General features: G+C 60.9%; 90 protein-coding genes and 4 pseudogenes (2 of these 94 cut by a window edge). 21 read left to right on the top strand and 73 right to left on the bottom strand.

What is annotated here, in order from left to right; translation table 11 throughout:
- The 6 genes in view from cas3 to GYH26_RS07200 are tightly spaced (at most 46 nt apart) and all read right to left on the bottom strand, a layout consistent with a single transcriptional unit that may run on beyond the window.
- Positions 1-1,038: the start of a CRISPR-associated helicase Cas3' gene (gene cas3, locus GYH26_RS07225; RefSeq protein WP_161541077.1), read on the bottom strand. It extends 1,446 nt beyond the left edge of the window; only the first 1,038 of its 2,484 coding nucleotides appear in the window; it begins with the start codon at positions 1,036-1,038; its stop codon lies off the left edge, out of view.
- On the bottom strand, positions 999-1,775 hold the full coding sequence (gene cas5b / locus GYH26_RS07220) for a type I-B CRISPR-associated protein Cas5b (protein WP_161541076.1): 777 nt from the start codon (positions 1,773-1,775) through the stop codon (positions 999-1,001). The genes cas3 and cas5b overlap by 40 nt, the downstream gene beginning before the upstream one ends.
- A complete protein-coding gene (cas7b, locus tag GYH26_RS07215; protein WP_161541075.1) occupies positions 1,772-2,689 on the bottom strand; it encodes a type I-B CRISPR-associated protein Cas7/Csh2 in 918 nt (305 codons plus the stop codon). The genes cas5b and cas7b overlap by 4 nt, the downstream gene beginning before the upstream one ends.
- Positions 2,686-4,437: a TIGR02556 family CRISPR-associated protein gene (locus tag GYH26_RS07210; RefSeq protein WP_161541074.1), complete on the bottom strand. Its 1,752-nt coding sequence runs from the start codon at positions 4,435-4,437 to the stop codon at positions 2,686-2,688. Before GYH26_RS07210 ends, cas7b begins: the two co-directional genes overlap by 4 nt.
- Before the next feature lie 46 nt (positions 4,438-4,483).
- Positions 4,484-5,272, bottom strand: a complete 789-nt coding sequence (cas6, locus tag GYH26_RS07205; protein ID WP_161541073.1) for a CRISPR-associated endoribonuclease Cas6 — start codon at positions 5,270-5,272, stop codon at positions 4,484-4,486.
- Positions 5,273-5,297: 25 nt separating this feature from the next.
- Entirely contained in the window at positions 5,298-5,630 is a 333-nt protein-coding gene (locus GYH26_RS07200; protein ID WP_161541072.1) for a hypothetical protein, read from the bottom strand.
- Positions 5,631-6,410: 780 nt separating this feature from the next.
- On the opposite strand from GYH26_RS07200, the gene GYH26_RS07195 reads away from it, so the two are divergent.
- Entirely contained in the window at positions 6,411-6,632 is a 222-nt protein-coding gene (locus GYH26_RS07195; RefSeq protein ID WP_242006635.1) for a hypothetical protein, read from the top strand.
- On the opposite strand, the gene tnpB (GYH26_RS07190) is transcribed toward GYH26_RS07195, so the two are convergent.
- From tnpB (GYH26_RS07190) to GYH26_RS07115, 17 genes and pseudogenes are all read right to left on the bottom strand, one after another.
- A complete protein-coding gene (gene tnpB, locus GYH26_RS07190; protein ID WP_161541071.1) occupies positions 6,571-7,833 on the bottom strand; it encodes an IS607 family element RNA-guided endonuclease TnpB in 1,263 nt (420 codons plus the stop codon). The genes GYH26_RS07195 and tnpB (GYH26_RS07190) overlap by 62 nt on opposite strands.
- Positions 7,830-8,375: pseudogene (locus GYH26_RS07185) on the bottom strand (IS607 family transposase); the annotation flags it as partial. The pseudogene GYH26_RS07185 and the gene tnpB (GYH26_RS07190), both read right to left, overlap by 4 nt.
- Before the next feature lie 778 nt (positions 8,376-9,153).
- Complete coding sequence (locus GYH26_RS07180; RefSeq protein ID WP_161541070.1) at positions 9,154-10,596, bottom strand: sulfatase family protein; 1,443 nt, start codon at positions 10,594-10,596, stop codon at positions 9,154-9,156.
- A gap of 14 nt (positions 10,597-10,610) precedes the next feature.
- Positions 10,611-10,982 carry a formylglycine-generating enzyme family protein gene (locus tag GYH26_RS15655; RefSeq protein WP_272487319.1) on the bottom strand — a complete coding sequence of 124 codons (372 nt, stop codon included), beginning with the start codon at positions 10,980-10,982 and terminating at the stop codon, positions 10,611-10,613.
- Positions 10,983-11,014: 32 nt separating this feature from the next.
- Positions 11,015-11,392 (bottom strand): annotated as a pseudogene (locus GYH26_RS15650) (formylglycine-generating enzyme family protein); the annotation flags it as partial.
- A gap of 190 nt (positions 11,393-11,582) precedes the next feature.
- A complete protein-coding gene (locus GYH26_RS07170; protein WP_161541069.1) occupies positions 11,583-15,008 on the bottom strand; it encodes a GH36-type glycosyl hydrolase domain-containing protein in 3,426 nt (1,141 codons plus the stop codon).
- Positions 15,009-15,020: 12 nt separating this feature from the next.
- The gene (locus GYH26_RS07165; protein WP_161541068.1) at positions 15,021-15,851 is read right to left on the bottom strand and encodes a carbohydrate ABC transporter permease; all 831 of its coding nucleotides are present in this window, start codon (positions 15,849-15,851) and stop codon (positions 15,021-15,023) included.
- Between the two features lie 6 nt (positions 15,852-15,857).
- A complete protein-coding gene (locus GYH26_RS07160; protein ID WP_161541067.1) occupies positions 15,858-16,751 on the bottom strand; it encodes a carbohydrate ABC transporter permease in 894 nt (297 codons plus the stop codon).
- Positions 16,752-16,784: 33 nt separating this feature from the next.
- Positions 16,785-18,086 carry a sugar ABC transporter substrate-binding protein gene (locus GYH26_RS07155; protein ID WP_206751747.1) on the bottom strand — a complete coding sequence of 434 codons (1,302 nt, stop codon included), beginning with the start codon at positions 18,084-18,086 and terminating at the stop codon, positions 16,785-16,787.
- A 29-nt stretch (positions 18,087-18,115) separates the two neighbouring features.
- A complete protein-coding gene (locus GYH26_RS07150) occupies positions 18,116-19,570 on the bottom strand; it encodes a glucoamylase family protein (RefSeq protein ID WP_161541065.1) in 1,455 nt (484 codons plus the stop codon).
- Positions 19,571-19,578: 8 nt separating this feature from the next.
- Positions 19,579-21,858 (bottom strand): beta-glucosidase BglX, encoded by a 2,280-nt coding sequence (gene bglX, locus GYH26_RS07145; RefSeq protein WP_161541064.1) that lies wholly within the window; start codon positions 21,856-21,858, stop codon positions 19,579-19,581.
- 13 nt (positions 21,859-21,871) lie between these two features.
- Positions 21,872-24,676, bottom strand: a complete 2,805-nt coding sequence (locus GYH26_RS07140; protein WP_197738552.1) for a glucoamylase family protein — start codon at positions 24,674-24,676, stop codon at positions 21,872-21,874.
- Between the two features lie 14 nt (positions 24,677-24,690).
- Positions 24,691-25,701 carry a PorV/PorQ family protein gene (locus GYH26_RS07135; RefSeq protein WP_206751746.1) on the bottom strand — a complete coding sequence of 337 codons (1,011 nt, stop codon included), beginning with the start codon at positions 25,699-25,701 and terminating at the stop codon, positions 24,691-24,693.
- A gap of 26 nt (positions 25,702-25,727) precedes the next feature.
- Positions 25,728-29,039 carry a hypothetical protein gene (locus GYH26_RS07130; RefSeq protein ID WP_161541062.1) on the bottom strand — a complete coding sequence of 1,104 codons (3,312 nt, stop codon included), beginning with the start codon at positions 29,037-29,039 and terminating at the stop codon, positions 25,728-25,730.
- Positions 29,040-29,052: 13 nt separating this feature from the next.
- Positions 29,053-31,743, bottom strand: a complete 2,691-nt coding sequence (locus GYH26_RS07125; RefSeq protein WP_161541061.1) for a TonB-dependent receptor — start codon at positions 31,741-31,743, stop codon at positions 29,053-29,055.
- 59 nt (positions 31,744-31,802) lie between these two features.
- On the bottom strand, positions 31,803-33,716 hold the full coding sequence (locus GYH26_RS07120) for a T9SS type A sorting domain-containing protein (RefSeq protein ID WP_161541060.1): 1,914 nt from the start codon (positions 33,714-33,716) through the stop codon (positions 31,803-31,805).
- A 16-nt stretch (positions 33,717-33,732) separates the two neighbouring features.
- The gene (locus GYH26_RS07115) at positions 33,733-34,764 is read right to left on the bottom strand and encodes a LacI family DNA-binding transcriptional regulator (RefSeq protein WP_161541059.1); all 1,032 of its coding nucleotides are present in this window, start codon (positions 34,762-34,764) and stop codon (positions 33,733-33,735) included.
- A gap of 439 nt (positions 34,765-35,203) precedes the next feature.
- Here GYH26_RS07115 and GYH26_RS07110 point away from each other — a divergent pair, with 439 nt between their 5' ends.
- From GYH26_RS07110 to GYH26_RS07095, 4 genes are all read left to right on the top strand, one after another.
- On the top strand, positions 35,204-35,422 hold the full coding sequence (locus GYH26_RS07110; protein WP_161541058.1) for a hypothetical protein: 219 nt from the start codon (positions 35,204-35,206) through the stop codon (positions 35,420-35,422).
- A gap of 378 nt (positions 35,423-35,800) precedes the next feature.
- Positions 35,801-36,040, top strand: a complete 240-nt coding sequence (locus GYH26_RS07105; RefSeq protein WP_161541057.1) for a type II toxin-antitoxin system Phd/YefM family antitoxin — start codon at positions 35,801-35,803, stop codon at positions 36,038-36,040.
- Positions 36,040-36,471 carry a type II toxin-antitoxin system VapC family toxin gene (locus tag GYH26_RS07100; protein ID WP_161541056.1) on the top strand — a complete coding sequence of 144 codons (432 nt, stop codon included), beginning with the start codon at positions 36,040-36,042 and terminating at the stop codon, positions 36,469-36,471. Before GYH26_RS07105 ends, GYH26_RS07100 begins: the two co-directional genes overlap by 1 nt.
- Positions 36,472-36,751: 280 nt before the next feature.
- Positions 36,752-38,341 carry an MBL fold metallo-hydrolase gene (locus tag GYH26_RS07095; protein WP_161541055.1) on the top strand — a complete coding sequence of 530 codons (1,590 nt, stop codon included), beginning with the start codon at positions 36,752-36,754 and terminating at the stop codon, positions 38,339-38,341.
- A 226-nt stretch (positions 38,342-38,567) separates the two neighbouring features.
- On the opposite strand, the gene GYH26_RS07090 is transcribed toward GYH26_RS07095, so the two are convergent.
- From GYH26_RS07090 to GYH26_RS07030, 14 genes are all read right to left on the bottom strand, one after another.
- The gene (locus GYH26_RS07090; protein ID WP_155816009.1) at positions 38,568-38,855 is read right to left on the bottom strand and encodes a hypothetical protein; all 288 of its coding nucleotides are present in this window, start codon (positions 38,853-38,855) and stop codon (positions 38,568-38,570) included.
- A gap of 197 nt (positions 38,856-39,052) precedes the next feature.
- Complete coding sequence (locus GYH26_RS07085) at positions 39,053-40,312, bottom strand: Y-family DNA polymerase (RefSeq protein WP_161541053.1); 1,260 nt, start codon at positions 40,310-40,312, stop codon at positions 39,053-39,055.
- Between the two features lie 7 nt (positions 40,313-40,319).
- Positions 40,320-40,754 carry a LexA family protein gene (locus GYH26_RS07080; protein ID WP_014072512.1) on the bottom strand — a complete coding sequence of 145 codons (435 nt, stop codon included), beginning with the start codon at positions 40,752-40,754 and terminating at the stop codon, positions 40,320-40,322.
- Positions 40,755-40,868: 114 nt separating this feature from the next.
- Positions 40,869-41,234 carry a hypothetical protein gene (locus tag GYH26_RS15115; RefSeq protein ID WP_206751745.1) on the bottom strand — a complete coding sequence of 122 codons (366 nt, stop codon included), beginning with the start codon at positions 41,232-41,234 and terminating at the stop codon, positions 40,869-40,871.
- Positions 41,224-41,802 (bottom strand): hypothetical protein, encoded by a 579-nt coding sequence (locus GYH26_RS07075; protein ID WP_161541052.1) that lies wholly within the window; start codon positions 41,800-41,802, stop codon positions 41,224-41,226. Before GYH26_RS07075 ends, GYH26_RS15115 begins: the two co-directional genes overlap by 11 nt.
- Positions 41,799-42,530 carry a TIGR04255 family protein gene (locus GYH26_RS07070; RefSeq protein WP_161541051.1) on the bottom strand — a complete coding sequence of 244 codons (732 nt, stop codon included), beginning with the start codon at positions 42,528-42,530 and terminating at the stop codon, positions 41,799-41,801. Before GYH26_RS07070 ends, GYH26_RS07075 begins: the two co-directional genes overlap by 4 nt.
- A 213-nt stretch (positions 42,531-42,743) precedes the next feature.
- Positions 42,744-43,508, bottom strand: coding sequence for a hypothetical protein (locus GYH26_RS07065; protein ID WP_161541050.1), 765 nt, complete (start codon positions 43,506-43,508; stop codon positions 42,744-42,746).
- A gap of 36 nt (positions 43,509-43,544) precedes the next feature.
- A complete protein-coding gene (pglZ, locus tag GYH26_RS07060; protein ID WP_161541049.1) occupies positions 43,545-45,566 on the bottom strand; it encodes a BREX-3 system phosphatase PglZ in 2,022 nt (673 codons plus the stop codon).
- Complete coding sequence (locus GYH26_RS07055; protein ID WP_161541048.1) at positions 45,550-48,387, bottom strand: helicase-related protein; 2,838 nt, start codon at positions 48,385-48,387, stop codon at positions 45,550-45,552. Before GYH26_RS07055 ends, pglZ begins: the two co-directional genes overlap by 17 nt.
- A 3-nt stretch (positions 48,388-48,390) precedes the next feature.
- Entirely contained in the window at positions 48,391-50,244 is a 1,854-nt protein-coding gene (locus tag GYH26_RS07050) for an ATP-binding protein (RefSeq protein WP_161541047.1), read from the bottom strand.
- A 4-nt stretch (positions 50,245-50,248) separates the two neighbouring features.
- A complete protein-coding gene (locus GYH26_RS07045; RefSeq protein ID WP_161541046.1) occupies positions 50,249-53,332 on the bottom strand; it encodes a DNA methyltransferase in 3,084 nt (1,027 codons plus the stop codon).
- 47 nt (positions 53,333-53,379) lie between these two features.
- A complete protein-coding gene (locus GYH26_RS07040; protein ID WP_161542389.1) occupies positions 53,380-57,117 on the bottom strand; it encodes a DUF6079 family protein in 3,738 nt (1,245 codons plus the stop codon).
- A gap of 29 nt (positions 57,118-57,146) precedes the next feature.
- Positions 57,147-57,605 carry a BREX-3 system P-loop-containing protein BrxF gene (brxF, locus tag GYH26_RS07035; RefSeq protein ID WP_161541045.1) on the bottom strand — a complete coding sequence of 153 codons (459 nt, stop codon included), beginning with the start codon at positions 57,603-57,605 and terminating at the stop codon, positions 57,147-57,149.
- 363 nt (positions 57,606-57,968) lie between these two features.
- Entirely contained in the window at positions 57,969-58,919 is a 951-nt protein-coding gene (locus GYH26_RS07030) for a hypothetical protein (RefSeq protein ID WP_161541044.1), read from the bottom strand.
- Positions 58,920-59,094: 175 nt separating this feature from the next.
- Between GYH26_RS07030 and GYH26_RS07025 the strand changes: the two genes are divergently transcribed.
- The 3 genes from GYH26_RS07025 (at position 59,095) to GYH26_RS07015 (ending at position 60,913) form a co-directional block, all read left to right on the top strand.
- Positions 59,095-60,084: a helix-turn-helix transcriptional regulator gene (locus GYH26_RS07025; protein ID WP_161541043.1), complete on the top strand. Its 990-nt coding sequence runs from the start codon at positions 59,095-59,097 to the stop codon at positions 60,082-60,084.
- 200 nt (positions 60,085-60,284) lie between these two features.
- Positions 60,285-60,503 carry a CopG family ribbon-helix-helix protein gene (locus GYH26_RS07020; protein WP_012845356.1) on the top strand — a complete coding sequence of 73 codons (219 nt, stop codon included), beginning with the start codon at positions 60,285-60,287 and terminating at the stop codon, positions 60,501-60,503.
- Positions 60,500-60,913, top strand: coding sequence for a putative toxin-antitoxin system toxin component, PIN family (locus tag GYH26_RS07015; protein WP_161541042.1), 414 nt, complete (start codon positions 60,500-60,502; stop codon positions 60,911-60,913). The genes GYH26_RS07020 and GYH26_RS07015 overlap by 4 nt, the downstream gene beginning before the upstream one ends.
- Positions 60,914-61,610: 697 nt before the next feature.
- Here the strand turns inward: GYH26_RS07015 and tnpB (GYH26_RS07005) are convergent.
- From tnpB (GYH26_RS07005) to GYH26_RS06995, 3 genes and pseudogenes are all read right to left on the bottom strand, one after another.
- Positions 61,611-62,795, bottom strand: a pseudogene (gene tnpB / locus GYH26_RS07005) (IS607 family element RNA-guided endonuclease TnpB); the annotation flags it as partial.
- Positions 62,792-63,337, bottom strand: a pseudogene (locus GYH26_RS07000) (IS607 family transposase); the annotation flags it as partial. The pseudogenes GYH26_RS07000 and tnpB (GYH26_RS07005), both read right to left, overlap by 4 nt.
- 390 nt (positions 63,338-63,727) lie before the next feature.
- Positions 63,728-65,557 carry an SWIM zinc finger family protein gene (locus GYH26_RS06995; RefSeq protein WP_161541041.1) on the bottom strand — a complete coding sequence of 610 codons (1,830 nt, stop codon included), beginning with the start codon at positions 65,555-65,557 and terminating at the stop codon, positions 63,728-63,730.
- 274 nt (positions 65,558-65,831) lie between these two features.
- Between GYH26_RS06995 and GYH26_RS06990 the strand changes: the two genes are divergently transcribed.
- Entirely contained in the window at positions 65,832-66,761 is a 930-nt protein-coding gene (locus tag GYH26_RS06990; RefSeq protein WP_161541040.1) for a tyrosine-type recombinase/integrase, read from the top strand.
- Between the two features lie 21 nt (positions 66,762-66,782).
- On the opposite strand, the gene GYH26_RS06985 is transcribed toward GYH26_RS06990, so the two are convergent.
- Positions 66,783-67,028: a hypothetical protein gene (locus GYH26_RS06985; RefSeq protein ID WP_161541039.1), complete on the bottom strand. Its 246-nt coding sequence runs from the start codon at positions 67,026-67,028 to the stop codon at positions 66,783-66,785.
- 119 nt (positions 67,029-67,147) lie between these two features.
- Here GYH26_RS06985 and miaA point away from each other — a divergent pair, with 119 nt between their 5' ends.
- Entirely contained in the window at positions 67,148-68,071 is a 924-nt protein-coding gene (gene miaA, locus GYH26_RS06980) for a tRNA (adenosine(37)-N6)-dimethylallyltransferase MiaA (protein ID WP_161541038.1), read from the top strand.
- Here the strand turns inward: miaA and GYH26_RS06975 are convergent.
- From GYH26_RS06975 to GYH26_RS06880, 20 genes are all read right to left on the bottom strand, one after another.
- Positions 68,068-68,472: an ATP-binding protein gene (locus GYH26_RS06975; protein ID WP_161541037.1), complete on the bottom strand. Its 405-nt coding sequence runs from the start codon at positions 68,470-68,472 to the stop codon at positions 68,068-68,070. The genes miaA and GYH26_RS06975 overlap by 4 nt on opposite strands.
- Positions 68,457-69,746 (bottom strand): glycosyltransferase family 4 protein, encoded by a 1,290-nt coding sequence (locus GYH26_RS06970; RefSeq protein WP_161541036.1) that lies wholly within the window; start codon positions 69,744-69,746, stop codon positions 68,457-68,459. The genes GYH26_RS06975 and GYH26_RS06970 overlap by 16 nt, the downstream gene beginning before the upstream one ends.
- A gap of 3 nt (positions 69,747-69,749) precedes the next feature.
- Positions 69,750-70,820: a M24 family metallopeptidase gene (locus GYH26_RS06965; RefSeq protein ID WP_161541035.1), complete on the bottom strand. Its 1,071-nt coding sequence runs from the start codon at positions 70,818-70,820 to the stop codon at positions 69,750-69,752.
- Positions 70,821-70,834: 14 nt separating this feature from the next.
- Entirely contained in the window at positions 70,835-72,349 is a 1,515-nt protein-coding gene (gene guaB / locus GYH26_RS06960; RefSeq protein WP_161541034.1) for an IMP dehydrogenase, read from the bottom strand.
- On the bottom strand, positions 72,321-73,127 hold the full coding sequence (locus GYH26_RS06955; protein WP_161541033.1) for a pseudouridine synthase: 807 nt from the start codon (positions 73,125-73,127) through the stop codon (positions 72,321-72,323). The genes guaB and GYH26_RS06955 overlap by 29 nt, the downstream gene beginning before the upstream one ends.
- Before the next feature lie 101 nt (positions 73,128-73,228).
- Positions 73,229-73,864 carry an SMC-Scp complex subunit ScpB gene (scpB, locus tag GYH26_RS06950; protein ID WP_161541032.1) on the bottom strand — a complete coding sequence of 212 codons (636 nt, stop codon included), beginning with the start codon at positions 73,862-73,864 and terminating at the stop codon, positions 73,229-73,231.
- Positions 73,851-74,603, bottom strand: coding sequence for a segregation and condensation protein A (locus tag GYH26_RS06945; protein ID WP_161541031.1), 753 nt, complete (start codon positions 74,601-74,603; stop codon positions 73,851-73,853). Before GYH26_RS06945 ends, scpB begins: the two co-directional genes overlap by 14 nt.
- A 3-nt stretch (positions 74,604-74,606) precedes the next feature.
- Positions 74,607-75,539, bottom strand: coding sequence for an SDR family oxidoreductase (locus GYH26_RS06940; RefSeq protein WP_012843818.1), 933 nt, complete (start codon positions 75,537-75,539; stop codon positions 74,607-74,609).
- A gap of 79 nt (positions 75,540-75,618) precedes the next feature.
- The gene (locus GYH26_RS06935; RefSeq protein ID WP_161541030.1) at positions 75,619-76,875 is read right to left on the bottom strand and encodes a M16 family metallopeptidase; all 1,257 of its coding nucleotides are present in this window, start codon (positions 76,873-76,875) and stop codon (positions 75,619-75,621) included.
- An 89-nt stretch (positions 76,876-76,964) separates the two neighbouring features.
- Positions 76,965-79,283 (bottom strand): polyribonucleotide nucleotidyltransferase, encoded by a 2,319-nt coding sequence (pnp, locus tag GYH26_RS06930; RefSeq protein ID WP_161541029.1) that lies wholly within the window; start codon positions 79,281-79,283, stop codon positions 76,965-76,967.
- Positions 79,284-79,364: 81 nt separating this feature from the next.
- Positions 79,365-79,631, bottom strand: a complete 267-nt coding sequence (gene rpsO, locus GYH26_RS06925) for a 30S ribosomal protein S15 (RefSeq protein ID WP_161541028.1) — start codon at positions 79,629-79,631, stop codon at positions 79,365-79,367.
- Between the two features lie 86 nt (positions 79,632-79,717).
- Positions 79,718-80,656 carry a bifunctional riboflavin kinase/FAD synthetase gene (locus GYH26_RS06920; protein ID WP_161541027.1) on the bottom strand — a complete coding sequence of 313 codons (939 nt, stop codon included), beginning with the start codon at positions 80,654-80,656 and terminating at the stop codon, positions 79,718-79,720.
- Entirely contained in the window at positions 80,653-81,402 is a 750-nt protein-coding gene (gene truB, locus GYH26_RS06915) for a tRNA pseudouridine(55) synthase TruB (protein WP_161541026.1), read from the bottom strand. The genes GYH26_RS06920 and truB overlap by 4 nt, the downstream gene beginning before the upstream one ends.
- 3 nt (positions 81,403-81,405) lie before the next feature.
- A complete protein-coding gene (rbfA, locus tag GYH26_RS06910) occupies positions 81,406-81,798 on the bottom strand; it encodes a 30S ribosome-binding factor RbfA (protein ID WP_161541025.1) in 393 nt (130 codons plus the stop codon).
- Positions 81,798-84,572, bottom strand: coding sequence for a translation initiation factor IF-2 (gene infB, locus GYH26_RS06905; RefSeq protein WP_161541024.1), 2,775 nt, complete (start codon positions 84,570-84,572; stop codon positions 81,798-81,800). Before infB ends, rbfA begins: the two co-directional genes overlap by 1 nt.
- 32 nt (positions 84,573-84,604) lie before the next feature.
- Positions 84,605-85,870 (bottom strand): transcription termination factor NusA, encoded by a 1,266-nt coding sequence (nusA, locus tag GYH26_RS06900; RefSeq protein ID WP_161541023.1) that lies wholly within the window; start codon positions 85,868-85,870, stop codon positions 84,605-84,607.
- A gap of 30 nt (positions 85,871-85,900) precedes the next feature.
- Entirely contained in the window at positions 85,901-86,383 is a 483-nt protein-coding gene (gene rimP, locus GYH26_RS06895) for a ribosome maturation factor RimP (protein WP_161541022.1), read from the bottom strand.
- A gap of 184 nt (positions 86,384-86,567) precedes the next feature.
- Positions 86,568-88,169, bottom strand: coding sequence for an L-aspartate oxidase (nadB, locus tag GYH26_RS06890; protein ID WP_161541021.1), 1,602 nt, complete (start codon positions 88,167-88,169; stop codon positions 86,568-86,570).
- 1 nt (position 88,170) lies between these two features.
- Positions 88,171-89,287, bottom strand: a protein-coding gene (gene prfB / locus GYH26_RS06885; protein WP_012843807.1) for a peptide chain release factor 2 whose coding sequence is annotated in 2 segments (ribosomal slippage) — positions 88,171-89,229 and positions 89,231-89,287 — 1,116 coding nt in all. Because the reading frame shifts where the segments join, the coding sequence is not laid out codon by codon here.
- Between the two features lie 58 nt (positions 89,288-89,345).
- On the bottom strand, positions 89,346-90,569 hold the full coding sequence (locus GYH26_RS06880) for an aminotransferase class I/II-fold pyridoxal phosphate-dependent enzyme (RefSeq protein ID WP_242006632.1): 1,224 nt from the start codon (positions 90,567-90,569) through the stop codon (positions 89,346-89,348).
- Positions 90,570-90,725: 156 nt separating this feature from the next.
- Between GYH26_RS06880 and GYH26_RS06875 the strand changes: the two genes are divergently transcribed.
- Positions 90,726-92,216: an aldehyde dehydrogenase family protein gene (locus GYH26_RS06875; RefSeq protein ID WP_161541019.1), complete on the top strand. Its 1,491-nt coding sequence runs from the start codon at positions 90,726-90,728 to the stop codon at positions 92,214-92,216.
- Here the strand turns inward: GYH26_RS06875 and GYH26_RS06870 are convergent, their stop codons facing one another.
- Positions 92,217-93,473 (bottom strand): DUF2391 domain-containing protein, encoded by a 1,257-nt coding sequence (locus tag GYH26_RS06870; protein WP_161541018.1) that lies wholly within the window; start codon positions 93,471-93,473, stop codon positions 92,217-92,219.
- A 110-nt stretch (positions 93,474-93,583) separates the two neighbouring features.
- On the opposite strand from GYH26_RS06870, the gene GYH26_RS06865 reads away from it, so the two are divergent.
- Positions 93,584-95,665: a cation:proton antiporter gene (locus GYH26_RS06865; protein WP_161541017.1), complete on the top strand. Its 2,082-nt coding sequence runs from the start codon at positions 93,584-93,586 to the stop codon at positions 95,663-95,665.
- Here GYH26_RS06865 and GYH26_RS06860 read toward each other — a convergent pair.
- From GYH26_RS06860 to GYH26_RS06845, 4 genes are all read right to left on the bottom strand, one after another.
- Positions 95,650-96,369 carry a rhomboid family intramembrane serine protease gene (locus GYH26_RS06860; RefSeq protein WP_161541016.1) on the bottom strand — a complete coding sequence of 240 codons (720 nt, stop codon included), beginning with the start codon at positions 96,367-96,369 and terminating at the stop codon, positions 95,650-95,652. The two genes, GYH26_RS06865 and GYH26_RS06860, sit on opposite strands and share 16 nt — an antisense overlap.
- Entirely contained in the window at positions 96,366-97,199 is an 834-nt protein-coding gene (locus GYH26_RS06855) for an SDH family Clp fold serine proteinase (RefSeq protein WP_161541015.1), read from the bottom strand. Before GYH26_RS06855 ends, GYH26_RS06860 begins: the two co-directional genes overlap by 4 nt.
- Positions 97,200-97,216: 17 nt before the next feature.
- Entirely contained in the window at positions 97,217-97,669 is a 453-nt protein-coding gene (locus GYH26_RS06850; protein ID WP_161541014.1) for a DUF1931 family protein, read from the bottom strand.
- A 90-nt stretch (positions 97,670-97,759) separates the two neighbouring features.
- A complete protein-coding gene (locus GYH26_RS06845; RefSeq protein WP_161541013.1) occupies positions 97,760-98,116 on the bottom strand; it encodes a DUF5335 family protein in 357 nt (118 codons plus the stop codon).
- A 237-nt stretch (positions 98,117-98,353) separates the two neighbouring features.
- On the opposite strand from GYH26_RS06845, the gene GYH26_RS06840 reads away from it, so the two are divergent.
- Positions 98,354-98,785 (top strand): Hsp20/alpha crystallin family protein, encoded by a 432-nt coding sequence (locus GYH26_RS06840; RefSeq protein WP_161541012.1) that lies wholly within the window; start codon positions 98,354-98,356, stop codon positions 98,783-98,785.
- Between the two features lie 66 nt (positions 98,786-98,851).
- Here GYH26_RS06840 and GYH26_RS06835 read toward each other — a convergent pair whose 3' ends face one another.
- The 5 genes from GYH26_RS06835 to cmk all read right to left on the bottom strand — a co-directional run bounded on the left by GYH26_RS06835 (position 98,852) and on the right by cmk (position 105,217).
- Positions 98,852-99,628, bottom strand: coding sequence for a ZIP family metal transporter (locus tag GYH26_RS06835; protein ID WP_161541011.1), 777 nt, complete (start codon positions 99,626-99,628; stop codon positions 98,852-98,854).
- An 18-nt stretch (positions 99,629-99,646) separates the two neighbouring features.
- Positions 99,647-101,020 (bottom strand): TrpB-like pyridoxal phosphate-dependent enzyme, encoded by a 1,374-nt coding sequence (locus GYH26_RS06830; protein WP_161541010.1) that lies wholly within the window; start codon positions 101,018-101,020, stop codon positions 99,647-99,649.
- A 72-nt stretch (positions 101,021-101,092) separates the two neighbouring features.
- A complete protein-coding gene (locus GYH26_RS06825) occupies positions 101,093-102,016 on the bottom strand; it encodes a phosphohydrolase (RefSeq protein ID WP_161541009.1) in 924 nt (307 codons plus the stop codon).
- Between the two features lie 93 nt (positions 102,017-102,109).
- The gene (gene rpsA / locus GYH26_RS06820) at positions 102,110-104,329 is read right to left on the bottom strand and encodes a 30S ribosomal protein S1 (RefSeq protein WP_161541008.1); all 2,220 of its coding nucleotides are present in this window, start codon (positions 104,327-104,329) and stop codon (positions 102,110-102,112) included.
- Between the two features lie 201 nt (positions 104,330-104,530).
- Complete coding sequence (gene cmk, locus GYH26_RS06815) at positions 104,531-105,217, bottom strand: (d)CMP kinase (RefSeq protein WP_161541007.1); 687 nt, start codon at positions 105,215-105,217, stop codon at positions 104,531-104,533.
- A gap of 53 nt (positions 105,218-105,270) precedes the next feature.
- On the opposite strand from cmk, the gene GYH26_RS06810 reads away from it, so the two are divergent.
- Positions 105,271-105,873, top strand: coding sequence for an RNA methyltransferase (locus GYH26_RS06810; RefSeq protein ID WP_161541006.1), 603 nt, complete (start codon positions 105,271-105,273; stop codon positions 105,871-105,873).
- Here the strand turns inward: GYH26_RS06810 and gltX are convergent.
- Positions 105,815-107,317 (bottom strand): glutamate--tRNA ligase, encoded by a 1,503-nt coding sequence (gltX, locus tag GYH26_RS06805; RefSeq protein ID WP_161541005.1) that lies wholly within the window; start codon positions 107,315-107,317, stop codon positions 105,815-105,817. The two genes, GYH26_RS06810 and gltX, sit on opposite strands and share 59 nt — an antisense overlap.
- Before the next feature lie 209 nt (positions 107,318-107,526).
- Between gltX and GYH26_RS06800 the strand changes: the two genes are divergently transcribed.
- The 6 genes from GYH26_RS06800 (at position 107,527) to GYH26_RS06775 (ending at position 114,428) form a co-directional block, all read left to right on the top strand.
- Positions 107,527-109,581, top strand: coding sequence for a peptidylprolyl isomerase (locus GYH26_RS06800; RefSeq protein WP_161541004.1), 2,055 nt, complete (start codon positions 107,527-107,529; stop codon positions 109,579-109,581).
- Entirely contained in the window at positions 109,578-110,453 is an 876-nt protein-coding gene (locus GYH26_RS06795) for a peptidyl-prolyl cis-trans isomerase (RefSeq protein ID WP_161541003.1), read from the top strand. Before GYH26_RS06800 ends, GYH26_RS06795 begins: the two co-directional genes overlap by 4 nt.
- Before the next feature lie 33 nt (positions 110,454-110,486).
- Entirely contained in the window at positions 110,487-111,863 is a 1,377-nt protein-coding gene (locus tag GYH26_RS06790) for a peptidylprolyl isomerase (protein WP_161541002.1), read from the top strand.
- A gap of 14 nt (positions 111,864-111,877) precedes the next feature.
- On the top strand, positions 111,878-112,882 hold the full coding sequence (locus GYH26_RS06785) for an AAA family ATPase (RefSeq protein ID WP_012843787.1): 1,005 nt from the start codon (positions 111,878-111,880) through the stop codon (positions 112,880-112,882).
- Positions 112,883-112,986: 104 nt separating this feature from the next.
- Positions 112,987-113,880 (top strand): ferredoxin--NADP reductase, encoded by an 894-nt coding sequence (locus GYH26_RS06780; RefSeq protein WP_014066927.1) that lies wholly within the window; start codon positions 112,987-112,989, stop codon positions 113,878-113,880.
- A 56-nt stretch (positions 113,881-113,936) separates the two neighbouring features.
- The gene (locus GYH26_RS06775; protein ID WP_014066926.1) at positions 113,937-114,428 is read left to right on the top strand and encodes an FxsA family protein; all 492 of its coding nucleotides are present in this window, start codon (positions 113,937-113,939) and stop codon (positions 114,426-114,428) included.
- Here the strand turns inward: GYH26_RS06775 and GYH26_RS06770 are convergent.
- Positions 114,404-115,030: a thioredoxin family protein gene (locus tag GYH26_RS06770; protein WP_161541001.1), complete on the bottom strand. Its 627-nt coding sequence runs from the start codon at positions 115,028-115,030 to the stop codon at positions 114,404-114,406. The genes GYH26_RS06775 and GYH26_RS06770 overlap by 25 nt on opposite strands.
- A 152-nt stretch (positions 115,031-115,182) precedes the next feature.
- Between GYH26_RS06770 and GYH26_RS06765 the strand changes: the two genes are divergently transcribed.
- A protein-coding gene (locus GYH26_RS06765; protein WP_161541000.1) for a CHRD domain-containing protein crosses the window boundary here: on the top strand, positions 115,183-115,343 show its beginning. 1,279 nt of this gene lie beyond the right edge of the window; 161 of the gene's 1,440 nt are visible here — the first part of the coding sequence; the start codon lies at positions 115,183-115,185; its stop codon lies beyond the right edge, outside the window.

Genomic DNA, 115,343 nt, shown 5'->3' with positions numbered 1-115,343 from the left:
CGCGGATATCCCCCCGGTGAGACCCAGGGCTACGGCCAGCACCTGCTCCAGCGTGTCCGCGTTCTGGTCAATGATGGAAAGGAAAGGCAACGCGTAGATGATGCGGGGCGCATACCCCGTCTTCTCATGTACCAGGGCGCGCAGTTTGAGGGCTGCGGCCATGCCGGTCAGCGTTTTCCCCATACCCGTGGGCAAAGTCAGGGTGTACAGGTGTTTATCCGGGGAAAGGGGCGCGGCCAACACTTCCTGATACGCTTTCTCTCGCATCTCATTCAGGGAGCCAACGGAAGACGGACCGAAAACCCTCTCTTTGTAGAGAGCCACAGCGTTCGGGGGAATGTCCTCCCGACGAGGAAGGAGACCTCTGGCCCCGGCTTCCAGCTTGTCCGCATCCAGTAGCACAGAAAAGCCCATAAGGAAGGCCCAGTAGGCCTCCGCATTCTGAGCCTTTTGCTTCCAGCATCGCCACTGCTTACGCCAACCGCGCAGAAGAGTCGGGGCATCTTCACGCAGCCAGGCCAAAAACGCTTCAGGGGAAAAGATTAGTACGGCCCGAATGCAATCGGGTACATCCAGCGCTTGCAGATAGGCGTTGACATTTTGTACCGGGATGGCCTGGATCTGGCATTTCAGCACATCCATTTCCTTTTCATCAGGTGGGTGCAATTCGTCGGCCACACTCTTCAGGTTCGTATGATGGCGCAGTACGACCAGATAGGCAAAGAGAAGCGGCAGCCAGTGAATCTCTGCGTCTTCGCCCAGCCACGTAGTAGCGCGGTGAAGAAAGAACAGGGCGGATAGCCGTGCGTGGCGAGAAAAGGCGTCCGTGCGTCGTTTTCCCTCCAGAGCAACCTGAAAGAAGGAAGTGGCTTTGCCGAAGTCATGCAGAGCAATGGCCATTTCCAGCAGGAGGCGCAGACGCGCATCCTTCCACCACGCCGGGGCGGTTTCGTCCAGCAGCTTGCGGGCAAGGGCCAGCACCCGGTTGCTGTGGTCCTCTAGCGGGATGCCGGGATGAGAGTAGAGACCGGAGGCCATAAATACACCACGTCTCCATTATCCAGTCGGTATACTTTCTCGCTCACCGTAACCCGGACCGGTTGGCCGCCCATTTCGAGCACAACATCCTGGTAGAGCAACGGCGTACGGTCGGGAGCCAGGTAAACGGGTGCCCTCTCCTTGGCCAGTTTGACGCCAGATCGCAGGACATTCTCCAGCCCACGTTCAGGGTCCAGAATTTCCACAGGAAAAACCGAAACCAGTTCGTACGTACCTGGAGGAAGAGCCGTGGCTCCGTACGTGCCCACATAGGAAAAGTCGGCCAGCAGTTCCGAAAGGCCCATGGAAACCGTGTAATGGGTACGGTGCTCTCGCAGCAGAGCTTCCAACTCCTCCAAGAGTGCGGAATTGCCACCTACGTAGAGGCGGAAACGGGGAGCCCTGAGGTACTCGTACTTGACCTGGGTACGCACCATCCCCTGAGCGTTCCCTTTGCGCTGAGCCAAGAGAGTGGGATCAAACTGTCCACTCGTGCCTTTGGTGAAAATAAAGTTCTGTCCCCAGCGCACTCGCTTGACCGCCGTGAGCACCCGCACGCCAATGGCCAGGCCCGAGGTGGCCAACAGGTACTCGTCCCTTCCTTTGCCCAGAATGGCTCCTACGATGCCTCGCACCGCCGTGGGAGGCGGAAAGGAATAGGTAAGCGGGGATGATGTGGTAAAGAACCGGCGAAAATGACCGTAATCACTCCAGAGGTCAAAAGCAACCACTTTCATATTTCCTTACTCCAGGTAAAAGGTTCTACTGGAACCTCCAGGGCCGCATTCACATCCGGAACCAAGCGTAGCCGGCCATCCATCCGTAGCCGCACCTTTTCGATTTTGTCCTTGTAGGCCGCCATTTTTTCCACCAGCCCACTCAGGTCCAGCATGCCGTCTGAAATATCACGAATGGCCTCATCGTTCTTTTCGCTACGGAAGGCTACCAGTTTGTCCAATTCGCCCATATGGGTCAGGGTGCCGGGCTTGTAGACGATGTCCACGAGCAACCGAGGCTCATGGCCAAACTTGGAGCGCGTAATGACGTCCGTTCCGGCCTTATGCCCCACCCACAGTGCTTTGAACATGGCCTCCAGATCCTCCTCGGTGAGTTGCGTGGCAGCCGCGGCCTTTTCATTCGCTATGCCATAGAAAACGATGAAGGAATATGGGACCACATAGACTTCGGTAAAAGTCCCCTGACGCTTGTCTGCGGCTGAAGGCATAATGCTGGTGCCCTTAATAAGCTCCACCTTCACGCGATGCAGAGAGCGGCCGAACTTGAACTGGACCGGCCCGGTCAGCGAGAACGCATTCTGATCATCACCCTTGAGCGCAAACGTGCCACCGAAAAGGCGAATGTCGATACATTGCTCCAGCACCTTTCGAGGATCGCTCTCATAGTAGATCATGATATCCTCTTTGGTCCTTCGGCTGCCGTCCTCACCACGCTCCTCCCTCAAAAAGACTTCGTAACCCAACTCCATCAGGGCATCCCGCACGGTGCGCTTGAGCCGCACATCCGTGACGATATTAACGCCAGTCTCTTCATCGATACGCGGCTTATTCTCGTCCATGGGATCGCCGTTGGGATTCGCCCATGAGACATCGTACAGAAACAGAATCTCGTGTCGGTTCTGAAGCGTGCTCATAGCTCTACCTCCTCCTTTTTAGGATAAACAAATTGAGCCACTCTGGGAAACAGACCCATGCCCAAAGCAAAGTAGAAATTGAGTTCATCCACGCTCATTTTCCAGGGCGTGGCGGTCTGGGCCAGGTAATCCGCGGCCTTCTGAAAGAGTGCAGTCTCACCGGCCCGAAAGCGATCATATTCTTGTAGCTTGTTGCGTACCCGCGGGAGCAGGCCTCTGAGATCAGCCTCGGTCATCTTTAAACCTTTGAGCACTTTCCAGAACGGCGCACTTCCTCGTTCTTTTCCCTGCACTCGCAACAGGCGCTCGGTGAGCGCACCCAGAAGGAATAGGCCTTTCTTGAGTTCACTGTCCAATACGGGCAGGCCATCCAAGAACTCTTCCAGGGTAGTGGGTGATGGAACCGTCATGGGCACCTCCATTTTTGTTGTCCACCATATAAACAGTAACACGGCTAGAGCGTCAAGAATGGTAAAGCGATACAGACCCTGATCACGTCGATCTGGCGTGACCACATCGTGACGAATCTGGAGCATGAGAAAAGGCATGAGATAGTCGGTCGAAACCGGCACGGCACGGAAGGTCTGGTCTACCAGGTCATAAAGATGACGCAGGAGATCGGAATTTCTCCTGTTGGGATCAGACCTGGAGAAAAAACGGTGCAGCGTGGCGTAAGTGAAGTTGTACTCGAGCCATGTGCCATCCTCCCGGGGAACACGCATCGACCGATCCACCGCGGCCTTGGCCTCCAACAAAGCCCGTAACCGCGAAGGATATACATCCTGAATGTACAGGTCTATCGTTTCGCGGCCCTGCTGGCGACTCATGAAGAGGAAGTGAAACGTCATCACATCCTTCTCCTGGCTGAGCAGTTCCAGAATCTCTTCTTCGTCTTCGGTGATACGCCTGATCTCCCGACGACTTAAGGTATGCAAGCGTTTCTGGCGTTGTTCTCTCTCATCAGTCAGGATAGCGAGAACCTCCTGGCGTACAACATCGGCACCCAAAATAAAGTCCGGGATAATGAGATAGCGAATGTTGGGCGCCAAATCAAAACTCAGGTTTTCTTCCGCATGCTGACGCCCTCGCCGAATGAGATCGCGGCACTCGTAACACAGAGGAAAGGCCCTGTACGCCCGTGCTTTATCGAACCCTCCAACCACATAGCCAGGTTTGTCAATCGTATAGAATTTAAAGGGTGAAATATCACCACTGATCTCGGTTTTTTCACCACAGACAGCACATACGCCATCTACAGCGCTTTCCCGACCTTCTTCGCGAAACTTGCTTCGTAGAGTGCTACGAAAATCTTCCCTTTCGCCCATCCATTGACCATCAATGCGCACGGTAAAGAGGACACGCTCCTTCTCGGGAATGTTCTTAAGAGCACATACGATGCCCTTTTCCATCTTACGAAGCGTTTCTCCCTCCTTCGTCAACAACTCCAGTTCGGGCAGATCGCGGTTTAGTTTTCGCAGCTTGCGGTACGCATTGCGCGCATTCTTCAGGCTCTTCTGGATTTCCTTACGATTGAGCAGCAGAGTGGGCGTGAGCGTGGGTGGGTTACTGCCTTTGGCCTTTTTGTAAAGGTAGCGAGGAACATCCTTGGCACTGAATTGATGGAGGCTAGTACCCAGATACCGTCCCCCCGCATCAAACTCCAGGGTTATTACCCGATCCGCGACAACGGGGTCATGCAACCGCGCCCCGCCCAAAATCTCGCCCAGGGTGCGCAAAGCATAAAGCATGGTCCTTCCTCCTGAATGCTTGACCCGATTCAGAATGTACAATGATTCATCTTTTCCCGGCCTCGACTTCCTTGAGCGAAACGCTTTTCGTCGGCGCCCATACCTCTACACACCCGAAGCCCTGACTGTTCTTGGCTCCAAGCCCCGCGTCCAACGCCATACGGAAGTAGGATTCAGGTGCGTCCAGTTCATAGATACCTGTCCAGCCCTTGATGATGGTGTCTTTATAACGCGCCACCACCAGATTGCGATTGCTCACTCGCACGGGCCTGAATGTCGCACCATCGAGAGGAATATCCTCCCCCATCCAGGCGCGGATTTTGCGCCGCAGGTTCTCCAGCACCAGGCGTCCGAACTCCGGCTCTCTGGGCGTGTAGTAGTATGTCTTTTTGCGACCATCTGAGGTTTCGAAGGTGCTGTAGACCGTTATCGGCGAAAGCGCCCTCAGGCAGATCGGCCGCCGATATGAAGGTGGCACGGGCACCTCAACGGAAAGAAGCTCCAGTTTTGCTTGCCCTATTTGCAGTACTTTTGCCCGCAGCAGGTGCACCACCAGAGATTCCAGAATTTCCTCTTCCGGGGAGGCGATCGTCCAGGCAATTTTACCGTAAAAAATGAGCCTACCACTCCTGCAACGAAAATCTCCGCGTAAGCGCGAGAAGGTGAACAGCTTCAGACGCCGTCCGCCGACTTGCCAGCCATGATCATGGACTCTGCGTGCCAGCGCTTCGTTCAGAGAGGAATAGACCACTCCCTGAAGCAGTACATTGTAATGAACGGGCAGTGCCACTTTCTGCCGACCGCCCGCAGGACACAGGTAAAGGTCAACGCGCATAACCCCTGAAATGCAATATGTTAATTCACACGAGACTCAGAGCCAGAACAAGCACCAACCGCATAGTATCCCGGTCATAATCTTCGAGCTCATAGAAAACCGCATTCTGGGCAGCCTCAGCCGCTCGAATCAGATCCGGATCCTTTTCAAGCAACTCAATAAATTCGTCAACGTCTCTGGCCCTGACGGCGTTACGAGCAAGCAAACCGGGGTATTCGTTTTGAACAAGCACCTCATACATCTCTTCAGCATCACCCAGCGGTACGCCGGTCATTTCTTCATGATTTCGAAGGATTTCTTTCGCATACGTCAGCAGCTCACCGGCGATTTGCTCCTGTAGTTCTTCGAGAGCAAACATGGCTTCTTCCGGGTAAAGATTCAAATGGAAAATTCTCTTGCTGCAAATAAAATGGCCGCGGGTGACAACCTTATGTCATAGCCTAATTGCCTGAAAAAAATCTCTGGATTCCTTCTGAGCGTTGGTACAACTGCCCCCGGAGCGACCAGCCCTTGTGTAAAGACAGTGCACCACGGCACTTTCGCCTTACACAAGACATACCGGCCCGATCATCCCCACCAGTAGAACATGGCTTTCTCTCTGGCCTGGAGCAGTCGCCCGGAAAAGAACCTTTTCGCTCCCCGTCCGAAATCGGATAAAACCTCTTTCTCTCCCGGCCGAATCAGTCGTTTGCGTTCGGCCCTTACGAAAGCGAGTTGCTATTTCCAAACGCGCAACATTTGACCTGAATCAGCCGCTATCTGCGTTCTTGCACGATGATATCAGCCACCCCCGGGGAGCCCGAAACACTGACGACGGGGTCAACAGGTTCAAGACGGCGGCCGCTCCCCTGAAGCACTCCGGCCTCGCCCAACACGCAAAGCTTTTGCACTACCGAGGCTTCCAGTTCTCCCTTCTGAATCGGCGTAACCCCGCGCATGCGGCCGCAACCTGTCGCTCGTGAGGTGTCCTCCATGGCGAGCCGTCGGAAACGAGTCACTCAACACCCAGTCACACTTCTGGATGTCCGCAATGCTACCCGTCAGTGAAACGCTGGATTTTGTCCGGTAAAAGATAGAGAAAAATCAGAAATTTCAACCTGTATTACTCGCCGCCGACAACCTCTACCAGTAAACCGCCATGTCGCCGGAAGCCCGCACCATCCTGGAAAACCTCCACCAACCCGAGCGGCTCGAAGCGCTCTACCGCGAAAATCCCGCCGCCTTCCGACAGGCCCTCGAGGAAGCCCTCCAGCACCGACCCGACTCGGAAACCGTTCCATGGCGCATCGTCATCTGTTTCAGTCCGGAAGGCAATCCAGATGACCGGCCACTTCCTGCTTCATCGACCCATGACTCGTAGACCCGTCCCAGAGGACGGTTCCGCCGCCAGAGGAGTCTCCACAGGCTTGACTTCCCGCGGAACTCGCGGTAGAGCCCGTCAGGTGGGCCAACCCATAACGCCATAGATTCAAGGCCGCGTTCAAGTCGCGGTCCAACTCCAGACCGCATTGCTCACACCGGAACGTCCGCTCAGACAGCGGAAGCTTCCGACCAGCAGTGCCACATCGAGCGCATGTCTGCGTCGAGGGGAAGAAACGGTCCACCACGATCAGCCTGCTCCCGTACCAGCGGCACTTGTACTCCAGCAGCCGCCGGAACTCGCTCCAGCCCATATCAGCCACCGACCGGGACAGACGACCACGAATCAGCCCCCTCACGTTGAGGTCTTCGATCACCAGCACTGGCTTGGTCCTCGCCAGCTCAGTGGTGACCTTGTGCAAGAAGTCCCGGCGAATGTTCCGCACCCTGCGGTGGAGCCTCGCCAGTCGGAGCGTGGCCTTGCGGTAATTATTGGAACCGTTTTGCTTACGGCTCAGCGCTTTGCTTCGCCGCCTCAGCAACCGGAGGGCTTTCCCCAGAGGTCTGGGGGCTTCTATCCGGGTGCCGTCGGAGAGGACGGCGAAGGCGGAGAGGCCGAGGTCTATGCCTACGATATCGTGCTCGCTTCCCACCTCCTTGGGTTCGGGGTCGGGGCGCTCCACCTCACTGGTCAGGCTCACATACCAGCGGTCGGCCTCCCGAGAGATCGTGGCAGACAGAATGCGCGCCTTGCCCGCGGAAAGAAGAGTCAGAAGCCTGTCCGTCTTCTCTTTGCTCCGGACCTTCCCGATGCGGGGGAGCTGAATGTGACGGGCAAAGACCCGGATGGTCCCAGTAAAGCGGGCTTTGTTGTCGTCAAGGCTCTTCTTTCGCTTGAAGCGGGGAAAGCCGGCCCTCCTCTCCCGCCAGCTCCGGAAGGCCCGCTCGAGGTCTCGGAAGGCCTCTTGCGGCGCGCACTTGGAGACCTCCACCCACCAGGGGGCGTGCGCCCGCTTCCAACGGTTCCAGGCCCTGTGAAGCTCCACGGCTGAAGGAATCCGCTCCCCCGCTTCCAGAGCCTTCAGACACTGTTCCAGGCCCCAGTTGTAGGCAAAGCGGGCAGCGCCCACGTGCCTGGCCAGCGCCCGTCTTTGGCTGGCATTCGGGTCCAACTCAAATCGAAACGCCTGATGTGCCTTCACCGTATGGCCTCCAGCGCCCGTTGTGCCCGGCGGCGGGCCGAACGCCGTCCGTAGAGCCGCGCCGCCAGCGACGTCAATACCTCCAGTACGTCCCGCACAAGGTCCTCCTCCACCTCTCGGTCGTCAACCACCAGGATCCTGCGTCCCTGCGCCGCAAAAGCTGCCTCCACAAGATCGAAACCCCAACGCATAAGTCGGTCCCGCGTCTCCACTATGATAACCGCTACCCGCGGGTCCGCAAGTAGCGCCCGCAGTTGCCTGCGCCGTCCGTTGAGACCAGAGGCCACCTTCGTCACCACCCGCGCCACACGCAAGTGCCTTTCGGTCGCCCACCCGACCAACCGCGCCACCTGTCGGTCCAGATCCCCTTTTTGCTCGGCCGACGACACCCGCGCGTAGATCACTACCTCCCCATGAGCTTCAGGCACCGCCTCTTCCTCTACCAGAATCGTACCCGTCGGCAGTTGCCGTGCCCGTACTGGCAAAATGCCCGCCTTCCACCACTTCCACGCCGTCTTGTAAGAGACGCCGTGCTTTCTGGCCTAATCGGACAGCTTCATAATTCCACAGAATATCATAAAGTTCTATGAGTGATACCTCAAAATTCAGCTGTTGTCAACCCCTGGGTCCCCCACCCCTGTAGCAGAAGGGGTCTTTTGAGCCAGTTCCCCCTCCGTCAACCCTCGCACAATCTCGGAGCCAGCACAAGCAGGGGTTTGTCAGCTGCTACAGGGGGCGCATATAGCAAGCGCCTGTAAGCGGACTATAGCGAGGGGCGCATCTGGACAGCGATTTCGCCCAGGCGAGATGAGCGAGCGCGCAGGATGGCGACCAAGATTCTGGCGGCCTAATATGGGATCGCTGATTTACCGGTGCATGAGGGTACCGCACCTCGTCTGGCGGACGTAATCCGTCGGGTATAATCGGGCGGACACAAGGGGTCCGCCCCTACGTGGTAGGAAGGTCGTCGTTTGTCCGGTAGGGGCGCACTGTAGTGTGCGCCCGTGCTTTTTCACATGCACTATGATTTCCCGGAAATCGTATAACACATAACGAGTTAACCGTTCCATAGGAATGTCATAGCTGGCCATGGGCACCCCGACACATCTGCTCGCCACCTTGTGTAACATTCAGCGCAACAAAAGTACTTTTTTCTTACACAAGGTCGAGTTGGCACGCTACTGCTGTCGACGCTGCAGGCCGCACCTTCTACACCGCATACAACGCCCTCCAGGTAGGCCGCTCGACCCCGGAGTTCTCTTCGGTTAGACGACGCATTAAAACAAGCCCTCCCGGAGCCGTGGTGTTGCTTTACTTCAGTCAATCCAGTTTGCGCTCACCGGCCTGCCAGCTTCCACGCCGAACGGGGACCCGCATGGCATCGGCCTCCTCAAGCAGATCAAACAAACGATTGCGCATCTGCTGCACCAGTGACTGATAGGCCGGTACAAATATCAGGTTGTGCTGCTCCAGAGGGTCCAGCTCCAGGTCATAGAGCTCCTGAATATCCCAGATACCATGATAAAAGATGTACTTGAAACGATCGCCCCGAAGCGCAAAGGTTGTGGGTGTATGAGGGAAAGCATACTCCCAGTAATATTCATACAGAAATTCTCGATCTTCTTCATTCGCTTGAGGGTCGGTGAGCAATCCAAGAAACGAGCGACCATCCATTAGAATCGTGGTCGAGACGCCCGTCAGTTCCAGAATGGTGGGCGCTATATCGATGTTGCGAACCAGCGCGTCAATCTTTGCGCCCGGAGCAATGTACCCGGGTGCCCAGGCCAGCATCGGAATCCTGATGGATTCTTCATAGGCGTTTCGCTTGTCAATAAGACCATGCTCTCCGAGAAGAAATCCGTTGTCACTCATGTAAATAACCAGGGTGTTTTCTGCCAGTCCTGACTGCTCCAGAAAATCCAGTACCCTGCTGATGCTTTCGTCCAAGGCGAGCAGCGTTTCAGCGTAGCGTCGGTAGAACGTATCGAAGTCAAACTGCCCGTGATAGGCATAATCCACCCCGTGCCAACTCTTACGTTGCGCCTGCACCCAGTGTGGCTTGTTTCTGTAGTTTGACTCCGTATTAGCCATGGTGGGCGGATAAGGGATGGCCACCCCAGCATATCGGCCAGCATAGCGCTCCGCCGGTTCGAATTCTGCATGGACGGCCTTGTGTGACAGATAAAGAAAAAACGGTGCGCCATCGGCGGCACGTTCGCGCAGCCACTCAATCGCATAGTCAGTCAGCAAATCCGTGATATATCCCTCGCGCCTCACCCGGAGGCCATTGACGTTAAGCGTCGGATTGTAATAGACGCCCTGTCCGCGAAAGCTCACCCAGTAGTCAAACCCCGGCCTCGGATGGTCATCTGCCTCACCCATGTGCCACTTACCGATAAACGCTGTGCGATAGCCCGCCGCCTGCAGATCCTGTGGAAAAAAACGAACGTCTGGGGGCACGGGTGTGGTGTTGTCCACCACGCCATGCCGATGTGCATACTGTCCCGTAAGAATCGAAGCCCTGCTTGGCGAGCAGAGCGATGTAGTCACAAAGGCATTTCGCAGGTGTGCCCCCTCGCGAGCCATGCGATCCATGCCGGGCGTTTCGAGAAAGTCCGGCGCCTGGTCCATAAAGCTCATAAAATCATAACGGTGGTCGTCGCTCAGGATGAGCACAACATTCTGGGGGCGCCTCTCACGAAACTGCGCGAAGGTCTCCCACGAAGTCATAAGGGTCAACAGTAAAATCAATAACCAGCGCATGACTGTACCTCGGTTTATCTGAAGTTTGAATCACGTGCACAGCGAAATCCTACGTGAAAGAAAGAGGACTCTGGCGTAGCGTGGCTTCGGGCCGATACCCTGTAGCCATGACAGAAAGCAGCATGACATAGAAACGACCCTCCCCGCTGCACTTTCTCGGAACCGGGCCCGGGCGTAAAAGGGAGATGGCGCTCCGAGTAGGAACGATACCAGTCCGCGGTCCATTCCCATACGTTGCCCACCATATCCATAAGGCCGAGCGAGGTTGTCCCAAACGCTCCCACCGGAGAGGTAAGACGATAGCCGTCCGGATCGTCACCATCGGGAGTCGGGCTCCGCCAGATGTTGGCCCCGGGGCGTCCTCTACATCCAGATGATCCCCCCACGGATAAGGGCCGCGATGTTTTCCCGCACCACGTGCCGCATACTCCCACTCCACCTCGGAGGGCAGCCGCTTCCCCGCCCAGGCGCAATAGGCGCTGGCATCGTACCAGGACACATGCGTTACCGGATGCGTATCCTCGGCGGGAGGACCATCGGGTCCCAGCGGATGATGCCAGACCGCGCCCGTCTTAAGCATCCACCGATCCGTTAGAGGATCATAGACGGCCGAATTTCCAAAGCGTTCGGCATCGGTTCTATAGCCGGTCGCCTCCACGAACTGTCGAAATTGCGCCACCGTGACCGGATGAACATCCAGCAAAAAGCCCGAAACGGTCACTTCGAAAACAGGTCGCTCATCCTCAAAGCCCCGCTCAGACCCGATCCGCGCCACGCCTCCGGGAATCCAGACCATCCCTTCGGGAATCTCTTCCGGCGCCTCGGTTCGCGCAGGTGTTGCCTTCGACCCGCATCCGGCCAGCAACAGCAAGCAGAGCAATCCCAAACATGTCACCGACGGCTTCCATTGCTCCGCTTGAGGCGGCCATCCTGTCCTCAATGCGTCTCCGCAAAGCCCCTTGCGACTCATTGCATTCTTTCGTCTGTTATGACGTTGCGCCTTTGCCACCTTTCAGAAGCACGTGATGCTCGCCACCATCCTGCAGGAGGGGAACGTAGACGTACCCATCCTTTGAAACGACGGGCTTCCCGTCGAGCCATGCGCCCGTCTCCTTTTCATCGCGCCGCGCTTCAATCAGGTACAGTGTTTCGGTCTTCGGTTCGCGGTAGCGTATCTGGTAGCCCGGCCAAGAGGCAGGCCAACTCAAACGAAGTCTTAGCCACTGACCGGATTCCAGCCCAAAGCCAATGATCGATTCAAGCAACACCCGGTACATCCAGCCGGCCGATCCCGTATACCAGGTCCATCCACCTCTGCCAACGTGGGGCTGCACTCCGTAGATGTCTGCGGCCACCACGTATGGCTCGACGCCGTATCGTTCGACTTCGTCCAAAGAGCGAGTACGAGCCACCGGACTGATCCAGCAGAGCATCTCGGCGGCCAGATCAAGTCGACCGCTTTCTGCCAGCGCTTTGATGAACCACAGGGCAGCATGGGTGTACTGGGCTCCGTTTTCGCGAACGCCGGGCACGTAACCCTGAATGTAGCCGGGATGTGGACGCATGCCATCAAACGGCGGCGTCAGCAGACGAATCAACCGCGCCTCCGGGTCTACCAGATACTGCAGCGCAGCCTCAATGGCCTTCCGAGCGCGATCCGCACGCCCCGCTCCTGAAAGCACAGACCAGGCCTGCACGAGAACATCCACCCGACACGCTTCGCCGTCGCGGGCTCCCAGCGGCGTTCCGTCGTCAAAGTAGGCTCTGCGATACCATGCCCCGTCCCATCCTGCAGCTTCCAGGGCCTTCTGAAGCTTCAGAAAATGCGCACGGTACCGAGACGCCCGTTCCTGAAGGCCCAGCCGCTCGCACAACGGGATGAATCCGGCCAGAATGTCGCCGAGAAAAAATCCCAGCCATACACTCTCTCCTTTTCCACCGACACCCACACGGCTCAGGCCATCGTTCCAGTCACCACATCCGATGAGAGGCAGACCGTGAGGTCCGGTCTCCAGCGAACGATCAATGGCCCTCAGACAATGCTCAAGGAACGTATCCGTTGGCCCCGCTTCGGGCCGAATCAGGCGCTCCACCTCTCCCTCTTCTAACGCAGGTCCCTCCAGAAATGGAACCTTCTCTTCCAGAATACGCTCGTCGCCGGTCACGCGCAGGTAGTGCAACGTGAGGTAGGGCAGCCACAATCGGTCATCGGAGAAACGGGTGCGCGGCCCGACCCCCTCCGGATGCCACCAGTGCAGCACGTCCCCCTCGACAAACTGATGGGCCGCATGCAGCAGTAGCTGTTGTCGTGTCCGCTCCGGCCAGACGTAAACCAGCGCTGCAGCGTCCTGAAGTTGATCGCGAAAGCCATACGCTCCGCCTGGCTGATAGTAGGCCGAACGCCCCCAGAGTCGACAGCTAACGGTCTGGTACAGAAGCCATCCGTTCGCCATCAAATCCAGTTCGGGATGCGGCGTTTGCACCTGCAGCCGACCGCAGAGCTTTTGCCAGAAGGCCTGCATCTCCTCCAGGGCCTGGTCTGCCCGCCCCTTCTGCTGGAAGTCGCGAATGAATACCGCTGCCTCTTCATCAGAATCAGCTTCTCCCAGCAGAATCAGGCACTCGGTCTCTTCCCCCGGTTCCAGCGTCATGTTCGCCTGAATTGCCGCGCACGGATCACAGCCAGTACCGACATGTTCCTCCAGCCATTTGCCTCGAACCACGGCCTCGGGAGCCTCAAGCGAACCATACCTCCCGATAAAGTTCTCTCCATCCGTCGTCGCCGTCACGCGATTGGCTTTGGGCGCCACAAGTGCTGCGAAAGCCACTCGGTGTGTGTAGGGCAAACCACGCGACGGATTCTCCGCCAGCATAGCACAAAGATCCGGCCGCCAACGTGTTCTGATTGCACTTCGATCGATGGGCAGCTCCCCCAGAACCCACCGGGCAAAGTAGAAGAGGCTGAGCCTCCGACGTGTCTTCTGAGCGTTCCTGAGCCGAAGTTGAATAATCTTCAGTGGTAAATCCCGGGGAACGAAACAGCAGGTCTCCTGCAAGAGGCCCTGACTTCCATGCCAGAACCGCGTGTAACCCATTCCGTGTGAGACCTCGTAGGGCGCTGGCGCCGGTGCGGGTCCGGGCAGAGGAGACCAGTAGGTGCGCGCATCTTCATCGCGCAGGTAGAGCGCCTCGCCACAGGTATCCGCCACGGGATCGCCGTAGTAAGGCGTCAACCGGTTGGTCCGACTGTTGCCCACCCATGTGTACCCGCCTCCACGTTCCGTGACGACAAAACCCGCCTTCTCGCTCGCCACCACATTCGCCCAGGGCCTTGGCGGAAGACGGAGCCTTCCGGTGGACTCCGGTTTCAGTCGGATTACGTAGGCGGTACCCTCTTCCGAAAACCCGCCCCAGCCATTAAAATGGGATAGCGGCACCTCCGGAAGCGGCAGCACATCAGACGCCGAAGCTCGACGGTATGGCGCAGTATCATGATTGCCGCCGAATGAACGGCCTGGCGGAACAGCAATTTGTAGACATTGAGATTTTCTGTGCTGCGCGCAAAAGAGCTTTTCGAAGTGTCTCCCAAGAGAGGGAACCTCTTTCCTCTTCTCTGAGCAGCCCGTGACGAACCAGAGACACACCTCCGAGCCGGCTCCCAGCCAGATCGAGGTCCGCAGGCTCAAGATGGGATCCAGCACGCTGCCAACCGAACCGTTGAGAGACGTATCGCGCTCTATTAAAGCCCGGGGAGACCGCAACGTGCATCCTCGTCCCACGAATTGCAGCCGGTCTGTCTCCCAGGTTACCTGCTCGCCGCCCAGCAGGTATTGATAGAGATAGCGGGCTTCCTCCTCAGGTACAGAAGGCCGCCGCCATGCAATCAGCCCGGCAGGAGGCAGCACATCTGTCTGAAGAAACAGCTTGGAAAAAACCGGGTGTGCCAGATCGATGTGGGGCGGGGCCAGCGCGACCTCGGCATAGCTCGTGACCTCCAGGTAGCGCCTACGCCCGCTTCGATTAACAAGACGAAGCTGACGGATCTCCGCTTCAAAGTCCTCCGCGAGCCAGACCTTAAGGTGCAAGGCCACTCCCTCGTCTTCCCGGAACAGATGCCAGACATCCCCTTCTTCCAGGATGGCATAACGCTCGGGAACGCGCATGGTGGGACGCAATCCGACCGACCAGAAGCGCCCGGTTTCCAGATCACGGACATACAGAAAGTGGCCGGTGTCCAGGACGGCCCGATCCGGATGCCATCTGGTAAGTAGAATCTCACCACGACTGAGTCCCCCGCCTCCGTCCTCCTGGAGCCAGCTGACCATCGCTCCCCGCCGCAGAACCCACCGGCGCCATCCATTTCTGGAGGCCCCATCAAACTGCTGAACCACTTCCGTTACGCGCGTCTGCATGGGCCCTCCTTTTTACATTCCGCTCAGGCCACCTCTCAGAAGAACCGGTATGTAGTAGCGCTGCAGCACAAGAAAGAGCAGCAATACCGGCATCGTAGTTACAACCGAGCCGGCCATAACCAGCTCGACATCCTGCACCCGCTCTCCGATCAGATTGGCCAGAGCCACCGGCAGGGTATAATGCGTCTGGCGCGTCAGAATGACCAGCGGCCAGAGGAAATCATTCCAGGCGCTCATGAACGTCAGCAGCCCCAGCGTAACCAGCATGGGGCGACTGAGCGGCAGAGCAATACGCCAGAAGATCTGCCATTCGGAAGCGCCATCCATCCGGGCGGCCTCGATCAGGCTGATCGGAAAGGTTCGCATAAACTGGTACATCAAGAAAATCCCCAGAGCACTGGCCAGATTGGGCAGAATGACTCCGGCAAACGTTCCGACCAGTCCCATCGCCCGCATCATCAGAAAAAGGGGCAGTATCGTGATCTGAACGGGAATCAACAGCACCGCCAGCACAAGCCGGAGCAATCGCTCACGCCCTCTGAAGCGCAGCATGGCAAAGGCATAACCGGCCAGTGCATTGAGCAGAAGCGAGCCCAACGTAATGCTTCCGGCCACGAGCAGGCTGTTGCCCAGGTAGCGCAGCATGTGGAAGCGCTCAAACAGCGAGACGTAGTGCTCAAGCGTCGGTCGATGTGGAACAAGGGGAACCGGGTAGGTGGTGGCCGCTCCGCCGGGCATCAGCGAAGCGGATACCATCCAGAACAGGGGTAACGCCGTCAGCAGGGCCAACGGCACCAGCCACAAATAGCCAAATAGCCTCGATCCTGAAACTCGCACGCGCATAAGACCTCAGCGTTGAGCCTCCCGCTGCAAACGCAACAGCACCGCGGAAAGCAGTAGCATCAATACAAACAGCACAAAGGCCAGTGCAGCGGCATATCCGAGACGCCACCAGCGAAACCCCTGATCGTAGAGCAGCAGCACCATGGTGAGCGTCGCGTCCAGCGGCCCGCCTCCCGTCATCACGTAGGGCTCGGCAAACACCTGAAAGTACCCGTTGGCCGTGACCAAGCCCGTAAGCAGCACGACGGGACGCAGCGTGGGCAACGTTACATGACGAAACTGTTGCCAGAGGTCGGCACCGTCGATACGGGCCGCGTCATACAGCTCTTCAGGCACGGCCTGCAGCGCGGCCATAAAAATCAGCAGGCTGTAGCCATAATTCTTCCAGACAGCCATCAAAACAAGCGAGGGCAGCGCCCATCGGGGGTCGCCCAACCAGTCCACGGGCTCCAGACCCAACAGTTGCAGCCCCTGATTCAACAGGCCATAGCGCGCATGGTATATGTAGCGCCACACAATGGCCACAGCCACGAGCGTCGTAACGACCGGAGCGAAATAAACGGTTCGCAGCAGCGCCCTGAAGCGCACAAACCGCTGATTCAACCAGAGCGCCGTTCCAAGTGACAGTCCCAGCGTCAGCACTCCCCCAAGTCCCACGAAGTAAAGCGTGTTTCTCAGCGCCAGCCAGAAGCGCCCGTCTTGCAGCAGCATCTGGTAGTTACGCAGGCCAACTATCCTGAGCGTGTCGGGCGCTGCGAACGTGTACAGATCAAAGTCGGTAAGGCTGAGCAAAAAGGCGGCGCCTGCTGGCATTAGCTGAAAAATCAGAACAACCGATAGAGCCGGTCCCAGGAACCACCCGGCCACACGCAACTCTATGCTCAGGCCTCCGTCTTTCATGACGCACATGGTTGACCAGCAGAGCCGGCGACCTCAGTCGTGGGCGGCCGGGTGGTATTCTCCGGCCGAAATCCAGCGACGACGCTTATCCAGAAGAAGATCCACTTCGCGATCCAACATGGTGAGTGCCTCTTCCGGGCTCAGCAGACCGCGCTTGGCCGCCTCGGCGTAGTAGTGAATGCGCGCGGCAATCGCTTCCCATTCCGGGATGGTCGGCAATGGACGTATGCGCGCCAGCTGCTCTCGAAACCCGTCGATCTGTCGATCGTCGCGCAGGGGTGGCAATTGCCAGACCGAACGACGAACGGGGAGATCTCCGGTCAACTCATAAAAGCGCAGTTGCACATCGGGTCTCGTCAAAAAGCGAATCAGCTTTCGAGTGGCTTCAGGGTGCCGGCTACCCCGAAAGATCACAAGGCTGGCCCCCCCTGCCAGCGACAACCCCGGTCCTTCGGGACCGGGCAGCGGTGCCGTAGCCCAGCGGTTCTGAAGCGAGTCCGGCAGTCGATCCCGGAGTTCGCCGACACTCCAGGGACCACTGATAAACAGCACCAGCTGTCCTCGCGCAAATTCCTGATACACGCTGCCAAGCTGCGTGGTACTCGAAAGGGGCACCAGCCGAGCACCAAAAAGGCTCAGATAGAATCGAAAGGCCCGCCGAAAACGCTCGTCCCTGAAGTTTCCGTATGCTCCTCGGGCACCCAGTAGCGGCGCATCGTTTTGCATGCCGAAAATGACGAGTGAAGACCAATCGGGCAGGAGCCATAGGGCGTAGCGCGCCCCGACGGGCGGAGCGACCAGCCGATGCATCAACCGTGACCACTCTGACCAGGTCGTGGGCATCCGCTCATAACCAGCCCTGCGCAGCAAATCGGTTCGGTAGAAGATCACCCGCGTGTCCACATACCAGGGCAGGCCGTAAAGACACCCATCAATGCGATTGGCCATCCAGACCCCCTCAAAAAAATCCGTCGTATCCAGATCGGCTTCCCGAATCCACGTGCCAAGATCCTCCAGCGCATGCAGCTCGGCGAACCGGGCAAGCCAGCTGTTGCCCATCTGAGCCACATCGGGCAGCTGACCTCCCACATAGGCCGTCAGCAGGCGCTCGTAGGCCGCCGACCAGGGAATCTGCTGCAGGTCCACCCGGAGATCGGGATGTTCCAGCTCAAAGGCCTCGATCAGCGGACGTACCTGCTCCCCCTCCCGCCCAAATACCCAGAAGACCAATCTCTCCCTGGCATCCTCCCGGCCGCATCCGCCGAGGATCAGCCAGCCGAGTAAAATCAGCGGCCACCCTTTCAACTGGATGAGCTTTCTAAGCCGATCGCACACGACCCTTCTACCGCGTCCTGGCGCGTGGGCTATGGCTGCCGTTCATGGATCACCCGGGGAATTTCGGGCATCTCTTCTCCATCCAGCCACCCTCCGGAGAATCCCGCCTGCTTCAATCCCCGGACGATGTAGGGGCTTCGGCGCATCAGGCGCCACAGAAGCTCACTGCGCAGGTTTTCGGCCATCAGCAAGATGGGCCCCTGGTCAATTCCAAGGTAATCCGTGTCGAACCATCCCAGACCAGGCACGACCCGTCCATGGCGTAACCGTGCTTCCGCCAGCTGGAAAGTAGGATTAAAGGCGTCCAGAAAGCCATACCGTCCCCATATTCCTTCGCCGTAGCGTTCCTTCATTGTCTTGAGCGCGCGCAACGAAAGCTCAGGCGTGAAGGGCAGCGATCCGCCCGCCGCCGTGGGAGCGATGGTCCCGTCGTCCATGATGTAGACCAGGCTGGCTCCTCGAGCCGCGTAGCTACGAAAGCGGCGTTGCACCCCCTGAATCACAACGGTGGTATCCATCGGACCGTCACATGCGGTCAGCCCCCACACGTCTGGACCATAGCCGCGCCAGCCATCAGGATTCTCTATGGCATAGGCGCGCTGGGCAAGTGTGGCCCGCCGGCTGTTCTCGAAATAATCGATGCCCTTCGCACGCATGTAGGCATCCTGGATTCCCCGAAAATCAATCCATACATGACTGTACTGATGTGTGAATAGCGGGCTGTATTGCACAAACGTCTGGCCGTAGAAGGTCCCCCATTGATAGGTGCTCGTCCACGCCTCCCAGGCCTCAGGATCGACGGGAAACGTGGGCGAACCGAGTGCCAGCACGTACAGAATCATGGCCTCGCTGTAGCCCGTGTAGTCATGCGTGTGATAGCCCCGTTCGGGATGCCACCCCATCGCGATCAGGGGAGGCCGGGGCTGCATCCAGTCCCACTCCACCCGCTGATAAAGGGAATCCGCATAGGCACGGATGGCCCGCTCCATCGGATCGTCGCCATCAAAGTATGCCTGCGCCGAGAGCACTCCGGCCATCAGCAGCGCCGTATCGATGCTCGACAGTTCCACCTGCTGGAACCGATGGCCAGAATCCATCTCCAGAAAGTGATAAAAAAAGCCCTTGTACCCCGCCACACGCGTCCGGTCCCGTCCCTGAGGCGCCTCCCAGAGAAAGCGCAGGGTTCGGTAGACCCGCTCTGCTCCCTGCTCCCGGGAAATATATCCGCGCTCAATACCGACAAGGTAGGCGCTGAGCCCGAATCCCACGGCCGCCACACTCGAAAACGTCCGTGTAGGCCACCGATCCGGGATCAAGGCGGTTTCGGGATGGGCGGTCTCCCAGAAGAAGGCAAACGTGCGCGCCTGCAACGAGTCAAGAAAGGGATCACTGGAAACGTCGCCGTGCTCTTGCATGCACCCTCCCGATATGAAGCCCACGAGCACGACGACAATCCATCCAGAACGGCGCAATTTCTGAATCATGCTTTCTGTCAGTTTGTTTTTCCAGAGGCCACCACCTCGAACCGTGCCTGCAGCCCTTCGGCCGACAAGGGACCCACCCACAGCGTGAACCAGCCCGGCTCCACCACCCAGCCCCCCTCCAAACCCCAGAACCGAAGCGCACGCACCGGCAACCGAAACCGCACCGCCTTCGTCTCGCCCGGCGCCAGCTCCACCCGCGCAAAGCCCTTCAACTCCTTCACCGGGCGCGTCACCGACGCCACCTCATCCCGCACGTACAGCTGCACCACCTCCTCCCCCCGACGCCGACCCGTATTCGTCACCCACACCACCACCTCCAGCGTGTCGTCCAGCCCCAGCCGCCTCCGGCTCAACCGAAGACTGTCGTACGCAAACGTCGTGTAGGTCAGCCCGTACCCAAACGGATACAGCGGCGTCCAGGGCACGTCCACGTACTTCGACGTGTACTTCTCCTCGGCCCGCGGCGGCCGTCCCGTCGGCTTGTGGTTGTAGTAAAGCGGCTCCTGACCCGTCGCCCGCGGAAACGACACCGGAAGCCGTCCTCCCGGACTCGCCTTCCCGAACAGCACGTCCGCCACCGCGTGCCCCATCTCCGTCCCCAGAAACCACGCCTCCACGATCGCCGGTGCCGAAGCGGCCAGCTCCGGAATCGCCAGCGGCCGTCCGTTCATCAACACCACCACGACCGGCCGACCCAGCGCCAGCAGACGCCGCGCCAGCTCCAGTTGCACCCCCGGAAGCTCCACCGACGCCCGACTGGCCGCCTCCCCGCTCAACTCCCGGTGCTCACCCAGTACCAGAATCACCACCTCCGCCCAGCGTGCCACCGCCTCCGCCTCCGCAAATCCACTCGTGTCCGTGCTCAACGCCGCCGCCACCATCTCCTGAAAACTCCCGGGAGGCACCTCCGCATAGCCCGGCGCGTAGCGCACCGTCGCCCCGGGGAGCGCCGACCGGATCCCCTCCAGAATCGTCACGCCATCCTCCGGACGCCCCGCCGCCGCCCACGGCCCCAGCACACTCGCCGAATCGTTGGCCAGCGCCCCGATGACCGCCACCCGCTGCAACGTGTCGGCCAGCGGTAACAGCTCCCCCTCGTTCTTCAGCAGCACGATCGCCTTACGCGCCACCTCCCGTGCCAGCCGCCGGTGCTCCGGCGACAGCAACACCTGCTCGCGGCCGGCATCCCGACAGTAGCGGTAGGGATCCTCGAACAACCCCAGCCGATACTTCACGCGCAACACGCGCCGCACCGCCTCGTCCACCACCGCCTCCGGAAGCCGTCCGGCGCGCACCTCCTCGGCCAGCTTCCGCACGTAAATCCCGCTGACCATGTCCATGTCCACCCCCGCTTCAAGCGCCTTGCGCCCCGCCTCGGCACTGTCGGCCGCAATTCCATGGAAAAGCAACTCCCAGACCGAGGTGTAATCACTCACCACCAGCCCTTCGAAGCCCCATTCGTTGCGGAGCACGTCGGTCAACAGCCAGCGGTTGGCCGTGGCCGGCACGCCCCCGATCTCGTTGAAGGCCGACATGATCGAAAGCGCTCCGGCGCGCACCGCCGCCTCGAACGGCGGCAGATACAACTCCCGAAGCGTCCGCTCCGAAACATCCACCGTGTTGTAGTCGCGTCCGGCCTCGGCCGCCCCGTAGGCCGCAAAGTGCTTCGCCGTGGCCAGGATCGTCGTCGGAGCCCGGAGATCACGCCCCTGGAAACCCCGCACGCGCGCCGCCGCCATCACCGAACCCAGATACGGATCCTCACCGCTGCCCTCGACGATCCGGCCCCAGCGGGCATCCCGTGCAATGTCGACCATCGGCGCAAACGTCCAGTTGAGCCCCACCGCCGACGCCTCCACGGCCGCCACGCGGGCCGCCTGCTCGACCAGCGCCGGGTCGAACGTGGCCGCCTCGGCCAGCGGCACCGGAAAGATCGTCCGAAAGCCGTGGATCACGTCCAGCGCAAACAGCAGCGGAATGCCCAGCCGGCTTTCCTCGACGGCCTGGCGCTGCATGGCGCAGACGGCCTCAGCCCCGAATAAATTCATCACGGCGCCCACGCGGCCGCGACGTATGGCGTCGGGCTCGCCTTCGCGCACGACGGGGCCGGTTTCGGCCATGCCGCCGTTGTAGAGCGTGAGCTGGCCGAGCTTTTCCTCGAGCGTCATGCGGGCCAGCAGCGCTTCGATGAGCGAGTCCTCGCGAGCCCGGTCCACCGGCTGTGCCACAGCGCCGGTCGAAACGATAAGCAGATAGAGCAGCGCTATTGTCAGACGTTTCCGAACCATAGGCTATTGAGAATCAGGATTTCAGGTGGAGAACGAAACACTCGACGTCTGAGGCTCCGGAGCGCATCCGAATCAGCAGAGGCCCGGAAGGCCACCTGGAAGTGTCCAGCAGAAGGGAGCCAGAATCTTCGAGACCGAAGGTCAAACGATGTACCTCTCGCCCCAGCACATCGTAGACCACAATGGAGACGCGCCTTCCTGGCACATGGCCGTGCTCTATCCGTAGCCGATGGGTAAACGGATTGGGGAAGCAGCGCAACTTTTCCTTATCGAAGACAGGGGCCGGTAATACGGAAGACGCAACCGGTTGAAATCCTGCTCGCTCCAGACCACGTACCACGGCCTCGTGCGTCATCATTCGTTGCCAGATGGCCCCTGTACGAAAGTTTTCGATCATGAGCACAATCGGCCCCTGATCAATGCCGATGTAGTCCGAATCGAACCAGTCCAACTGCACGTTGTAAGCGTCGCGAAACCCATACGGCCCCCAGAGCCGGTTGCGGTAGCGCCGGTACATGGTGCGAAGTGCCCACACCGATGCCTCTGGCGCGAAGGCGATGGATCCTCCAGGCGCAGTGGGTGCCAGTGTGCCGTCATCGTTCATCGGCGGCGGGGCCCCGCGCGCCATGTAACCGCCCGGAACGTCAGACGCGGTCAGTCCCCATTCGTCGGCGCTGTAGTTGGGATAGCGATTGGGATTGGCCATGTGGTAGGCGCGCTGGGCAAGCGTGGCCCGTCGGCTGTTCTCGAAATAATCAATGCCCTTCGCACGCATGTAGGCGTCCTGAATGCCTCGAAAGTCAATCCAGACGTGACTGTATTGATGGCCAAAAAGCGGAGGAAATTCTACAAAGCTATACCCGTAATGAGTAGCCCATCGATAGGTGCTTGTCCACACCTCCCAGGCTTCAGAAGGAAGCGGATGCGTCGGCGAACCCAATGCCAGCAGGTACATGATCATGGCCTCGTTGTAGCCGGTCCAGTCGTAGGGTAGGAATCCTTCCTCCGGTTTCCATCCGAGTGCCAGGGCGGGAGCGCGAGGAGCAAACCAGTCCCATCGAACCCTGCCGTAAATCGAATCAGCCAGCGCACGAATCCGCACTTCGTCTTCATGTGCCCCGTCAAAGTACTGCCGCACGTGTAGAATGCCCGCCAGCAGCAGCGCCGTGTCTATCGTGGAAAGCTCCGACTGCCAGGCTCTTCTACCCGTTTGAAAATCCAGAAAGTGGTAGAAAAAACCCTGATAGCCCGTGGCGTCCGGGGCCGCACTCTGGGGCGCCTCCCAGAAAAACTCCAGTGTTTTCAACACGCGCGCGCGCCCTTCCTCACGGGTGATCCATCCCCGATCGATGCCCACCGTCAGGGCGGACAGGCCAAAACCGACGGCCGCAATGCTGGCCGGGCTGCCCTCTCTGCTCCGATCGCGAATGAGCCCGTTGATGGGGTTGGCCTCCTTCCAGAAGTAGAGAAAGGATCGATACTGCAACAGTTCGAGAAAGGCGTCCTCCAGTCCAGGCCGGGGCGTGGCCTGCACCGGTTCGCTATCGGAACTCACACGTCCCTGCGCGTCAACGCTGCGTACAATATAGGTGTAACGCTGTCCGTTGACGACGTCCAGATCGGCAAAGTCCTCAGGGGGCACCACCTCGGCCCGCAGTACAAACGGCCCATTTTCACCCTCACGTCGGTACACCCGGTATTTCACGGCTCCCTCGACGGGCTCCCAGTAGAGCACCACACTTGAATCCCCGACCTCTGCTCGCAGGCTGGCGGGAGGCTCAGGCGCCGACGTGGAGAGACCGTCGTCCACCACATGCACATCGTCAAACCAGAGTTCTCGAAGGCCCCGGGTGTCCGCGTCTCCCGCACGCAGAGCAAACCCCGCCACGCGCTCCATCTCAAAGTCACCTACCGGGCCAAAGTCGCTCCAGGCAATACGGAAAGCCTGCCAGGTTGTGCTATCCGCATCGAGGCCGTCGTTGTCTACGGCGAGCAGGTAACGGTCTCCCGAGCCCGGGGGACGGGTCGCCGTGCGCGTCACTTCGACATGCCAGGTCGGGCGAAGCCGGCCCGTCTCGGGCTCGGGCGTCAGCACCTCAACGTATTCCCCCGTCGTATCCAGCGTTTGATTGCTGTTGATTTCATAGTAACGAAAGGCCAGAGGCTTACCATCTGCCGTACGCACGATAAAGCGTGCGGGGCGGGCCGGCAATCCGATCGCCGCCTGAGAGGTGTCCAGAACCACGTCGTCGAAAATGAACAGCAGATCCTCGGGGTATCCCGGACGTGGCAACTCGGCGGGCAGCGTCTCCACGTACCTGACGGAAAGCCTGACATCTGTCGTGCTACCCTCCAGCCAGCCGCTGCGTGCGCTATTCCACCCCACCCCGGTGCCCGCCCGCAGTGGAATCGACGCTGTCTCCCGATCGTTTTCGTCGACAAGCGAGATTGCCGGAAGCCAGACGCCCGGAAGGGATTCAGGAGCATTCAGCCACAATACCAGCGTATCTGCTCCGGAAAGGTTGTATGGAGCTTCAAGGCCGTACACAATCAATTCCCAATGCCCGCCCGTGGTGTGGCGATAGATGAGGCGACCCGCTACTACGCCTGAGCGTGCTCGGTTCGTCAGAGGCAACGCCCGATTTTCAGGGCCAGCCAGTACCAGAGAATCGCCGCCCTCGAAGTGCCCCCGAACTTGCGCGTAATATGAGGGGTCGGGACTCTCGTCGAAAAGGACCCAGGTGGTGCGCCCCTGGGCCAGTACCTGACCGGCAAGCCCCATCGCCACCAGGACGCACATGTAACACAATCGGAGCATCTTCTCGCCCCCATTTAGAAAGCGATGCCGGCGCTCAGGCGGTGTACGGAACCCAGGTGGCGATGACTGGCCCATGCGTAATCGAAGTGAAAGCGCACGGGAGCCAGATCCTGCTGAAGACCCACTCCCAGGGTGAGGCCGAATTCCGAATCCCGCTCGAACAGATTTTGATAGCCGGCCCGAAGTGCCAGCATGTCCAGAATCTGCCACTCGGCCCCCAGACTGAGACTTTCCGTATTAAAGCTGGGCTGAAGCGCGTCCGCCGTCAGCAGCAGGCGCTGTCCCGCGCCCAGTTGTAGTGGAAAGCCCATACCCACCCGAAAAAGAATGGGCAGCTGGTAACTCTCCGTATGAAATGCGGCGGGCAGGCTGCTGTTATCGCCGTGGCGATTGGGATCCAGGTCGTAGCGCACGCGCAGATCCCGACCGTCGTAGCGCCCCCTCGTGCCAAAGTTCGACAGGCTGGCCCCCAGATATGCCTGAAACGGAAGCTCATAGAGCACGCCCACATCCAGTGCGAATGCAGAGAGGCTGCTGTGCCAGATCGTTTCGCGCAGCAACTTGGCCTGAATTCCCGCACTGAATCGATCGGTCAGACGGCGGCTGAAGCCCAGCCCGAACACCAGATACTGAACTGTATAGCGCTCACCCGTACCAAGTGGCTGCTCCACCGTGCGCACGTCCATCTCTCCGGAATGCATGGTCGTCACGGAAAGCGACAGGGCGTTGGCGCCCAGCCTCAGGGAGGCCGTCGTATAGGTGTAGGTCAGGTCTGCCAGCCAGCGGCTGTAGGTCATGGCCACCGCCGATTGTTCGAGGTAGGCTGGAATGGCCGGGTTGAAGTAGAGCCCCATCGCGTCCGCATAGGCCGTCACGCCCGCATTGCCCATACCGGCCGCACGAGCGCTGGGCTCAATCAGAAGCACCTGCCCGACCGTTGTGGCCACCTTGGTCTGGGCATATCCTCCACCCGCAAACCATCCCAGCAGCCCGATCATCAGCAAAAGTCTACCTGGTCTTTTCATGACGCCAATCGATAAAATCCGCCGGGCTATTTGATAACCGCAAACTTGCCGATGTACTCGCCCACGCCCGGGGCCTCCACGTGAAAGATGTAGAGGCCGGGGGCGATCTCCAGGTTGTCCTTCGTACGTAGATTCCAGGGCACCATCCCGGTACTGGAGCCGTCGTGGTAGAGCGTCTGCACCAGTTCACCCCGCACGGTGTAGATGCGGATGGTGGCACCCGCCGGAATGTTGCGAAACTCAATGCGCCGCTCTCCCCGACCGCTTACGGCAAAGCGCTCGGGCTCGAACGAGGCGGCGGCCACGTACGGATTGGGCACGACGTAGGGCTCCTGCTTCCGAAGTTGGTCTCGTGCCCGCGCCTCGTCGACGTAAGCACCCCGCGTGGTAAACTCAAAGACGTCGTCAGCCGTCAGAGGCAGGCGCACAACCAGCCGGTAGACGTCTCCATCTCCCGGCGGCATGGCTCCGGGGGGCGTACGCGCCGCGTCGTAGAAGATGCGCCAGGTGACGACCAGCCGCCCCCCTTCTCGCTCCGGCAGCAATACATCGATGAACTCACCATCTGCGCTGAGCGTGCGATCTCCATTGACGTCCCGGAAGCGAAAGTCGAACTGCCGCCCGGAGGCCGACACCACCTTGAAATGGGCCGGGGTGGCGGGCATGCCGATGGCCGCACGCGAAGTATCCAGCGGTTCGTCAGCAAAGACGATCAGCAGATCTTCCGGATAGCCGGGACGGCGCAGATTGGGCGACCGGGTGAACTGGTAGACCGGCCGCAGGCGCACACGGGTGGTGCTTCCGGAGACGAACCCGCTGGCCACCGTGTCCACCTCGGGCCAGGACAGGGTACGGATGACCGGGAGCAGGCCGGCGCCCACCGGACCGGTACCCTGACCCTCCAGATCGCGCCCATCGTCGAAGAGCTCTTCACCGGTGGTCACGTCCACCAGCCGATAAGAATGCGCACGGATACTGTCTTCCGGCGCCTCAAACTCCAGACGGAAGGTGTGCCCGTCCGGCACCAGATCGGGATGCAACACGCGGATCTCCACCTCGCCCACGCCACGGCCCGCAACGTGACGCACCGATCCTTCCTCCACCGAGGCCGGCACGTAGCCGGGAACCGGCGGGTTGGGGCGCACCTCCACCACATTGCGCGGCAGAATGGTCCCCCCACGCAACGTCCGGGATACAGAGATGGCATTTTCTGAGGGATAGAAGTTAAAGGGTGGTCCCACACCCCGGTCGTAAGCCGTTACCGCGTAGTAGTAGGTCTGCCCGTTGACCACAGAAGAATCCGTCCAGGTGTGCACGATGCCACTGTCCTCGCCCAGCCAGTACTGCACGCCCTGCACGGCCTGCTCCGAAAAGCCCCGGATACCGTTGATCAGGTCGAACTGCGCAATGGGTCTGCCGTTACCGATGGGTCCTCCACCCCGGGCGTCGCGAATGAGCTGGGCGTCCAGAAAATTGGGATCGGTGGCCCGGTAGATGCGATAGCCCTCAAAGTCGTTTTCGCCCGTGACGGGATCGATGGCTTTTTCGGCCCGGTTGTCCCACATAAGCGTGACATATCCATCACCCGCATAGGCCTGCACGGTGGGTGCAGGTGGCGGGATGGCGAACTGGTAATTGGCATTGTAGATGGACTGGACCACACGGACGGTCGTCTCCAGATCGATCAGATCCTCGCCGTAGGCCAGAGCCAGGCTGAACCGCTCGCGCTGTCCCGCCTTCAACTCGAACGGTCCCGAAGCGAAGAGAAAGCCGATGTTGTAGTTCTGTACCAGCGGCCGGTCGAATCGCACGGCGGGGTCCGGGTGCGTGAACTGCTGGTAGAGGCGCCGGGGCCATTCATTCTGGTCCATAAAGAAGACGATGTTATCTGTTTCGGTGGCCGGTGAGCCAGCACCCGGGCGAATCCGGTTCATCTTGAAACCGGTCAGCCCGATCATATCGCTTTCCGTGATATCCGTTCGGTCGAAATTGGGCTCTCCCTCCGTGGGGATGCAGTCTCCCTCGCCGGTATCGGGCTCAATACCTTCTTCAGGATTGGCGAAAACGCCGTCGGCTCCCGTGTCGTGTGCTTCACACACCCAGTCCAGGTCCTCGTCCCCAGTCCACCACACCCCGGCCCTGTAGGCGGGTCTATTCTCCAGTGGACCGTAGGCCCGTTCGAACTTTTCCAGGTCGTAATGGCTACTCACATAGGCACGGATAGCCTCCTGTCCGACGATTTTCTCGCCCGGACCACTGTCGCGACGCTCATCGATAATGCCGTCCTCGTCGTTGTCTATCCCGTCGAAGGGATTTCCCGGGGTCTCCAGATAAGCGTACCCCACGTAGCCAGTAGGCTCGCAGTTGGAGCGCAGACTGACGCCATGTCCGCCCTTATCCCAGGTGTAGACCAGGTTAAGGCCCAGATCCGTATTGTAGAAGGCATTGTCATCGTCGCTTTCGTAGACCCCGTCGCACGACAGTTGAGAGCCTCCGACTCCCGAGTCCATGTAGAGCCCGAAGATCATATTGGGGTAGTCGGTGGTGCTTTCATTGACGATATCATAGTGCCAGAAGATGACGTTCTGAGCCTGCGGGTTGGACCACTGGAAACCCCGCACCTCTACCCGCAGCCCAAGACCGCGACGCGTGGAGTCCCGTGCGTCCGGGTAGAAGTCAAACGTGGCGTAGAAGTTGTCGTCCATCACGAAGAAGGATTCCTGATCGGCGTTGGGACGCTTGCCAAAGTAGCCGTTCCAGGAACCGCACCAGCCCGGATCATCGGGGTCGTTGATCTTGTCGTACCAGCATTGCTCCGGCGAGACGCCCTCACGCGGGTTGCCGTTGGCGTCGACGGCACCAGGCCACGTGCGCGGATCATTCGAAATGGCAATCGAGCGCGCCCGATTGATGGTGGGATCCGGTTCGAAGAATCCCGGCCGCGGCTCAAAACGCATCTGGCGGCCTGGATGAAACGGATCCACCGCCTGCCGCTCCCGATAACCGGTAAGCATGACGTAAATGGAATCGTTGGGATTGGAGGCCCGGGGTACCCGTGTGAGCACAAAGGGCGTAATACCATCGGAATAGTTCAAACCCGTCCCTTTGGGCACCTCCACCGAGTGGAAAACACTCAGGTCCGGATTGACCTGGAAGTCCCCCACCATTCCAAAGTTGTAAAAAATGGTGCGGATACGATTGGCATCGTGAATGCCCATGCGCTCGGCGCTGATCTGACTACGCCACTGAGGGGGAGTCACCGGCTCCAGTTGCTGGGCGCGGACGGCCAGCACCAGGCCCATCAGCAATACGCCAGTGCTGAAGCAGTACTTGAACATCTTCCTCTCAGGATTATTGTCTCGATGCCAACCAGTTACGTTGCAGTCTGACGCCAAATTCCACACGCCGCGGCGGATACAACCGTCCGGGATCCGGATTGCGCTGGGCAATGGGATTGAGTGTATAGAAAGGGCTGCCCGTGTCGGCGTACACGAAGCCGTTGAAAAAGTGGGTATCCGTTAAGTTGAACACGCGCAGGAAGACAGCCAGCTGCAAACCTCCAAAGCGAAAGTACTTTTCCGCCTGCAGATCGATCTGCATGGCCGACGGTTTGCGTCCCGAGTTAGGCTCCAGCTCGGCCCCAAAGCCCGATCCGAGCGTGGGGGTATAGGGCTGGCCGGAGGCCAGGCGCAGGATTCCCGTCACCGCGTAGTCGTCGGGCCGGCTTAGCAGCACGCTGACATTGAGCGTGTGGCGCTGGTCCCAGTTGAGTGGCACCTGCCTGGGACGGGGATCCTCTCCGGCTGCGGCCCGGTTGGCTGTCTCGCGGGGGTCACTGCTGTTCCCCAGAGCTTCCTGGTAGGTGTAGTCGATCGCCACGCTGAGCGGCCCCCAGTTGCGCTGGTCAAGCGAAAGTGTAAAGCCCCGAACGTTGCCGAAGTCTACATTACCGAAACGTGCATATTCGGCAGCCGTATAGGTGGACTGGAACACTACGCCGAGCAGATCGCGGATGTCCTTGTAAAACAGGTTGACGTCCAGTCCCAGATTTTCCGTCAGCGCTGCCTTGAAGCCGAACTCGTACAATGCAGTAAATTCAGGCTTAAGGTCTGGATTACCCATGACCGAGTAGCTGACGCTACCGGCCTGCAGGTCCTTCAGGATTGAGTAATCCGCGTTATCGAAAAGCAGGCCGAGACCGGGCATCTGATAGAAGTGACCATAGGAGAAGAAGACCGAAGCGTTGGCCAGAATCGGAAAGGAAACCCCCAGGCGGGGCGCCACAGCCCATTTAATTGAAGTGGGCACCAGACGAGAGGGTGGCGCTCCGGGAATGGCGTTGGCCGGATTTTCCCAGTCGCTGGGCACACGGCCGTTCGCGTCAAAGAATTCAAAACGAAGCCCTGCGCGAATCCGGAGGTTTCCCCACTCGATACGATCCTGCACGAAGGCAGCTCCCTGCACCGGTTTGTAGGTCAGCACGCGGGCCCCGATCGAGTCCTCCCGCACCACCAGCCCCTGCCGGCCTCCCACATCCCCCTGCGTGATCAGACCGGGTACGCCAAACTTCAGAATGAACGGCTGCACCTCAACCCCCGCCTTGATCAGATGCACCTTTGTCACCTGGCTGGTGACCGCCAGCTTGGCCACCAGAGCATTGGTCTGCTGCACAAAGCGCCCCAGGTCCACTCCCTGGATAATGGCTCCATCTTCGTAAACCGGGCTTCCCTGAGGAGCGCCATACTCGAAATACCTCGGATCGCGCACGTCGTCGAAGCGCACGTTCTTGTGGTCAAAAAAGTTGTGGCGCAGGCTCAGCTCGTAGAAGGTGGTGCCGGAGAGGGTGTGCGTCAGGTCCAGCCCGTGCGAAATCGAGAACTCACGAATCGTACGGGTCCCGTCTGGATTGAATCGGAAGGCGTGGTTGTACTGTTTACGGCGCACCCAGCCCCCCACTGCCTGATAGTTGAGCTGGACGTTGGGGATCGATCGGTTGCTGATTTTTCCGAGAAAGGACCAGCGCTTCTCGAATTGCATGGGCACGATTTTATGATCGCCGTTCTCCACAAAGACGCCTCGCTCGAAATCTGTAGAGTCGTGCGCCAGTGGCAGAAAACGACGCACCCCCATCAGGTAGCCGAGGTTCTCATAGCGCTGTCCGTTGATCAAAAACGTGGTCTGAGGAATCAGTGGCAGTGGTCCGCTCAGGTTGGCCTGCAGGTTTCGGATGGTCAGCGGATCAATCCGGGAGATAAATGGATACAGGGCTACTCGTTCGACGCCTTCACGCGTTCGCACCTCCATGGAATCGTTACCTGGGCTCACATAGTCCCCGGCATAGGCTTCCAGGGAGAACTCGTAGCGATCGGGCGACCCGCTACGCAGCACCGCGTTGACCACGCCGCTTAGCGCCTGGCCGTATTCGGCATCGAATGTACCTTGTATAACCTGCACCTCCTGCAACACGGAGCGATCCAGCGTGAGAATGGACTGGTTGTTGAACGGGTTGTTTACCGTCACACCGTCCACCTGGAACTGCACTTCGCCAAGCCGTCCGCCCCGGAAGTGGCCATCGACCACGCCCGCCTGTAGATTCACCAGGTCCTCCAAGCGCTGCACGGGCAGTTGTTCAATCTCCTCCCGTGAAACCGTGGCCATCGTGCTGGTGAGCGTAACGTCAACGACAGGGCGCTCTGCGGTCACCACCACCTCCTGCCCTTCGATCACCTCTTCCTCCAGTGTCACATCCAGGCGCGTGGTCTGATTGGAGGCGATCTGGACCCCTTCGATAATCTTGGTCTGGTAGCCCACCATGCTGAAACGCACGCGGTAGGTGCCCGGAGGGATGCGGAGCACCAGGTAGTCACCCGCTGCGTCGGCCGCCGCTCCTAGCATGGTGCCCTCTACCAGCACCGTCGCTCCCGGCAGGGGCATCCCCTGACTGTCGGTAATGCGTCCGGCCAGTTTACCACTCTGGGCCCAGACACTCTGACCGAGGCAGAATGCCAGGATCCAGACGCCAAAGCGCAAACTACCATGCATGGGTCACAAAGTTTTGCGGGTGTCGGGGTCGCATGCGACCCCGACACCCGTCCTCAAAGCTACTGCACGACGATCAGACGTCCCGTTGCCTGTGCGGCACGCACCTCATTACGCCAGTGTATGCGATACAAATAGAGACCCGGGGCCAGGTCAGATGCACGTAAAGTGATCTCCTGGCGTCCGGACTGCTGAAGGCCGAGGTGCAACGTCTTTACAGTCCGTCCCAGCACATCGAAGACCTGCACCAATACTTCGCCGGCTGCGGGCAGCTCGTAAGCGATCGTGGTGCTTCCACGGAAGGGATTGGGAGCGTTCCCCAGTAGCCGAACGGTGGAAGGCAACGGCTCGGCCACGGCCTCATTGGCGACGATCAGAAGCGGATCCACATACGCCAGTGCCGTAGGGCCTCCCCAGATGTCGGCATTGCCCTCATTCATGTACCAGACAAAGGTGCTGTAGCTCTGCTCAGCCGGGTCCAGCCCGTCGCCATCGAAATAGGTGAAGCCCAACCCGATCGTGTAGGCGACTTCCGTTTCATCTTCATATCCGGGGATCTGAGTCAGATCAATGGCCATCTCAATCTGATAGCCTTCGTCCACATCCGAGGGATCGGCCACCGTGGAGCTCCCCTTCAGATAGATGGCCGCCTGAACCGGACTGTTGCCCGCGCTGTCCGGGGCGGCATCCTCCATCCGTACGGCCGAACTGCTGGAATCAATGGCTACCCGGAAACGCTTGACAACATAAGGAGCACCCGGACGGCTGTTCTGTTTGGCGCGAATGTTGACGCGTATTCCATCGCTGAGGTCGCCGTTGATGGCCTGGTCATCTGTATCCAACCCGACATAGAGCGTCTTGCCGACAGCAAACAGATAGATGCGACCGATCGTCGGATCTACCACGGGCGGAGCGTTCTCCGCGTCGCCCCCCGGACGGAACCAATGCGTCTGGTAAGGACCAAACAGTCCGGGCAGGGCATCAAGCGCCTCCGGCGGCATCTGGTACTGCAACGAGAGCGTCGGTTCAAGGGCAGTCCATACCGGCTCGTCGAGACGTCCGTCAAGCGTGACAACAGCCCCGGTCGGAGCCACTGGGATACGGAAGTCGGGTTCGTTGACCTCCGGAACCGAACCCGAGCTGACGGTTACGTCCGGACGACCAAACACGTAACCAACGCCGTGTGGCATGTCATTCCCCCAGGGATTCTGCCACCAGGCCCGAGAGAGGTATTGCCGGGTGGGGTCGGCCGGCCAGGCATAGTCGTAATCATACAATCCGAAGGAGATCGGCACGTGATCTCCTTCAGGACGCGTCATGTCAAAGCCCAGCTTTGACAGGTCGATCCACATCTCCAGGGTATAGCCGGTGTCTTCAGTGGCATCATCGTTCGAGGTGCCATCAACCGTGGCGGCTCCATCCCAGACAGTACGGTCGTCTGTCAGGTCGCCACCTCTTCCGCCAAGGTTCAACGTAGGCGGATCCCCGGGATTGCCGCTACCACGCCAGGTGAAGAAGAACTCGTCAACGTTGACGTCCTTGGTGTAGTTGGGGCCGTCGTAGGCCGTCTGGCGGCGGTTCTTGTTCAGAATGGCAATGATCAGGCCGTCGTTGCGAAAGAAGTCGCCCCCCGGATCGCCTCCAATGGATTTATCCTGAGCAACCACTCCAATCCACAGCTTATTACCATCTCTGAGTAGATAAACAGTACCGTTGACAGGATCTGTAGGTGTAATGGTAAAGGAATCAAAAAAGTTATCCCAGCCTCCCCCGGGTTCATAAAAGGTGGGATTTTCCCATACCAGTGGAATCTTTTCGGCCTGTTGCCAGACCGGCTCATCCAGACGTCCATCAAGGGTCATGGTTGCGCCCTCAACGTCGCGGGCCCACACCACATCGAAGGTGCGAGCGGGCTGTCCCATAGCCTGCAAGGCCAAGAACGGCACGAGCAGGGCCAGCATCGTAACGGTTCTCATAGTGCCCTCCATCGGGTTAGTGGTTGATGGTTGATCCTGGAGAGATAACGCGTCCCTCGGCGACCCCACAGGACTCTCGCACCACCAGACGCGTGGGTAGTACAATATCCTTTGGCCCGTGGCCAGAACCTTCCGCCAGCGCCTCCTCAAGCAGGCGTACCGCCCACGATCCCAGTTCAAAGATGGGGCTCTGCACCGTGGTGAGCGCCGGGCGCGTGTATCGCGCCATCGGGATGTCATCAAAACCCACCAGCGCCAGCTGGTCCGGCACGTGGACCCCGGCTTCATGCAGAAACCGGAGCAGGCCAATCGCCATGGCATCATTGGCAACAAACACGGCCGAAGGGGCCAGCGACAAAATTCGGCGGCCAAGCTCGTATCCGGAGGCCTCCGTGAAGTCGCCTTCCACTTCCAGCTCCGGGCGTACAGAAATCCCGGCTTCCTGCAGCGCAAGGCGGTATCCCTCCAGCCGTTCTCTGGCTTCCTGGTTGCTCAGGGGACCCGAAAGGATGGCGATGCGCTGATGTCCCTGACAAATCAAATGGGCAACGGCTGCCCGGGCACCTGCCAGATTGTCGACGCGCACCGTGTCGCATGGGAAGGGTGCACGCGCACCGATCAACACCAGCGCCACATCTTGCGGAAGATGCTCCTTCAGCAGTTCCTGTGAGAGATGGGGCGCCATCAGGATCAGCCCATCCACACGCCCCCGCATTGCTCCCACGATGGTGCGGATCTCCTTGGGATCGGCATGCATTCCCGAGACCAGCAGATAGTAGCCTCTACGCCTGGCTTCCTGATCCAAGCCGCGCATGAGTTCAGAGTAGAACTCGCCGTAGAGATCCGGCAGCAGCACACCCAGCGTCTGCGTGCGACGTGTGATCAGGCTCCGCGCTGCCCCATGCGGTACGTAGCCCAGACGACGTGCGGCCTCCTCCACGCGTCTGCGGGTTTCATCCCTGACAGGTCCACTGTTATTGAGCACCCGCGAGACGGTGGCCACTCCTACGCCAGCCGCCCGCGCTACATCCCGTATCGTAACGGCCATTCTTCAGGGTAAAAACGTTTTCGCAAAATGATCCATTTCGAGATTCAAAAATGGAAACGTTTCCATTATAACCCATTCTTCCTTTATTGTCAACCCCCGAAATGGCACCCTACAGACGTCCTAACAAGCTGCAGCTGCACGACAGCAGATCGCCGCGTTCATTGACACTGTCTGGTACGTCCGGCTCACCTACCGACCGGAGCGCCCGGGCTTCTGGAGGCATCCCGCCCTGTGGAAAGTTCTCGCCATCGCCCTGGGCGCCGCGCTCCTGGTGCGCCTGCCCCTGCTATGGCTCACACCCGACTGGTACCTGTTGTGACTTGTGCCCATGTGGCGCGCTTCTGACCACAGCCAGCCTGCTGGTGCGTACTCGGAGGTCTGGTCTTCACCACCCTGACCGTCAGTCAGTTCGAAGGGGCAGGCCATTTTCTTTCAAATAATGACCTTTGGCCTTACACCCAACCGCATCGTGGTGCTGGGCGCCAACCTGTTGATCTTCATCCATCTGGCCTGGATCGGCCGAGACTATATGCGCCTGCTTCACGGAAAGGCGGACTACACCCGATTGGAACTCACAATCGGCCGCTATCTACCGGTCTATGCACTCTGGGCGGTGTTTGTCGTCTTTGTGCTGCCGCCGCTGTTTGGCTTCGGATGATCGGCAGCCTGCAGCGTCCGATCCCGAAGCGGTCTGCGCTACAAATGCAAAGCGTTTAGGTCCTTCGCAACTGCCCCTGTATCTTGCCAGTCCGTCAGCCCCGGGGTCCCCTACCCCTGTAGCAGAAGGGGTCCGGGCAACAGCCGCCGGAGGACCGTGTGCAGATCGGCGCGTTGCAGGTGCTTGTAGGCGACCTCGCGCAAGACGCGCATTTTTGCCGCGATTTTGTTCAGGCGCGCCGAAGCGGGCAGGCAGGATGGCGGCCAGGATTTCGACGGCCTGATGGAGCCGGTCGAACAAATGGCGGGGCCTTGATAATCAGCCGTCCTTTTGCTATATTTAGACCAGTCGTAGACCAGTCTAAATAAAGGAAGTATTATGCCTGAAATTGGTGCCTACGAGGCGAAAACCCGATTTTCCGAGCTTCTTCGACGGGTAGAGAAGGGAGAGCGATTCGTGATTACACGCCACGGTTTGCCCGTTGCGGTCCTGGAGCCAATACCTTTTCGTAGAAAACGAGATATAGAAGAAGTCATTCAGGACATTCTGGAATTCGGCCGCAAGCACAGTCTGAGCGGGTTGACGATCAAAGAGCTTATCGAAGAAGGACGGATGTAATGGTACAGGAATTCGTACTGGATGCCTCGGTAACTCTGTCGTGGGCATTTCGAGAGGAATTGAACCGGTATGCACAGGGAGTACTCAAGCAACTGAAACAGGGGCAGGCAAGGGTGCCGGCCCTGTGGTTTCTGGAAGTCGCAAACGCCCTGCTTGTGGCCGAGCGCAGAGGGAGAGTAAAGCCCGTGGATTCGGAACGATTTCTGGAGCTTCTTCAAGAACTTCCCATTTCGATAGAGCCAATCTTGCCGGAACGCGCTTTTGGAGAAATCCTGCTGCTGGCTCGAGAGCAAGAGCTATCGGTATACGATGCGGTCTATCTGGATCTGGCCCTGCGCATGCGTATACCTCTGGCTACTCAAGACAAGGCTCTCAGAGCCGCTGCATCTCGAGTGGGCGTGGAAATCTGCGGCCCATTGGGCGAGGAATGATGCAACGGAATTGCAGGCGGAGGCACTCCGGCATTCAAGCACCCTGCAGGATTCCGGCGTAACTGGCATCAGGAACTGTCTCCGTGCACGCGGAGAACCTGGTCGATATAGACGGACCATTCTGAATTAGAACGACACATAGTGTTTTCCAGGCCGGGAAAGTTTCTCTAATCCGTTCCGTGGCGCATAACCCTGATGTTGACATGCCGCCAGCATTGCTTGCAGAAAAGCTCAGAGACACGCATCTTTTCCGTAGCGGCCGAAGCAAACCTCCCTCCTGATGCAGCACTTTCGTTGTGGAGATCTCTCCGTCAGCGTTTTCGGCGGCTGGGCCGAAATCGGCGGCAACCAGATCCTGCTCGAAGCCGGCGGCGAGGCCCTGCTGCTGGACTTCGGCCGCTCCTTCAATCGCTGGAACCGCCACTTCACGGAGTTTCTCGGGCCACGCTCTACGCTCGGCCTGCGCGATCTGCTGGCCCTCGGGCTGCTGCCGCGCTTCCGCGGACTCTACCGCGACGCTGCCGACGACACGCTCTTTCCCTCGGAACTGGAACGCCGCTTTCTGGACGGCGCACCCGACGGCGCTTACATCCAGGCGCTGCTGCTCTCGCATGCCCATCTGGATCATAGCGGTTCGGTGGCCTACCTGCGCGCCGACCTGCCCGTCGTGGCCAGCGCCGCCACGGCCGCCATCCTCAAGGCCATGCAGGATACCTCGCAGATCGGCCTGGATGCCGAAGCCGCTTATTTAAGCCCCCGCCTTCCCAACGACGAGGGCATTCTTGAATCCGTTCGCAGGGGTTCCTACCTGCGCCGCCCCTATCGCCTGCTGCTGGGACGCCTGGACAGTTTTCCGCTGCAGTCTCCGGCTAAAACCAGGACGCTCGACGGACACCCCTGGACTCCGGTCACCACCCCGCTTTCGGTTGGCTGCTTCCAGGTCGAAGCCTTCCCGGTGGACCATTCCGTGCCGGGCGCACTGGCGTTCTATATCGAAACACCCGCCGGTCCGGTCGTCTACACGGGCGATCTGCGGCGCCATGGCCGATGGGGCCAGCATACGAAAAGCTTCCTACAGCGGCTCGAAGGTCGAGACGTCTTCCTGCTCATCATCGAAGGCACCCGCCTGGACAGCCAGGGCCCGGCCCGCACCGAAGCGGCCGTCCAGGCGGCGTTGCATGAGGCGATCCGCCGGCATGCCGGCGCACCCATCGCCGTGGACTTTGCTCCGCGCAATCTCGAAAGGCTCCAGGCCTGTCTGGAGGTAGCCCGCGATCTGGATCGCCACCTGGTCATCACCCCAAAGGACGCCTACCTGCTTCAGGCGCTCGCTGAAGCGGATCCCTCCTGGCAGGCAACACTCCAGGCGGCACGGATCCTCCAGGAGCCGCGTGCCCGTCGCCCGACCTGGGAGGCCTGGCTCTGGGAGCAGTCCGACATCCATCCGGTCAGCCTGGAAGAAATCGCACAGGATCCAGGCGCCTTTCTGCTGGCCTTCGGCTTTTATGAAATTAACCGCCTGCTGGACCTGCGGCTGCTTGAGCAGGCGATGGGTCGACCACGCCGACAGGGCCTCTATATCTTCAGCAACAGCTACTGGGCCGACGAAGAACAGGTGCTGGACCTGGCGGTGCTGATGCACTGGCTGCGGGCGCTGGATTTTCGGCCACTGCCTGAGTGGCTGGCAAATCCCCCCTCCAACCCTGCCGAAGCAGAGAATCCCTACCACACGTCGGGCCATGCGCCGGCTGACGACCTTGTGGAAGTGGCGCGCCGGCTGCATCCTCACCATCTGCTGCCCGTGCACACGGAAGCTCCAGAGCACTGGCGCGAACTGCTCCGGGGGACAAACACCCGGGTCCTTGTGTAAGACAAGGGGCACGCCATTGAACTTTCCTTACACAAGGCCCCCTCTTCAGCCCTCCCCCACTGACGCAAACATGCCTTCTCCCAGATCACGAGAAAGCGTCCAGAAAAGAACTTTTTCCGGTTGGGCCCTGATCGCCACCGCCGGCCTGGCGGTCGCCTCTCTGCCCGGACAGAACGCTCCAGCGCGGGGAGGATTACCCTTTCCTTACACAAGGTCGCGCGGCATGCTACAACTGCTGACGCTGCAGGCCGAGCATCGTCCTCCACACCGCATGCAACGCCTCCACGTAGGCCGCCCCATCCAGTCCCTGACGCCGGGCCGTGGCCGCCTTGAAATTGTCGTAGTCAATGTCTTCGGCCAGGCGACGCACCACCTCCGCCCAGACCGACTTCGGCACGAAAAGGCGCCAGGCGTAGTCGGCTCCCGGAAACTCCCGGATCGCACAGCCGCCCAGAAGCTCCGGAAACCGCGCCTGCAACGCTTCCAGATGGGCACGCACGCGCGCCCGAACCATCACGCGTTCTGGGTCGATGGGCCGGCCACGCTGCCCATCGCCCTGCCGCGCACATACCACGCTGAAGAAGCCTTCCCTTGTAAAAAGCCACATCGCCGAATAACCTCATTTTGATTTATACTCAAAAGTATTATACTTGAAAGTATAACCGTGATAGCGATCAGCACTTCCCTAGCGGACGCATTGAGTTGCATCGATCAGGCCCTCACGACCGGCAGCTCGGCCCACGATGTTGTATATCGCGGGGAGCGTCGCTGCTGCCGCATCTCCCACGGTCGCGCAAAACCCGCACTGGCCAGGCGGATCGTCTCTCCGCCCCAGCGGCGGTTGAGCGCGTCCACCGCCCGCATCAAGGACCTGGATCGCTCATCCAGAGCGGCGAAGAGATCTCCCTGCACGACCCCAGCTGGCACCAGATCCAGCAACAGCACGCCGGCCTTCCGGTATGCACAGTCTGCCCGGTAGACCCGCCGCAATCCGTCCCAGGCCGCCCGGGCAAGCATGCGCATGTCGTTGCTCGGCAGCGGTAATCCCACTAGCTGGCTCCCGCTGTAGTGCGGGCCCTGACCATAGGCGCCCGTCGAGACAAACACCACCAGCGCTCCGGCAGCCAACCCCAGCGCACGCAGTTTCTCTGCCGCCCGGCTCGCATGCATCGTCACCGCCTCCCGCAATTCCATCAGATCAGTTACCGCGCGTCCAAACGATCGACTCCGCACCAGCGTTCGTCGGGGCGGAGCCGCCAGCTCCAGCGGCAGACAGGAAATGCCTCGCAACTCCCACACTGTTCGGAGCCCCGTGACGCTCAGATGCCTTCGCACCCATCGATCCGGCAGATCCCGCAGCTGCCGCGCCGTACGAACACCAAGTGCTTCGAGACGGGCCGCATGTCGGCGCCCTATGCCCCACACCTCTTCCACCGGCGTTTCCTCCAGCACTGCTTCGATGTGCTCCGGACGCATCAACGCCAGCACCTGCTCCGGCACCGCCTTCGCCCGCTCGCTGGCCAGCTTCGCCAGTGTCTTCGTCGGGCCAACGCCAACCCGCACCGGAATCCCCGTCCAGCGCCCCACCCGCTCCCGGATCCGGAGCGCCTCGCGCCTCAGCTCCTCCTCCGACGCTCTCGGAAGCTCCAGGAACGCCTCGTCAATCGAATAAACCTCCACATGCGGGCTGAACGAACGTAGCACGGCCATCACCCGACGCGACATGTCCCCGTAGAGCGCATAGTTGCTCGAAAAAACCCGCACTCCCTCCCGCTCCAGCTTTTCTCGAATCTGGAAATACGGCGTGCCCATCGCAATACCCAGCGCCTTCGCCTCCTCTGAGCGGGCAATCACGCAACCATCGTTGTTGCTCAGCACCACGACCGGCACCCCTCGAAGCGAAGGATCGAAAACCCGCTCACAGGACACGTAGAACGACGCACAATCAACCAGAGCAATCGCACCGGGCATAGGCTGTTCAAACAAGTGGGTGGATAACACAGGTGACCACGCCCCAGATGACCACTTCCATCTCTTCGCGGATCGGCAGCGGCTCATGGGAGCCGTCTTCCGGCATCAGGCACAGCCGCCCTTCGTGCAGCTTCAGACGCTTGACGGTCAGTTCACCGCAGACGGCTGCCACCACCACGTGCCCCGGTCGCGGCTCGATCGCCCGATCGACGATCAAGAGATCTCCTGAGTGGATTCCAGCCTCGATCATCGAGTCGCCTTCGACACGCATGAAGAAGGTGGCCGCGGGATGGCGGATGAGCAGTTCGTTCAGGTCGAGCGCCTCTTCGATGTAGTCATCAGCGGGCGAAGGAAAACCGGCCGGCACCCGGCTCAGCAGCAGCGGCAACCGCAGCGGCTCCCCGATACGAACCGGCACCACTTCGACAACGCGTGTGCTCATGCGTCCTGTCGGAAAAAAAGTTCTTTTTTTGCCTGTTATCGGCGGAATTTGACAGGATGATAGCCCCTGGCGCCGAATTTGTAAAGTAGAGCGAAGCGTTATATGGCAGGCCAATTATTGCTGGATCTGCAATATGACCTGTTCAGCGAGACGTATGCTGTTTCTGACCATCTGATGCAATCGATTTACACTATCATCGTAATCACACTGATTACGCCACTGTCTCAATTTGTTTAAATCGGAGGCCACTTTTCCTTTATTGCGCTTGCTCAGATGCTTTCTTAGCTGCGCATGTTCAGCTGCTAAACTGCTTCTCTGAAAGCCCAGATGTTGCTCGGCGTAATTTCGACAAAAGCAGAAAGCAGCATAGTAAGCTCTGCTCACTGCAGAACGATTTGCTGCCTCCTGTAAATGACTCACATTGCTTTGTCCGGCCAGAACTCTGGCCAAATCCAGATACGAAAGCCAGTCAAAGGACATTGTTTACGTCCGGCTCACGAAAATCCGTGGTCAACTGAATCCATCCTTCTCTGTCAGAAAGAGCATCCAGAAACGCGGCTTCTGCTTTCTGCAATCGGTCAAGCGTTGTCTCATCGTAGTGCGCAAGCCTGACATACAAAACAAGATACTGGTCTTCAATCTCAGGATCCTGGTAAATGTCAAGGGTCAGTTGCCCTTCTGGGAAATGCTTTCTGGTTGAACAAATCGCTTCGGGTATTATATCCAGCAGGTCTGGAAACTGCAGTAGATATTCTCTCACCTGATCAATTCTTTTCAGGGCAACTCCTTGTTCTTTGATCCATTGAAACAATTTCTCAATTTCTGCTTCAATAGAGACTTCTGGTTCCGATCTAAATCGACCAGAATACGAAGCCTGCGCAAGCATTGAATTAAAATTTCCCTCCACTAAGCTTAAAGTCTCAAACCTCTCTATCTCTTCAGAGACAAGATCGCTTAGAGCAGACCCCATCTGATATAGCTGCTCTTTCACGGATTCGGCATCCTCGGCAGTCAGTGTAAGTGTGTCGGCAAACATATCAGCTTTCACGAATTAAAAATTCGTCTCATTTCGTCGGTAATACATCCCTCGAATACTTCTTCTACTCTACTATGTGCCTCTTCGACCCATTCGAGTGCTCTGGTAATTTCAACCGCACCGGGACGCGCCCAGTGGTAGTTGATGTCAAGTATCACCGCAGATCGCTGTTGTTCGCTCTCAGCCGAAGCCAATCTAACCAGACATCGATCTCTTCCCTCAGCAAACGGAAACACCGCCTGTACAGCAAAAGAGGCGTATTCCTGTGGTAGCCGAGTACCCACGTGCAGGTAGTAATCAAAATATACCTTCAGGTCGACCTTGGAAGCTTCAAATTCTATACGGTTAATATACCGCAAACCAATCCGTTCCAACTGCCTTAAGGTTATCACCTGCTGCAACGCTTGCCAGGCCCTCTCTATAAGCGGTTTAAAGCGCTGCCAGGAAGGATATGGTTTTAACACATTAACGACCAGCAGTCGGGGTCCTATCTGTACCAGCGCCTTTCGATCGGGTGTAAAGAGCAAAACTCGCTCCTCTGATCGAATCTGCTGCTGAACATTCTGGGGCTGGAACGCAAACTCAACTACCTGAACCGTACGATGCTCTCGATGGGGGAATTGGTCCTTAACTCTTTCGTAAAATTGCCCCGGAACGGTCAAATCCCATTCCGTATCCTGGCCAAGGCGAAATTCACAGAGTGCCTCTATGATCGGTGGTTTTTTGTATTGGGCAGCCATTCAGCCCCTTCCTTGATATCTTATCTGAACACGCCAGTTTGTTTAGTCTAGCAGTCCCCTGAGGCACAAGACCTTTTTCCCTTGAACCCCAAAAGCGTTAGAATCTCTATTTAGAGCCTTATGGATTGGGAATAACAGTTAAAAGATCTTTAGCTATTAATCGAACAAGCAAGGTTTTATCTTTAATTCAAAAACCTCTCAACCTTTACAAGGCTAACCACTGGCTTCTGAGCGTAGCAAAATCAAATCCTGGTCCAGGCTATGCCTCAGCACTTCAAGCCGCTCAGAGCCTGAAACCAACTGGGCGGCGGAAATAAAATTCATCCGGAAAGGAAAAAAGCTTGGCGCATTGAGAATCGTCTCAAGTGATCCCGAGCCGTTGGGTTGAGCGTGCAAAAACGCTTCCACCAGCCAGGTAATCAGCCTTGTGTCGGTTATACTTAAGGAACGCCCCCGCACGTATTCACCTCGGCTATTTCCACCCTCATTTAAAACTCCCCAATCAATCATAGAGCGAAGCACTCGGCGAACTGCATCCTTAACAGTAGGACGTTGGCCATACCATTCCATAATACGGCGCCGCACCTGGGCATGACTGACGACTCTCTGAAGCCTGAGCAATCGCCCCACCTGTGCCGCAACAGCTTCCCAGAACGGGTATACAGCTATGGTCATACCCCAGTGCACTGCCAGATGCTCCTCAGATGGCAGATGCGAAAGCAGGCTAAGGCCCTCTTGGTGAAAGGATCGCAATCTGCCAGGGGGCCGCACCCATATCCGCATTAAGATAGAAATCGTCTTCGCCCGGTTACCCCAGCGGGCATTGCTATCAACAGATAGCTTATCTTTTAACAATTCTTGAAGACTATTATAAATCACCTTCTCATCATTGCCGGCGAGTACCAGATTCGCCGTTAGTTCCAGCCATTCCAAGCGAACACGTTGGCTAAATCCAATATGGTTAGAACGGTGCACCATGGTTAGCTCTCTCTCTGATGTTGAATTGAAATACTCCTATCGTCTTTCAACCCGCACAAAGGGCACAATCAGCTCCTCAAGGCTGATGCCTCCATGAGTCACCAGAATTTTTCCTTTCTGCACAAACGCCATCCGTTCGGGAGCTATGAGCGGAAGGTAGTCTTCTGGAAGGCCTATTGGTGGCCATTCCAATGCGCTTGGAAATTGTTTCTTAACTCTTGCCCTGGAGGCAGGATCTTTATACACACGGACTCGTTCCCCGCGCACGTCTGCTACCGCACCTTCCTGAGGTTTGCCCATACCCACCGCTTCAACGTTTCCGTGATCTGAGGTAAGATAGACCTGAAATCCATGCGCATTCAGCAAATCCAAAAGCTCCTTCAAAAATCCCTCCCTGACCCACTGACGCACCTGGTTATGCATTCCGGCCGCCCCCAGCTCCATACCGTGCATAATTCGATCTACCTTGTCAATAACCAACCCAGCAACACGCAGACGGGGTTGGTTGAGCATCTCTTCAACGCGTTCCCCAAGGTTATCACCCAGCCCCCTACAATAGCCCACCTCATCCTGGCTCAAGCCCCAAGTTGTCCAGAACTGAGTCCACAGGGACGCCTCCCTATCCGTGGTGTGAATACTTTTCGGAAAGAAGAATGGCGGCCTCCCCGCAAAAGCAGCCTGACGGCACACCGGGGTAATTGTCGGTATCCAGGCGAATACCGTTTTTTCTCCGAACTGAAGATTTTTATCCTGCCGCTTGAGTTCCTGGCGCACCACAATCCATTGATCCAGAGCAAGCCCATCTATCACCAAAAAAGCGATTTTCACGTCTTGTCTTCCCTCAAGCTGTCTGGCAAAATACCGAGGAATATGATGCAGCATGGTAGGTACGGTAGGCGGAAGGTTGATCAAACTTGGATAACGTTGCTGTACCCATGTCAAAAAACACGCATCTATACGAGCCTGTAATTTCTCCACATGCTCACGATATATGTCGTCTAAAAAAGCATCTGGATCGCGAAGGAGCGCCCAGAGCTCTGCCCAGCGATAAGCAAAATACGCCCATGCTTCATGTCTCACCTCTGCCGTTGTGAGCACCGTCTCTTTCTCCAATGTATCAAGCAATTTCTTTATGCGTTGTTGCCGGGACTCTTTCTCAGACCGCAGAATCCCACAAATGACCCAGGGATTTATCTGAATAACCTGGTCAGCCCGTGAATGTGACACAGGTTGTAATTTTCCATCAAGAAATAAATTGTCTACATAAACACGCACATCCTCATGATTAAAAGGCAAAAGCGCCGGTCCCGAAAACTTCAAACCATAGCGCTCCTGGACCTCTCGTATAGCCGCAAACTCTTGGGGCTGGATAAGCCAATCAAGGAAGACCGGCCATCGCTCCTGCAGAAACGAAAAAAAGGCTTCCGAATCCGACACGATTATCTCAAGGGGCCAGTCTTTAAAACACGGATTCTGCAGCAAAAGCCTGTTCAGGTATTCAACGAGAATTTCTGGAATGCGCTGCTGGCGATAATGAAGTCGCAATAGCACCCGAAGCAGATCTTCGGGCTTCCTGATATGCTCTGGTACAATTACAATATCAAACACATGGCGCAGGACGAAATCTTTTGTTGCATTTTCCCCAAGCGGCTCAGGCCTGTATTCTTCTTGAGCTGCATACAGCTTATCAAGATCGGCACGATCCAGCGCAGATACGACCGGATAGCTCAGGTTGGGAAACAGATCACTCAGACTGAATGAAAGCTGACGCCCGGCCTGAAGCAAATCATATGGCAGGCATTCAAGCTGGCCTGATGGCAAGCGCAATACAACCACCAGCTCGGTCTCCTCACCGCGATCCCACCAAGAACGAAATCTGGACTCGTAGACATAGCGAAAAGCCACGGAATCCTCAAAAGGAATTAACTCAAAACCTCTTGCGCGAATTTCCTGAAGTATGTTTTCGTCCAGCAACAAATCATCCGGATCCGCCACAAGAGTAAGCCGGGCGGCTCCTGGCGTAAACGCTCTCAAAATATGATCACGCCAGCCGCTCATGAACCTCCTTTTCCACTCGAATCAAAACGAGCGCCTTCATTTCTGGAATAACCTGTGCCGCCAGCGCAAGCTGTTCCCGGAAACGAGCCTCCTCTTTCTCAAGAAGTCGCAGACGATGATCTCGCACCTGCATAAGCCCAATGCGCTCTATGGCCCGACGCCGGGCAGCGAACGCATATTCAGCCTTCTGGCGCTCCCGTTCCAGCTGTTCCTGGCGCTCACGCACCAGTTCTTCATACAGAGGTTGACCCTGTTCTTCTGCTACCTTGCGAAGGCGCTCAAACACATGCCGCGAATCTTGGCTGTCCAGATGACGAAGAACGGTAAACGGTCTGGTCAATAGAAGATCCCAGATGTGCCGAGCTGTCGGGACAAACACTCGACCATTATCCGCCAGAAAAACCGGCAACATTCGGCGTTGTCGCGCAAAGGTTGAAACGGACATGCCAGGGATTGTTATTGTGTTCGACTGAATAGATATCTCCCACAGCGACCAGAATCCCTGCACTTTCGAGCTCAACTCGGGAATGGAGACCACCGGTACAGGTTGACCCGGCACAAAAGTGGGCAGGCGCATGGCCAGGCCGCGCACTCTGGGATGCTCAAGCGTCAGATGAATGCCCGCCGGACTCTCTTCGGCCTCTCGAACTGAAAATACTACGCCCTTCAGCTGCTCGCCATCCGGCCAGGTAAGCGCCCAGAAACCTCCCTGTTTCTCTGCACGTCCCCCATGTGCTTGCAGATAATTGACCGTCATGCGTTCTACCCAGTGCGGAAATGGATGAGCAATCATACGCTGAGCTTCTCGCGCGTCCAGTTCCGTGGCAGATCCGAGCAGCGAGAGACTCTGACGCACATCCCGGGCCAGCTCTTGAAAGCCTGCGAGCAACTCTTCGGCCTTTTCCTCAAGCTTCTCAGGATGGAGAATGGCTGCAAGATATAGCTCATCAAAGAGCTGTTCTGCCTGAGCGGAATCAAGCACGTCTCCCGTTTTATCCACCCCGAGCTCCTCCAGAATCACCGCAAGCTTCTGCTCCAGCACCTGCAGCACGCGATGTTCAACGGAATCCCTCAGCACAAAATTTACAGCCCGCACCACCTTTGGCTGGCCAATGCGGTCAACTCGACCGATCCGCTGCTCCAGGCGCATCGGATTCCAAGGGATATCGTAGTTAATCACTACATGACAGAATTGAAGGTTGAGCCCCTCCCCACCTGCGTCGGTGGAAACGAGAATCCGCGCTTCCCCGGCAAAGTTTTGCTGAGCACGCCGACGTTCTTCCAGATCCATAGACCCGTTGATACACACCACTTTAAAGCCCCGCTCAGTAAGAAACTCGTAAAGCATCTCCTGAGTCGGGACAAACTCAGTAAAGATGAGCACCTTCAGGTTGGGATCGTTCTCTTCAGCCTGAAGTCGGTAGATCCAGTCCAGCAGGGCCTCTGCTTTGGCGTCCGGTCCCTGGCGTTCGCAACGCCTGGCCAGTTCAAGAAGGTGTTCGACTTCTTTCCGTTCCTGCGCCCACGCCTCAAACGAAAGGGTGTTCAGGAGCCATTCCACCTGCTCCTGCCCGTCCAGATCGGCCCATTCCTCCTCATCGAAGAATTCCTTTCGGGCAAGTTTCTTCGCCCGGGTCTTCAGCGCTTCCAAGCGCCGCTCCAGCGTGGTACGAATAGCTCGGGTACTTGAGGTAACCAGCCGTTGCATCAGGACCATTAAAAACCCGATGTAGTTGCGCCGCTCAGCAACCGCCCGGTTATATCCCTGGCGTACGTATTCGGTGACGGCCTCGTAGAGCAGCCGTTCATGCTGATGGCGATCGTCCCAGACGATCGGTGCAAGTTGTGTGAAGCGGGGCTTAAAAAGCGGCTTCCCCTCCGGATCAATGGCCTGGCGCTTCTCTGTGCGAATCACGTAAGGACGCACCCGATCACGGGTAATACTTTCGTCTTCTGGAAAGGCCATCGGATCAAGCAGCGAAATGAGACGCCGAAACTGGTCGGTTTTCCCCTGATGCGGCGTGGCTGACAGAAGGAGCAGATACGGTGCCGCTTCAGCCAGAGCCTGACCGAGCCTGTAGCGGGCTACCTGATCGGTACTACCTCCCAGTCGGTGCGCCTCGTCCACGATAATCAGATCCCATCCGGCGGTGATCAAATCTTCGAAGCGTTCGCGTACTGGATCTTCGGCCTGCTTCAGTCTGGGCGGCTTGACCGAGTCCATAGAAACGACCACCTGATCAAACGCTTGAAATGGATTAGGATGGAGATTCAGTCGCTTCAGAGTCCGATAATCTTCGGAAAGGATCAGATGAAAGGTCTCATTGAAATGGGTGGCCATCTCGGCAATCCACTGACGGACCAACCCCTTTGGAGCCACAACCAGCGTACGCCGCACCAAGCCCCGGAGCTTGAGCTCCCGCATGATGAGGCCTGCCTCGATAGTTTTGCCCAATCCGACTTCGTCGGCCAAAAGGTAGCGCACGCGGTCGCCGGAAATCGCTCGCGAAAGGGCATAAATCTGATGTGGAAGTGGAATCACAGAAGAGGCCACAGGTGCCAGCAATACGTCCCGGCTGAGCGCATCAGCCACACGTGCTGCGGCCACTACATAAGCAAGGCTCTCTTTGGTCCGGAATCCCGCTTCTTCTACTGGCTTCAGGCGTGAAGCCGGTAGCTGCACAATGGCATTTCGACCCGGCAACCAGACGCGACAGACCGTCTCGCCCCAGAGCGCCTGGGCCTCAATAAGCTGACAAAGTTCGCCATACTCGGGGAGGTAGTACCATTTGCCTGATAGCGAATGTGTGTTTTGACTCATCCACTATATCAATGCCTTAATTGCCCCAAACCACTCACGAATCTCATCCAAGGCTCCACGCTCTCGGAGCCGCTCTACCGTCATTGCGGCTGCCACTTCGGTGTTCAGCCGCTTCTTTGCTTCATCCTTTTTCCTTTTTCGCCTTCTGTCGCTGAGCTGCTCCCATGGCACATTCCCCTCCTGGCGGTTATGGATAGCGCGTGCCACCGCTTCAGGCACATCATTCTCATCGGACACCTCCACTTCGACGCCCAGCACCTCACGGATTGCATCAGGGTGCAGGTAATTTTCTGCTTCCCGTTTCTTGGTTAAGAACCCCTTCGATCCATCGTTGCGTTGGTTAATCTTCTCCACCTGAGCTTGATACCTGGACGAATAATCCGTCCCCCCATCATAGATGTGAATCTCAGGACGTTTCAAGGGTTTGAGGTAGTGATTGTTCACCCAATCCCGCAATGTGCTACCGCCAAGTGGCAAAAACACGACTTCTGGAGTGTTATCCGGATCAAAACCACATTTTTCTCCGGCTTTAAGCAAGACCCTGGCCATGTTTTTTAAAAACTCAACATCATTGGGACCTTCCACACAAACGAACACACGCACACGGTTATCGGGAATCACGCCAAGATCATCAGCTATTGCCCGGAGGACCTCATCTGTACCCTCCTTAACCTCGCGCGTGCCGTCGCTCCCGAGCTGAATGTATCGGAGGGCCTCTGTTGGTATCATCTCGGCCAGACCGGGAACATGCGTCGTGATAAGAACCTGACATCCATCCGCCGAAGCGAGGTCCTTGAGCGCCTCAATCAACCTGCGCTGGTTTGACGGATGTTGCGAGGTTTCCGGTTCCTCGATCGCATAGATAACTTTTGACTTTCGTTCCTCATCCAGCCGTCGCTCGGCCTCGGCGCGAAAAAAACCAAGAAGGATTAACCGGCGAACACCACTTCCCCTTTTATTGACAGGAATCTGATCGTCCGTGGTGAGCGTCAGCTTGAACAACGAGTCCCATTTAGGATCGGAGCGGAATGTCGGGTTCAGTTCTTTGGCCAGGTTTGGGTCCAAATCCTTGAGCTTCTCTAATGTCCGTCTGGCAACATCTAAAGCGGCGTCCCGAATCCTGTCTTGAATTGCCTGCAAATCCCCTTCCAGTTCAGAAATTGCCTGCTTGACGGCAAGCCTCATGGGATCTTGAACCTCGCTGTCCTCGTCCGTGCCGGGACGGTCTGAACGGAAGAGGGCGAAAATCGGTAAGTAGCGTTGAAGCTGCTCCCAGATCTTCTTTGCGTCCTCCTTGTTCAGTTCAACATCCCTGAGCGTGAGACGAAGGTCATCACAGGAAGCCCAGAGGGCCTTGCGAATGGAAGGGTTGCTCCTCAGGTCGATACCGGTAGCGTCAACCTGTTTCTGCCTAAGTCGCCTCTTGAGATCTGAGTTTTTAAGCTCTAACAGATCGTTGTAATCCTCAGCGGCGGGATGCATGGCCCGCGCCACAACACGAGGCTTAGGTGTTCTCGCAGAACAATCGAAAACCTTGTGTATCTCCAGGTCGCCATCTTCGTTCAAAAGATATTCCTCCTGCAGCTTTGTTGTTGATGTGGCATCCAGCGTAAGGGAATCGGGTAACTCGTCAAAGACACAGCCAATGCGAACTTCCATGTCCTCTGCATAGACGCACCGGTCCGATGTGTCGAACTTCACAAGCGGAAAATCAAAGAATATGGCCAGCGCGTCGAGTATGGTAGATTTACCCACATCGTTTTTCCCGACAAAAGCCGTTAGGTCTGGATGTATGGGAATCCGGACCTCCCCTTTATAGCCTCTGAAGTTTCGTAGTACAAGTGTTTTCAGGCGCATTGCCTTATCCCTCCTCGCCCAAGCGAGTGACAGCCTGATCGTACCACATGATCAGCTTGGGATCCTCCTGAAGGACGGTTTCAGGAATTTTGCGGGCCACCTGGATAATGGTCTGGTAGTCCCGCTCCTGCCAGGCCTTCTTGAAGCCAGCCCGCACGGCTTCCAGGCGGAACTCCTTCAGGCGGCGCCCTTTGAACTGTTTGTACTCCTCAAACTCCCGCAGCAGGGCCCGCTCGCGCAGCTTCTCCAGGTCAGCGGCTCGGTTTGGATCTGGCACATACCAGCGGTCCTTTGCCCGCCGCAGAAGTTCCGGATGGGTTGTGTGCAGCCCCTGGTTGTCTTCTGTGGCCCGGCCGGCGTTCAGCTCTTCCTGAATGATCCCGCGCAGCTCTGCACTCTGCCGCATCCACGAAACGATCTGCGGCGGAATCGGCCCCTTACCGTCGTAGCGCAGAAAATTCTGCGCCAGCAGCTCGGAAAGCTCGAGTCGCTTCTCGTGCTTCTGCCAGCCGCCAATCTCCTTGAGAAATTGCGGGTGGAGCTCCTGGAAGGTCTGCGGCTTCCGCGTGAGCTGCTGCCGCAGCCACTGGATGGCGCTGGCCTCGTCGGTGACAAAAAGCTGGAGTTGCTGGACTTCCTTTACCCGCATGCGCTTTCTGTCGTACTCCGCCACCTGCTCGGGCAGGAAGTACATGCCGTCGCGCTCCGGGAAGCGCTGGGCGAGGCCTGCATAGAATTGCGCCGCGGAGAGGGGCACCATCACACCCCGCTGGACGTGGAACGCCACCATGCGATCATAGAGCAGATAGGCCTGTCGCTCGGCAATGACTTCCAGTTTCCCATTGTTCTCCACCACCACCGGAAGCTGCCTGAGGTGCGTGCGGACAAAGTCCCAGACGCCTTCCTCGGTGCCGGCTTCACGCTTGAAACGTTCTTCCAGTTCGCTGTTTGGCTTGTAGCATGAGATGACCAGATCCTGCTTGACTGCGTTGGCGCTGGTCACCTGCTTGAAAGAGCCCTGTTTCTTGTCCAGCGTGCGCACGTCGGCGACGACAAAGCCCGCAGCCTGAAGGGCCTCCTGAATGGCGTTCCAAACGGCGTTTTTGGAGTTGTGGAACTCCACGGTCATCCAGCGGCCTGGCTTGAGCACGCGGTAGTACTCCTTGAAGCACTCGGTCATCAGCCGCTGGTACTCCGGCAGGCCCTTGCCCTGCACCTTGTTCTCGATCGCTTCGGGCTTGTTGTTGGTAAAGACCTTGAGCCAGGCTTCCCAGAGGAAGTTGAGCTCGGAGTACATCAGGTTGCCGCCGAAGGGCGGGTCGGTGAAGATGTAGTCAACATCGTTATTCTTAAGTCTGAGGAAAGATGTTGAGTGGGTCTCAACATAGGAATAAGTCGGAGCTGCAAACGCATTGGCAAAGTCAGAGACTTTGCCCAGCATAACCCATGTTGGACGAGTCTCGGCTATAAGTGAACTGACATAGAGCGTCCCAGATAGTGAACCATTGCCGCGATTGCCCATATTGTATCGGACAAGCCGGGAACAAAGTGTGGCTACTATGGATTGAAAAACAAGGCGTGTTCTAGTACCGAGAGATTTACTAATCGCCCCCAACACCCACAGATTCCGCTTGGTATAAAAATGGTGGACGTGGGTGAGGCCAATGTCATCGTTACGCCGCGACTCCTCACCCTCCGGCATACGGTCGGTCGGGAACCAATAGGGAATATCCAGCGCCTCGATCTTCTCGATCAGCGCCAGGTCGAAGGCGTCGGGCGTCTTTTCGAAACGCCTCTTGCCCACGCTGTAGTTGATGAGCACCGGCACCTGCTTGGCCTGGCGGATGGGCTTGCCGATAGCTTTGTCGTACTTGGTCACCCAGGCGCGGTCCATGTTCCGCTTGGTGAGCGTGGCACCGCAGTGGGGGCAGGGAAACTCGCTGTGCACCTTGCCGGCTTCCTTGTCCACCGCCGCTTCCCAGAAGACCACCTCCCGGGTGCACTCCGGACAGACGAAGACGTCGGACCAGACGGTGTAGTTGATCCGGCCCGGGCTCGGGATTGACTGAACAAGGGCCCTTACTTCCTCAGCCGACCGACAGGCCTTGAGTTTATCCGCCCAGAGCTCGGCTTCGCCAGGCTTCGGGTTGGCGAGCGTAGCGTACATCCAGCCGCATTCTTCTTCTACCTCCTTAAGGATGCGTTTCGCTTCGCGCTCGAAGGCCTGCACGTCCACCGGCGTGTTGTAGTTGTAGGCGATGAAGGTAGCCGCAGGCGAGAGGTCGTTAAGGACGGCGCGACGCGCCCCGAGCTTGGAAAAAGGCTTCCAGACCGTCTTGCCGTTCTCGTCCGTCTCCTGCTGGTAGATGACGCCTTGATCATCCACCTTGTAGCCCAGCGATTCCACCGCCCTGCGGTCGCCGCAGAGTTGCGCCGCCACGCCGGTCATGCCGGTCCCGCAGAAGCCGTCGAAGACCAGGTCCCCCGGCTCGGTGTAGTGCAGGATGTAGTGCATGATTGCCTTGTGCGGCACCTTCGTGTGGTAGGAGTGGGCGTTGTAGATAGGGTCGTTCTTGCCTTCGCTCACATCGGCCGCGAAAGGCTCACGGTGATAGTCGTCGTGCTCCGGGTCGTAAGGCTTGCCGTAGTGTTTGATGAACTCCTCGATGAAGGGATTCGGGCACGCCGTGTAATACGGCGGATCGGAGAGGTTCAGGATGTCCTCGATCTCCCCGTGCGGGAAGCCGATCTGATCCTTCCAGAGCTGCAGCAGGTCTTTGTGCGGTTCCTGACGGTGGGCCTCACGCATCCGCTCGGCAAGCTTGCGGAGACGCGCGTCATCGCCCATTGGCCACTTCTCCACGGCCCGCATTCGCGCCACCGCCTCCTCTACCGTGGTGAAGGGCACGCCGCCGAGCTTGGCATAGAGCTCCTCCAGACCCTCGCGCAGGAGGCCGAGGAAGTACTCCCGCCGTGCCTCGTCGCTTGGAAAGGTCTTTCCAAGACATTCGACAGGGTGTTCTTTCTGGTGGCCTTGCGTCTCTGCATGCGCAAGCTCCAACTTCAGCTGAATATGCGTGTTGCCCATTTCCTGCACGCTATTTTGTTCTATAATAATTTAGCGTCTGTGCATGATTATTCCAGTACAATACGCACCTTACCCTGCTCATGGCCCCTGGTGAGTTCATCCAGATAGGCCTGAAAGCGCCGTAAAAGCTCCTCCGGTGTTACCGGCGAACCGTCTTTAAGAAGCGCGGCCCGAAGATTTTCGGTTTTTACCGTAACCCTGACCAGCCCGGACAGAACCTCCTGGAGGGCCTGAACAAACTCAGGAACCAGCGGATCGGGAAGCTGGCCGGATTCCAGAAACGCCTCTACCTGTCTTCTGGCTTCAGCCTTAAGCAACTCAAGGTTACCGCGGATGGTCGGATCTTCCAGGTTTTCCAGCAACGCACGAATCCAGGACTCCAGCAGGTTGTCAATCTCCTGATCGAGACCATCAAGCACGGCTGCAGCGGAAGCTTTCACGGGCTCCGCTGCGGGATTAAAGTTACAATGGGGGCAGATGGGCGATGTCTCGAGCTCTCTTTCAGTGAGCGCAAAGCAGCTTTTCAGGTTGGCCAAGCGATTTTGCAGGGCGACAAGCTGCTGGTGTGGCAGAATTTCGATCGTGGCCAGAACTTGCAGGTTTTTCAGACGCTCGTCCTTCAGGAGATCCGCCTTTCGTCGGTCTTCGTTAATGCCCAGTCGCGCCCGGGCGTGCAATGCAAGGTAATCTGTTATGTAATCCCGTTTGAGCGATTCAAGGGTCTGGCGAAGTGGGCCGATCGCATCAGCAACTGCTCCCTGTCGCGCGAGGTCTGCTACCTGCTTCAGCACCTGTGTTCTGACATCTCGGGCCCGTTCTGCCCACGGACGGTCTTCGGGCATCAGACGCATGGCTTCAGACAGATACGAAGCCACCGGACTCAGGGCCTGAACCAGCTCCTGCAGGGACTTGATCTGCTCCAGGACTCTCAGGCCATCCTCATGCTGCCTGATCTCCGAAGCGTCGTAGCGGAAGTTTTTCAGCTTGCCCGGGGTGTTGAATACGTGCAACGATTCCAGAAACGATTGGGTTTTCTGGAGCCGGGCACGCCAGGTTCGCACCTGTTCTTCGTCGATCAGGGGCTGTCCCCAGAACCCCACCCCTTCCTGTAGCAGCTGCTGAGCCCGCACCAGTTCATCTAACTTCGTTTCAACGGCCTGTTGAAGTTGCTGAACCGGCTCATCCTTTCCCTGAGTGACAAGCTGCGCCATACCCGGCGCCAGGCCAAGCAATTCAAAAAGCGCCCGAAGTGCGGGGAGATTCCACTCCTTTGGAGGCTCAACATGCTTGAACTTGACCAGATCGGCAACGGGTGTGCTCGCAAGCTCGGCAATATTTGTGGCCTCAAACTTTTTACCGGGAATGGCCAACACCGCATCTCCAGAGTAAACCAGAGCAGCAAGGACGACGGTGGCCAGCTCCGGCTCCAGTCGGTATCCCTTCTCTGGGGCAAAATATTCCACGCCATGAACGTCCTGGATGAGCTCCGAGCGCAGGGTTACCTGATCCGGCCCTTTCTGTTTGAGAAGTTCGAGCACATATTTAGCATACCGAGAGTGATACGGATCAAGCCGCTCGCCGTCGAGAAGCTCCAGCGCATCAAGTACAGCGATAGCCTGCTTGGTGCGGCCCTGCCCGGCAATTGCACGTAGTGCATCCTGCGCTGCTTGCGCACGGTTCTGGTTGGTTATGAGCACCGAAAAGCGTGGATACTCTGGTGCCAGATCTTCAAAGTGAGCCGAGAGAATATGTGCGGCAATAATGTTGATCAGATCCCGAAAGCTTATCCGCTCGTGAGGAGAAATGCCAGCCGCTTCACGAATGGTCTTCCCCTGAATCCATTCACGCAGGGGCCGGCTTCGTCCCTGGTAGGTCACATGGAATGCTTCAGCGGCATGCTCCTGCAGCCATTGCACCAGTTGCTGCAGATATCCTGACGCTTTGTCTTCGTATGCTTTCTTTGCGTGGCCGGTTGCGGAGGAGGCCAGATCCCGCGCCGCCGCATAAAAACGTAGCGCCTGAAGAAATTCTTCACTAAAGTCCTTCAGATTGAAGAAAACCTCATCGGCTTTCTTTTCATCTTTAAAAGAAGGTGGAGCGAACGGCTGGATGAAGTAGAGATAGAAGTCCTGTGGCGGAACGGCCGTTGAACGTTCATTGGGCGAGCCAAAGAACAGGTATCCTCTCCGTCCGGCATTTCGCGCTGGCCAAGTCAGTTCATGTTCCCAGATGCGGTACCCGGTCACATGGGTCGGCACATCTTTCTTTTCCATTGCGATCAGCAACGCCTCATAGTAGGCGCGATCCAGGGCTGTGTCGTCCAGACTTTCGGTGCGCTTCTCAATAAGGGCATCGAAGTCTTCTGTTTTTTTGAGATCCAGGTACCACTGGCCGTTATTTGGATTGTAAGAGATGAACTGGCCGCTGACAGTGTGCTGGATTGTTTTCAGAACGGTTTCAATGAGGGTAAGCAGATCTTCGGCGGGATCACCTCCCAGCTCTTCAATTCCTGGTTGGTACAGGCAGAGGCTGTCCCTAAGCTCCTGAGCAGTCGGGCCAATGGGGGCGTAGATGTCTCCTGTAGTCAACCGATGAACCGAAAGGGCATGGACGATCCGCAGAGCCAGCGGCTTGTACTGAGGACGAGGGAATGCTTGTTCAATGCGAGATTCCAGCACCTGACTTGCCTCAATGACTTCCTTTACTTCGGGGATCGTACGAAAGGCGGGATTGCTGCGCAGGGTATCCCAGTAGCTATCGTATGCAATCAGACCGGGTCTGTCCTCCGGAACCTCCTGGTCGAGCAGCGCTCGCATCGCCATTGAAAGCGTCTTGAGTACCTCCCGCTTCTCGACCACTGTAATGCGCTCAAAGGTATCGATGTAGTCCGGATGCACCGGGAAAAGACGGACGAATTCGTCCATCCGTTCGTTCATGTTACCATAGAAGCGGGCGAAGGGCCTGAGGTAATTGTTTATCTTGACCTGTTGCTCGCCGGTTTTTTTGAGCAGGCGCTCGGCAACGACGAATTTCACATCGCGGCGGGCAATGAGGATCTGTTCAAAGCGGTCCTTGACTCGACGTACGCTGTCGGCCACAAAAGCGAATCGAGGGCTGTCAAAAATCGCCTCCTGTACCCCCGCTATAAAACGAAAACGCAACTCCTTGCAAATCTCGCCTATTTCCCGAAGGAAGTTAAGGTCGAGAATCAGCTCCTGGTCCTTTCGAGTACGCAGATAGTCCAGAAGCTCGTCTACGACCAGAAGCAACCCATGGTCCGGATAAGTCTGATGGAATGCGCTCATCATTTCCTCGAAGGCCGTCTTATTGTTCACAACCTGATCAGCCTTCGGGAACGTGTATATCACACCCATCGCCGCCAGGTGCTCCTCTAGCTCTTTCGTGAGAATATCCCGCAGCGGCATAGTGGTAGCTCCAATCTCGGTACGGACCACCTTGAACCTGCCGGCGACGACTTGAGCGGCTTCGGCCACCTGAGGGTGGCTGAGTTCGTTCAGCAGCTCGGCACTTTCGCAGATGGCGGAAATGACGGCCATCAGGTGCGACTTACCCGTACCGTAGTTGCCCACTACCAACAACCCTTTGTTATCGGCTGGCTGGTCGAACTGCAGGTTAGGCAAAACCACGTTTATGATCCGCTCAGCCATCTCTTCGGAGATGACATACGTGCGGACCAGCTGGCGGGCGGCGGCCAGCCTATCGGCTTCTCGCAGCTGGACAACGGTCTCAACCGGCTCAAATTGAATCAGATCGCGATACTTCACCCCCATCATGACACAAACTTTTGTTTTTTTTACAATGGTACTACAAGCGTGTCGCTAAGACTGTATTTTTTGTATTCCGGGTGGTTTGGGCTTGCGTAGGTTAAGTGACCTTCCGAAACAGCACCATTCCAGGTCGCCACAATGGTCTTATTCCGGGAAAGCTGCTGAAGCAAACGCAGCGGGTCCTGGTTCAAATGGACGTCAAACAGCAATTCCAGATTATCAAGGAGCGCTACATCCCCTTTGATTTCGCTGATGATATCCGCAAGAAGCTTCTGCACCTTAAATGGTCGTTGCTGCGGGCTTATCTCCAGCAGTCGCCGTGCAAGCTCAAGATTGACATTAACAAGCGGGACAGTGACACGTTTTGAAACCTCCTGCAGAACGCTTGTCTTACCGCTTCCCATAGGGCCGACCAGAAGAACAAGCCGGTAGTATTGCAACCGTGCTTCTTCTATTTTTGCCATTATGTGGTCTACTACCTCCATAGGCCCCGACTATCTGATAGCGCTCCTATTGAAGTTACTATCGGATCTTTCACCTTCAGACACCTGAACCTTCCTGTAACATCGGGGGTGCGGATCCCTCAGGACCCGCACCCCCTGCCCCACTCACCGCTGATACTTCAGCTGCCCACGCGGTAGCTCGTACGCCCGAAGCGTGCCCCGATCATCCACCACCGACAGCAAATTCCCGCTTATGTTTACCTGCACGATCCGACCAGGCACCGACCGCGTGAACAACACGCCGCCTCGCGCATCATACACCCGAACCGTGTGCCCGTCTCTGTCTACCTTCGCCGAATACATAGCCCACCTCCTGTGTTTGCGGTTCAACATACACCCCTTCCTTCAGCAAAGCACCGGCGCTTCCGTCGCCACACCATCACCTCCGGCCAGCACCGAAGCCAACCACCGCTCCAGCGCCGACGACGCCGCCGACACGGCCGGATGCTTCACGCGCAGCAACTCCGCCTGCGGCTGCACCTCCAGCACCGGGATCTGGCGCGAAAGCTTCCGCAGCGTCGACTTCATGTAGTCGCCCCCCTCTTCGAGCACCAGCACGCCTCCGTGCACCCGAAAGGCCCCCACCAGCAACTCCTCGGGCAAAGCATCCACGTCCAGTTCCTTCGGCGCGCGCCAGGCCATGCCGCCCGTCAGGCGCGCCAGCATCCCGGCCACCGTCTCAAGCTCCGACGCACCGCAACTCACCCAGAGCCCCTGCGAAACGTCCAGCTCCAGACCCTCCGGCACCGACCCCTTCGGGCCACTCAGCGGCTCCAGACCCAGCAGCACAAACACCGACTCGCCCAGCATCCCCACCAGCGCCTCCTCGCTCAACTTCACCCGCGGATCGTCTCCCAACAGTGCCCCCTGCACCCTGACCATCCCGCTCTTGCGCAAACGGGACGTCGGCAGCAACGCACGCAGCACCTCGAACTGCTCGCCCGAAGCGCGCTCCCGCACCAGCAGCGGCATCAACTGCGACAACCGACCGCAAAACGGCCGAAACGACGTCCGCTCCAAGAGCGCCTGCATCAGCAGCACCCGCACCAGACGCCGCTCCTGTTCCGTAAGCCCCTGCGCGGCCATGTAACGCTCCGGTGCCACCTCCTGCCAGCGCTCCGCCACAAAACCCTCGCCCTGCTTCCGAGTCGCCTCCTCCTCATCATCGAACGGAAACGGAAGCTCCTCGTCCAGATCGAACACCCAGCGCCGACGACGCGACCCGACCAACTCCTGATGCACCGCCGTCAGGTAGTCGAACAGCCGATTCAGCTGCTTCTCGTAACGCTTCGCCATAGTACCTCCACGGTTTGGTTTTGAAGGACAATTTCCACCTGTAATCTACGCGGCCCCTCTCCGAAAGCGGACATTTTCAGGTCCGCTTCTGGCTTCATCCACCGGCGCTCCCCCTATTGAAAACCACGGACCTCCGCCGATACTCTGCCTACCGGAAGCCCGTCCTGCCGAGACGATGTCGCTGCGAACCAGATTGCTCGCGTTGCTGCAGGAGCGTCCGCACACGCAGAAGGAACTGGCCGCTCTGCTTCGCTGCGACGTGCGCCATGTGCGTCGCCTGGCCGGCCAGCTCGAAGCCGAAGGCCTGCTACGCAAGTCCCGTCAGGGACGGCACGTCTACTATGAACTGGCCCTGCTGGTCGGAGAGACCACCAGCGTCCAGCTGGAGTTGACCGAGCGCGAAGTGCTGGCGCTGGGCGTGGCCGGCGCTGCAGCCGCCTCGCTGCTCGAAGGCCTGCCGCTGGGCCAGAACCTGCGCGAGCTGCTCCAGCGCCTGGGCACGCAGCTCCGCCCCGTCTACTTCGCCGTGCAGCCCGAGCATCTCAAGCCCCGCTTCTACTTCCAGGCCATCGCCCGCACCCACGTCGATCCCCTCATCTTCGAAGCCGTGCTCGAGGCCTTGCTCGAAAACCGCGTGCTCGAAATCGACTACGACCATCCCCGGCGCGGCCTGGACCGAAATCGACGGATCAACCCGCTGTGTCTGGCCATCGTGGGCAATGCCGTGCAGCTGACGGCCTGGTGCCACCGGCGTCGCCGCCCGACCAACTTCTCGCTGGCCCGCATCCGCGCCGCCCGGGCGCTCCTCTACGAGACGTTCGAACGGCCCGACTTCGATCCGGAGGTCTATTACACGACCGACGCGCTGGGTGCGGTGGCCGACGATCAATACTACACCTACCGGCTGTGGGTCAGCGCCCGCGTGGCGCATTGCTTCCGCGAGCGAGAGTACTTTACAGGACAGGTGATCGAGGAAGAGCGTCCGGATGGGAGTCTGGTGGTGTCCTACGAAGGGCCGGGGTTGGAAGTGATGCGGGCGTTTGTGATGAGCTGGGGGCGCGATGTGCAGGCGCTGGAGCCGCCGGAGCTGGTTGCGCGCATCCGAGAAGAACTGGCGGCCATGCAGGCGAGCTATAGTGCCTCTTCCACCTCCCTGTCCGACTGAAAGCGGACACGCAAAAGTCCGATGTCCGCAGCGCCCTTCGTAAAGCGGCTCGAATCGTCACAGCCGCTATGGGCCAAAATGCTCCGAGACCATCTTCTCGCAACCGGGCTCCCCATTGATTTTTCGAAACCCGCCCCGCTCCATGACGTTATGTTTCTGCCATCGTATTACATCGTAATACGTTTTGCATTTGGTGTACCATGAGCACCGTACTTACCTGTCGCATCGATGATGAGCTGGCCCGCCGCCTGAAAGAAACGGCCGAGGAAACCGGACGCAAGTCCAGCGAAATCATCCGCGAAGCGCTTCAGCGCCATCTGGCGCTACTGGAATTCGAACGCCTGCGTGGTCGCGTCCTTGAAGCAGCTCAGCGTCGGGGTTACCTGACCGATGAAGATGTTTTTGCTGAGGTGTCGTGAAGGTCTTCCTCGACACAAACGTCATTGTAAGCGGATTTGGGACGCGCGGCCTGTGTGCCGATCTGATTCGTCTGGTAATCGCCCGACACGAATTGACCGTTTCCGAGGTGGTGCTCGAAGAGGTAAAGCGCGTGCTGCTGGATAAGTTTGGACTCCCATCGGACGAGGTGCAGCGCGTTGAGGCTTTTCTCAGGCACCATTCTGTCGTTCCTACTCCCCCGGACACGTCTGGATTTCCTCTGGACAAATTGAAAGACGAAAATGATCGTAAGATACTTGCCGCAGCTATCGAAGCCGAAGCAGATGTGCTGATTACCGGGGACGGCGACCTGCTGGCACTAGGAGATCTCCTGCACCGCCCGCGGATCATGGACCCACGGAGTTTTCTGGAATCGATGCTTTCCAGGTAAGTTTTCTCAGTCTTGCGCCGCTTCCCGATCCGGCTCCCCCACGCTCGTCATCCTACAGCCTCGCACTCCAGAATCTGTCCTCAGAGCACCTGCCAGCAAGGCGTCAGTCACCCGAAATGTCCGGAATCGTCCTTGCTTACGACACCACCAGCAGGGAGACCAGTGTGCCTTCGCCATGAGGCACGATCCCGGCCATCGCACGCACCAGCAAGAGCAATGCAGCTAACCGCCTACACGGATCCGGGATGAGCCGGGCCAGCTCACCGGCTCGACCATAGCGCCCCCGTCGACGAAGCCCGTCAAACACCAGCGGCAAAAGCGCGTTTTTCTCCGCATCAGGCAGCGTGGCAAGCCGCTCGTCGCGTCGGTTCCGCCCCTCCAGCAACGCTGCCTGGAGCCAGAGACGCTCCGCTTCGGCTTCCTCGCCCAGAGCCCGCATCGTTGCCGCTATCTGCCGCACCAACCGTGCATGTCCCAGTTCCACCGCAGCCATGCCCACGAAATCACGCAAGCCCTCCTGCACCTCTTCATCCTCAATTGCTTCGATCAGCGTCAGGGCCGCCCGTAGCCATCGGCACCGCCGCCGCGCCGACACGTCGGGCTGCGCGCTCAGCACACAGGCCTCCACCAGCCGTTCCGAAATCCATGGAATTTTATTCCCGGACTTCTTCCTGCTTCCTCGACCCATGACTCGGAGGGTTCCGCCGCCAGAGGAGTCTCCACAGGCGTCACTTCCCGCGGAACTCGCGGTAGGGCCGTTCAGGGTGGCCAGCCCGCAGCGCCATAGATTCAAGGCCGCATTCAGGTCGCGGTCCAACTCCAGACCGCATTGCTCACACCGGAACGTCCGCTCAAACAGCGGAAGCTTCCGACCGGCAGTGCCACATTGAGCGCATGTCTGCGTCGAGGGGAAGAAACGGTCCACCACGATCAGCCTGCTCCCGTACCAGTGGCACTTGTACTCCAGCAGCCGCCGGAACTCGCTCCAGCCCATATCAGCCACCGACCGGGACAGACGACCACGAATCAGACCCTTCACGTTGAGGTCTTCGATCACCAGCACTGGCTTGGTCCTCGCCAGCTCAGTGGTGACCTTGTGCAAGAAGTCCCGGCGAATGTTCCGCACCCTGCGGTGGAGCCTCGCCAGCCGGAGCGTGGCCTTGCAGTAATTATTGGAACCGTTTTGCTTACGGCTCAGCGCTTTGCTTCGCCGCCTCAGCAACCGGAGGGCTTTCCCCAGAGGTCTGGGGGCTTCTATCCGGGTGCCGTCGGAGAGGACGGCGAAGGCGGAGAGGCCGAGGTCTATGCCTACGATATCGTGCTCGCTTCCCACCTCCTTGGGTTCGGGGTCGGGGCGCTCCACCTCACTGGTCAGGCTCACATACCAGCGGTCGGCCTCCCGAGAGATCGTGGCAGACAGAATGCGCGCCTTGCCCGCGGAAAGAAGAGTCAGAAGCCTGTCCGTCTTCTCTTTGCTCCGGACCTTCCCGATGCGGGGGAGCTGAATGTGACGGGCAAAGACCCGAATGGCCCCGGTAAAGCGGGCTTTGTTGTCGTCAAGGCTCTTCTTTCGCTTGAAGCGGGGAAAGCCGGCCCTCCTCTCCCGCCAGCTCCGGAAGGCCCGCTCGAGGTCTCGGAAGGCCTCTTGCGGCGCGCACTTGGAGACCTCCACCCACCAGGGGGCGTGCGCCCGCTTCCAACGGTTCCAGGCCCTGTGAAGCTCCACGGCTGAAGGAATCCGCTCCCCCGCTTCCAGAGCCTTCAGACACTGTTCCAGGCCCCAGTTGTAGGCAAAGCGGGCAGCGCCCACGTGCCTGGCCAGCGCCCGTCTTTGGCTGGCATTCGGGTCCAACTCAAATCGAAACGCCTGATGTGCCTTCACCGTATGGCCTCCAGCGCCCGTTGTGCCCGGCGGCGGGCCGAACGCCGTCCGTAGAGCCGCGCCGCCAGCGACGTCAATACCTCCAGTACGTCCCGCACAAGGTCCTCCTCCACCTCTCGGTCGTCAACCACCAGGATCCTGCGTCCCTGCGCCGCAAAAGCTGCCTCCACAAGATCGAAACCCCAACGCATAAGTCGGTCCCGCGTCTCCACTATGATAACCGCTACCCGCGGGTCCGCAAGTAGCGCCCGCAGTTGCCTGCGCCGTCCGTTGAGACCAGAGGCCACCTTCGTCACCACCCGCGCCACACGCAAGTGCCTTTCGGTCGCCCACCCGACCAACCGCGCCACCTGTCGGTCCAGATCCCCTTTTTGCTCGGCCGACGACACCCGCGCGTAGATCACTACCTCCCCATGAGCTTCAGGCACCGCCTCTTCCTCTACCAGAATCGTACCCGTCGGCAGTTGCCGTGCCCGTACTGGCAAAATGCCCGCCTTCCACCACTTCCACGCCGTCTTGTAAGAGACGCCGTGCTTTCTGGCCTAATCGGACAGCTTCATAATTCCACAGAAATATCATAAAGTTCTATGAGTGATACCTCAAACTTCAGCTGTTGTCAACCCTTCTCCCGGGCAAATTCAAAGCCAAAACACTCTACCAGGCGACACAACTCCTTAAAATCAAAGTTTCCAGGCTTTTGTCTGGCCTTTTTTTAGAAGTTTCAGGCATTACGGTGATACCGTATTACCATATTAATTATCCAAAATGTTGCCCATAGAGTACACGGGAGGCTCCGGAGCAAAGGCACAAAGACGCAACACTACCTGCGGACTTCCCGAAGGCCGCTTTTGCCGCATCGATCTCGTCAGGCCGCCGGAGACAGGCATGGTCGCGAAGCAAAAACTGCAGAATTGTGGAGAAAAAATAAGATGCTACAGCTTCAGCTGCTCAAGCATCGGCCGTAGTTTGTATTTGCGTTGGTGTTTATCCAGCAGCGAGGTCAGGTATCGCTGCCACGTTTCCAAGTCGCCGGCCTCACGCAGAATATCCCGGCCTTTCTGCAGCCAGTGCACCGCTTCGTGGTAGGCGTCCGCTCGTCCGGCGTCCATGATCGCCTCGGCCCGAGCGCGGCACTGCGCAAACGCCCACGATGGAGCCATTTCGCGCACTACATCGATAACTTCCAATAGCACCGCATCCGGACACCATCGGTCCGCTTCCACCACACGCATGGCCCGCTCATATTCGCCTTCTTCCAGGAAGATTCTTACCGCCTCTTCCGGCCCCAGCGCATGCGCTTCTACCATTTCCAGGGCGCGCTCGCGGACGGCAGACCATTCCGATCCCAGCAGCGTGACCAGACGACGATAGTTGTCATGGGTCGGGTTGATCCGGAGAGCCTCCCAGGCAGCTTTTCGGGCCAGTTCTCGCTGGCCGACGCTGTCGGCCTGATCCCGAAGCCACACGGCCAACTCCTCCCTGTCTACCCGCGAAAGTGTCTCTGGAAGCTCCAATCCATATTCGGCCAGTGCAAACGCTTCAGCCTGACGGTGGTGCGCCCATAGCGCCTTTACGATCTCCATGATTTCTGCCGGCGAAGCCAGCAGGACTCTGGCTTCCTCAACGGCACGGTCGTACTGGCCGATTTCCACCAGTTTGCGCACGTACGGTACATATTGCCCTTCCGCCTGCGCGAGGTTCAGGAATTCCCGCACACGTCCCTGCCGCTCCAGAATGCGAAGACGAATTATCGCCAGATCGTCTGCAAAATCCGGTGGCTCGCTTTCCCAGGCGCCCTGCTCCGTAATATGTCCCTGCATGGCGGCCACCAGTGCAGGGTCATCCCAGCCCTGTCGGACTGCCGTGACGGCAATCTCCAGCGCCTCACCGCCCGGCAGAGATCGAACCCATCGAGCAAGGCGCCGAATCCAGTGTTCCCTTTCTTCGGCTGAGAGCTCCAGCGAGAGCAATGCTTCGGCCCAGAGCATGCCCAGTTTTTGCAGCCATGGCTCGTCTTCCAGCAAACCCGTCTGGATAAGCCATTCCACCTGGACATCCCGGCAGGCTTCCTGCCAGGCCATGGTCAATGTTTCCAGGGCTGCCAGCGCTTCCCGAGGCTTTCCCTCGGCCAGTTGCGCCTGCACCTGCTCGAGCAGCGGGTCGAATAGCTCGGTAAACGGCAATTCCTCCTCGAACGCATCGGGATCGTAATAAAGGTAAGCCTGCGCCAGCTGGTATAGTTCGGTGCGAAGGCTTCGGACCAGTGCGGCTACATCCACCTCAGGAGATAAACCAGACCGGGCGTTGCTTTCTACTCGGGGGACATGCCTGAACGTCTCGATCAACTCGATGACCTCGGGGTGAGTGGCCGCCAGCTGATGTATCAGTTCAATCAGTTCCTCACGGCTCATGCTTTCAAGGAGTTCTTCAAGCGAAGCACGCTGCGGAACATCCTGCGCATGATGAAGCAGGTACAGCAGCACGGCCACGATGTGTTTGCAGTCGCCCAACCCCTCATAGGGGCAGGTGCAGGTGGCTGTTTGCAGGTTGCCTTCCGGTGTGAACGAGACGTGTACGACGTAGGGCATGTACTCACTGCCCTGCACCTCGGCGGTCAGCGTCGCGCCTCGCCAGACAGCCCGCAGGACGTGGCCCTCCTGAAAGTACTGCAGGCCACGCACCCATGTCTTACCGGTGGTGCGGCGCCGGATATCGGCCTCGGAAAGGCGCAGTATTTCAGGCCGGGTCTGCTTCTGCGCCATGCTGGAAAAAGCGTTCGTGTTTCTTTTTCGAGGGAGATATAGCCGGTGGTCAATAGGTTCCGCAGGATCGGTCAGTTACGTCCCTTATCCGTCGCCACCAGCTCTGAAGCCACTTTTTCATACAGCAGGTCCTTTCTGAACATCCGGCATGCTTTCAACCTAAAAATGGAAGGCCGGACTTCTCAAGCCATCGGAAAGGTTACCCCGCAGCTCCGGACTGGCACGCCTGCTGCTTTTTTGTTAAGTTGAGGCACAAACCAGACGAGGTCGGCCTATGCTGCCCGAAAAACTGCCGCTGCCTGCAGCCAGCGCCTTTGCCGACGATCTGCTGCCGCTGTTTCTCTCGCGCTGTCGCTCGGAAAACACGCGCCGCGCCTACCGCAACGACCTGGAAGAATTTTTCGGCCTCTTCTTCGAAGACGGACGGCTTTCGCTGGAGAACGTACGCAGCGTCACCTTCGCACACGTCAACCTTTACATCGAGCACCTCAAGCGCAGCGGTTGCGCCGAAAATACGCTCCGACGCAAGATTGCCGCGGTCAGTTCGTTCTTCAAATGGGCCGAGGCCGTCGAACTGGTCGACCGCTCGCCGGTGGTCCGGCTCCTGGTGCAGTTGCCCCGCGCCTCGAAAGAGCGCCACATCGTGACGCTTTCGCGCGAGGAGGCTCGTCAGATGCTGGAGGCGGCGCGGGCGCATCCCCGCACGGGCATTCGGGACGAAGCGCTTGTGCGCGTGCTACTCTACTGCTGGCTGCGACGCAGCGAGGCGGCCGCCATGAACTTCGAGCACATTCGCAAGATCGGTGCGCACTACGTGCTCCGGCTGCCGCGCACAAAGAAAGGCACCGAGGAAATCGTCAAGATCCCGCCGCACTGCATGACGTCGCTCGAGCGGCTGGCGGCCTTTTATGGCGAAGCACGGGGTCCGGTCTGGCGCAGCTTCTCGAACAACTCACGGGGCCGGCGGCTTTCGGCGCAGAGCATCTACAACATCGTGGCACGACTGGCCAGGGAGATCGGACTGGATCGACGTATCGGCGCGCATACGCTCCGTCACACGGGGATCACGCTGGCCGTACAGGGCGGCGCGCCGCTGCACAAGGTGCGGACTCAGGCACGGCACGCGGACATCCAGACCACGATGGTTTACGTGCACCAGCAGGACTTTCTCGACGACAACGCCGCCGACTACGTGCACCTCTGAAACCGGCGCCTGAAGCAGACTTCAGCGTAAAAGGCGGACGGGCTTGCGCGGCATGGTCACGCGCGGCCGCTCGGACGAACGCGGCCCCCGATCGCCGTGCAGCCTCGGCGGAGGCGGTACCGGCCGCCGCCACGGATCACCCGGAGGCGGAGGGTCCTGTGACGAGCCGGAATCGTTGTTCTTCCAGATGAAGTGCCACAGGATCGTCCCCACGATCATGGGCGCCAGTGCCAGCAACACCCCGATGACCTGATAGACCCAGTCCATGATCTCCCGATCGTCCTGAAGAAAATCGCTTCCGCCACGTTCCTGTTAACCAATTATAAAAATTGTGCCGCCGTGCGCAAGCCCTGCGTGTAAAAAGTTTTCCGGTTTTCCAGAGAAAAATGACCGCTCCAAAGGAAATCCTTACCGAACTGGCCGCCTGGCAACGGCGACATCTGTCCGAGCAGGGACCGTTCCTGATTCTGGCCGGACCGACGGCGGTCGGCAAGACGGATCTGAGTCTGGAGCTGGCCGAAGCGTTGCAGGCCGAAATCATCTCGGCCGACAGTCGCCAGATCTATCGTCAGATGACCATTGGGACGGCCAAACCGCCTCACGAGGCACTTCAGCGCGTGCGGCATCATTTCATCGACGAACTGGATCTGGACGAGCCGTTTTCGGCCGGGCACTTCGCCTTTGCCGCATGGGAGCGCATTGGCGAAATCCTGTCCCGCGGGCACGTCCCGCTCGTGGTAGGCGGTTCCACACTCTACCTCTACGCGCTGCAGTTCGGGCTGGCGGAAATCCCCGACGTCGATCCGGCCGTCCGTCGCTGGCTCAACGAGCGGATTCACGCCGAAGGACCGGAAGCGCTCTACGCCGAATTGCAGCGCGTCGACCCGGAGGCCGCCGCCCGTCTGGATTCCACCAAGACGCAGCGGGTCATCCGGGCGCTGGAAGTCTATCATGGCACCGGCCGGCCCATCACCTATTACCACCGGCACCACAGACCTTCGCCCTACACGTTTCGAACCATCGTGCTTTATCGTGATCGGCCTGTGCTCTACGAGCGGATCAATCGCCGGGTGGATCAGATGCTGGCGGCCGGACTGGTCGAGGAAGTCCGTGGGATTCTGGAGGCAGGCTACAGTCCGGATCTGGATGTGCTGCGCACGATCGGGTACGAGGAAGTCATTGGCTATCTGCAGGGTGCGTACGATCGGGAAACCATGCGGCGCCTGATTCAGCGCAACACCCGGCGGTACGCAAAGCGCCAGCTCACCTGGTTCCGGCGTTTCGACTTCGAGTGGATCAAACTCGATTAGCGGCGGTGCAGGCGCATGCGCACGCGTCGCCCGCCGTCTTCGTAGAAAACCTCGTCGGCCAGCTCTTCCATCAGAAAAAGGCCGCGTCCGTAGGGACGAAGCAGCATTTCGGGGTCGTTCGGATTGTAGCGGGGAATGCGTTCGCGATCGAAACCCGGGCCTTCATCTTCCACGCAGAGCTCAATGGTGTCGTCCCGGGTGTCCAGCGTGATGTGCACTTGTTTGGCAGGGTCTTCGCGATTGCCATGGCGGATGGCGTTGGTGATGGCCTCGCTGGCCACGACCAGCAGCCGGTCGATCAGTTCGGGGGAAAAATGAAGGGTGCGCACCAGCGCTTCGATCTGGAGCAGTGCCTGTTCCATTTCTTCGAATCGGCTGGCAATTTTCAGGCGCTTTTGCATGTCTGTTGCAAGGTTTCTTCCAGAAGGGCAGCCAGCTGACCGGCAAGCCGCCGTCGATCGTATCGTGCCACTATCGAAGCATTTCCGCTCGGCAGCCGGTCGCTCTTCCAGTCTTCGTACAGACGTTGCAGCGCCTGCACGATGGCTTCCACGTCGTGCGGGGGTGTCAGGTAAGCCGCGCCGTACTCGGCGAGTACCTGCCGCCCTACCCCTTCCGGTATCAGCGCCAGAATGGGCTTGCGGGTTCCGATGTACTCGAACAGCTTGCTCGTACTGATGCCGGCAGCGCCTGGCTGCTCGCCAACCGTCAGCCAGAGCACGTCGGCCGCCTTCAATGCAGCAATGGCCTCGCGATGTGGCAGGTATCCGCGCAGCGTCACCACATCGTGCAGCCCCAGCCGGTCGATCAGCGCGGGCGTGTGGGGTGGAACGAGTCCGACGAAAACGGCCTCTATGTGGGCGCGTGCCTCAGGCTGCTCCGCCAGCCACCGGGCCAGCGCCCGGAGAAAGTCGTCCGGCTGCTGGGCATCGTAGAACACGCCGCTGTAGAGCAGGCGCAGTTTGCGGTCAGAGCGCGGCTCCGGGGCCACAGCCTCGAAGTCGGCCGGATCGAACCCGTGCGGAATCACATGGACGGACGGCCCCCCGGGTGGGATGCGTTGTGCGATAGCCTGTTGCAAGTGTGGATTGATTGTGGTGACGCAGGCGGCGTGTCGGAGTGTCCATCGTTCCAGCCGGGCATGCAGTCGGCGATGCCAGCGGGTGGGATAGATCTGGCGGGGGTTTTCCAGCCAGTCGTCGCGATAGTCGAGCACGAGCGGGCGACCGCTCCACCGTTGCAGCAGCGCGCCGATCAGCAGGGCCGTGGCCGGTGGTGCCGAGGCAAAAATCACGTCGATCGGGGCCGAGCGGATCAGGCGTCGGCCGGTCCAGACGGCTGGCGGTAGCCATCCGATCTTGTTGTCCGGTATGAACAGCCAGCCGTTGAGCCGACTCCAGCGTCGCCGGATGGATTCGGCAGGCAATGGAACCGGCTTTCGGCCTCGAAACAGACGGGTCGGGTCCAGGGAAAGGGTCCGGTGAATGGAAACGCCGGCGGCTTTCACTTCGGCCAGCAGCGTCTCGTCGTAGGCGAAGTAGCCGCCGGGGTGGACGGTCAGCACGATGGGTTCCCAGCCGTAGTCCGGCAGGTAGCGGGCGAACTTGGCCATGCGCTGCACGCCGCTGAGCCCCATCGGGGGAAAATAATACGCGATGAGCAGCACCCGGCGCATGGCTTACAGGATGAGCAGCGTACGGGGCAGGCGGGTGAGGTTCTCGTGGCCGTCGGGCTTCAGTACAATCAGATCTTCGATGCGAATGCCGAAACGTCCGGGCAGGTAGATGCCGGGCTCTATGGTGACGACCGCACCGACAGGCAGCAACTCCTCGTTGCCGGAGGCAATCCGTGGCCATTCATGCACCTGCAGACCGACGCCATGCCCCAGGCTGTGGGTGAAGTACTCGCCCCACCCGGCCGCTTCGATCACCGAGCGGGCCGCCTGATCCAGCTCGGCGGCCGTTATGCCGGCACGGGCGATCGCCAGCGCGGCCTCCTGGGCTGCACGGACCGTTTCATAGACCTGCTCGACTTTTCGGGAAGGCGGGCCAATAACGACGGTCCGGGTCATGTCGGACGCGTAGCCGTCCACGTGGCAGCCGAAGTCCAGCAGCACGACGTCGCCCACTTCGAAGGCCCGGTTGGTAGGACGGGCGTGCGGCAGGGCGCTGTTCGGGCCCGAAGCGACGATCGGATCGAAGGCCATGCGCTCGGCGCCCCGCCGCAGATGGCGGTAGACGATTTCAGCCGCCAGCTCGCGCTCGGTAGTGCCCGGGCGAATCAACGGCAGGATTTCTTCGAAGACCTGTTCCGTGATGACCTGAGCCTGGCGGATGGCCTGCAGGGCGGTTTCGTCCTTGACCGCCGTCAGCTCGCACAGCCAGTTTTCCACGCCGATCCACTCGATATCCGGAAGCAGTTCCTGGTACGCCCGCAGGCGGGCGCAGGTCAGGTGGTCGGCCTGGTAGAGCAGGCGTTGAACGCCTTCCAGCAGTCCCTGCGCTACCGCGTAACGCATGAGATCGGGGCCGGCCGTGTGCCGGGGAATGTCCTGTACTTCCTGTTCGGCCTGGGTGGTGTAACGGCCGTCCGTCAGAAAATGCGCCCCGTCACGTCGGACCAGCAGCAGCGCGTTCGAGCCGCTGAAGCCGCAGGCCCATCGGATGTCCGGAAGCGCCGAGATCAGCGCGGCGTCGGCGTCGGTCTGGCTCAGTCGCTCCTGAATGCGGGCAATGCGCGCTGCGGTCATGCAATTCAGTCCTTTCAGAAAGAGCGCAGCCAGTAGTTGGGCGCTTCCTTGGTGATATAGACGTCGTGCGGGTGGCTTTCGCGAACGCCAGCCGGCGTGATGCGTACGAAGCGGGCCTTTTCGTAGAGTTCGTCGATGGTGGCACAACCGCAGTAACCCATGGCCGCCCGCAGGCCGCCGATCATCTGGTAGACCACTTCGCTGAGGCGTCCGCTGTAGGGGACGCGGCCCTCGATGCCTTCGGGCACCAGTTTGGCCAGGTCGTCTTCGGCGTCCTGGAAGTAACGGTCCTTGCTGCCGGCCGCCATGGCGCCTACCGAACCCATGCCCCGGTAGCTCTTGTACTTGCGTCCTTCGTAGATGATGGTCTCGCCGGGGCTTTCCTCCACGGCGGCAAACAGGCTACCGATCATCACGCTGGAGGCACCGGCCGCCAGCGCCTTGGGAATGTCGCCGGTGTGTTTGATGCCGCCGTCGGCGATGATCGGGATGCCGCGCGGTCGGGCTTCTGCCGCACAGATCATGACGGCCGTGAGCTGCGGTACGCCGACGCCGGCCACTACCCGGGTTGTGCAGATCGATCCCGGTCCGATGCCCACCTTGACGGCGTCGGCTCCGGCAGCGATCAGATCGCGTGTGCCTTCGGCCGTGGCCACGTTGCCGGCCACCACGTCCAGGTTTTCAAAGTGCGTTTTGATCAGTTCGACGGTGCGCAGGACGCCTTCGGAGTGGCCGTGGGCCGTATCGACCGTGACAAAGTCGACGCCCGCTTCGACCAGCGCTGCAACGCGGTCCAGCACGTCGGCCGTCACGCCGACGGCGGCGCCAACGCGCAGGCGGCCGTGCTCGTCCTTGCAGGCGTTCGGGTACTTCCGCTTCTTCTCGATGTCCTTGAAGGTGATCAGGCCCTTCAGGTAGCCCTTTTCGTCGACGACCGGAAGCTTTTCGATCTTGTTTTCCTCCAGAATCCGCTCAGCTTCCTCCAGCGTGGTGCCGACCGGGGCGGTGACCAGCCCCTGCGAGGTCATGACCTCACGCAGGGGGCGCTGACTGTCGGTCTGGAAGCGCAGGTCGCGGTTGGTGACGATGCCCACCAGTTTGCCTTCCTGATCGACGATCGGGATGCCGCCGATCGAGTAGCGGGCCATCAGGCGGCGGGCGTCGGCAACGGTATCGTCAGGGTGCAGCGTAATGGGATCCATGATCATCCCGCTTTCGGAACGCTTGACGCGCCGCACCTCGGCCGCCTGGCGCTCAATCGTCATGTTCTTGTGCAGCACGCCGACGCCCCCTTCGCGGGCGATGGCGATGGCCATCTCCGCCTCGGTGACGGTATCCATGGCGGCCGATACCAGCGGGATGTTGAGCGGGATGTTACGCGTGAGCCAGGTCTTCGTGGAGACCTGGCGCGGCATGACGGCCGAGCGGGCCGGCACCAGCAGCACGTCGTCGTAGGTCAGCCCCTCGCCGACGAATTTCCAGGCGATGCGTTCGAGAATATCAGCGCTTGACAGCGTTTGCGTCTCCATGACCAATAGGCAGGGTTTTGAAGGTTTTCGGAGGTTTGAGGCCGACCAGGCGGTACAGACGGCGCACCTCGGCGTCGGTCAGACGGCGCCATTTGCCGGGACGCACGCCTTTGGCCGTCAGCCCGGCGTAATGCGTGCGCTTGAGCTGAACCACTTCGTGGCCGATGGCTTCCAGCATGCGCCGCACCTGCCGGTTGCGTCCCTCGTAGATCATCAGGGCGATCTCGTGCGGGTCGGCCGGATTGACGGCCACCTGAACGGCCCGGGCCGGTCCGTCTTCGAGTTGTACGCCCCGGCGGAGCTGTTCGGCTTCTTCCGGCTTGACCGGTCGGGCCGTCCGGGCTACGTAGATTTTTTCGACCCGGTAGCGGGGATGCATCAGCCGGTTGGCCAGTTCGCCGTCGTTGGTCAGCAGCAGCACGCCGGTGGTGTTACGGTCGAGCCGGCCAACCGGAAACAGTCCGTTTTTCTGTTCAGGAGGCAGGTTGATCAGATCCAGGACGGTCCGGCGTCCACGTTCGTCCTCGCAGGTGGTAATCGTGTCGTGGGGTTTGTTCATCAGGATGTAGAGCGCCTGCGTCTGGGGGACGACGCGAACACCGTTGACCTCGACGATGTCGTCCGGTCCAACGCGCATGCCCAGTTGCGCCACCTGGCCGTTGACGCGTACCTGTCCGCTGGCGATCAGCTCGTCGGCCTTGCGGCGGGACGGACAGACGCCCGCCCGGGCCAGGTAGCGATTCAGGCGGATCAGCGAGGACTTATCCGACACCGTCATCGTCCCTCCAGCCAAATTTTTTCTCCAGTAGTGCGGGTTGTCGGAGTAAACGAAATGCCGGTGTCGGAAGTGCCCGGTTGTCTGAAGATAGCGGGTGTCTTCTATTCGGAAGGTTCGTCCTGCTCGGGTTCAAGGGGATACAGCAGGCGCAGATGCTCGCGCTGGATCTCCGGATTTTCGAGCAGTTGTTGCAGTTCCGGCAGCTCCGGGAGATCATCCAAGCTGTTCAGCCCGAAGTGCTCCAGAAAACGTCGCGTGGTACCGTACAGCAACGGCCGTCCGACCGTATCGCTGCGCCCTTTTATTTCGATCAACTCCAGTTCCTGCAGTCGTCGAATGGCATAGTCGGAGTTGACCCCACGAATGTGGTCGATTTCAGGTTTGGTAATCGGTTGGCGATAGGCGATGATCGCGAGCGTTTCGAGCAGTGTCTGAGATAGTTTGACTTCCTGTTGTTTGTAGCATTGCAATAACGGACTTACTGAAGCCATCGTGGCCAGCCGAAAACCGCCCCCCCAGCGATAAATCCGGAAAACGCGGCCGGTCTTTTCATACACGTCGTTGAGCGCCGCGATGGCCTGCTCGATCTCTCCGGCCTCCGGCCGCGTGCCGTAGGCCCGCTCCCATAGCGCGGCCAGCTCTTCGGCCGAAAGCGGCGCATCGGCCACAAACAGCAACGCCTCGATCCCCTGCATCAGCGGCGTGGCCGCCATTCCATTGCGCTCAGGCTGCAACATCGGCCTCCTCCATCGCCGTTGCTTCGCAGGCTTCCACCAGAAAATCTTCCCGGCCGTCCAGCAACCGAATCCATATCCTGCCCTGCCGGGCCAGCTCCAGCACGGCCAGAAACGTGGCGATCACGAATCCACGCGGACGCCCGGCCACCAGCTCCCCGAACGGACGCGCCCGGCCGTCCTGCAGCTGCGCCTGCACGTAATCCATCTGCGCCTCCACACTGTAGATCTCTCGCCGGACGGTATGCGCTGGCGGTTCGACCCGACGCTCCAGCACTCTCCGCAATGCATCCAGCAACTCAAACAGGGGTACCGGCGCCAGCGGCGGCGGTCCCTGCTCAGCCACTTCATCCCCTGCCCCGGCCGCTGCGCCCCGCGTGTAGAGCTGCTGCCGCGCCTCGACCTGCGCATCCAGCCGTCCGGCAGCGTCCTTATAGCGCAGGTAATTCAGGAGCCGCTCCACCAGCTCCTGGCGGGGATCGGCCGGCTCCGCTTCGTTGTCGGCCGGCGCTGGCGGGCGCGGCAGCAGCATCTGCGCCTTGATATGGAGCAGCACGGCGGCCAGGTACAGAAAGTCCCCCACACCGTCCAGGTCAAGCTCCTCCATCAGGCGCACATAGGCCAGAAACTCGTCGGCAATGCGGGCGACCGGAATGTCGTAGATGTCCAGCTCATCCCGTCGGATGAAGTAAAGCAGCAGGTCCAGGGGACCTTCGAAGACGGGAAGCCGAACGCGATACATGGTTCAGCCGACGGTCACCCGCGCGCGGAACCACTCCACCGTGCGCCGGAGTCCTTCCTGCAGCGACACCCGGGGCTCCCAGCCCAGCTCGCGGCGAGCCCGTTCGTAGCCCAGCACGCTGCGCTGCTGTTCGCCCGGCTTGGCCTCGCCATGCACTTCGGGCACTTCGGGGTTGATCAGATCCCGAAGCGTGCGGAAAAGCTGGTTGACGCTGGTCTCGATGCCCGTTCCAATGTTGAACACTCCCGAGCCCGGATAGGCCAGTGCGGCAAGATTCGCTTCCACCACGTCGCCGACGTACACGAAGTCGCGCGTCTGCTCGCCCGAGCCGTAGATGACCGGCTGCTTACCCTCGAGCATGCGCTGCGTGAAGATGGCCACCACGCCGGCTTCTCCGTGGGGGTTCTGCCGGGGGCCGTACACGTTCGCGTAGCGCAGCGCGACGTACGGGATGCCGTACTGTTGCTCGTAGAAGTAGAGGTACTTTTCAGAAGCCAGCTTCGTGATGCCGTAAGGCGAAAGTGGCCGCACCGGGTGGTCTTCGTCCTGGGGCACGTAGTCCGGCTCACCGTAAATGGCCCCGCCCGTCGAGGCGAAGATCACCTTCTGCAGGCCGTGTTGCCGCCCGGCTTCCATCAGGTTCAGCAGTCCCATGATGTTGACGTCCGCATCGAATTTGGGATCAGCCACCGAGCGGCGCACGTCCATCTGCGCAGCGTGATGGATCAAAATCGGAAACCGCTCACGCGCAAACAGATCGGCCACGGCCTCATCCCGGACGTCCATCCGATGGACCACGGCTCCGGCCGGCACGTTTTCTTCACGTCCCGAAGAGAAGTCGTCCAGAATGTGCACCTCGTATCCCCTTTCTAGCAGGGCGTCGGCTACGTGCGATCCGATAAAGCCGGCGCCTCCAGTTACCAGCACTTTTTGCATTGCAATAACGGATTTTGTTGACAGAATCTTGCCCAAAGCTACGAAATAATCCGAGCCTGCAAAAGCCCCTTCCGCCAGACTATTCCGGCAATAACACTACCTTCGAATACGGCTGCTCGGCAAACAACTCACGCGCCACCGCCTGCACCTCCTCGGCCGTCACCCGATCTACTTCCTGTAGCGCTTCGTCCAGGCTGTAATAGCGACCGAAATACAGCTCCTGCCGCCCCAAGCGCATCATCCGGCTGCTCATGTTCTCCTGCCCCAGCATCAGCGTCCCCTTGACCTGGTTCTTGGCGTGCGTCAGCACACGCCGCCCCACCGGCTCCTGCACCAGCCGCTCCAGCTCGCGCCGGATGAGCTGCTCGGCCCGCGACACCCGCCGGGGGTCCGTTCCCATATAGACGCCCCAGTCGCCGACATCCGAGTGCAGGTTGACAAACGAATAGATGTTGTAGCAGTAACCGTACCGCTCCCGGATGTTCTGATTGAGCCGGCTCGACATACCGCCCCCCAGGATCGTGTTGAGCACGGTAAGCGCGGCGCGGTGCGGATGGTGCAGGTCGTACCCGCGCCCGCCCAGCACCAGATGCGCCTGTTGCACGCTGCGCCGCTCGACGCGCTCGCCGGGGCGGTAAGGCGGCACCGGTTGTCGCTGCCGGTGGTTGGTCGGACGCAACGCCACCCCTCGCAACAGCCGTTCCGTCAGGGCCACCACCCGTTCATGCGTCAGGCGTCCGGCCGCCGCCAGCACCATACGATCCGGCGTGTAATGCCGCGCCATAAAATCCAGCAGCATGGCCCGGGTAAACGAGCGCACCGTCTCCTCCCGTCCCACAATCGGCCGTCCCAGCGGATGCCCGGCATAGACCAGTTCTTCGAAGAGATCGAAGATGTACTCGTCGGGTGTGTCCTCGTACATCTTCATCTCTTCAAGGATTACTTCTTTCTCCTTTTCGATTTCGCGCTCCGGGAAGCGCGGCCGGAAAGCCAGATCGATCAGCGTGTCCAGTGCCCGATCCAGGTATTCATCCAGCACCCGCACGTAGTAGCAGGTATGCTCTTTCGTGGTAAAGGCGTTCAGGTAGCCGCCGACGTACTCGATGCGCTGGGCGATCTGGTGCGTGCGGCGTCGCTCGGTGCCTTTGAACACCATGTGTTCGATGAAATGCGTGATGCCGGCCTCTTCCTCGGCTTCGTCCCGACTCCCCACATCCACCCAGAGACCGACGGCCACCGAGCGCACCGAGGGAATCGTTTCGGTCACGATGCGCAGCCCACAGGGCAGCACCGTCTTCTGGTAGGTAACGGTATCTGCTACAACTTTCACCGACATCGCTTCTTTCGTGTTGCTTACGCCTACACAAAAAAGGCGAGAGCAATCAGCCCCCGCCTCCTCTACGCATCCTGCGTTCGGTTTGGCGTTTAGCGACGGCGTCCACCGCGTCCGCGATCCGGTCCGCGCCCCCGTCCGCTCCGGCCTCCGCGACCGTGTCCGGGCCCATGAGAGCGTCCGGAAGCGTGATCACGCGGCGGCCCGCTCCGCTCGGCGCTCGCCTGCTCCCGTGCCGGTTCGCCGTTTTTCGCTTCGGGCTCCGGCGGCGGCAGGAAGGCCTTGCGGCTGAGCCGCAGCTTGCCATCCTCGCGGATTTCGATCAACTTGACGCGGACCTTGTCGCCGACCTTCAGGTAGTCGTGGATGTCCTTCACGTAGCCGTGGTCCAGTTCCGAGATGTGGAGCAGCCCTTCTTTGCCAGGCATGATCTCCACGATGGCGCCGAAGCTCTGGATGCTGCGCACGATGCCCTCGTACTCGGCGCCCACCTCGGGCACGGCCACGATCTGCTTGATCATCTCGATGGCACGCTGGGCGTTCTCCTGGTTCGTGGCCGCCACGGTGACCACGCCCACGCCGTCGCGCTCCTCGATCTCGATCGTGGTGTTCGTTTCGCGCTGGATGCCCTGTACCACACGGCCTCCCGGACCGATCACGGCGCCGATGAACTCCGGATCGATCGTGATCTGCGTCAGACGCGGTGCGTAGGGCGACAGGTCCGGGCGCGGCGCCTCGATGGTCTGTTCCATCAGATCCAGGATGTACATCCGGGCGCGGCGTGCCTGCTCCAGCGCGCGTTGCATGATCTCCCGCGTCAGCCCGCCGATCTTGATGTCCATCTGGCAGGCCGTGATGCCATCGCGCGTGCCGGCCACCTTGAAGTCCATGTCGCCCAGGTGGTCTTCGGTGCCGAGGATGTCGGTCAGGATGGCCACCTGGTCGCCTTCTTTGATCAGGCCCATGGCCACGCCGGCCACGTGCTTCTTGACGGGCACGCCGGCGTCCATGAGCGCCAGCGAGCCGGCACATACGCTGGCCATCGACGAGGAGCCGTTCGACTCCAGCACGTCGGCATTGACGCGGATCGTATAGGGGAACGACGATTCGTCCGGCAGCATGGCGGCCAGCGCCCGCTCGGCCAGATAGCCGTGGCCGATCTCGCGCCGTCCCGGTCCACGCAGGAAGCGAATCTCGCCCGTGCAGAAGGGCGGAAACTCGTAGTGCAGGAAGAACCGCTTGTCGCCCTGGACGAAGATCTGGTCGATCATCTGCACGTCTTTCGACGTGCCCAGCGTCACGGAGGCCAGCACCTGCGTTTCGCCACGCGTGAAGATGGCCGAGCCGTGCACGCGGGGCAGATAGCCTACCTCCATCCAGATCGGCCGGATTTCGTCCAGGCCGCGGCCGTCGATCCGGCGCCCTTCGCGCAGGATCATCTGGCGCATGACCTCGCGGGTCACCTGCGAGACCGCCTTGCGGATCTGGTCGGCCGTCCACCCCTCGGGTGTGGCTTCGGCCAGCACCTGGTTACCTTCCGCGTCGGTCGTGCCCAGCAGGGCCGCGACCGTCTCTTCACCGATCTGCTCCAGTCCTTCGTAGAAGGTCTGCTTCTCGTAGGGTGCGCGCAGGTGCGCTTCCAGCTTCGGCACGGCCAGTTCCCGCACGCGGTCGATCAGCTCCTCCGGAAGCGTGGTCGTCTGGTACGGGAAGGGTTCCGGACGCCCGTGCGCTTCCACGAATTCGAGCTGGCCCCGGCAGAGCTTGCGGATGGCCTCGTGCGCCACCTCGAGGGCTTCGAGCATGTCCTCCTCACTGATCTCCTTCATCTCGCCCTCGACCATCACGATGGCGTCCTCTTTACCGGCCACCACCAGATTAATGTCGCTCTGCTCGAGTTCTTTGAGCGTGGGGTTAACCACAAACTGGCCGTCAATGCGTCCCACACGCACTTCGGCGATCGGTCCGTCGAAGGGCGCACCAGCCAGCAACAGGGCAGCCGAAGCGCCCGTGCCGGCCAGCACGTCGGCGTCGTACCGATCGTCGGCCGAGATCACGTAGCAGATGATCTGCACTTCGTGGAAGAAGCCATCCGGAAACAGCGGTCGGATGGCCCGGTCGATCAGTCGCGACGAGAGGATCTCTTTATCCGTCGGTCGTCCCTCTCGCTTGATGAAGCCGCCTGGGATTCGGCCACCGGCGGCAAATTTCTCGCGATATTCTACCGTCAGCGGGAAAAAGCTCTGCCCCTCCTTGGGTTCGTCGGCCAGCACGGCCGTGCAGAGCACCATCGTGTCGCCCTGACGGACGACCACGGCCCCATTGGCCTGCTTGGCCAGACGCCCCGTCTCCAGCCGCAGCGTCTTCCCCGGGGCGAATTCGATTTCGTGAATGGTTGCCTGCGTCATCATAACCGTTCTCTTCCCTGTTTTTTGCGGGCCCGTTGGCCCAATAAGCGCGGCGGCATCCGCTCAGGGATGCCGCCGGCCCTTTTACTTACGAATGCCCAGCTCCTCAATAATTGCGCGGTAGCGCTCGAAATCTTCGCGCATGAGATAGTCGAGCAGGCGGCGCCGCTTGCCGACCAGCTTCAAAAGGCCGCGGCGCGTGGAAAAATCCTTGGGATGGCGCTGCAGGTGCTCGGTCAGCGCATTAATGCGGTGCGTGAAGATGGCAATCTGGACTTCCGGCCGGCCCGTGTCGTTTTCGTGGGCGCCGTACTTGCGAATCAGTTCGCGCTTGAGTTCCTTGCTGATCATGTGCTGTGGTCCCCTCTTTAGATTGATACCATGCTAAAGAAGCTGACCCGCAACTCCGAGTAAAGCCGCGTGTCAAAAAGCAGGCCTCATACCGAGGCCTGCAGTACTTCCATACAACGCTGCCGATCACGAAAAAGTTGCTCGCGGAGCGCCTCGACCGACGGGAAGCGCTGCTCGTCCCGCAGCCGCTCGATGAAATCCACCCGAAGAAGCTGACCGTAGAGGTCGCCCTCGAAGTCCAGCACGTGCACCTCCAGCGTGCGCCGGTCGCCTGCAAAAGTAGGTCGCATGCCGATGTTCATCATGCCACCTCGCGGCTCGGCTTCGCCCGGCAGCCATACCCGCACGGCATAGACGCCGTTGCGCGGCACCAGTTTACGCGGATGATTCGGATGCAGGTTGGCCGTCGGGAATCCCAGCACCCGTCCGCGGCCGTCCCCGCGCACAACGGTAGCCTGGAGCATGTAGGGACGGCCGAGCAAGTCGGCCGCCTGCCGCACGTCTCCATCACGCAGCAGAATGGTCCGGATCAGCGTGGACGAGACCGTACGGTCTCCCACCACCTGCGGTGGAATGACATCGACGGCAAATCCGTACTGCGGTCCCAGTTGCTGTAGCAGGGCTACGTTCCCTTCCCGATTGCGACCGAACGTGTGGTCGTAGCCCACGCAGATGGCCTGCAGGCCGATGCGGCGTACGAGGATTTCCTCGACAAACTGCCGGGCCGGCATGGCAGCCAGTTCCGGCGTAAAAGACAGCACGATAAAGCGCTCGATGCCCAGTGCTTCCAGCAGCGTGGCCCGTTCCTCCACCGTCGTCAGCAGCGGCACCGGTTCGCCGCGCAACACTTCGCGCGGATGTGGATCGAAGCTGAGCACCGTGCTGATACCGTCGCGCTCACGCGCCCGCGCCATCAGAAACTGCAACACGGCCTGATGCCCCCGGTGCACTCCGTCGAACGTTCCGACGGTCACGACCGAGCGCGCGTCGTACTCGACCTGTTCCAGGCCTCGTTCGAACTTCATGACTTTCTTTCCGGCTGGGATGATGTCCGGGCTTGCAGCGCCGCGGGCAGCGCCTCCAGCGTCCAGGCCTGTTCAACGCGATACGGTCCCGATCGGGTGCGCCGCAGTTCGATGAGATGAGCGCCGCACCCCAGCACCTGGCCGAAGTCGTGCACCAGGCTACGGATGTACGTGCCCTTTGAGCAGCACACCCGGAAGGCCACATCGGGCCCTTTGCGCCCCAGCAGTTCAAATGCGTAAATCTGCACGCGCCGGCTCGGGCGCTCGACTTTTTTCCCGGCCCGGGCCTGTTCGTACAGGCGTTTGCCTTTCACCTTGACGGCTGAATAGGCCGGCACCTGCTGCACAATTTCGCCGACGAATTGCCAGCGCGCACGCTCCAGATCTTCGTCGGTCAGGTGCTCCCAGGGCCTGCGCTCCACCACTTCGGTTTCTGCGTCGTACGAGGGCGTGATTTCGCCGAGCCGCATGACGCCCTCATACTCCTTCTCCTGGGCCATAAAGTGTGTCATCCAGCGTGTGGCCCGCCCGATCAGACAGATCAGCAGGCCGGTGGCCATGGGATCGAGCGTGCCGGCATGTCCGATCTTGCGCACGCGCAGCAGTTTCCGGAGCCGCCGGATCACGTCAAAGGAGGTGATGCCTTTCGGCTTGTCGATCAGGAGCACGGCGGCATCCCATCGCTCGGGCAGCCGGGGATAGCCATGCACCAGCGCGTCGAAGTTTTCCGGCAGCGGGACAGGCATGGATCAGGAGCTCTGTCCTTCGCGCTGATCTTCGCGGCGGGCCCGCTCTTCGCGGATGCGCGCCAGCAGCTCCTCGACCCGCTGTGCCCGCTCCAAGGTCTCATCCAGGACGAAACGCAGCTCGGGCATGAAGCGGAGCTGGTAGCGGATGCGCTGGGCCAGTGCCGCGCGGATCTGAGGCGTCAGTTCCTGCAACCGCCGGAACGCTGCCCGTTTCTGCTCGGGCGCACCATAGATGCTCACGTACACTTTGGCGATCGACAGGTCCCGCGTGGGCTGCACGTCGGTGACCGTCGTCATAGGCGGCAGCTGGTCCCCGAACTCAAACTGCAGGATGTCGGCCAGCTCGCGCTTGAGCAAACTACCCACACGCTGCACCCGGATGCTGCTGCTCATCAGACCTCCAGTTTGCGCCGCTGTTCGACGATCTCAAAGGCCTCGATCTGGTCGCCCACCTTGATATCGTTGAAGTTTTCGATGCCCATGCCGCACTCGTAGCCGCTCTGCACCTCCCGCACGTCCTCCTTGAAGCGTTTGAGCGACGAGATCGCGCCTTCGTAGATGACCACCCCGTCGCGAATGACGCGCACGCGGTCGCCCCGGCGAATGCGTCCTTCGACGACCCGGCAGCCGGCCACCGTACCAACCTTCGGGATCTTGAACGTCTCGCGCACCTCGGCCACGCCCACAATCTGCTCGGTCTTTTCGGGCGACAGCAGCCCTTCCAGGGCGTCGCGCACATCCTCGATGGCCTGATAGATGACCGAGTAGAGCCGGATGTCCACATGCTCGCGTTCGGCCAGCTGGCGGGCGCTGCTGGTGGGACGCACCTGGAAGCCGATGATGATGGCGTCGGAGGCCGAAGCCAGCATCACGTCGCTTTCGGTGATGGCGCCGACGCCGCTGTGGATGATGTTCACGGCCACCTCGTCGGTCGAGAGCTTCAGAAGCGCGTCGCTCAGCGCCTCGACCGAACCGGCCACATCGCCTTTGATGATCAGGTTGAGTTCCTTCAGGCGCTCACCCTGTGCCATGCGCCGGCTGATCTCGTCGAGCGAGATGCGACGCTGCTTGCGCAGCATCTGCTCACGGCGGATCTGCTGACGCTTCTGGGCGATCGCCCTTGCTTCTTTTTCGTCGGGCACGACCACGAACTGGTCGCCGACCTCGGGCAGTTCGTCGAAACCGAGCACCAGCACCGGAATGGAGGGTCCGGCGGCCTCAACGCGGTTGCCCCGCTCGTCGAACATCGCCCGCACGCGGCCACTCGTCACGCCAGCCACGAAGGGATCGCCCACGCGGAGCGTCCCGTTCTGCACCAGCACGGTGGCCACGTTGCCGCGTCCTTTTTCCACGCGGCTTTCGATGATGGTGCCGACGGCCGGGCGATTCGGGTTCGCCTTCAGATCGTGCAACTCGGCCTCCAGCAGTACCTTTTCGAGCAGATCATCGACCCCCTCGCCGGTCTTGGCCGAAACGAAGGCGCACTGCACCTGACCGCCGTACTGCTCGACCAGCACGCCGTGTTCGGCCAGCTGTTGGAGAACGCGCTGCGGGTTGGCCTCGGGCTTGTCGATCTTGGTAACGGCCACCACGATGGGCACACCGGCAGCTTTGGCGTGGTTGATGGCCTCGATCGTCTGCGGCATCACGCCATCGTCGGCCGCCACCACCAGGATCACGATGTCTGTCACCTTGGCGCCGCGAGCACGCATGGCCGTGAAGGCTTCGTGCCCCGGCGTGTCCAGGAAGGTGATGTACCGACCGTCCGGCAGCTCCACATGGTAGGCGCCGATGTGCTGCGTGATGCCCCCGGCCTCGCCGGCCACCACGTTCGTCTTGCGGATGTAGTCCAGAAGCGATGTCTTGCCGTGGTCGACGTGCCCCATCACCGTAACGATGGGTGCCCGCGGCTGCAGATCTTCCGGTCGATCCTCCGGGATTTCTATCTCCAGCTCGTTGTAGTCGGTGATGAATTCGACTTCGTAGCCGAATTCATCTGCCACGAACTGGATCGTGTCGGCGTCGAGCCGCTGGTTGATGGAGACGATCATCCCTGCATTGAAGAGCGTCGAGATCACTTCGCTGACCTCGACCCCCATCAACTCGGCCAGCTCGCCCACCGAGATATACTCCGTCACCCGGAGTTTGCGAGCTTCCTGCGCTTCTCGCAACGCCTCCCGTTCCCGTTCCTGCGCATGACGTTCACGCCGTTCACGGCGCCGGCGCTGACGTATGCGGCTGACGCCCTGCTCCAGCTCACGAAGCGTCTCCTGCAGCGACTGTTCGACTTCCTCCTCGTCGACGCGGCGAATCCGCTTGCGTTTGCGTTTGCGCTTGCTTCGTGTTTTTTCCTCCTCCTCGTCCTCAACGGCTACTTTGACGACTTCTTCGTCCGGTGCGGGCTTCGCTTTTCGCTTCCGTTTGCGTTTGCGCTTACCAGACCGCGTCTCATCGTCTTCGACTTTCGACAGGTCGATTTTACCGACGACCTTGGCTCCCTGGAGCACCACCTGCGCCCGGATTACCTCGTCCTCTTCTTTCTTTTCTTCCCCAGCGGGCTCAGGGGCCTCCTCCGTCGGAGCCGCTTCAGCCTCGGCCGCCGCAGGCGTTTCGGGCTCGGATGCCTCGGCCTCCGCCTTGGATTCCTCCGTCGCAGCCGCTATTGCCACCACTTCCGCTTCTTCTTCCTGTTCAGGGGCAGGCGTGGGCTCGGCCGAGACCTCCTCGGCGACCTCCTCCGCCTCCACCGCTTCAACAGACGCAGCAGGCGCTTCAACCTCCGGCTCCCCGGTGGTTTCTTCGACGGCTGTTTCCGTAGCTTCCTGCTCGGTCTCTTCGGCGGCCGACGCTGAAGCCGGCACTTCTTCAACGGCTTCTTCTTCGACTTCTTCGACGGCCTCGGCCGCCTCTGCCTCCGCCTTCGCTGCCCGGGCGGCCGCCTCGCGCGCTTCACGCAATTCTTTCAGCCGGGCCGCCACCTTCCGGTCGTGGGCAAACACCTCCAGGAGTGCCTCGTAGGCGTCCTCATCTTCCAGGACGGCATTGGCTCCCCGACCGGAAAGCGCATGGGCATAGCCCAGCTCTTCGAGCTGCTGCTCAATGGTGTCGATCCCGACGTTCAGCTCTTTGGCCAGCTTGAATAGCCGGATTTTGAACTTCTTTGCCATAAGCGCCTGTTGCGTCCTCCTGCGATCGGCGTTCAGCCTTCCAGTTCTTCTTCGTCTTCTTCAAACTCCGAACGAATGACATGCATCACGCGCCGCGCGGTTTCCGCATCGAGCCCGGAGCGCCGCATCAGCTCTTCGACCGAAAGGTCGAGCACGGCCCGGGCCGTATCGCAACCGATCTCGCGCAGCCGCACGATGATCTCTTCGTCCAGCTCGTCGGCAAACTCTTCGATTTCGATATCCTCTTCGTCGGGGAGGATTTCCCGGTAGACGTCCAGTTCGTAGCCGGTCAGACGCGAGGCCAGCCGGATGTTGACCCCACCTCGCCCGATAGCCTGGCTGACCTCGTCGGCCCGCACGACCACCTTGGCACGCGGCGGGTTGGCCTCTTCGTTCAACGTGACCGAAAGCGGTCTGGCCGGCGCCAGCGCCCGCTTGATCAGCTCCCGGGGATCGTCAGACCACTCGATGACGTCGATGTTCTCGTTGGACAGCTCGCGCACGATGGCATGGATCCGGTTCCCCCGGAGCCCCACGCAGGCGCCTACCGGGTCCACCCGCTCGTCGTGGCTGACGACGGCCACCTTGGCGCGCTCGCCGGGCTCCCGCACGATTTTCTTGATCTCGACGATGCCCTCTTCGATCTCGGGCACTTCGAGCTCCAGCAGCCGCTCCAGAAAGACCGGATCGGCCCGGCTGATGATCACCTGCGGCGCACCGCCCGCTTCACGACGCACCTCTTTGACAACCGCCCGGAGCGTGTCGCCCTTACGGTAGCGATCGCGCGGGATCTGCTCCTCGCGCGGCAGGATCAACTCCGTGCGGTTGTGCATGACCAGCACCTCGCGCCGGCGAATCTGATAGATTTCACCGACGACGATTTCGCCAATCAGCTCGGAATATTCCTGATAGATTTTTTCCTTTTCCAGATCGCGAATGCGCTGGCTGAAGGTCTGGCGCGCGGTCATGATGGCCCGCCGGCCGAACTCGGCGATGCTCACCTCGCTGGCCACCTCATCGCCGACCTCGAAATCGGGGTCGATCTTGCGCGCCTCGCTCAGCTCAATCTGCGTGACCGGGTCTTCCAGCTCCCAGTCGGGCACAACCTCCCGGATGTGAAGGATCTGGATGTCGCCATGATCCGGGTTGAAGATGATCTCGAACGCTTCGTCCGAGCCATAACGCTTCCGGATCATGGCCCGGAAGACGTCCTCCACAATCAGCTGGAGCGTGTCCCGGTCGATTCCCTTCGAATGCGCGATTTCCGCAAAGGAGGATACCAGCTCGCTGTTCTGCATGGCTCACCTGTCATCGTCTTGGGGCCCGCCTTACCAGGGCAGGCAGACGCGGGCCGATTGAATTTCTTCATAGCGCACCCGGCGCTGCGACCCGTCGGGAAGCCGCAGCTCGATCGCCTCGGCATCGGCGCGCTGCAACGTCCCGCGCAGTCGCTCGGCCGGTGCATCGGCGACGGCCACCAGTTTCACCTCCAGCTCCCGCCCTACGTGCTTGGGATACTGGCGGGGATGCACCAGTGGCCGATCGACGCCCGGCGACGACACGTTCAGCGTGTACGGACCGGGCAACAGGTCGTCGCTGTCGAGCAGAAAGCCGATCTCCCGGCTCAGCTGCTCCAGGTCCCGAAGCGAGGGACCGCGATCTCCGTCGATGAAAATCTCGACCACGTGCGCGCCCCGTCGGCCGCGCACGACGACATCGATCAGAAAGAACGCCGTTCCCTGCAGCACCTCTTCGACGCGGGCGCGGATCTGCTCGATCAGCGCCGGCGTCCCGTACGTCGTCTGCGTCATGGTTATCGCTCGTTGCAAAAAACGCCCGCACCACGGACGGCCGGGCGTTACTACCTGAGCGGGTTGAACGAAAAAAGGGCGGCTTGAGCCCCCCTTTTCATACACACCGACTCCGTTCCGTGGAGGCGACTACACAACCCGCTCACTCCCGACGGCATAAACGACGGCTTCAAAAACGGGTTCCTCAGACCAGTGTGGGCCGGCGCTCGCTCTCGACGGGTTCCGGATAGTCGAGCATGTAGTGCAGCCCGCGGCTTTCGCGGCGCATTTGAGCGCTGCGAATGATCAGGTAGGCTACGGCGATCATGTTGCGCAGTTCGCACAGCCCCGGCGAGAGCCGGGCGCGACGGTAGAAGTCCTCGGTTTCTTCGTAGAGCAGCCGGGTGCGACGCAGGGCCCGCTCCAGACGAAGCTGTGAGCGCACGATGCCCACGTAGTCCCACATGATGCGACGCAGCTCGTCCCGGTTGTGCGCAATGAGCACCCATTCCTGGGGGCGCTCGGTGCCTCGGTCGTCCCAGTCCGGCACGTCCGTACGCCACGTCTGCGTCTGAATGTACTGCACGGCATCTTCGGCCGCCCGTCGGGCAAAGACGAGCGCCTCCAGCAGCGAGTTGCTGGCCAGTCGGTTGGCGCCGTGCAGCCCCGTGCAGGCCACCTCGCCGGCCGCATAGAGGCCGTGAATCGTAGTGCGGCCGTGCAGGTCGGTCAACACCCCGCCGCACTGGTAATGAGCAGCCGGCACGACCGGAATGGGCTGCTGCGTCATGTCGATGCCATAGTCGAGCAGCGTCCGGTAGATGTTCGGGAAGTGGCGTTTGATTTCCTCGGCCGGCCGGTGCGAGATGTCCAGCCATACGTGCGGGTCGCCGCGCCGCTTGAGCTGGTCATCGATGGCGCGCGCCACAATATCGCGCGGGGCCAGCTCAGCCCGTGGGTCATACTTCGGCATGAAGCGCTCGCCGGCCAGGTTGTAGAGCCGAGCCCCCTCACCCCGCACCGCCTCGCTGATCAGAAACGAGCGTTCTTTCGGGCCATCGGGGTAGAAAAGCGTGGTCGGGTGAAACTGAATGAACTCCATGTTGGCCACGCGGGCCTTGGCCCGATAGGCCATGGCCACCCCGTCGCCTGTGGCAACTGGCGGATTCGTGGTGTGCAGGTAGACCTGTCCGGAGCCACCGGTGGCCAGCAGCGTGGCCTTCGCCAGGAAGGTGTGCACCACGTCGGCCCGCTCGTCCAGCACGTACGCCCCGAAGCAGTGGATGTCGGGACGCAGTCGCGAGACGTACTGGCCCAGATGATGCTCGGTGATCAGATCAACCGCGTAGTGATACTCGAAAATGTGGATGTTCGGGTGGGCGCGCACGCGCGCCAGCAGCGCCCGCTCGACCTCGCGGCCGGTCGCATCGGCGGCGTGCACGATGCGGTTGCGCGAGTGTCCGCCCTCCCGACCCAGATGCAGCCGGCCGTTTTCACGGGTGAACTGCGCCCCGAGCGCCATCAGTTCGCGCACCCGTTCGGGCCCTTCCCGCACGACCGTTTCCACCACCTCGCGGTCGCACAGGCCGGCCCCGGCCTCGAGCGTGTCCTGCACGTGCTGCTCGAAGGAATCGGCCGCGTCCATGACGGCCGCAATGCCGCCCTGCGCGTAGTTCGTGTTCGACTCGACGCTTTCTTTTTTCGTGACGATGGCGACCGAGCCGTGATCGGCCACGCGCAGCGCAAACGTCAGGCCGGCAATGCCACTACCGATGACCAGAAAATCGAATTGATAACGCTCGGGCATTTCAGGCGGCTTCGTTCACCTGCGACAGCAGGTAGGCCCGGATGAACGGGTCCAGGTCACCGTCCATGACGGCCTGGACGTCCGTCACTTTCGTTTCGGTGCGATGGTCGTTGACCATCGTGTAGGGCTGAAAGACGTAGGAACGAATCTGACTCCCCCACTCGATCTTTTTCTTCTGGGACTCCCGCTTGCGCTTTTCGGCCTCGCGGATCTCCCGCTCCAGCTGGTAGATCCGGCTTTTGAGCATGGTGAGCGCCCGCTGCCGGTTCTGAAGCTGGCTGCGTTCTTCGGTGCACTCGGCCACGACTCTGGCCTCCTCGCCGTTCGAGAGCTTGCCGTGCCAGATCAGGCGGACGCCCGTCTCCACTTTGTTGACGTTCTGTCCGCCTTTTCCACCGCTGCGGAACGTCTGCATTTCGATCTCGTCGGGCCGGATGTCGACCTCGATCGAGTCGTCGATCTCCGGATAGACGAACACGCTGGCAAAGGACGTATGGCGTCGGCCGCTCGCATCGAACGGCGAGATGCGCACCAGCCGGTGTACGCCAGACTCGCCCTTCAGATAGCCGTAAGCGTAGGGTCCGGCAATGCGCAGCGTGGCGCTCTTGATGCCGGCCACGTCGCCCGCCTGGTATTCGAGCAGCTCCACGTCGTAGCCGTGTCGTTCGCCCCAGCGCGTGTACATGCGCAGGAGCATTTCGGCCCAGTCCTGGCTTTCCGTCCCGCCGGCCCCCGGATGAATGGTCAGGATGGCGTTCCGGTGGTCGTCGGGATCGGTCAGCAGGCTGCGCAGCTCCAGCTCGTCAAGCTGCTGCTCCAGGCGGGCCACTTCCCGCGCGATCTCTTCTTCCAGGTTCGCGTCGGGCTCCTCCTGCTGGAGTTCCAGCAGCGTCTGTACATCATCGGCCTGGCGACGCAGCTGCTCCCACGCCGCCACCCAGGACTCTTCTTCGGCGATTTGCTTTTCGACCTCACGCGCCCGCTCCGGGTTGTCCCAGAAGCCCGGCGCCAGACGCTCCTCGTTCAGCTTCGCGATTTTCTCTTTACGCCCGGGGATGTCAAAGAAACCTCCCGAGCGTGTCCACACGCTCTAACAGGCTTTGAATTTTTTCCTGCATTGCAATAACGGATTTTGATCGACTCCACAGTGCGGCTCTGGCAACGACAACCGCTCGCTCAGGTTTCCACCTGGCGCTCCTCCTTCACACGTGCCACAAACCGCTGAATCCGCCGCACCGCCTCCCGGATGTTCTCCAGCGACGTGGCATACGAGCAGCGCACATAGCCCGCCCCGCTGGGGCCAAAAGCATCGCCGGGTACCACCGCCACGTGCTCTTCTCGCAGCAACCGCTGCGCGAACTCCTCTGAGGTCAGTCCGGTCGGCCGAATGTCCGGGAAGCAATAAAAGGCGCCCTCCGGCTCAAACGTGGGCAGACCGGCCGCGCGCAGACCATCCACGATCACGCGACGCCGCTCGTCGTAGGCCCGGCGCATCCGCTCCACGTCGTCCTGCGCCTCCCGAAGCGCTGCCAGGGCGGCCACCTGCCCCATCGTCGGCGCACTCATCACGATGTACTGGTGCAGCTTGTACATCGCCTTCAGAATGGGCTCGGGCGCGCAGGCATAGCCGATCCGCCAGCCCGTCATCGCATAATCCTTGGAAAAGCCCCCCAGCAGCACGGTGCGCTCCCGGAGCCCCGGGATCGACGGCACGCACACGTGCCCCTCCTCATAGGCGCGGCCGTAGATCAGCCGATCGTAGATTTCATCCGAGATGATAAACAGGTCGTGCTTGATCACCAGCTCGCCGATCTCCTCCATCGTCCTGCGCCGCAGCACGGCCCCGGTCGGATTGTTCGGGTAGCCGATCATGAGCACCTTCGTGCGCGGCGTGATGTAGGGCTCCAGATCGGCGGCCGTCACCTGGAAGTCGTTTTCCACCGAGGTCGGCACGTAGACCACCCGGCCACCGGCAAACACGGCGGTCGGTCCGTACGAAACAAAGCAGGGTTCCGGAATGAGCACCTCGTCGCCCGGCTCCACCAGCGCCAGCATGGCCAGCTGGATGCCCTCGGCCACGCCGACGGTGACGAGAATCTCGCGCGCCGGATCGTAGTGCACACCGTAGCGTCGGGCCAGCTCTTCGGCAATGGCTTCCCGGAGCTCCATCAGGCCGGCGTTGGCCGTATAGCCGGTCTGTCCGGCTCGCAATGAGGCGATCGCCGCTTCGATGGCCGCCGGCGGCGAGACGAAATCCGGCTCGCCGATGCCCAGCGAGATCACGTCTTCCATGGTGGCGGCAATCTCGAAAAAGCGCCGAATGCCGCTGGGCGGTACGACGCGCACGCGCGTGGCCAGCCGCGCTTCCAGCGACGACAGCAGGGCGGAACGATCCGTCATGGGCTTCATCGTTCGTCGTAGCAGCAATGAACTTGAAATATACGGCTTTTCTTTACGGCAAAAGCAGACACCCGGCCTCTGGCAAGAGGCACCGGGATGTCCTATCTTAAGCAGGAACCCTTCGGAAACGCTTCCAAACAGACGACAGGTTTCCTCATGGCGACGATTTTTCACAACTACATCAACGGTGAGTGGGTCGAATCGGCCTCGGGTCGCACGTTCGAGGACCGCAACCCGGCCCGCTGGTCCGATCTGATCGGTCTGTTTCCCCGGTCTTCTGCGGAAGACGTGGACCGGGCCGTCGCGGCTGCCCGGGCGGCTTTTCCGGCCTGGCGTCGCATGCCGGCGCCCCAGCGCGGCGAGATTCTGCGTCGGGCGGGCGATCTGCTGCGCGAACGAAAGAATGAAATTGCCCGCGCCATGACGCGCGAGATGGGCAAGCCGTTTTTCGAGACGCGCGGCGACGTGCAGGAGGCCATCGACACGGCCTACTACGCGGCCAGCGAGACGCGCCGCCTCTTCGGCCACACCGTGCCCAGCGAATTGCCCAATAAGTTCAACATGACGATCCGGCAGCCGCTGGGCGTGGTGGGCGTCATCACGGCCTGGAACTTCCCGGTGGCCGTGCCGAGCTGGAAGATCTTCCCCGCACTGGCCTGCGGCAACACGGTGGTCTTCAAGCCGAGTGAGGACGCCCCGCACAGCGGGATGCTTTTCGTGCAGACGCTCATCGACGCGGGCGTACCGCCGGGCGTGATCAATCTGGTGCACGGCGACGCCGAAGCCGGCGCGGCGCTCGTGGAGCATCCGGACGTCAACGCCATCTCATTCACTGGCTCCTCCGAAGTCGGATCGCGCATCGGCGGCATCTGCGGTCGGTTGCACAAGCGGTGTTCGCTGGAGATGGGCGGCAAAAACCCGCTCATCGTTATGGAAGACGCCGATCTGGATCTGGTTGTCAACGGCGTGCTCTGGGGTGCCTTCGGCACTACGGGACAGCGCTGCACGGCCACCAGTCGGCTCATTCTGCACGAAGCCGTGCACGACGAAGTCGTCGAGCGCCTCTGCGAAGAAGCCCGCCGCCTGCGCCTGGGCGACGGCAACGAGGAAGGGACCGACATGGGCCCGCTCATCAATCAGGCCGCGCTCGAAAAAGTGCAGCGCTACGTCGAAATCGGCCTCAAGGAAGGGGCGCGGCTCGTGCTCGGGGGCAAACGCGCTACCGGCCCGGGCCTTGACGACGGCTTTTTCTTCGAGCCCACCATCTTTGTGGACGTCCGGCCCGAGATGCGCATTGCGCAGGAGGAAATTTTCGGGCCGGTGCTCTCGGTGCTGAAGGTGGGCTCGCTGGAAGAAGCCATCGAGGTGGCCAACAACGTGCGATACGGGCTCTCTTCGTCCATCTACACGCGCGACATCGGACGCGCCTTCCGGGCCATTCAGGAGCTGGAAGCCGGGATCGTGTACGTCAATGCGCCTACGATCGGCGCAGAGGCCCATATGCCTTTTGGCGGGGTCAAACAGACCGGGAACGGCCACCGCGAAGGCGGCTGGGAGGTGTTCGACTTCTACACGGAAACGAAGACCGTCTACATCGACTACAGCGGTCGCCTGCAACGGGCCCAGATCGACACGGCGCAGGACTGATCAGGTTTCTTCGTCGATGAGGAGCACGTGCCGGAAATAGACCTCCTGCTCGAAGGAGGCACCGAGTGCGCCGGCCACCAGTCCCAGCGTGGCCACAAAGCCGGCGAAGGTCAGGTAGTGCCGCCAGGTGGGCTCCAGCGCAGCCCATCCGCTGATGAGCCGGAAGGAGAAAAGCAATTTGCTGATCAACAGCACGGCCAGGAAGATCAGCAGGAACGTCGTGGCCATACCCAGCACGACGGCCACGGTGGCAGCTATGCCGGCCACGGTCCGCTGCTCGCTGAACCGCGTCTCCCAGCGGTGACGTCGGAGCAGATGCTGACGCTGCAGTAGATAAAGCGACGTGGCAGCCAGTGTCAGCAGCGCCAGTGCGGCCACGCGAAGGGGCGGCTGGCTCATGCCCAGCTCCCAGACATCGGCCGTCATGAGCAAAAAGACCAGGGCGGAAAAGGTGGCCGTGGTCAGGCGGCTGAAGCGCAGCGGAAAGAGCCAGGGCTCGACGTCGCGCACGGCCTCCCAGATGTTGCGCCACTCACGCCAGAGCACCCGCAGCCCGAAGCCCAGGCGGGCGCCCCGTCTGCGTGCCAGTCCGGGACGGCGATAGGTGGCCGTTTCTTCCAGGCGCTCGGCAGCCACCTCGCGCAACGCTTCTTCCATGCGCTCCCGGTCCTGCAGGTAGCGCATCCGGTCCAGGTCGGCCGCCGTTTTCAGGTCGTACATAAAATCGGCGGGGTCGTCCTGATGGGGCAGGTCGTTCAGATGACCGAGGAGGTGCACGGCCAGGGCCGTCACGCGGCGGGCGATCGTTTCGATGCGTTCATCTTCTTCGGCCTGTTCGTCCTCCACGATCGGATCGAGGCGCTGCGTCGAGATCACGGCAGCGTCAAGCGCCGAGGAAGGCGCCCCCAGCGCGAACGGCTTGTAGTGGCTTTTCAGGGCGGCGGCCGTCACCACCAGCACGAAGTCCCAGCGGCCGTGGTCCCGCTCGTCGGTGGCTGCCTCCAGCAGTTCGATCGGTTCGACGGGCGAACCAGGCCGCAGCTCTCGGCGCCAGACCACCGGAAAGCGCCAGCAGAAGCCGGGAAACCAGGCCGTCAGCAGCTCGGCCAGACGCGTTCGGGCCAGCGCCAGCGCGCGCCGGTCGACTTCGTCGAAGGCGCCGGCCAGCACCCAGCCCACCTCGACCGTCAGTTCACGGTCGGTGGGCGCCGTGACCGGCGCTTCCACTTCCAGCGTGGCCCGAAGCTCGTCTGCCATGAGGTTGTGTCCGGTTCGTTACAACAGGGCCGCATGCTTCGCATGAACCGGCAACGCGACGCTTCGTTTCTGGCATGTTTTTACAGACAGGAAACCATCCGGTTACTTCCATGCTGCTGGCGGCAGGCCTGCAACTGCCCTTTCTGGGCGAACTGGTGACGCTGCTCGGGGCCGGCACGGCCATCGCCTACCTCTGCTATCGGCTTCGGCTGGAGCCGGTGGTGGGCTTTCTGCTGGCGGGCGTGCTGGTCGGTCCCGGCGGCATCGGCCTGGTACAGAACGAAACGCTTATCGGCCGCATGGCCGAAATCGGCGTCATTCTGCTGCTATTCTCGATCGGGGTCGAATTCAGTCTGGAGAAACTGGCACGTCTGAGCCGTCTGGTGCTGGGCGGCGGGCTGCTACAGATGGGCGCCACGACGGCGCTGGTTGCCCTGCTGTTGCACCTGCTGGGGACGACCTGGCCTGTCGCCATTTTCACGGGCACGCTGGTGGCGCTCAGCAGCACGGCGCTGGTGATGGGCCTCCTGGCCGAGCGCGGCGAAACCGGAAGCGCGGCCGGACAGGCCAGCCTGGCCATCCTGATCTTTCAGGACCTGGCCGCCGTCGGGCTGGTGTTGCTCGTGCCGCTCATGGGCGGCGCGGGCGGCTCCGCCGCGGACGTACTCTTCACCCTGGTCAAAGCCCTGCTCATCATCGGCGTGGTGCTCGTGCTGGCGCGCCTGCTCATTCCCCGGTTGCTCGACTACGTGGCCCGCACCTATCGACACGAACTGTTTCTGCTGACCGTGGTCACGCTCTGCTTCGGGACGGCGTTCGTGACTGGGCTGTTCGGCATCAGCCTGGCCCTGGGTGCCTTTCTGGCCGGGCTGGTCGTCAGCGAGAGCCCCTACGCCGAGCACACGCTCAGCGAGATCCTGCCGCTGCGCACGGTCTTCAATGCCATGTTCTTCATGTCGGTGGGCATGTTGCTGGACGTGCGTTTCGTGCTGGCCCATCCCGGGCTGGTGCTTGGCATTGCCCTGTTCATTGCCCTGCTGAAAGCGCTGGTGACGGGTGGCAGCGTGCTGGCGCTGGGTTACGGACCGCGTGTGGCCGCCGTCGTCGGGCTCGGGCTGGCGCAGATCGGAGAGTTTTCCTTCGTGCTGGAACGGCTGGGTCGCGAAGTGGGCCTGCAGCCGCTGGGACGTCCGGACGGCGACGCATTGTTCATCGCCTCGGCGGTGCTGTTGATGCTGGCCACCCCGCTGCTGCTCCCGGCCGGACATCGGCTGGGACGCTGGCTGGAAGCGCGCTGGCCTGTCCGGTTGCCGGCCGAACTGGCTACCAACGGTCAGGAAACCACACTTGAAGACCACCTGATTCTGGTCGGCTACGGTCGCGACGGGCAGCACCTGGCCTGGATGCTACGCCCGCTGCAGCTGCCCATGCTGGTCATCGATCTGGACCCACACCGCGTGCTGGAGGCCCGCGAGGACGGACTGCCCACGCTGCTGGGCGATGCCAGCCGCCGCGCCATTCTGGAAGCCGCCGGCATCCGCCGGGCCAAGGCGCTCGTGGTCCTCATCGACGATCGTACGGCGGCCGAGCGTCTGGTGCGCCTGGCCCACTATCTGAACCCCACGCTGCGCATCATTGCCCGCGCCGGCCTGCTCCGCGACGTCGATGCGCTGCGCGAGGCCGGCGCCGATCTGGTCGTGCCTGAAGAACTGGAAACCCCACTGCGACTTTTCTCGCACGTGCTCGACGCCTACGGTCTCTCGGCCGAGGAGGTGGCCGCCGAGATCCAGGCGCTCCGAGCCGAAAACTATCAGGCCTTCCGCCACCCGGAGCAGGTCAAGCACGTGCTTTCGGCGCTGACGCAGGACCAGTTGCACACGCGCGAAGTGACCGTACATGCCAGCGCGCCGGCCGTCGGGCGCACGCTCTCCGAGCTGGCGCTGCGCCCGCGCTACGGTATCACCGTGCTGGCCGCCTACCGCGACGGCCGCCTCATTCCCAGCCCGGGCGGCGACTTCCGGGTACGGCCCGGCGACCGGCTGGTGCTGGTCGGCCCGGCCCAGGCGTTCGTGGCCTGCAGTTCGCTGTTCCGCACCCCGCTCAGCGCACACCACGCGCGGCAGCTCGGCTTCTCCGAAGAAGAGACAGCCGAACTGGAAAAGGTGGAGCCGCCCGCTCAGCCTTCCCGGTAGGCCCAGTAGCGCCGATCCGGCACGCCATAGTAGCGGAAGGGCTGCCGTTGCTTCCGTGAATAGAACAGGCCGATGAGCAGCAGCCCGGCCACGAAGCCGCCGATATGGGCCCAGTAGGCCACACCACCGCCCACCTGTGTGAAGGCCGCCGAGGTGAGTCCGCCCACGATCTGCAGCGCAAACCACCAGGTCAGTACGAAAACGGCCGGAAGCGCCACGATCGGGAAAAAGAACAGCAGCGGGACCACCAGAAAGACCGTCGCCCGCGGAAACAGCACCAGGTAAGCGCCCAGCACGCCCGAGATGGCCCCGCTGGCGCCGATAGCCGGCACCGTGCTCGTGGGATTCATGAGCACGTGCGCAATGCCTCCGGCCAGGCCGCTGAGCAGGTAGAACACCAGAAAGCGCCCGGAGCCGATCGTCCCCTCCAGCGATTTGCCGTAGACGTTCAGGTAGATCATGTTGCCGATCAGGTGGGCAAAGCCGCCGTGCAGGAACATGGACGTGAAGAGCGTCAGGAGCACTTCGGGCTGCTCCTGCCAGTTCATGATCCAGGCCGGTACGGTGCCCCAGCGATACAGGAAGGCCTCCAGGCGCGGCCCCTGAAGCAGCTCCACGAAGAAAAAGAAGACGTTCAACCCGATCAGCGTGTAGGTCACGAACGGGTAGTGCCGCTCGGGCACGTCGTCGCCAATGGGAATCATGCCTGTCCTTTTCCGGCTGGTCTGTCGGAGCGATACGGAAGCGGCACGTACTCCACGGACGGCCGCATACGGGTAGGCTGCGGATAGAGCGCCATGAGCGAGTAGATCTCCGGCGGCATGTCGGTCGAGACCGGCAGGCCGAGCGCCCGCACGTCTTCGACCCGGAGCGGATGATCGTGCGTCCACACCCCGCTGGTCAGCAGCCGGGCCACACGGGCAGCCTGCGCGGCCGGCATCTTGCGTTCGAGCAGCTGCCGCACGCTGTGCTCGACCTGCCCGAGCGCTTTTTCGGCCACGTCGGCCAGAATCAGCGTCTCGTCGCTGACCTGAGCGGAGCCCTTGCGGCGCACGGCGGCCAGAATGGACGCGGCCGCATACTGGCCGATCTGCGGATCGACCGGTCCGAGCACGGCAAACGGATCCATCACGATCTCGTCGGCCGCCAGCGCCAGCAGCGTGCCGCCGCTCATCGCATAGTGCGGCACAAAGACCGTCACCTTGGCCGGATGCTGTGCCAGCGCCCAGGCGATCTGCTCGGCCGCCAGCACCAGCCCACCCGGTGTATGCACGATCATATCAATGGGGCAGGCGGGGTCCGTCAGGCGAATGGCCCGCAACACCTCCTCGGCATCTTCGATGGAGATGTAGCGGTGAATGCCGATCCCCAGCAGCGAGACGGTCTCCTGCCGGTGGATCAGCGAGATCACCCGCGAACCCCGCTTCTGCTCCAGCCGCCGCATGATCTGCGCCCGGCGCGCTTCCAGAATCTGCTGGCGCAGCGCGGGCGTCAGGCTCATCAGAATGAGAAACAAGAAAAACAGATCGTTCATGATCCTGCACAGGATGGTTACAGCAGCAGGTTGAAGATCTCCATGGCCCGCTCCCAGTGCAGAGGTTGCGGGTTCTTGACTTCCGGATCCAGAATCTTGAACGTCCGCGCCAGCGCCACCGTCAGCGCGCCGACGAGTCGGGGAAGCTCGGCTTCCACCTCGTAGCTGTAGCCCAGCCGAAGCGGCGGCAGTGCGGCCAGGTGTTCCAGGATGGGTTCCAGTTCCAGCTCGGTGTCGAGCGCCTCGAAGGCGCGAATGCTTTCGCGCAGGCCGTTCGTGATGGGCAGATCATGCACTTCAATGATGTCGCGTCCGTTCGCTTCGGCCGTGGCCTGCGCCGCCAGCAACAGGTCGTAAATCTTCTGACGAACAAAGTCGCTCAGACGTTTGAGGTCCTCTTTATCGACATCCAGTCCGGCGGCCATGCGAAACAGCCGCTCGAACTTGGAAACCGCCATCAGTCCTGCCATAGCACGTTCTCCGATTGGTTGAACATAACAAACCCTCCCTTTATGCGCCAGAGCTGGCGCATTACTGAATAGAAGCCTCCTACTGTGCAATTATTGCTGCGCCCGCTGCAGCCCCACGCTCTGCAGCCGGATGATCTCTTTCGTGTCGTCCTCGCGCACGACTTCGATCGTACTCACAAACCCGTTGTCCTCCTCCACCACCCAGATCTCTTTGGGGTGATAGATGAGATGATCCACCCCTTCCAGCGCCACCTCGAAGACGTTATCCTTCGGATCGTAGCTAACCCCGATCACACGGGCGTAGTCCGCTTCGAACTGATCCCCCAGCTTGGGGTCTACGATCTCCACGACGGCATCCTCAGGGTTCAGGTCTTCCAGAAATGCCTTCGTGAAATTGTCGAAGTATTCCTTCCACTGCTCGCGCGGAAGCTGTTTCGTTACCGCCATAGTGCCTCCTCCGGTTTGGGTTGGTGGTTGCCGTGACGCCTGCCGAAGTGGCAGGCATACAGACCGCCGCCTGCCATGCGCAAGCTACAGGCCGATCTGCCAGAAACGACAGCATTCGGAGCAAAATCCTTCCATTCTGGCATCCGGCATGGTTTTCCCGAAAGCTTTTGACTGCAGGCAGGCGCGACAGCCTGTCGCTTCAAGGGTAAAGTTCAAACAAACCAACCGAAAAAAGCCATGGCCGACCGCATTTATTTCCCCGGTTTCACAACCCTGCAACGTGAGATGAACCGGCTGTTTGACGAATTCCTGCGGGGTGCTGAGGCGACCACCGAAGCGCCGGCTACCTGGACGCCCCGTGCGGATCTGTCGGAGACGGCCGAAGCCTACCTGATCCGCATGGATCTGCCGGGCGTGGCCAAGGAAAGCCTGGATATTCAGTTCAACGAGGGTGTACTGACCGTCTCGGGTGAACGGACGGCCGAGTACGAAGGCGGACAGGAGACGGTGCGGCATGTGGAGCGGCCGCACGGACGGTTCTTCCGGAGCTTCACGCTCCCGCAGACGATCGATCCGGCCGGCATCAAGGCGGAAATGCGCGACGGCGTACTGACCATCCGCATTCCGAAGCTGGCTGCCCACCAGCCGCGGAAAATCACTGTGGAGTAATACGCGAGCCTCAAGACAGGCTCAACAGAGAAAAACGCCGGAGCTTCAGGTCCGGCGTTTTTCGTTTCAGCCCAGCGCCACGTCGAGCGTGAGCATGACGATCACGCCCAGCATGGTGCCCAGCGTGGCCAGGCGCTCGTGGCCCATGCGGTGCGTTTCGGGCAGGATCTCGTGGCTGATCACGTAGAGCATGGCCCCGGCGGCAAAGCCCATGGCCCAGGGCAGCAGCACGGCCACGTAGTGCACGAGCGCGGCCCCCAGCACGGCGGCCGGAATCTCCACCAGTCCCGAGCGCACGCCGACCATGCTGGCGTAGAAGCGGGCGCCCAGACCGGCACTGAGCGAAGAAACCGCCACAGACAGTCCTTCGGGGATGTTCTGGATGCCGATGGCCAGCATGAGCTGGATGGCCTCCCGGTAGTGACCGCTGCCGAAGCTGACGCCCACGGCCAGCCCTTCGGGCATGTTGTGCAGCGTGATGGCGATGATGAAGAGCCACACGCGACGGATGCGCTGTACGTCGGGGCCTTCGTGGCCTTTGACGAAGTGCTCGTGGGGCAGCCAGCGATCGCCGGCGTCCATTACCAGCGCCCCCAGGGCCAGACCGCCCAGCACCGGCAGCAGTCCGCCATACTCGATGCCCGGCAGGATCAGGCTGGTGAAGCTGGCCGTCAGCATCACGCCGGCCGCAAAGCCCAGCGCGGCGTCCAGAAAGCGCGGCGACGGGCGGGGCCAGAGCAACAGCACGAAGGCCCCGCCCATGTTCAGCGCCGCGATGACCAGTCCGCCCACCAGCCCCAGCCAGACGGGGTGTCCGTCCAGGGCTTCGATTATCGCTTCCATGGTGTGTCGTGCCTGCGCTCAGTCGATCTGCGGCAGTGCCTCCAGGCTCTTGCGGACGGCCTCTTCCGGGTACTCGTAGTCTTCGAGCTTGCCGGCCAGATAGGCCTCGTAGGCGCTCAGATCGAAGTGTCCGTGGCCGCACAGGTTGAACACGATCGTGCGTGCCTCTCCGGCTTCGCGGGCCGCCAGGGCCTCCTGCATGGCCCCCCAGACGGCGTGCCCGGCTTCCGGCGCCGGCACGATCCCTTCGCTGCGGGCAAAGCTCAGCGCCGCCGCAAACATCGGGTTCTGGGGCACGCTCCGCGCTTCGATCAACCCGGCCGCATAGAGCGCACTCACCTGCGGACTCATCCCGTGGTAGCGCAAACCACCCGCATGGATGGGCGCCGGGATGAAGTCGTGCCCCAGCGTGTACATCTTCACGAGCGGCGTCAGACGGGCCGTGTCGCCGAAGTCGTAGGCATAGACGCCCCGCGTCAGCGACGGTGCGGCCGTCGGTTCGACAGCCACGATGCGCGTCGTGCGGCCGGAGCGCACGCGCTCGGCCAGGAACGGAAAGGCAAATCCCGCGAAGTTGCTGCCGCCGCCCACGCAACCGACAATCACGTCGGGCCAGTCGGCGCCGGCCAGCTCGAGCTGACGGATCACTTCCTGCCCGATGACCGTCTGGTGCAGCAGCACGTGGTTGAGCACACTGCCCAGCGCGTACTTCGTATCGGCGCGCGTGGCCGCTTCCTCGACGGCCTCGCTGATGGCAATGCCCAGACTGCCCGTACTGTCGGGGTCTTCGGCCAGCACGCGACGGCCGGCTTCCGTCTCGGCGCTCGGGCTCGGCACCACCGTCGCGCCCCAGGCCTGCATGAGCACACGCCGGTAAGGCTTCTGCTCGTAGCTCACGCGCACCATGTACACCTTGCACTCCAGCCCGAACACCTGACAGGCAAAACTCAGCGCGCTTCCCCACTGCCCGGCGCCGGTCTCCGTCGTGATGCGCCGCACGCCCTCCTGCGCGTTGTAGTAGGCCTGCGGAACGGCCGTGTTGGGCTTGTGGCTGCCCGTGGGGCTCACGCCCTCGTATTTGTAGTAAATGCGGGCGGGTGTGTCGAGCGCCTTTTCCCAGCGGCGGGCGCGAAAGAGCGGCGTGGGTCGCCAGAGCCGGTAAACGTCGCGCACGGGTTCGGGAATTTCGATGTAGCGCTCGGTGCTCACCTCCTGGGCAATGAGCGCTTCGGGAAACAGCGGCGCCAGATCGGCCGGTCCCACCGGCTGCTTCGTACCGGGATGCAGCACGGGCGGTAACTCAACCCCCAGTGCACCCAGATCGGCGTTCAGGTTGTACCAGTGGGTGGGCAACTCCGACTCCGGTAGCAGGATCTTTACCGATTCTTCCATGGCCGCTCGTGGACTGGTTACACGGAAGGAAAACGCTGGAAGATAGCAGGAGTCGGCCGTTTGCTCAAGTCGTCAGCGCAGATAAAAGCGCGGCGGATCGTTGCCCACGTAGGCGCAGACCTCCAGGTGCTGCATGATGGGCGAGGCCTTCACCTTGTGCATGAGCACCTCTTCGACCTGAAACAGGCCGGTCACATGCTCCATATAGGCGGCGATGCGGACGGGCTTGCGCTCGCCCGGACCGATGTGCACGCGTGTGATGGCGCTGGCCGAGTAGCGGTGGATGTCGCCGATCATGGGATCGCGGTTGATCATGCGCGGGATGCGCGAGCGACCGTGCGCCATGTCGGTCCCGTCGGCCACCAGTACCACCCCGGCCTCGACGCTGTGAATGCGGACGTTGCCCATGTGTCCCACGATGCATTCGTGCACCAGCGCCCGCAGCACGGCGATCATGGGATCGCCTTCGGCATAGACCAGCGACAGGTAGTGCTGGATGAACGGATCGACCAGCGTCAGCGCCCACTGCTCGTGCCCCTCGCGCGTGATGCCCATTCCGGCATCGTGCAGAAAGGCGGCCAGCGCCACGGCCACCTGGGCGTCCTCGTAGGTGCCCACTTCCTCTTCTTCGATGGAGGGACGAATGCCGCTTTCGTGCAACAGACGCAGAATTTTCAGCGCGTTGTACGTGACGATGCGCGCGTGGACCGGTCCGTGGTCGTTGTAGCCCAGCCGCCGCACCGACACCGCATTGGCATAGCTCAGGTAGTGGTGCAGCGTCCGATCGACCAGCAGGTGCGAGAGCAACGTGTGCACCCGCCCCTCGGTACGGCTCAGCAGCGCCCGATCCAGCTCGAGCTGTTTGGCGCTGACGGCTTTCCAGTCGGGGAAACGATGCGTGGCGTCCCGGTACACGGGCGCCTCCGCCGCCACCTTTTCGGCCGCCTCGTCGGCGGCTTCTGCCGAGAGCGTGTCCGGCTTCTTTTCCGGTTCCATGGCTTTTTGCGAAATTGATCCCGCGAAAATAAAACAGGGCGACAACCTGCAGGTTGCCGCCCTGTCGATTTATTTACCGGTTGGTTTCAGGCGTCAGTCCTTCTTGTCTTCGGAGGCCTCGTCCGAAGGCTTTTCCTCGGCTTCAGCCTCGGGCGTCTGCGCCTCGGCCGCCGGCTGCTCAGCGGCTTCTTCCGTCTCGGCCTTCGCTTCCTGCTCGGCCTCCTGCGCCGCCTTCTCGGCCGCTTCGAGCTGCGCCTTCAGGTCCTCCAGACCGCTGAGCTCACCCAGCGTGGTGGGTCCGGTGACCGCCTTGCGCTGGTACTCCTTGACGGCCTTTTCCTGCTGCTTGCGCTCTTCGCGACGGCGCCGCTCTTCCTCGGCCCGCTGCGCCTCCTCTTCGGCCCGCTCCTTGGCCACCTCGCTCATGACGATCTCCCGGTCGGCGGCGCTGAAGCGAATCACGCGCAGCTCCAGCTCGTCCCCCACGTGGTAGAACTCCTGGAAGTTCTTGCTGTGCTTGAGCTCGCCGGCCGGCACGAAGGCCTCGACGCCCAGCGGAAGCTCGACCACCAGGCCATTATCTTCAATCCGCACCACTTTGGCCTTATGGTCGGTGCCTTCCGCATAAACCGTGGCGAAGTCGTTCCACGGGTTCGTCTGGACCTGCTTGTGGCCCAGCGAGATGCGCCGGTTTTCCTCATCGACCTCCAGCACCACGACATCCAGTTCCTCCCCTTCCTTGACCACTTCACTCGGATGCTGGATGCGGCGCGTCCACGACAGGTCGCTGATGTGGACGAGCCCGTCGATGCCCGGCTCGATCTCGACGAAGACGCCGAAGTTGGTGATCTTGCGGACCTTGCCGCGCAGCACCGTGCCCGGCGGGTAGCGCTTGGAGAGCCCCTCCCACGGGTTGGGCTCCAGCTGCTTCATGCCGAGCGAGATCTTCCGGCCCTCGCGGTCGATGTTCAGAATTTTCACCTTGACGAGCTGGCCAAGCGAGACCTTCTGGCTCGGATGCTTGATGTGGTCGGTCCAGCTCATCTCGGAGATGTGCACCAGCCCCTCGATGCCCTTCTCCAGCTCGACGAAGGCGCCGTAGTCCGTGATGGAGACCACCTTGCCCTCGACCACGTCGCCTTCCTTGTACTTCTCGTCGATGTTCTCCCAGGGATGAGGCTGGAGCTGTTTCAGACCCAGCGAAATACGCTGGCGCTCCTTGTCGTAGTCCAGGACGACGACGTTGAGCTTCTGGCCGAGCTGCACCAGCTCCGACGGGTGCGAGACGCGACCCCAGGAGAGGTCCGTGATGTGCAGCAGGCCGTCGACGCCGCCCAGGTCGATGAAGACGCCGAAGTCCGTGATGTTCTTGACGGTGCCTTCGAGCACCTGGCCGGGCTCCATCTTCGAGAGAATCTCCTCGCGCTGCTTCTGGAGCTCTTTCTCGAGCAGGGCCCGGTGCGAGACGACGACGTTTTCGTTGGCCGGGTTGATCTTGACGATCTTGAACTCCATGCGCTTGCCGATATAGGCGTCGAAGTCGCGCACGGGCCGCACGTCGATCTGAGAACCCGGCAGGAAGGCTTCCAGGCCATCGAAGATCTCGGCGATCATGCCGCCCTTGACGCGGCGCACGATCGTACCCTCGATGACCTTCTCGTTGTAGTAGGCATCCTCGACGCGCTCCCAGCGCCGGACGCGATCGGCCTTGAGCTTCGACAGCACGAGCTGGCCCTGTGCGTCCTCCAGCCTTTCGACGAAGACCTCCACCTCGTCGCCCGGCTTGATCTCCGCGTCGCCAAACTCGTTGCGCGAGACGATGCCGGTGCTCTTGAAACCGATGTCGATGATGACTTCCTTCTCGCCGACGGACAGGATGCGGCCTTTGACGATCTCGCCCTCGTGAACGGTCGTGAAGCTCTCCTCGATCTGCCGGAGCAGTTGCTCGTGGAAGGGATCGATCTCGCGCGTTTCCTGCTGCTTCTCAAGGTCTTCCAGCTTCACGACCGGACCGGTAATCTCGCCCTTGAAGCCCAGGACCGGACGCGAATTCTGCGCCGGCGCTTCGGCCACCGGCTCCGGCTCGGCTTCGGGCTCGGGGGTCTCCGGAGCCGCTTCGGCCTCGGCTACCGGAGTCTCCGTAGCCTCAGGTTCCGATTCGGCCGCCGGTGTTTCGGCGGTCTCAGGCTGGGCCGCTTCGGGTGTCGTAGCCGTTTCTGCTTCAGGCTGCGGTGCTTCCTCCTGCGGTTTTTCGGGCGTCTCTGGCATTTCAGAGACCTGGGTTGCCTGTTCCTGCTTCTGTTCGTCTGCCATAGACTTTTTCTTCCGAAGGCAAGACCCGGGCACTTCAGGAGAAGCGAGCCTCGCCTTCCGTTCCTCGTTTGGTGTACCCGTCCGGGCTTCTCCGGCCACACCGGACGGGCCGGGTTTAAGGGTTCAACATGTTACGAACACGCGGGCATTCAGAACGCAAAACCGGAGGCCCGCGCTCCGGTTTCCGCCTCAAGCGTGCCGCTAAACGTGCAAACGACGCTGGCGTTCCCGCACCAGCTCATACACGCGCTGCACCTGTTCGTCAATACTCAGCGAAGTCGTGTCGAGTTCGACGGCGTCGTCGGCCTTGCGCAACGGCGCCACGGCCCGCTGCTGGTCCTGCGCGTCGCGTTGCAGGATTTCGGCCAGCACCTGTTCCAGCGGCACCTCCTGGCCGCGTTCGGCCAGTTCGCGCTGCCGCCGACGCGCGCGCTCTTCGGGATCGGCCACCAGAAACACCTTCACCTCGGCCTCCGGGAAGACCACCGTGCCGATGTCGCGGCCGTCGAGCACCACGCCGCCGTACCGCCGCTCCCACGCCCGGCCGATGCGCCGCTGCTCCTCCAGCAGGCGCGCCCGCACCTCGGGCCAGGCACTGATGCGACTGGCGGCCTGGCTGACCTCAGGCGTGCGGATGGCCTCCGTGACGTCCTCGCCGTCCAGAAAGACGCGCAACCGGCCATTGTCCCAGGCAACGCGCAACTGCACCCGCGCCAGGGCTTCGCGCGCCCGCTCCGGATCGAGCGTCGGATCCTGGCGAAGCAACGCCAGTGCCAGCGCCCGGTACATGGCGCCCGTGTCCAGGTACGGGTAACCCAGGCGTTCGGCCACCCGGCGCGCCGTGGTGCTCTTGCCGGCCCCGGCCGGTCCATCAATGGCAATGATCACGGAACTTCCCGCGTCTGGTCCGATTTTTCTTCGCCGCAACCTGAAGGCGAGCCATGCGCAAACTGGCCCACCACGAAATTCCGCGTCCCGATCCCGAAACGCTGCGACGGTTGCCCCGCCACCCGATCGTGGTGGTGCTGGACAACATTCGTTCGATTTATAACGTCGGTTCCATCTTCCGCACCTCCGATGCCGCCCGCATCGAGAAGCTCTACCTGACCGGGATCACAGGCACCCCCGAACATCGCCAGCTCCACAAGACGGCGCTGGGCGCCGAGGAAACCGTACCCTGGGAGTACGTGCGCGATCCCGTGCCGCTGGTCGAGTCGCTCCGCAAGGCCGGCTATACGATCGCCGCGCTCGAACTGACCGACACGCCCACCTACACGCACCAGTTGCCGGACGACATCTTCCCGCTGGCGCTCATCGTCGGCCATGAACTTTACGGCGTGCAACCGGCGCTGATCGAACGGGCCGACCTGGCGCTCGAGATTCCCCAGTTCGGAAGCAAGCAGTCGCTCAACGTGGCCGTGGCCTACGGGATTGCCGTGTTCGACCTGGTGCGGCACTACCGTCGGCTTCAGGGCGACCCGCGCTTCAGCCCAGCACCTCGGCAGCCCGACGGAGCCGTCGCACACACGCCTCCTTCCCGATGACCTCCATCATCTCGAACAGACTCGGCCCGAACGACAGCCCGCTGATGGCCAGACGGGTCGGATGAATGATCTCGGCGGCCTTCACGCCCCGCTCCTCGGCCAGCTCCCGGAGTGCCTGCTCGGCCGTCTCGGCCGTGAACTCCTCCAGCTGCTCCAGCCGATCGGCATAGGCCCGCACCAATTCGGCCGAGTTCTCCTTCCAGCGCTTCTGTACCCCTTTCTCTTCGTACGTCGTGGGATCTTCGTAGAAGAACCGACAGAACGTGGCCAGCTCTTCGACGAACGTAATGCGCTCCTGCATCAGCGCCGCCACCTTCTGCACGTACGCCTCGTCGGCCTCGATGCCGTGCTTTTTCAGGTAGGGCATGGCCTTGCGGGCCAGCTCCTCGACCGACATGCGCCGGATGAACTGCTGGTTATACCACTGCAGCTTGTCGAGGCTGAACTGCACGGCGGCCGGCCGCACCCGATCCAGCGAAAACGCCTCGATCAGTTCCTCCAGCGTGAAGACCTCCTGCTCGGTGCCCGGATTCCAGCCCAGAAAAGCCAGGTAATTCACGAGCGCCTCCGGCTCGTAGCCCAGCTCCCGGTACTGGCGCACCAGCACCGGAATGCCCAGCTCCTCGGCGTTACGTTTGGAGAGCTTACCGCCCTTCGGGCTGAGAATCAGCGGCAGGTGCGCCATCTGCGGCATTTCCCAGCCCAGGTACCGGTACAGCAGCACGTGCTTGGGCGTCGACGAAAGCCATTCTTCGCCCCGGATCACGTGCGTGATGCCCATCAGGTGGTCATCGACCACGTTGGCCATGTGGTAGGTGGGCATGCCGTCGGACTTGATCAGCACCTGATCGTCGATCTCCGAGCTTTCGAAGGAGACCCAGCCGCGAATCAGGTCATAAAAGCGAATCGTCTCACGGCGCGGTACCTTGAGTCGGATCACGTAAGGCACGCCTTCGGCCAGCAGGCGCTCGACTTCCTCGGCGGGCAGCGTGAGCGAGTTGCGCATGCTCATGCGCGTGATCGCGTCGTACTTGGGCGACGGATTGCCGCTTTTCTGAAGCCGCCGCCGCATCTCCTCCAGTTCTTCGGGTGTGTCGAAGGCATAGTAGGCGTGCCCGGCCTCGACGAGCTGCTTCGCGTACTGCAGATACAGCTCCTTGCGCTCCGACTGGCGGTATGGCCCACAGGGACCGCCCACGTCCGGCCCTTCGTCGTAGCTCAGCCCGGCCCAGCGCAACGACTCGATGATGTCCTCCTCGGCGCCGGGGACGTAACGCTCCTGGTCGGTATCTTCGATGCGAAGGATGAACTGGCCGCCATGCTTGCGAGCAAACAGAAAGTTGTAGAGCGCCGTCCGCAACCCGCCGATGTGCAGAAAGCCCGTCGGGCTCGGCGCGAAGCGTACGCGTACCGGTCCTTCTATCTTATGCGTCTGCGTCTCCATACGAAAGCTGCGCTGCGGTTCGTTTTTTCTGGCGGTGCAATTGCTCGATAAGATAACGCTTTGCCGGAAGGCTCCGTGGGAAAATTACGCAAACGTCCGGCAATTCGGCATTGCGCGGCGAGCGTTCATGCCCTAAGTTTGAACGCCTGACGTTTTACGCAAGTGGAAAGCTCATGTCACACGTGAAGTTGTCCGGTTGGAAACAGGCCATGCGTACGGTCTGCTTGCTCCTTGGAAGCTGGCTGATTCTGGCGGCGGGTTGCCGCACGCTTCAGACAAATCCGGCCGACGATCCGGAAGTCGTAGCCGTAGCCGGCTCGGAAGTGATCGATCTGGCCACGTTTGAAAACCAGTATGCCCGCTCGGTAGGCAACCGCCTGGAAGCGGCCGACGATTCGCTGCAGGCCTATCAGGATTTCCTCGAGCGCTACGTGAACTACCGGCTGCGCGTGCAGGAGGCCCGGGCCCGGGGCTACGATCGGGACTCGGCCATCGTAGCCGAAGCGTCGGCCTATCGGATCGAACTGGCCCGCAACTACCTGATGCGTCAGGAGGTCATCGAGCCCCTGCTGCGCACGCTTTACAAGCGCATGCCCGATATGGTGGACATCAGCCACATCTTCGTACGCGTTCCGCCCGACGCCTCCCCCGAAGACACCCTGGCCGCCTACCGGCGCCTGCAGGCGCTGATCGACTCGGTCCGCCAGGGCGCCGATTTCAACGAGATCGCCTTCCGGCACTCGGACGACCCGTCGGCCAGATCGCCCCGCACTACCCGAGGCGGCTGGGGGCACATCGGCTGGATCAAAATGGGCCAGACGATCGAGCCCATGGAGACCTACGCCTTCAACACCCCTGTCGGTGAACTGTCGCCCATCTTCCGAACGCGCTATGGCTACCACGTACTGAAGGTACACGACCGGAAGCCGGCCCCCTACGACGTGCGCGCCGCGCACATCATGATCACGCCTGACCCCACGCCCGAAGACTCGGCACGCGTGCGCCACACGCTCGACAGCCTGCGCCAGCTCGTCCTGAGCGGCAAGGCCGACTTTGCCGAGCTGGCCCGCCAGTATTCCGAAGACTGGCGCACGAAAAGCTATGGCGGCGATCTGGGCTATCTGAGCTTTGCGCAACCGATGCCGGTCATGGTGCGCGACACGCTCTTTGCCCTGAAAGAAATCGGCGCCGTGTCGCACATCGTCACCACCCCATTCGGGCTGCACATCTTCCAGCTCAAGGATCGTCGTCCCATTCCGCCCACCTTCGAGGCGGCCTACGATACGCTGTTGACCGTGGCCGACCGGCTGGGACGACTGCAGGAGGCCCGCAATCGATTTGTCGAGCAGCTTCGCCGCCGGCTGAGCGTCCGGCTCGACACGGCGCGGCTCTTTACCCTGCTGCAAGTGGCCACGCATCCCGACACGCTGGCACTGCGGATACACCGCCGCGAGCTGGGTGCACTCGACCTGAGCCAGCCGTTTGCCTCTGTTGAAGATTCCTCCTACACGCTGGCCGAGCTGATCGACTACATCAACCAGCAGAACCTCTTGCGCCGCACCTCGCGCCGCGACACCATCGCGCAGGAGCGCCTGCTGCGGGCGGCCGACCGCTTCCTTGACGACCGGGTCCTCAGCTACGAGGCGCTGCGTCGGGCCGAACAGGATCCGGAATTTCAACGCACCATGCAGGACTTCATCGACGGGCTGCTGGCCTTCAAGCTGCTGGAAGAGGCTGTCTGGAAAGTGGCCGAACGCGACACGGCCGGACTCCGCGCCTACTACGAAGCGCATGCCGGCGAATTCGTTTTTCCGGAACGCACGCGCGTGCTCAGCTTCCGCACGCAACGCGATTCGGTACTGGAGCAGCGGGTCTACGAACCCCTGAAGCGCGGCGTGCCGGTAGCCCGACTGATCGCCGAACTGACGGCCGACAGCAGCGCCGGCATCACGGTCGATACCGTCTACATCGAAAAACCCACGGGCTCCTTTTACGACCGGGCGCTGCGTCTGGAAGCCGGCCGCTACACCGAACCGTTCCGCTACTGGAACGGGCACGTGCTGCTCTACAACGACGGGGTTGAACCGCCGCGGCCCAAGACCTTCCGCGAAGCGCGCGCCGATGTGCTCAGCGCCTATCAGAAGGAATTGGAAGCCCGACTGGATCAGGAGCTGCGCGCGCGTTACGGAGCCCGGATCTTTCCGGAACGTCTGCGCCAGGCCTTTGCGGCCGAACGTCGGACGCTTGCCAGCGCCGGCCAATGAAACGTCTGCTGCTTGCCCTGGCCCTGCTGAGCTGGCTCGGCTGTCGGGAAAAACCGCCCCCGCCCGACGTGGTGGCGCGGGTCGGTCAGGCCTACCTGACCCGCGAGGAACTGGCCCGCGCGCTGCAGCTCCTGCCCGTACAGATGGACTCGACCGAGGCCAGTCAGCAGGTGATCGAACAGTGGATCACCAACCAGCTCCTCTATCAGGAAGCGCTGCGCCGCGGCCTGCGGAACGATCCGGAAGTGCAGCGCCTGCTCGAAGAAAACGAGCGCTCCGTGTTGATCAGCGCGCTGCTTGAACGGTTGTATCAGGAAGAGGAAGCCGGCGAGGAGGGCCAGCCCGGTCCGGCCGAGGTCCAGGCCTACTACGAGCGCTACAAGGAGCAATTGCGCCTGCGCGAGCCCTACGTGCGCGTGCGCTACCTGCATACCACCCGCGAAGAAGACGCCCGGACGGTGCATCGGACACTCCGGGAAGCCACGGCCGTCTCGGACTCGCTCTGGGAAGCACTGGTCGATCGCTACGCGGACAACCCCGAGGAAGCACGCCTGCTGGCCAGCCGCTATTTCCCCGAATCCCGCCTCTTCACGGCCGCCGTGCTTACCCCCCTGCGGGAAGCGCTGCAACGCCTGCGGGATGGCGACGTGGCCCCGATCATCGAGATCGACGGCCACTACCACGTGCTCCAGCTTGTCGAACGCCTGCCGGCCGGCACCCTCCCCGAGTTGCGCTGGATCTACGACGAAGTGGCCCAGCAGGCACGCATTCAGGCCCGGAAACAGATCTATGCCCGTCTGGTTCAACGCCTGCGCAACGAAGCGCGCGTGCGTGGTGAACTGGAACTGTACCAGCAGCCGCAACGCCCCTGACCCCACGCCTGTCCGCCGAAAGCCTCAGGACTCATGCGTTGGTTACTGACAATCCTTCTGCTGCTCGTGCCCGGTCTGCTGCGTGCCCAGTCGCCCGCCGACGACCGGGTGCTGGACGAAATCGTGGCCGTCGTGGGCAACGAGCTGATCCTTCGCTCTGAAGTGGACGCCTTCCTGGCCGGCTACCTGCAACAGCAGCGCATTCCCTACTCCGACGAACTCTGGCTCGAAGCGCTCAACCAGCTCATCGACCAGAAGGTGCTGGCCGAGCACGCCCGCCGCGACACAACGATTCAGATCTCGGACGATCGCGTCGAACAGGCCCTGCAGGAACGCCTCAACCAGCTCATGCAACAGGTGGGCGGCCAGACCCGCCTCGAAGAGATCTACGGCAAGACGCTCACCCAGCTCAAGGCCGAGCTGCGCGAGGACTTTCGGGAGCAGATGCTGGCCGAAACCTTCCGCAACCGCAAGCTCCAGCAGATCCGGATTACGCCTTCGGAAGTGCGGGCCTGGTTCGAACAGTTTCCCACCGACTCGCTTCCCACACTACCCGACCTGGTGCGGCTGAGCCACATCGTGCGCTATCCGCGCCCCTCGGAAAAGGCCCGCCAGGAAGCCTTCGAAATCGCCTCGGCCATCCGCGACTCGATCGTCAGCGGCCGCTCCACGTTCGAAGACATGGCCCGGCGTTTTTCAGAAGACCCCGGTTCGGCGGCGGCCGGCGGACACATCCCCGACACACGCCTGGCCGACCTTGTGCCGGAGTTTGCCGCCGTCGCGGCTCGCCTTCCCATCGGTGAAATTTCTCAGCCCTTCGAGACGCCCTTCGGCGTGCACATCCTCCGCGTGAATCGACGCCAGGGCGACCTGATCGACTTCAACCACATCCTGATCCGGATCGACGAAAGCCAGGCCGATCCGTCCGAGGCCATCGCCTATCTGGAGGCCGTGCGCGACTCTATCCTGCAGTACAACATTCCCTTCGGGCTCATGGCCCGCCGTCATTCTGAAGAAGAAGCCACGGCGGCCCAGGGCGGCCGTGTGGTGGATCCCCGTACGGGTGAACGCGACCTGGTGCTCAGCGCACTGGATCCCACCTGGCAACGCACCATCGACACACTGGAAGTCGGCGAAATCAGCCACCCGGCCGAGGCGGTCTTGCTCGACGGTCGCCGCGCCTACCACATCGTGCGGCTCGACCGCTTTGTGCCCAGCCACCGCGTCAGTCTCGAAACCGACTACGCCCGCATCGAACAGCTGGCGCTTCAGGAAAAGCGTCAGCGTGTGCTGCGTCAGTGGCTGAACGAGTTGCGTCAGTCGGTGGTCATTCGCCTGGCCGGTAAGGCCCGCGAGCTGGCCGAACGCTATCCGGACAAGATCGTTACTTCGTCGCTGGCCCAACGTTGACGTCCATACTGCCTATGCCTGCTCCGAGCGCGCTTCGCACCGGTGATCCCCTGGAAGCACTTCACGAGGCTTACGTGCGCCTTCGCCGGGAGATCGGCAAGGTCATCGTCGGTCAGGAGGCCATCATCGAGCAGCTTGTCGTGTGCCTGCTGGCACGCGGCCACGCGCTGCTGATCGGCGTGCCCGGCCTCGCCAAAACGCTGCTGGTGCGCACGCTGGCACAGGCGCTCGACCTGAAGTTCAGTCGCATTCAGTTCACGCCCGACCTGATGCCCAGCGACATCACGGGCACCGAAATCCTTGAAGAAGACCGCACCACGGGCCAGCGGGTGTTTCGCTTCGTCAAAGGCCCCATCTTCGCCCACATCGTGCTGGCCGACGAGATCAATCGCACCCCTCCCAAGACTCAGGCCGCCCTGCTCGAAGCCATGCAGGAGCAGCACGTGACGGCGGCCGGACAGACCTTCCCGCTCGAACCGCCGTTTTTCGTGCTGGCCACCCAGAACCCGATCGAACAGGAAGGCACCTATCCCCTGCCCGAAGCTCAGCTCGACCGCTTCATGCTCAACCTTTGGCTCGACTACCCTTCGTTCGAAGAAGAAGTGGCGGTGGTGCGCAATACGACCTCGGGTCCGCCGCCGACCGTCGAGCCCGTCGTCAGTCGCGAAGAGTTGCTGGCCTTTCAGGACCTGATCCGCCAGATTCCGGTGGCCGATCACGTGATCGAATACGCCGTGCGCCTGGTGGCCCGTACGCGTCCGGGACGCCCCGACACGCCCGAGTTCATCAACACCTACCTGAGCTACGGGGCCGGCCCCCGCGCCTCTCAGTACCTGATTCTGGGGGCCAAGGCGCTGGCCGCGCTCGACGGTCGCGCCACGCCGCTCATTTCCGACGTGCGCCGCCTGGCCGTGCCTGTCCTGCGTCACCGCATCGTCACCAGCTTCAACGCCGACGCCGACGGCATCTCGGCCGTGGAACTGATCGAACGCCTGCTCGAAACGCTCCCCGAAGCCTGAGCGGCCCTTGACATCAAGCCGATTGCGCCGTATTGTGGAGCGGAAAGTACGGTTTGGCACCGTGCTTTCGTAAGCGGTTTCCGTTCACCGACGCCGGAGTTGCCATGCCGACGGACAAATTCTGTCGTGTTCGCCTGGTCGAACGCATTGACTTCACCGACGACCTGGCGCTGTTTCGTTTTCAGCCCGAAGAGCCTGTAAGCTTCACGCCCGGTCAGTACGCCACGCTGGCGCTCGAGGTGGAAGGCAAACTGGTGCCGCGCGCCTATTCGATCGTCTCGGCCCCCCACGAGCCGCTGCTGGAATTTTTCATCGAGCTGGTGCCGCACGGGAAGCTGACGCCACGCATCTGGGAGCTGCGCGAGGGCGACGCCATGTGGATGCGCCGGAAGATCGTGGGACACTTCACGCTGGAGACGAAGCGCACGCGGCATCTGATGCTGGCCACCGTGACCGGCATTGCGCCCTATTTGAGCATGATCCGCGCCCAGCGCCACGCGATCGAACGGGGCGCGTCGCCGCCCCACCGGTTTCTGGTCATTCACGGGGCCAGCCGCTCGAAGGAGCTGGGCGTGTACCTGGACGAACTCCGCAAACTTTCCGAAGAGGTGGACTGGCTGACGTACATCCCCACCGTCAGCCGGCCGTGGGAAGACCCCGACTGGAAGGGCGAGACGGGCCGCGTGGACGACATCGTGCGCAAGTACCTGGACGCGGCCGAAGACTTCACGCCCGAAACGGCCGTGGCCTACGCCTGCGGCCATCCCCAGATGATCGAGAACGTGCGGGGTATTCTGCGTCGCGCCGGCTTTGACGACGCGTTCATCCGCGAAGAGCAGTACTTCGTGCAGAAAAGCGCGGAGAAAACACCCCGCAAGGCTGCCCAGCCCGCGGCCACGCCGAAGCCGGCGGCCGTCCCGGCCGATCGCCTGCCGCCGGGCGCCCGTCCGATCCCGACCGTCGGCAAACTTCCACCCCGACCGGGGACAACTTCCTGAAGTGGACCCTTTCGCGCCCGGACACGTACTGCGGGAAACCTCAACCACACGGGTCCATGGGCGCACGTCTGTTTCTGTTGTTTCTGATCGTGCCGGCCGTCGAGCTGGCGCTGCTGCTCCAGATCGGCCGCTGGATCGGGCTCTGGCCTACGATCGGCCTGATCTTCGCCACGGCGCTGGCCGGTAGCTTTCTGGCCCGCCGTGAAGGCACAGCCACCTGGCGGGCCTTCCGGCAACGCCTGGCCGAGGGAAAGTTGCCCGGACGCGAGCTGATCGACGGCGTACTGATTCTGCTTGCCGGCGCTCTGCTGATCACACCGGGCGTGCTGACCGACCTGCTGGGACTGATCGGTCTGCTACCGCCTACGCGTGCGCTGATTCGCCGCTACCTGATGCGCCGCCTGCAACAGGCCCTTCAGCAGCAGACCGCCCGGCTCTACGTCTCGTTCGGTGGCTTTACACCCCCGGATGCCGCCAAACCCGATCCGTCCGGCTGGTCCGGACAGGCACGCTCCCGTCCCCATTATCTGGAAGACGACAGGCGCTGAGCTTCCTGTATGGCTTCCAGCCGTTCGGCCAGTTCCGTATCGACCTGCTGCCAGCCGCCCGCTTCGTACCAGTCGATCAGCGCCTGCGAGAGCTGCCGCGCATCCGCACCTTCCGCCTTCAACTGGTCCCGGAGCGCCTGGGCCTCGGCCGGACGCGGCCCCCAGGTGAACAGCTCCGTTCCATCTTCGGCAAAGGCCACCAGTTTGGGAATGCTCCGGGCGCCGCGCGTCAGGTACCGATCCATGATGTCCGGATTTTCGTCGCGCCGGAGAATGCGCAGCGTAATCAGCGGGCTGCGCCGGGCGGCTTCGGCGATGACGGGTAAGCTGTAGGCCGAATCGCCGCACCAGTCTTCGGTGAGCACCATCCAGAGCTGCGGCTGATCGATGGCCTCCAGCGCCCGCGCCAGCCGCTCGGACATACGGTAAGCCTCGGCCACGCGCTGCGCCCGCTCGTAGTTGTAGCGACGGTAGTACAGGTAGCGCCGCGCCCTGGCGTCGAGTCCGGCCAGCGGTTGCCGGAGCGCTTCCTCCCACGCCGCCACGTACGCCTCGTAAGTCAGGCCATTGTGCGGACGCCGCTCGATCCAGAACCGGTGCATTTGGATCCGTCCAGAAGCTTGCGTTTCACGACAGGGCCTTACAAACGCCTGGCGTCCCGCTTCGTTCTTTTCGTTCTGCTCTCCGGTAGTCATCCAGAGCGGGTCAGGTACTTCATGAAACAAAAGCCCTTTTCACCCGACCCGCCAGAGCCATGCGCATACGCTACACCCTGGGAGCTTTGCTGCTCCTGCTTGCCATGCCCGTCCATGCCCAGACCTTCTTTTCGGCCGTGCTCACCCCGGAGCAGGAAACCGGCACGGTCACCAGCAACGGGTACGGAACGGCCGCGCTGGCCCTGACCGACGAAGGCCT

The sequence above is a fragment of the Rhodothermus marinus genome (assembly GCF_009936275.1).
GTDB lineage: Bacteria > Bacteroidota > Rhodothermia > Rhodothermales > Rhodothermaceae > Rhodothermus > Rhodothermus marinus_A.
This window is presented reverse-complemented; position numbering and strand designations above follow the sequence as displayed.

What these genes read in the sequence shown, in the direction of transcription:
- cas5b (WP_161541076.1), bottom strand. Translation starts at nt 1,775, where the DNA reads ATGAAAGTGGTTGCTTTTGACCTCTGGAGTGATTACGGTCATTTTCGC.
- cas7b (WP_161541075.1), bottom strand. Translation starts at nt 2,689, where the DNA reads ATGAGCACGCTTCAGAACCGACACGAGATTCTGTTTCTGTACGATGTC.
- GYH26_RS07210 (WP_161541074.1), bottom strand. Translation starts at nt 4,437, where the DNA reads ATGCTTTATGCTTTGCGCACCCTGGGCGAGATTTTGGGCGGGGCGCGG.
- cas6 (WP_161541073.1), bottom strand. Translation starts at nt 5,272, where the DNA reads ATGCGCGTTGACCTTTACCTGTGTCCTGCGGGCGGTCGGCAGAAAGTG.
- GYH26_RS07200 (WP_161541072.1), bottom strand. Translation starts at nt 5,630, where the DNA reads ATGTTTGCTCTCGAAGAACTACAGGAGCAAATCGCCGGTGAGCTGCTG.
- GYH26_RS07195 (WP_242006635.1), top strand. Translation starts at nt 6,411, where the DNA reads ATGTCGCCGGAAGCCCGCACCATCCTGGAAAACCTCCACCAACCCGAG.
- GYH26_RS07180 (WP_161541070.1), bottom strand. Translation starts at nt 10,596, where the DNA reads ATGCGCTGGTTATTGATTTTACTGTTGACCCTTATGACTTCGTGGGAG.
- GYH26_RS07170 (WP_161541069.1), bottom strand. Translation starts at nt 15,008, where the DNA reads ATGCAGACGCGCGTAACGGAAGTGGTTCAGCAGTTTGATGGGGCCTCC.
- GYH26_RS07165 (WP_161541068.1), bottom strand. Translation starts at nt 15,851, where the DNA reads ATGCGCGTGCGAGTTTCAGGATCGAGGCTATTTGGCTATTTGTGGCTG.
- GYH26_RS07160 (WP_161541067.1), bottom strand. Translation starts at nt 16,751, where the DNA reads ATGAAAGACGGAGGCCTGAGCATAGAGTTGCGTGTGGCCGGGTGGTTC.
- GYH26_RS07150 (WP_161541065.1), bottom strand. Translation starts at nt 19,570, where the DNA reads ATGATTCAGAAATTGCGCCGTTCTGGATGGATTGTCGTCGTGCTCGTG.
- bglX (WP_161541064.1), bottom strand. Translation starts at nt 21,858, where the DNA reads ATGGTTCGGAAACGTCTGACAATAGCGCTGCTCTATCTGCTTATCGTT.
- GYH26_RS07140 (WP_197738552.1), bottom strand. Translation starts at nt 24,676, where the DNA reads ATGCTCCGATTGTGTTACATGTGCGTCCTGGTGGCGATGGGGCTTGCC.
- GYH26_RS07135 (WP_206751746.1), bottom strand. Translation starts at nt 25,701, where the DNA reads ATGAAAAGACCAGGTAGACTTTTGCTGATGATCGGGCTGCTGGGATGG.
- GYH26_RS07130 (WP_161541062.1), bottom strand. Translation starts at nt 29,039, where the DNA reads ATGTTCAAGTACTGCTTCAGCACTGGCGTATTGCTGATGGGCCTGGTG.
- GYH26_RS07125 (WP_161541061.1), bottom strand. Translation starts at nt 31,743, where the DNA reads ATGCATGGTAGTTTGCGCTTTGGCGTCTGGATCCTGGCATTCTGCCTC.
- GYH26_RS07120 (WP_161541060.1), bottom strand. Translation starts at nt 33,716, where the DNA reads ATGAGAACCGTTACGATGCTGGCCCTGCTCGTGCCGTTCTTGGCCTTG.
- GYH26_RS07115 (WP_161541059.1), bottom strand. Translation starts at nt 34,764, where the DNA reads ATGGCCGTTACGATACGGGATGTAGCGCGGGCGGCTGGCGTAGGAGTG.
- GYH26_RS07110 (WP_161541058.1), top strand. Translation starts at nt 35,204, where the DNA reads ATGACCTTTGGCCTTACACCCAACCGCATCGTGGTGCTGGGCGCCAAC.
- GYH26_RS07105 (WP_161541057.1), top strand. Translation starts at nt 35,801, where the DNA reads ATGCCTGAAATTGGTGCCTACGAGGCGAAAACCCGATTTTCCGAGCTT.
- GYH26_RS07100 (WP_161541056.1), top strand. Translation starts at nt 36,040, where the DNA reads ATGGTACAGGAATTCGTACTGGATGCCTCGGTAACTCTGTCGTGGGCA.
- GYH26_RS07095 (WP_161541055.1), top strand. Translation starts at nt 36,752, where the DNA reads ATGCAGCACTTTCGTTGTGGAGATCTCTCCGTCAGCGTTTTCGGCGGC.
- GYH26_RS07090 (WP_155816009.1), bottom strand. Translation starts at nt 38,855, where the DNA reads ATGGTTCGGGCGCGCGTGCGTGCCCATCTGGAAGCGTTGCAGGCGCGG.
- GYH26_RS07085 (WP_161541053.1), bottom strand. Translation starts at nt 40,312, where the DNA reads ATGCCCGGTGCGATTGCTCTGGTTGATTGTGCGTCGTTCTACGTGTCC.
- GYH26_RS07080 (WP_014072512.1), bottom strand. Translation starts at nt 40,754, where the DNA reads ATGAGCACACGCGTTGTCGAAGTGGTGCCGGTTCGTATCGGGGAGCCG.
- GYH26_RS15115 (WP_206751745.1), bottom strand. Translation starts at nt 41,234, where the DNA reads ATGTCCTTTGACTGGCTTTCGTATCTGGATTTGGCCAGAGTTCTGGCC.
- GYH26_RS07070 (WP_161541051.1), bottom strand. Translation starts at nt 42,530, where the DNA reads ATGGCTGCCCAATACAAAAAACCACCGATCATAGAGGCACTCTGTGAA.
- GYH26_RS07065 (WP_161541050.1), bottom strand. Translation starts at nt 43,508, where the DNA reads ATGGTGCACCGTTCTAACCATATTGGATTTAGCCAACGTGTTCGCTTG.
- pglZ (WP_161541049.1), bottom strand. Translation starts at nt 45,566, where the DNA reads ATGAGCGGCTGGCGTGATCATATTTTGAGAGCGTTTACGCCAGGAGCC.
- GYH26_RS07055 (WP_161541048.1), bottom strand. Translation starts at nt 48,387, where the DNA reads ATGAGTCAAAACACACATTCGCTATCAGGCAAATGGTACTACCTCCCC.
- GYH26_RS07050 (WP_161541047.1), bottom strand. Translation starts at nt 50,244, where the DNA reads ATGCGCCTGAAAACACTTGTACTACGAAACTTCAGAGGCTATAAAGGG.
- GYH26_RS07045 (WP_161541046.1), bottom strand. Translation starts at nt 53,332, where the DNA reads ATGGGCAACACGCATATTCAGCTGAAGTTGGAGCTTGCGCATGCAGAG.
- brxF (WP_161541045.1), bottom strand. Translation starts at nt 57,605, where the DNA reads ATGGAGGTAGTAGACCACATAATGGCAAAAATAGAAGAAGCACGGTTG.
- GYH26_RS07030 (WP_161541044.1), bottom strand. Translation starts at nt 58,919, where the DNA reads ATGGCGAAGCGTTACGAGAAGCAGCTGAATCGGCTGTTCGACTACCTG.
- GYH26_RS07025 (WP_161541043.1), top strand. Translation starts at nt 59,095, where the DNA reads ATGTCGCTGCGAACCAGATTGCTCGCGTTGCTGCAGGAGCGTCCGCAC.
- GYH26_RS07020 (WP_012845356.1), top strand. Translation starts at nt 60,285, where the DNA reads ATGAGCACCGTACTTACCTGTCGCATCGATGATGAGCTGGCCCGCCGC.
- GYH26_RS06995 (WP_161541041.1), bottom strand. Translation starts at nt 65,557, where the DNA reads ATGGCGCAGAAGCAGACCCGGCCTGAAATACTGCGCCTTTCCGAGGCC.
- GYH26_RS06990 (WP_161541040.1), top strand. Translation starts at nt 65,832, where the DNA reads ATGCTGCCCGAAAAACTGCCGCTGCCTGCAGCCAGCGCCTTTGCCGAC.
- GYH26_RS06985 (WP_161541039.1), bottom strand. Translation starts at nt 67,028, where the DNA reads ATGGACTGGGTCTATCAGGTCATCGGGGTGTTGCTGGCACTGGCGCCC.
- miaA (WP_161541038.1), top strand. Translation starts at nt 67,148, where the DNA reads ATGACCGCTCCAAAGGAAATCCTTACCGAACTGGCCGCCTGGCAACGG.
- GYH26_RS06975 (WP_161541037.1), bottom strand. Translation starts at nt 68,472, where the DNA reads ATGCAAAAGCGCCTGAAAATTGCCAGCCGATTCGAAGAAATGGAACAG.
- GYH26_RS06970 (WP_161541036.1), bottom strand. Translation starts at nt 69,746, where the DNA reads ATGCGCCGGGTGCTGCTCATCGCGTATTATTTTCCCCCGATGGGGCTC.
- GYH26_RS06965 (WP_161541035.1), bottom strand. Translation starts at nt 70,820, where the DNA reads ATGACCGCAGCGCGCATTGCCCGCATTCAGGAGCGACTGAGCCAGACC.
- guaB (WP_161541034.1), bottom strand. Translation starts at nt 72,349, where the DNA reads ATGGAGACGCAAACGCTGTCAAGCGCTGATATTCTCGAACGCATCGCC.
- GYH26_RS06955 (WP_161541033.1), bottom strand. Translation starts at nt 73,127, where the DNA reads ATGACGGTGTCGGATAAGTCCTCGCTGATCCGCCTGAATCGCTACCTG.
- scpB (WP_161541032.1), bottom strand. Translation starts at nt 73,864, where the DNA reads ATGTTGCAGCCTGAGCGCAATGGAATGGCGGCCACGCCGCTGATGCAG.
- GYH26_RS06945 (WP_161541031.1), bottom strand. Translation starts at nt 74,603, where the DNA reads ATGTATCGCGTTCGGCTTCCCGTCTTCGAAGGTCCCCTGGACCTGCTG.
- GYH26_RS06940 (WP_012843818.1), bottom strand. Translation starts at nt 75,539, where the DNA reads ATGCAAAAAGTGCTGGTAACTGGAGGCGCCGGCTTTATCGGATCGCAC.
- GYH26_RS06935 (WP_161541030.1), bottom strand. Translation starts at nt 76,875, where the DNA reads ATGTCGGTGAAAGTTGTAGCAGATACCGTTACCTACCAGAAGACGGTG.
- pnp (WP_161541029.1), bottom strand. Translation starts at nt 79,283, where the DNA reads ATGATGACGCAGGCAACCATTCACGAAATCGAATTCGCCCCGGGGAAG.
- rpsO (WP_161541028.1), bottom strand. Translation starts at nt 79,631, where the DNA reads ATGATCAGCAAGGAACTCAAGCGCGAACTGATTCGCAAGTACGGCGCC.
- GYH26_RS06920 (WP_161541027.1), bottom strand. Translation starts at nt 80,656, where the DNA reads ATGAAGTTCGAACGAGGCCTGGAACAGGTCGAGTACGACGCGCGCTCG.
- truB (WP_161541026.1), bottom strand. Translation starts at nt 81,402, where the DNA reads ATGCCTGTCCCGCTGCCGGAAAACTTCGACGCGCTGGTGCATGGCTAT.
- rbfA (WP_161541025.1), bottom strand. Translation starts at nt 81,798, where the DNA reads ATGAGCAGCAGCATCCGGGTGCAGCGTGTGGGTAGTTTGCTCAAGCGC.
- infB (WP_161541024.1), bottom strand. Translation starts at nt 84,572, where the DNA reads ATGGCAAAGAAGTTCAAAATCCGGCTATTCAAGCTGGCCAAAGAGCTG.
- nusA (WP_161541023.1), bottom strand. Translation starts at nt 85,870, where the DNA reads ATGCAGAACAGCGAGCTGGTATCCTCCTTTGCGGAAATCGCGCATTCG.
- rimP (WP_161541022.1), bottom strand. Translation starts at nt 86,383, where the DNA reads ATGACGCAGACGACGTACGGGACGCCGGCGCTGATCGAGCAGATCCGC.
- nadB (WP_161541021.1), bottom strand. Translation starts at nt 88,169, where the DNA reads ATGCCCGAGCGTTATCAATTCGATTTTCTGGTCATCGGTAGTGGCATT.
- GYH26_RS06880 (WP_242006632.1), bottom strand. Translation starts at nt 90,569, where the DNA reads ATGACGGATCGTTCCGCCCTGCTGTCGTCGCTGGAAGCGCGGCTGGCC.
- GYH26_RS06875 (WP_161541019.1), top strand. Translation starts at nt 90,726, where the DNA reads ATGGCGACGATTTTTCACAACTACATCAACGGTGAGTGGGTCGAATCG.
- GYH26_RS06870 (WP_161541018.1), bottom strand. Translation starts at nt 93,473, where the DNA reads ATGGCAGACGAGCTTCGGGCCACGCTGGAAGTGGAAGCGCCGGTCACG.
- GYH26_RS06865 (WP_161541017.1), top strand. Translation starts at nt 93,584, where the DNA reads ATGCTGCTGGCGGCAGGCCTGCAACTGCCCTTTCTGGGCGAACTGGTG.
- GYH26_RS06860 (WP_161541016.1), bottom strand. Translation starts at nt 96,369, where the DNA reads ATGATTCCCATTGGCGACGACGTGCCCGAGCGGCACTACCCGTTCGTG.
- GYH26_RS06855 (WP_161541015.1), bottom strand. Translation starts at nt 97,199, where the DNA reads ATGAACGATCTGTTTTTCTTGTTTCTCATTCTGATGAGCCTGACGCCC.
- GYH26_RS06850 (WP_161541014.1), bottom strand. Translation starts at nt 97,669, where the DNA reads ATGGCAGGACTGATGGCGGTTTCCAAGTTCGAGCGGCTGTTTCGCATG.
- GYH26_RS06845 (WP_161541013.1), bottom strand. Translation starts at nt 98,116, where the DNA reads ATGGCGGTAACGAAACAGCTTCCGCGCGAGCAGTGGAAGGAATACTTC.
- GYH26_RS06840 (WP_161541012.1), top strand. Translation starts at nt 98,354, where the DNA reads ATGGCCGACCGCATTTATTTCCCCGGTTTCACAACCCTGCAACGTGAG.
- GYH26_RS06835 (WP_161541011.1), bottom strand. Translation starts at nt 99,628, where the DNA reads ATGGAAGCGATAATCGAAGCCCTGGACGGACACCCCGTCTGGCTGGGG.
- GYH26_RS06830 (WP_161541010.1), bottom strand. Translation starts at nt 101,020, where the DNA reads ATGGAAGAATCGGTAAAGATCCTGCTACCGGAGTCGGAGTTGCCCACC.
- GYH26_RS06825 (WP_161541009.1), bottom strand. Translation starts at nt 102,016, where the DNA reads ATGGAACCGGAAAAGAAGCCGGACACGCTCTCGGCAGAAGCCGCCGAC.
- rpsA (WP_161541008.1), bottom strand. Translation starts at nt 104,329, where the DNA reads ATGGCAGACGAACAGAAGCAGGAACAGGCAACCCAGGTCTCTGAAATG.
- GYH26_RS06810 (WP_161541006.1), top strand. Translation starts at nt 105,271, where the DNA reads ATGCGCAAACTGGCCCACCACGAAATTCCGCGTCCCGATCCCGAAACG.
- gltX (WP_161541005.1), bottom strand. Translation starts at nt 107,317, where the DNA reads ATGGAGACGCAGACGCATAAGATAGAAGGACCGGTACGCGTACGCTTC.
- GYH26_RS06800 (WP_161541004.1), top strand. Translation starts at nt 107,527, where the DNA reads ATGCGTACGGTCTGCTTGCTCCTTGGAAGCTGGCTGATTCTGGCGGCG.
- GYH26_RS06795 (WP_161541003.1), top strand. Translation starts at nt 109,578, where the DNA reads ATGAAACGTCTGCTGCTTGCCCTGGCCCTGCTGAGCTGGCTCGGCTGT.
- GYH26_RS06790 (WP_161541002.1), top strand. Translation starts at nt 110,487, where the DNA reads ATGCGTTGGTTACTGACAATCCTTCTGCTGCTCGTGCCCGGTCTGCTG.
- GYH26_RS06785 (WP_012843787.1), top strand. Translation starts at nt 111,878, where the DNA reads ATGCCTGCTCCGAGCGCGCTTCGCACCGGTGATCCCCTGGAAGCACTT.
- GYH26_RS06780 (WP_014066927.1), top strand. Translation starts at nt 112,987, where the DNA reads ATGCCGACGGACAAATTCTGTCGTGTTCGCCTGGTCGAACGCATTGAC.
- GYH26_RS06775 (WP_014066926.1), top strand. Translation starts at nt 113,937, where the DNA reads ATGGGCGCACGTCTGTTTCTGTTGTTTCTGATCGTGCCGGCCGTCGAG.
- GYH26_RS06770 (WP_161541001.1), bottom strand. Translation starts at nt 115,030, where the DNA reads ATGCACCGGTTCTGGATCGAGCGGCGTCCGCACAATGGCCTGACTTAC.